Genomic DNA, 115343 nt, shown 5'->3' with positions numbered 1-115343 from the left:
GGCGCGGGGCCGGCGCGGCCTTGGGCTCGCGCGGGGGGCGGGCGTGCACGGCCCGGCCGAGCCGCCGGCCCAGCAGCAGATAGCCCAGCAGCGCGCCCGTCGTGTTGAGGATGACGTCATCGATGTCGAACGCACGTCCGGTGACGAGCGCGCCCTGCACCAGCTCGACCAGCAGCATCACCACCGCGGTCAGCGCGGGGACCCGCAGCAGACCGCGCGCCCCGGGCGCCAGCACCGGCAGCAGGAGGCCGAACGGCACCCCCAGCAGGATGTTCCCGCCGACCTGCTTCAGCGCGTCGCGCGGGTCGGGGTGGTGCCAGTAGAGCTGCAGCGAGCTGCCCGGAGTGAGGTTGCTGTGGGTGAGCGCCTCCGACGCCGGGGACGGCTGGAGGGTGAGCCCGGCCAGAACCACGCCGAACGCCACCATGGCCATGAAGGCCAGTGCCATCGCCAGCAGCCGCAGGGGCAGCGGGAGCGGCCGGCGTTCGCGCGCGGACGCCGGAGCACGGCGCCCGGAGGTGGTGGAACCGGAACGTGCCGTGGTGCCGGCCATGCGACCCTCCCGTTGTCAACTGCCCTCTGTCCCCAAGCTGTTACCCCTGAAGCGGTCCTCGATTCCCATCCGGACGACGTGTGCGGGAAGCGGTCCGCGCGATCCCGCGGGTTTCCCCTCGTCCGCCCTGGGCACTCCGGGCTGGGAGTGACAGGGACCCGCTCCCGTTCGAGGGGTGCTGGGGAGGCACCCGGGAGCGGGAGCGTGTGGGAGGGCGCGCACGTGCGTGGGCGGCGGTCGATTCCGCGTACGGCGCGCCCTCCCCGAACCGGGGGAGGACGCGGACCCGCGGGCGGACGACGTCAGGACCCGTAGGTCACCTTCACCTCCTCGAAACCGAGGGACTTCAGGAGCCCTTCGAGCATGTCGGTGGTGTTGGCCTCGGCGCGGTCCGTGAGCCTGCTGTCCTTCGCGGCGTCCCCGATGTGCTTGACGGCCAGCCGCTGCACGGCCTGTTCGCCGTTGGGGTTGTCGGAGAACATGTCGCCCAGCCGGTCGAGCAGCCCGCGCTGCTTGGAGACGGCGTAGGAGTGCTCGGTGTCGAGGGCGGGCTTGCCCAGCCGTGCGTGCGGCAGGTTGATGGTGGCCGACGTACGGTCCTTGTCGATCTTCACGTCGTCGTCGCCGACCTTGCCGAGGTCCACATAGGCGTCGACGGTGCCCGCGCCGACGTAGAGCGTGCGGGTGCCGCGGATCGCGTCGGGCAGGTACTTGGCGTCCTTCTCCAGGTCCACGACCACCTGGAAGTTGCCCGAGGCGGCGTCGTACCGGCTCATGTCCTGGATGGACTTCAGGAGTGTGGGCCCCGAGCGGTCGTGCTCCTCGGTGCCGAACACGTCCTTCAGTCCCCCGAAGACCAGCATCCGCAGCGCGGCCAGCAGCACCACGATCAGAACGACCACGGCGGCGAGCAGCTTGGCCCAGCCGGGCAGGCGGGTGCGCTTGATGGACGTCGTCATTCGACGGCCCTCCTTCCTCTTTCAACGAATGCCCTCAAAGACCCCGGGGGAACGCCGAGTTGGTGTTTGTCCGCAATCGTCCACGGCTCGTGGGTGCGGCCGGCCGGGCGTCCGTATCGGATCGGCGTTCACGGGCCGGCCAGTAGCATGAGCCGCGCAACCCGTAATGATCATGTTCATACGAGGAGCCGACCGTGCGTGACATCGCCGTCTTCACCGGCAGCGCCCATCCCGAGCTCGCGGACGAGGTGTGCGCGCACCTGGGGGTGCCGCTGAGCCCGTCGAGGGTCAGCCGCTTCGCCAACGACTGTCTGGAGGTGCAGCTCCAGGCCAACTGCCGGGAGAAGGACGTGTTCCTGGTGCAGCCGCTGGTCGCGCCCGTCCAGGAGCATCTCGTCGAGCTGCTGCTGATGTGCGACGCGGCGCGCGGTGCCTCGGCCGGCCGGATCACCGTGGTCATGCCGCACTACTCCTACGCCCGCTCCGACAAGAAGGACGCACCGCGGATCTCCATCGGCGGCCGGCTGGTCGCCGATCTGATGGTGTCCGCGGGGGCGGGCCGTGTCCTCGCCATGACCCTGCACTCACCGCAGGTGCACGGGTTCTTCTCGGTGCCGGTCGATCATCTGCACGCGCTGCGCGAGCTGGCGGCCCACTTCCGGCAGTACGACCTGTCGCGTACGACGGTCGTCTCGCCGGACCTGGGCAACGCCAAGGAGGCGGCGGCCTTCGCGCGGATGATCGGGGCGCAGGTGGCGGCGGGTGCCAAGCAGCGGTTCGCGGACGACCGGGTGAGCATCAACTCGGTGATCGGCGAGGTGGCCGGGCGGGATGTGATCGTCCTCGACGACGAGATCGCCAAGGGCAGCACCGTCGTCGAGCTGCTGGAGCGGTTGCGCGAGCTGGGGCCGCGCTCGATCCGGGTGGCGTGCACGCACGGGCTGTTCGCGGCGGGTGCCCTCAAGCGGCTGAGCGCTCAGCCCGACATCCTGGAGATCGTCTGCACCAACACCGTGCCGGTGCCCGTGGAGGAGCGCACCGACAAGCTCAGGATCCTGTCCATCGCCCCCGCGCTCGCGGAGGCCGTGCGTCGCATCCACAACGGCGAGTCCGTCAGCGCCCTGTTCGACGCGCCGGGGGAGTGAGCGGGAGGGTCACCCTGGGGAGAGGGTGGGCGGCGGCAAGGTCATAACGTGCCGGTCGTGGCCTCGGGCTGTGCCAGGGCCGCCTCCAGCGTGGGGGCGGGCGGCAGCAGCCGGGCCAGGCCGGTGACCTTGAGGACGCGCAGGGTGAGCGGGTGGGTGCAGACCAGCCGCAGTTCGCCGTCGCGGTCGAGCACCCGCTGCCGGGCCCGGTAGAGCAGCCGCAGGCCCGAGCAGTCGAAGAACTCGACGTGCCGCAGGTCGATCACGATCCGGGCGCCGGGGCCGCTCGTCGCCGCGTCGAGGTGCGGGATGATCTCCACGGCCGCCGCGATGTCGATCTCGCCGTGGAGTTCGAGCACGGTACGGCCGCGGTCCGTGCGGACGCGCAGGTGCCCGGTCGCGGGCGGTGTGGGGTCGCTCGACACGACGGCATCGCCTCCAACCGGACTGAATGAGGACGGACATGAGGGCAGGCCGGGAGCAACGCCCGTCCCTGCTCTGCAAGTTACCCCCGTCAGGGTGAATTTCAGCATGTTCGATTGACATATGTCTTTGATTTCTCAGGCATTCTGTCCCGAGATTCGCGCGGAGCGCGCGCGAGGTGCGCCCATGGTGCGCCCGGAGTGCGCTACGACAGGGCGTGCCAGGCCCGGGACAGGGCCTGTCTGAACTGGTCGGCCTGGTGTGGGGTGAGGTCGCTGAGCATGCGTTCCTCCAGCTCACGCACGGGTTCGGCAAGGCGGGCGAGCAGCTCGCGCGCCTCGTCGGTCAGCAGGATCAGCAGCTCGCGCCGGTTGCGCGGATTGCGTTCCCGGCGCACGAGGCCCCGGTTCTCCAGGCTGCGCACGAGATCCGCGGTGGACTGGGCCGTCACGAACGAGTCGCGGGCTAGCTGGGCGGCCGACAGTCCGTCGTGCCGCTCCAGCACGGTCAGGGACGTGTACTGCAGCGCCGTGATGCCGGCCGGCCGCACCAGCTCGTCCAGGTGCGAGCGGACAATCAGCTCCACCTGCTTGACCATGTAGAGGAGGGAGGGGGGTGCCTTGGTGCCGACCATGCGATCAGCGTAGGGCATTGACAGGAAACCTGTGTGTAATGAAACTGCGAACCAACAGGATTCCTGTTGGTTGAAAACTTGGTGATCGGTGCTGGGCAGGCGCTGACCCAGGGCTGTATCACGCTGGATCAAGGCTGAGGAGTGGGCAATGACGACCACCTTCGAGAGCGGGCCCGGACGGCTGTTCATCGGTGGACAGTGGCTCGACGCGACCGACGGGGCACGTACCGACGTGATCGACCCGTCCACGGGCCAGGTGGTCACGACGGTCGCGGAGGCGGGCGCCGCCGACGTCGACGCCGCCGTGCGCGCCGCGCGCGAGGCGTTCGACAGCGGCACGTGGTCCGGTCTGAGCGGCCGTGAGCGCGGCCGGATCCTGCACCGCGTGGCCGAGCTGATCCGGGAGAACGCCGACGACATCGCCGCCCTCGAGAGCCGGGACGTAGGCAAGCCCATCACCCTGGCGCACGCCGTGGACGTGACGAACGCGGCCAACGACTACGAGTACTACGCCTCGCTCGCCTGGTCCCTGGACGGCTCCGCCCGCGACGTCCCCAACAACCGCCTCGCCTACACCCGGCGCGGACCGATCGGTGTGGTCGGCGCGATCACCCCGTTCAACTTCCCGCTGATCCTGGCCGGCTCCAAGATCGCCCCGGCGCTGGCGGCCGGCAACACGATCGTGCACAAGCCCGCCGAGGAGACCCCGCTCAGCGCTCTCTACATGGCGGACCTGCTGCAGCGGGCCGGCGTCCCGGACGGCGTCTTCAACGTCGTCACCGGCACCGGTCCGGTCGCCGGCGAGGCGCTGCTGCGCAACCCCGGCGTCGACAAGATCGCCTTCACCGGTTCCACCGCGACCGGCCGGCACGCGGCGAGCGTCGCCGGCGAGGGCCTGAAGCAGGTCACCATGGAGCTGGGCGGCAACGCCGCCCACCTCGTCTTCGAGGACGCCGACCTCGAGAAGGCCATCGGCGCCATCATCAAGGGCTTCGTCTTCAACACCGGCCAGTTCTGCATGGGCGGCCCCCGTCTGCTGGTCGCCCGGGCGGTCCACGACACCGTGCTCGGGATCCTCGCCGAGGCGGTGCCCGGTGTGCCGATCGGCGACCCCCGGCGGCCCGAGACGGTCATCGGCCCGATGGCGGGCGAGCGGCACCTGAAGAAGGTCGAGGAGTACGTCGAGCTGGCCCGCAAGGAGGGCGGCCGGATCGTCTGCGGCGGCGAGCGCCTGGACCTGGACGGCGGCTACTACTACAAGCCCACCGTCATCGCCGACCTCGGCAACGACTCCCGGGTCGTCCAGGAGGAGGTCTTCGGGCCGGTCCTCACCGTGCAGCCCTTCGACTCAGAGGACGAGGCCGTCGAGCTAGCCAACTCCACACCGTACGGCCTGGCCTCCGGCATCCAGACCACCAACCTCACCCGCGCCCACCGCGTCGCCGACCGGCTCCAGGCGGGCATCGTCTGGGTCAACGACTGGCCGATGCTCGACCCCGCCGTGCCCTTCGGGGGCGTGAAGGCCTCCGGCTTCGGCCGCGAGTACGGTCCCGAGGCCCTGGAGTCCTACACCAAGGTCAAGTCCGTCGTCGTCTCGCTCGACTGAGCGCACCCCTGGAAGCCAAGGAGTCCACCAGCATGTCCATCACCACACGCGCCGCCGTGGTCGAGTCCGGGGGCGCACCCTTCACTCTCTCCGAGGTCGTCCTCGACGAGCCGGCGCGCGGCGAGGTCCTCGTCCGGATGGTCGCCGCCGGGCTGTGCCACACCGACCTGGGGGTCGCGAGCGGCGGGCTGCCCTTCCCGCTGCCCGGCGTCCTCGGCCACGAGGGTGCCGGTGTCGTCGAGGCCGTAGGTCCGGGCGTCACCTCCGTCGTGCCCGGCGACCACGTCGTCCTGTCCTTCACCTCCTGCGGTACCTGCGGGAACTGCCGGGACGGGCACCCGGCGTACTGCGCCACCTGGCTCCCGCTGAACCTGCTCGGCGGACGCCGGGCCGACGGCACCGGCACCATCAGCCGCGACGGCCAGGACCTCGGCGGGCACTTCTTCGGCCAGTCCTCCTTCGCCGAGCGCGCCCTGGTCGACGAGCGCGGTCTCGTCAAGGTCGACCCGGACGTACCGCTGGACTCCATCGCCCCGCTCGGCTGCGGCGTCCAGACCGGTGTCGGCGCCGTCTGGAACGTGCTGGAGCCCCGCGCGGGCAGCACCCTCGTCGTCCTGGGCGCAGGTGCCGTCGGCCTCTCCGCCGTGATGGCGGCGGCCCTCACCCCCGCGACCACCGTGATCGCCGTCGACAAGGTCGGTGAGCGGCTGGACCTGGCCAAGGAGCTGGGCGCCACCCACACGGTGAACGCCGGTGAGGTCGCCGACATCACCGAGGCGGTCATGGAGATCACCGGCGGCCGGGGCGCCGACGGTGTCGTCGAGACCACCGGCAGCGTCTTCGTGCTCCGCAAGGGCGTCGACGCCCTCGCCGCGCGCGGGACCCTCGTCATCGTGGGCGCCCCGCCGTTCGGCACCGAGGTCTCCCTCGACGTCAACGGCATGCTGGGCGGCAAGCGGGTCGTCGGACTCACCCTCGGCGACAACGAGATCCAGACCGCCATCCCGGTCCTGGTGCAGCTGGTGAAGGAGGGCAAGCTCCCGCTCGACCGGCTGATCAGCCGCTACAGGTTCGAGGACATCGGGCAGGCCGTCGCCGACATGAGCGGCGGTCGCAGCATCAAGCCCGTGCTGACGTTCTGACGCGTACCGGCGTCCCGAGGAGCCCTCTCCCGCCGGGGCACGTCCTCCCCGCGTGACCCCGGCCCTGGGGGTGACCCGCACACCGGGTCACCCCACAGGGCCGTCGCACGCCCGTGCCCTCAGCGGCTGCGGTGCAGGGCGACCAGCAGCTGCCACGCCTGGTCGGCGATCTCCCGGGGGGTGCCGTCGAGGAGGCCGTGCAGCCAGTCCGCGAGCACCCCGGCGAAGGTGGCCGCCACCGCGGAGGCCACCAGCGGGGCGTCCGCGGCCCCCGCCAGTTCGCGTTCACGGAGGCTGTAGGCGCGCAGGTCCCGGTGCAGGACCAGGCCGAGCGGCCCGCCGCCGCCCGGCGCCAGCAGAGCGCGGTACAGGGCCGCGTGCGGGGCGAGTCCGGCGAAGAACTCCGGCAGTGCCGCCGGCGCCCGCACCGGGTCGGGGCGGCCCCGCCAGGCGTGCAACGCCTCCACCGCCTCCCGTACGACATCGGCGCAGGCGTCGACCGCCAGCGCCTCCAGGTCCGGGTAGTGCACGTAGAACGTGGCCCGCCCCACCCCCGCCCGGCGGACCAGCGCGGCCACGCTGACCTCGTGCAGGGGGTGCGTGGCGCACTCGTCGAGGAGGGCCCCGCGCAGTCTGGCCCGGGTGCGGGCGGCCCGGGGGTCCTCGGTGCTCCGGGGTTCCTCCGGGGTCATCCCGCGACGAGGACGGCGGCCAGGGCGAGTGCGCCGGGGAGCGCCTGGGCGACGAGGATGCGGCGGTTGGCGGTGGCGGCGCCGTACACGCCGGCGACGATCACACAGGCCAGGAAGAAGATCTGGACCCGGTACCCGGTCGGGTCACCGGCGATCAGGCCCCACACCAGACCGGCGGCGAGGAAGCCGTTGTAGAGCCCCTGGTTGGCGGCCATCGCGGCGGTGCGCTCGGCCATCTCCGCGTCCATCCCGTGGAAGGACATCCCCTGCTTCTTCTGCCACAGGAACATCTCCATCACCAGGATGTACGCGTGCAGCAGGGCCACCAGCGCGACCAGCACGTTCGCCAGGATCTCCATGGTCAACAGTCTCCGTAACTCACTGGAACTTCCGAACCTCTTGGACGGATGTCCACTATAGCTGGACGCCTGTCCAGGAAGTCCACCAGGTGGGCCTGTGACCACCGCCACGACGATGACCGACGCACCCTGCGGGGGGCTTGTGTGCGGGAGCGACGGCGAGGCGAGCGTCCGGTGAGCCGCACCCAGGCGCTCACGCTGCGGCTGAATCTGTAGCCGGCGGGTACCCGGGGAGCGTATGGGCGGCGGTGGACCGTCCCCCGCGCCCGGGATCCCGTACGGAGGAGACATGGCACTGGTACAGGCGGGCCTCGTGGTGCTGGACTGCGCCGAGCCGGAGAAGCTCGCGGTGTTCTACAAGGAGCTGCTCGACGCCGAGGAGACGGACGCCACCGCCAACCGCGTGGAGATCGAGGCGGCCTGCGGCGCCCGGCTGGCGTTCCGCCGGGACGTCAACGCCACCCCGCCCAGCTGGCCCCGCCCCGAGAACTCCCTCCAGGCCCATCTGGACTTCTACGTCGACGACCTCGACGAGGCCGAACGGCGGATCGTCTCGCTCGGCGGGCGTCCGGTGGACACCAAGGAGCCGGCCGGGCCGTTCGAGGAGCGCGGTTACTCCGACCCGGCCGGCCACTCCTTCACCCTGCGCCGCGAACACTCCACGGCCCCGAAACAGGGCTGACGCCATCGGCCCCGTGACTCAGTCCCGGCCGCCCTTCTCGGTGGCCGGCCACACGCCGGTGGACCGCTCGATGGCCTTCGCGCCCGTGCGGTCCACCGCGCTGCGCACGACCGCGAAGATCGCGCCCTGCACGGCCGCCGCGAGCAGCACCTCGCCCCAGCCGCGGTCCCGGTCCAGCGCGTCGGGCGCGTCGTCCTCGTGCCGGATCAGCTTCCAGGTCTTGCGGAACGCCAGCGAGGCCAGCGCACCGCCCGCCCAGCCGAGGGCGAAGCCGAGCGGCTGGTAGGCCAGCGGGAGCTTCTTCTTCTTGGACATCTGGTCCTCCTTCGTGCGTGCGGTGAGGCCGCCGGTCAGGGACGGCCCTGCGGTGCCACGGCCTCGGCGGCGGGCACCGGCCCGGGGGCCGTCCCGTCGCCGAACGGGCTGCCGCCGAGGTCCTCGCGGCCGTGGGGCGTGAGCCAGCCCGCCAGGTCGGGGCCGAGCGGCACCACGGCGGTCGGGTTGATGCCCGTGTGCACCTGGTAGTAGTGCCGCTTGATGTGGTCGAAGTCGACGGTGTCGCCGAACCCCGGGGTCTGGAAGAGATCACGGGCGTACGCCCACAGCACTCGGTCCTCGGTCAGCTTCCGGCGGTTGCACTTGAAGTGACCGTGGTAGACGGGGTCGAAACGCACCAGTGTGGTGAAGAGCCGGATGTCCGCCTCCGTGATCGTCCCTCCGACGAGGTAGCGCCGCCGGGACAGCCGGTCCGACAGCGCCTCCAGCCGCCGGAACACCCCGGCGCACGCCTCCTCGTACTCCTTCTGCCCGGTGGCGAAGCCCGCCCGGTACACCCCGTTGTTGACGTCCTCGTACACCTCGGCCATGACGGTGTCGATCTCGTCGCGCAGCGCCCGCGGGTACAGGTCGGGCGCGCCCTCGCGGTGCAGGGCCGTCCACTCGGTGGCGAGGTCGAGGGTGAGCTGCTGGTAGTCGTTGGTGACCAGCTCCCCGCTCGGCACGTCCACGAGCGCGGGAACGCTGACCCCGCCCGGGTAGTCGCTCTCCCGCGCGTCGTACGCCTCCTTCAGGAACCGGATGCCGAGGACCGGGTCGCGGCCGTCCGGGTCCAGCGTGAACCGCCAGCTGCGGTCGTCCTGGATCGGGTCGGCCACGGCCATCGACAGCGCGTCCTCCAGGCCCAGCAGCCGCCGGGAGATCACCGCCCGGCTCGCCCAGGGGCAGGCCCGGCTGACCACCAGCCGGTAACGGCCCGCCTCCACCGGCCGGCCGTCCCGGCCGTCGGCGGTGACCCGGTCCGTGAAGTGGCTCCTGGACCGCTTGAACGGTTCCCTCCCGTACGCCTCGTTCCCCTCTCCGACACTCATGCCGTCCGACCTCCCGGTGCGTGGCGGATACGTATGCCCTGAGGAGAGTTCCCCGAATTCCGCGACACCCACGGTGTGAGTGCCACGGGCCGGGGCAAGCGGCGAACGTGACGCGGACAGCAGCAGGCACGGAGACGACGGACGACCGGGACGGGGCGGCGCTCCAGGGACCGGGGACCCACGACGGGAGCAAGGCGCGGGAGGACCGCAGGACGCGGATCACCGTCCTCGTCGCCCTCGGGGCCAACCTGGTGATCGCGGTGGCCAAGACCGTCGGCGGGCTGCTCGCCGGATCACCGGCGCTGCTGTCGGAGGCCGCCCACTCGGTCGCCGACAGCCTGAACGAGGTCTTCCTCCTCGCCGCACTGCGCCGCAGCCGCCGTCCCGCCGACAGCCGGCATCCCTTCGGCTACGGCAAGGAGCGCTTCTTCTGGTCGCTGCTGGCCGCCGTCGGCATCTTCGTGATGGGCGGCTGCTTCTCCTTCTACCAGGCGTTCCACGCCCTGACGTCCGAGAGCGCGGAGTCCTACGACGGCTATGTCGCCGGCATCGCGGTCCTCGGCGTGGCCCTGCTCTCCGAGGGCGCCTCGCTGCTGCGCGCCCTGCACCAGGTGCGCGGCCAGGGCGGTGTCGCCGGGCTCCGGGACCCGGCGCTGCGCACGGTGGTCGCCGAGGACGGCACGGCGGTGCTCGGTGTGACCCTCGCGATCGCCGGAATGATCCTGCACATGGTGACCGGCGAGGTCGTCTGGGAGGCGTCCGCCTCGTTCGCGATCGGGGCGCTGCTGGTGTACGTCGCCTACTGGCTCGGCCGGGACGCCCGCGAACAGCTCATCGGGGTCGCCGCCGACGACGAGGCCAGCCGGAGGATCCGCGCCCTGCTGGCGGCGCAGCCCGAGATCGACAGTGTCGAGGGTCTGCTCACCATGCAGCTCGGCCTGGACTCGACGCTGGTGGCCGCCCGTGTCGACCTTGTGCCGGGCCTGGACAGCGAGGAGGTGGAACTGGTCGCCGTCCGCATCAAGGGCTCCATCGCCCACCTCGTCCCCGAGGCCGACCAGATCTTCCTCGACGTGACGGAGAAGACGGGGCCGGGGGAGCGCGCAGGAGAGGGCCCCGCCGCGACGGGGGAACGCGGCGGGGCCTGAGACCCGGGTGCCCGGTGGCCGGGCAGTCATGCGAAGGGCTCGAAAGAATTTTCGTCGCGCTGCCGGCGCTCCGAGCGCTCCCGGCGCTCTCGGCATTTCTCACCTCGGGCCGGGAGCCCGGCGGGCCGTCACCCCGCCGCCGGCTCCAGCACGAAGACGGGGATCTCCCGGTCGGTCTTCTCCTGGTACTCCGCGTACGGCGGATACGCGGCGACCGCGCGCTCCCACCACTCGGCCTTCTCGTCCCCGGTGACCTCCCGCGCGGTCAGCTCCTGCCGCGCGGGTCCGTCCTGCAGTTCCACCAGCGGGTCGGACTTGAGGTTGTGGTACCAGACCGGGTGCTTGGGCGCGCCGCCCTGCGAGGCCACGACCGCGTACCGTCCCCCGTGCTCCACCCGCATCAGCGGCGTCTTGCGGAGCTTGCCGCTCCGCGCGCCGCGGGTGGTGAGCACGATGACCGGCAGGCCCGTGTCCCGCAAGGTCGTCCCCCGGGTCCCGCCCGAGCTCTCGTACAGCTCGACCTGCTCACGCACCCACTGCGCCGGGCTGGGCTCGTACTCGCCCTCAAGTGGCATGGCATCCGTCCCTTGTCGTCGTGATCGGGGTCGTCTCCCCGTGTTCAACACGGGCCCCTGCCGGTTTCATCCGCGGCCGCGGCCGCGGCAGGGCCCGGGACCCGCCGTCCTCCGGATCGTTCAGCCACCGGAGGACGGCACCAGCATGAGCACGGCCAGTACCACGATCACGGCACTCGACAGCAGGCCCGTCACCAGACGCCCCCGGTGTCCGGTCAGGGCCCGGCCGAGCAGCGCTCCGCCGCCCGCGAGCAGCAGTTGCCAGCTCGCGGAGGCGAGGAACGCGGCGAGGACGAACACCCCCTGTTCCAGGGGGCTGACGGCGTCGGTGGCGCGGCTGCCGAGGACGAGCGCGGCGAAGTAGACGACGGTGGTGGGGTTGAGGAGGGTGATGCCCAGGAGGGCGGCGTAGGCGCGGGCCGGGCTCACCGGGTCCCGCTGGGTGCGGGTGGCGAGCCGTCCGGCGCGGTACTGACGCAGGGCCGTGACCGCGCCGCGCACCGCCAGCGCCAGGAGCACCAGTGCGGAGACCCAGCGCAGGGGCGCCAGCACCGGCTGCAGGGCGGCGGCGAGGGCCGTACCGCCGAGGGCGGCGAGCAGCGCGTACAGTCCGTCGGCCGTGGCCACGCCGAGCGCGGCGCAGGCTCCGGTCCGCAGGGACGTACGGGCGGTGAGGGAGACGAGATAGGTCGCGACCGCCCCGACCGGGATGGCGATGCCATAGCCGGCGAGGAGCCCCGCGACGAGCGCGGCCGTCATGACCGGGGCGGTGTCGGTCCCCACGGTCGGCCGGACTGCTGCCGGCCCCGCACCGGCGAGGCGGTGGTCGGGGTCAGGGGCAGGGAGGCATCGGTGATGAACATGCGCAGATCGTGGGGCCGCGGGCGGTCTCCCCGCAATCGAATTACGGGCGGCCCTTGACCGGGGTTCCGCGCCTGCCTACTTTGTTTGTATCCAAACGACATGGGAGGGCGGACGCGTGGACACACGAGTGCGCCCTCCGCGCGGGCCTCACGCCTTCGGACGCCGGCCGCTGCGCCGGGGCGCGGGCTCGGCACCGTTCAACAGCGTGCGGCGGCGCTCCTCACCGTGCTCCTCGACCTGCAGCACCACACTGCGGAGCCCCTCCGCGAGGCTCCTGCACTCGGTGTCGCTGAGCTGCCCGGTGACGAAGGCCTCCTCCTCGTTGAAGGCCGGGAACACCCGGCGCATCAGCTCCTCGCCCTTGTCGGTGAGGGCCAGCAGCACGAGCCGCCCGTCCGTCGGATGCGCCGCCCGCCGCACCAGTCCACGAGACTCCAGCGTGCGGGCGACCCCCGTCAGCGTGCCCTTGGAGATGCCCGCCTCCTCGGCCACGTGCCGGGTCTCGGACTCGCCCCACACCCACACCACCCACAGCACCACGAACGCCGTCCACGTCAGGTCGGACGGGCGCAGCACCGAGTTCTCCAGGTGCTGCCGCACCGCCGACGCGGCCCGGTAGATGTTCGCCACCGCCGCCATCTGGTCGCGGCGGATGGGGAAGTCCCCCAGTTTCGCCGCGGCGAGCTTCTCGGCTTCGGTGATGGATCGCTGGCCGGGCACGGGGGCTCCTCGAATCGTCGGTGCGGAGGTCGGTGGGTCGGTCATTCGGCATCAAATTGTACGGAGGAGAGGGAAACCGTCATGAGCACCACCCCCCGCATGCTGCTGGTCCTCAGCGAGAACTGGACCCTGACCGGCGGCCGGGCCGACCTGCCCGCCGCCGTACGGTGGGCCCGCGAGGCCGAGGACGCCGGGTTCGACTCCGTCATGGTCAGCGAACACATCGTGCTCGGCCCCGACGCCGGCGCCGACGGCATCATGGGCAACCCCCGCGACTACGCCCTCCCCGGCAACCAGGACCCCTACACCCCCTGGCCCAACTCCCTGCTGCTGCTCGCCTCCATCGCCTCCGTCACCGAGCGCCTGCGCCTGGCCGCCGCGGCCGTCCTCGCTCCGCTGCGCCACCCCCTGCTGATGGCCCGCGAGCTGGGCACCCTCGACCTGCTCAGCGAGGGACGGCTGCTGGTGCAGCCCACGGTCAGCTGGAGCAGGGACGAGTACGACGCGCTCGGCGTGCCCTTCGGCAGGCGCGGCCGGCTGCTCGACGAACACCTGGAGGTCTGGGCGAAAGCCTGGGGCCCCTCCCCGATCTCCCACGACAGCGAGCACTACCCCTTCCGGGACGTCTACTTCGAGCCCAAGGCGTACCGCCCCGAGGGCCCGCGGCTGTGGTTCGGCGGGCAGCGCCTGCACGGCCCCGTCCTGCGCCGGCTCGTCCGCCACGGCCACGGCTTCCACCCCCTCGGACGGCCCACCCCCGACGACCTGAAGGCGCTCGACGAGGCGATGTCCGCCGCCGGACGGAACGCCGCCGACCTGGAGATGATCGGCGGCACCCAGGCCGTCTTCCCCGACGACCACGCCCCGGCGGACCTCGGAGCGGCCCTCGCCTCGATACCGGAGCAGCTGGAACAGGGCTTCACGACCTTCTGCGTCAAGCCGAACCAGTTCATCGACGACCCCGACGGCGTGGGCGCCTTCTGCAAGGAGGTCATGCGCCGGGTGGAGGCGTTGACGGGCTGAGGACACGGCGAGGGCCGGTGCCGCGACACGCGGCACCGGCCCCACGGCCGTGCTCAGCGCTCGAAGACTACCCCGCCGTCGAACACCGTCATGTCCACCCGCACCTGAGTGATCTCGTGCGGATCGAGGTCCAGCAGCGGCCGGTCCAGGACGCACAGGTCGGCCACCTTGCCCACCTCCACGGACCCCTTCCACGCCTCGGCGAAGTCCTGCCGCGCCGGGTTGATGGTGTACGCCCGCAGCGCCTCGGCGAGTTCCACGCACTGCTCGGGCCCGCTGACCCGGCCGCTGGCCTTGGACTCGCGCAGCAGCATCGCGGCGACGCCCTGCCGCCAGTCGGGCTCGGTGATCGGCGCGTCCGAACTGGCGCACACCGCGAGCCCCGCGTCGAAGGCCGAGCGCGCGGGCCACTGGTACGCCGACCGCTCCGGACCCACGACCTCGGCCATCAGGTCGGAGATCGTCCACTTGATGGCCGGGTTCATGTTGACGCCGTAGCCGTGCGCGGCCAGCCGGGCGAGGCTGTCGGCGCCGATGAAGTCGCCGTGGATGACGTAGTGCCGGGCGTCCTCGCGCGGCACGGCCTCCTGCGCCGCCACGAACGCGTCCACCACCAGATCGATGGCCCGGTCGCCGGTGACGTGGACGCCCAGCTGGTAGCCGGCCTCATGGGCGACCCGGATCATGTCGAACAGCTCGTCGACCTGCACATCGGGCGTGCGCCCGTGCACACACAGGGAGCCGTGGCCGCCGTCGAGGTAGGGCTCGTTCATCCAGGCCGTACGGTTCGGAGGCACCCCGTCGGCGAAGATCTTCACGCCGATGGCGTTCAGCAGCCGGGGGTCAGCGGACTCGGGGCGGTGGAGCTCGGCGAGGCCCTTGCGGACGTCGTCGGCGGAGCCGCCGATCGGCGCGGGCAGCAGCAGCACACTGACCCGGACGTGCAGCGCGCCGGCCGCGGCCAGTTCGGCGTACGCGGTCCAGTTGTCGGTGCTCAGCCCGCCGAACAGGGTCTCGGAGCCGCCGGGCCCGAGGCCCGGCTCGGTGTAACTGGTGATGCCGCGCGCGTGGAGTTCGGCGACGAGGCGCTGGACGGCCCGGCGGCGCCGGGCGACGGTGGGGGAGGGCAGGGCGGCCTGCAACAGGACGCCGGCGGCCTCGCGCAGGATGCCGGTCGGCGAGCCGTCGGCGTCACGGTCGACGACCCCGCCGTCGGGTGCCTCGGTGCCGGCGTCGATCCCGCAACGGCGCAGGGCCTCGCTGTTCGCCCACACCATGTGCTGCGAGAAGTCGGTCAGACAGACGGGGTGGTCGGGCGCCACCGCGTCCAGGTCGGCGCGGTGCGGGAGCCGGCCCGGCTCGGCGAGGCACTCGGCGAGATAGCCGGGGTCCCAGCCCAGGCCGACGATCCACTCACCGGGAGCGGCGCCCTGCACCGCCGCGCCCACCACCGCGGCGACGTCGGCGATCGAGCCGACCGCCGGATGGCCGACGTCGAGGGCGAACGGAGGCTTGGACAGCGCGTACGCGGCGCCGTGCAGATGCGAGTCGTTGATGCCCGGCAGCACGGTCCGCCCGGCCAGCTCGACGATCCTCGTCGCCGGTCCGGCCAGCGCGCGCATCTCGGCGTCCGTGCCGACCGCGACGATCTCCCGGCCGCGCACGGCCACACCCTCGGCGACCGTGAATCCGGCGTCGACGGTGATGACCTGACCGCCGGTCAGGACGAGGGTGGGGGAAGTGTCGCTCACGAGGACCTCTCCGAGGTGTCTGGATACGGATACGAGGGGGACGGGGAGGGGGAGTGCGGGCCGGGAGGGCGGGGGACGACGGTCACCGGGTCGCCCGTGGGCCGAAGTAGGCGAGCGCGGCGCCCGCCACCAGGGCCACGCCCTGGGCCATCTGCTGCCAGAACGTCGGCACGCTCAGCAGTGTCAGCCCGTTCTGGAGGCATCCCAGGAACAGCACGCCGAGCAGTACCCCGAGAACCGAACCGGAGCCGCCGCTCAGCGCCACCCCGCCCAGCAGCACCGCCGTGAGCACGGTCAGTTCGAAGCCCGTGCCCGAGGTGCCCGCGACCACGCTGTCCAGCACGGACGCCTTGATCGCCCCGGCCAGCGCGGCGGCCGTACCCGTGACGACGAACAGCGCGAACGGCGTACGGCGGACGTCGATGCCGGAGAGGTACGCGGCCTCCCGGTTGACCCCGATGGCGAACACGTGCCGTCCGGTCGGCGTGTACGCCAGGAACAGGGCCCCCGCCACCAGGACGGCGGCGGCGACGACCACGGGCGCCGCGATCCCGGCGATCCGTGCCCCGCCCAGCCAGGCGAACCCGTCGCCGAAGCCGCTCAGCGGCAGCGGGAAGAGCTGCTGGGCGAGGCCCCGCACGGCCGCCAGCATGCCCAGCGTCACGATGAACGGCGACAGCCCCAGATAGCAGCAGAGCACCCCGTTCACCGCGCCGACCGCCGCGCCGACGGCCAGCGCCCCGAGGACGGCGACCACGGGCGACTGGGCCCGCTCGCCCGCGAGCCAGCCCGCCGTGAGGGCACCGAGCGCCAGCGTCGAGCCGACGGACAGGTCCAGATAGCCGCTGATGACGAGCAGGGCCAGGGGGACGGCGACGATCGCGAGCGCGGCCGCGTCGGTGGCGATCCCCCGCAGGTTGCCGGGGTCGAGGAAGCTGCCGGTGGACAGCTGGAACACGACCACCAGCAGGGCGAGGACGACGATCAGGGGATGGCGCCGCAGGGTCGCGAGGCCGTGCGCGGCCAGCGCGCGCGGGCCGGGGACGACGCGCTCGGCGGCGGTCACGGTGGTCATGCTGCTCCTTCGTGGGACGGGGCGGGGGACGCGCTGGGATCGCCGTCCGGGCTGTGGTCCGGACCCTGGGCCGCCGGTCCCGCGTCGTGGACGGCGGCCAGCAGGGACTCCTCGGTGAGGCCGGCGCCGGAGAGTTCGGCGACGATCCGGCCCCGGTCGACCACCAGACAGCGGTGGGCGAGCACGGCCGCCTCCTCCGGGTCGCTGGAGGCGAACAGCACGGCCGTGCCGCGCTCGGCGGCGAGCGAGGACACGACGTCGTAGATCTCCTGACGGGCACCGACGTCGACGCCCTGGGTGGGCTCGTCGAGGAGCAGGACGTCGACGGCCCGCGCCTCGTTGATCCAGCGGCCGAGCAGCAGCTTCTGCTGGTTGCCGCCGGAGAACGCCGAGGCCGGGAGCCCCGGCCGTACGGGCCGCAGCCCGACCGACTCGGCGAGCGAGCCGAACACCCGCCGCTCGGCCCCGAGCGCCCGCACACCGCGCCGGGCCAGCGTCCGCACGCTCGGCAGCAGCACGTTGTCCTGGGCACTCAGGCCCGCGAACAGCCCCTGCGCCCGCCGGTCGGCCGGCACGAGCGCGACGCCGGCGGCCAGCGCGTCGGCGGGACGGGAAGCGGAGACGGCCCGCTCACCGACCCGGACCGACCCGCCGGACGCCCGGCGCCTGCCGAACAGGGTCTCCAGCACCCGCGTACGCCCCGACCCGATGAGCCCGTACAACCCCACGATCTCGCCCTCGGCGACGGTCAGGTCGACGGGTCCGAAGCCGGGACCGCGCAGACCGCGGACGGTGAGGCGAGCGGGCCGGGCGGGGTTCCGCCGCCCCGGAACGACGACGTCGGCACCCCCGCCCGCGGCCGTGGTCGCGCCGGCCGCGGGACCGGCCGCCCGCCCTCCCGTGATCGCCCTCACCAGGTCGTGGCGGCGGTGATTCCCCGTCGCCGTGTGGTGGGCGACCCGGCCGTCGCGGAGCACGGTCACCGCGTCCGCCAGCCGTTCGACCTCCGCCAGCAGGTGCGTGACGTAGACGATGGCGAGGCCCTGGGTGCGCAGGTCCTCCACCCGGGTGGCGAGGGCGTCGCTCTCGGTGCCGGAGAGGGCGGCCGTCGGCTCGTCCAGGACCAGCACCGAGGCGCTGCGGCTGAGGGCCTTGGCGATCTCGACCAACTGCTTCTGCCCCATGGGCAGTTCACCCACCCGGTCGCGTGGCGAGCAGCTCGCGGCGACCCGGTCGAGGAGCTCGACGGCCACCTTCTCCTGGGCCCGGCGGTCGATCCGGCCGTACCGGGTCCACTCCTGGCCGAGGAAGATGTTCTCGGCGACCGTCAGCGAGTCCACGACGCTCAGCGTCTGGAAGATGATCGCCACCCCGGCCGCGATCGACTCGCGCGGACTGAGCCGGGCGTGGGGGACACCGCCCACCTCGATCGTCCCGGAGTCCGGCGGGAACGCCCCGCCGAGACACTTGATCAGCGTGGACTTGCCGGCGCCGTTGTGCCCGAGCAGGGCGTGCACCTGCCCGGCGGGCACGGTCAGGTCCACCGCGTCCAGCGCGCGCACCCCGCCGAAGGACTTGCTGAGCGAGCTGATCCGTAGATTCGGCGGGTTCGCCGTACCCGCCGTCCCCGGGCTGCCGTTCGTGTCGGCCATCGCGCGGCCCTAGCCGTTCTGGGCGAGCAGCGCGTCGATCTCCGCCGTGTCGCCGCGCTGGACCAGCTTGACCGGCACGTCGACACTCGGGTCCGCCTTACCGGCGGCGACCGCGAGCGGCACCTCCACGATGGCGTTGGAGATGTCCAGCGGGGCGAGCGCGGCGGAGGCCCGGTAGAACGTGCCCTGCTTGATGGCGAGGAGGGAGGGCGCCGAACCGTCCTGGCCGCCGACGAACGTCTTCCGGTCGCCCTTCTTGCGCCCGGCCTGCTGCAGCGCCTTGAACCCGCCGTACGCCGCCGCGTCCGTGACACCGAGGACGATGTTCAGATCGGGGTGCTTGGCGAGCAGCGCGGTGGACTTCGACAGGCCCGTGTCGGGGTCGATGGCCTGTTCCTGCGCCACCACGTCGACCCCGGGCGCGAGCTTGGTGAACGCGTCGATCATGCCCTTGGTGCGCTCCCGGCCCAGGTCGATCGTGTTGTCGACCAGAAACGCGACCTTCCCCTTCCCGTTCAGCGCCTCGGCGGCCCACTTGGCGGCCGACTCACCGAGCAGCGTGCCGCTCTCCCGGAAGCTGAACCGGATGTCGGCGCTCTGACTCTCCAGCGTCCCGCCGTACGTCACCCAGATCAGGCCGGCGTCCAGGGCCGCCTTGGCGATCGCCTCGGTGGCCTCGAAGACCATCGGGAACGACACGATGGCCTGCGTCTTCCGGGCGACCCAGGCGTTGAGGTTGCTGGCCTGGGTGTCGGGGTTGCTCGCGTCGCTCGTCGTCAGCAGCTTGATGTCGTGCTTCTTCGCGGCGGCCGTCGACAGCTTCACGAGGGTGCTGTAGAGCGGGATCTGGGTGAAGGGGTAGTCGAGCCCGATCTGGGTGAGCTTGCGGGTGGAGGGGGACGTGTCCGCCGCCTTCGCCGAGCCGGAGCCGCTCTCCGGGGCGCTGCAGCCCGTGGCGGCCAGCCCGGTCGCGGTGAGCGCTCCGGCGGACCAGGCGAGGAACTGCCTGCGCGAGGCCGGGGTGACGGAAAGGGGGCGTCTGCTCATGGCGGGGATCTCCAAGGGGGCGGGGCCCGCCGGCGGCGGGCGACGTGCTGTGCCGAACAGGAAAGACCCCGGCGCCCGGCCCCACCATCCGTACAAATACCGAGAGCGCGCGGCGGACGAGGTACGGGTGGCGGAGGGGGTGCAGGTGGTGGAGGGGGTGCGGATGGCGACGGGGTGCGCGCGGCCGTGCGGGCCGGGGCCGGTGTGTGCCTTGTCCACTTATCGGGACCGCTCTATCGTTAGGGCCCAAACGACCTGACCGGTCTCGGGGCGGCCCCGGGAGGCGCGCATGCTCACCCACCACCAGCTCGCCGCGGCCGCCCGCATCGGCATGCTCACCCGTGAACGCGACACCGCCTCCGCCTGCGCCGAGGCCCTCCACGAACTCGGCCGCGCCCTGCCCCTCGACGCCGCCACCCTCCTGGAGATCGACCCGATCACCGGCACCCACGTCCAGGTCGCGGGTCTCGGCTACGACGCCGACGTGTCCGCCGCCCTCGCCGCCGAGTTCGTCTCCACCCCCTGGTACGCCAACGTCCTGCGCAGCGCGATCCCGCCCTCCATCAGCGAGGACGTCGAGGACCCGGGCGAGCGCTACCGCGACGGCTGGTTCTACGCCGAACGCATGCGCCCGGCGGGCGTCCGGGACGCGGTGACGGGCGCCCTGCACCACCACGGCCGCCTCGTCGGCCTGATCACCCTCTCCACCGCGACCCCCGACGCCTACGACACCGACACCCGCCGGCTGCTCGCGTCCCTGCTGCCCGCCCTCGGCGTCCTCGCCGACCCCACCGCGCACGCGGGCGACCTCCCCGACCTCCCGTCCGGCGGCCGGGCGAGCCTGGCCGTCGCCGACGACGTCCTCGAACTCCCGGGGCGGGACCCCGCCCTGGTCCTCCGCGACACCGAGTTCCGCCGTCTCGTGCGCGCCTTCGCCGACTCGGGCGGCACCCGGCTGCGCCTGCTCTGGCCCGTCGGCCCCGACTGGCACCGGGTCACCGTCCGCCGCCACACGCTCGGTTCGGCCGTCGTCCGCCGGGCCGTCCTCGTGCACGAGACGCCCGCCCCGCTGCCGTACGGGCTCAGCCCTCGCGAGCTGGAGGTGCTCACCCGGGCGGCCACCGGTATGACCAACCAGGCCATCGCCCAGGCGCTGTTCCTGTCCCCGCGCACCGTGCACACCCACGTCGAGCATCTGCTGCGCAAGACCGGCGCCGCCTCCCGCGCCGAGGCCACGGCCCTGGCCGTACGCGACGGACTGCTCCGGCCGACCGCCGCGGACGTCGAACGTTTCGTCGAGGGACCGCCCGGAGGGTGATCCGGGGTGAGTAGGGTCGACGGGTGACTGCCACCGCGAACCCGGCCGCCGCCCGCTCCGGGCAGAACGGGAGACCCTTCCTCTACGTCGTCGTCTGTGCCGCCGGCATCGCCGCGGAGGTCGGCAGGCTGATCACCGCCGCGCAGGAGCGGGACTGGGAGGTCGGGGTCATCGCGACACCCGTCGCCCTGGGCGGGTTCTTCGACACGGCGGCGGTCGAGGCACAGACCGGCCGCCCGATCCGGTCCGCCTGGCGCCGGCCGGGCGACCCCCGCCCCTTCCCGCCGCCGGACGCCGTCGTGGTCGCGCCCGCCACCTTCAACACCGTCAACAAGTGGGCCGCGGGCCTCGCCGACACCCTCGCGGTCGGCACCCTGTGCGAGGTGTCCGGCCTCGGTGTCCCCGTCGCCGTCCTGCCCTGCGTGGCCGACGCGCTCGCCGCCCACCCGGCCTACCGCGCGAGCCTGGAGCGGCTGCGCGGCATGGGAGTCCGGTTCGGTGATCCGTACGCCGGTGAGGGCGACGAGGACGGCGGGCGCGGGGAGTTCCACTGGGAACGGGCGCTGGACCTGCTGGAGGCGGACGGCGGGGGGACCTCCCTCAGACCGTGAGTTCCGCCGCCGTGCCCGGCGGCAGCCAGCGGAAGGCGTCCCGCACCTGGTCCGGGGCACCGGCCAGCGTCCGCTCGGCCGCCGCCCGGCCCTCCCGGAAGTGCCCCCAGCCCTCGTAGTGCACCGGCACGACGGTGCGGGGACGCAAGCGCCGGCAGACCTCCACGGCCTCGGCGGCGGTCATCGTGTAGCGGAGCGGGCCGGTCACCGGGAAGCCGACGCCGCCGAGATGGAGCAGCGCGGTACCCACGGCCATCCGGCGGCCGACCTCACGGACGCCGTCGAAGAGCACGGTGTCGCCGGAGATCCACAGCGTCCCGTGCCGCTGGCCCGGCCAGCCGAGCGCGAAGCCGGTGACCTCGCCGACGATCGGGCGGGACAGCGGCGGGCCGTGCCGGGCGGGGGTGGCGGTCACCTCGACGGTCGTGCCGTCGGGGGCGGACAGCCGCCAGGTGTCCCAGGGGGCCAGCCCGCGCGCGTTGCCGCCCAGTCGCCGGGCCCCGGACGGGGTGGTGAGCACGGTCCGCGCGCCCGGCAGCAGGGCGCGGCCCGCGTCGTCGAGGTTGTCGCCGTGGTGGTCGTGGGTGAGCAGTACCGCGTCGATCGGGGGCAGGTCGGCGGCCGGCAGCGCGGGCCCGGCGGTCTTGTGGGACGAGGTGCCCCAGCCGAAGGCGTAGCGGCGGCCCGGCGGGTCGAACGTCGGGTCGGTGAGCAGCCGCAGCCCGCCGATCTCGATCAGGGCGGTCGGACCGCCGATGTGCGTGACGCGGACGCCGGTCATACGGGTTCCCTTCCGGAAAGCGGCCCGGGACGGCCGAGGAGCCGCCCGGGGGAGAGCGAGGGCCGTCTTGCGCGCGGGACCGCCCGGTGCAGAGCGTCCTTTCCGCCCCGGCGCCCCTTCAACCGAACGGTTGAACAGGCCGTCGGCTTCCGGACGACGCGGGGCCGGGGCCGCCGGTCACAGACTTGCGGTGCCGCCGCAGCGGCACCGCCGTACGAGCCCAGCCCCGAAAGGACCTCCCCCCATGGTCGGCAGTTTCAGCAGGCGACGCGTCCTCACCACCTCGGCGGGCGCCGCGCTCGGCGGCCTCGCAGCGGCCGGCACCGCCCGGGCCGCCACCGCGTCGGCGGCCGGCTCCGGTACCCCGGCGGCGGGCACCGAGGAGACCCGTTCCCTCGACGAGCTGTACCGCGACGCGGTCGCCGAGGGCGGCAGGCTCGTGATCTACGCGGGCGGCGACACCGCCGGCCAGCAGGACTTCACCGCGCAGGCGTTCCGCACCCGTTTCCCGGACATCGACCTGAAGATGATCGTGGACTACAGCAAGTACCACGACGTCCGCGTCGACAACCAGCTCGCGACCGGCACCCTGGTCCCCGACCTCGTCCAGCTCCAGACACTGCAGGACTTCACCCGCTGGAAGAGCCAGGGCAGGCTGCTGCCCTACAAGCCGGCCGGATTCTCCAAGCTGTACAAGGACTTCCGCGACCCGCAGGGCGCGTGGACGGCCATCCAGGTCATCGCCTTCAGCTACCTGTACGGCGTCGACGCCGTCGCCGGGAACGCGCCCAGGTCCCCGAAGGAACTGACCGACCCGCGCTGGAAGAACGCCATCGCCTCCTCCTACCCGCACGACGACGACGCGGTGCTCTACCTGTTCTCCCTCTACCAGCAGGCGTACGGGTGGGACTGGATCGCGAAGTTCGCCGCCCAGCAGCCGCAGTTCAACCGTGGTTCGCACACCCCCGGTGTCGCGGTCAACTCCCGGCAGAAGGCCGTCGGCGTCGGCGGCTCCGGCTCGCTGACCGCGCCCCCGACCGCCCCGACCCGCTTCGGGGTGGCCGACGGACACCCCTTCATGGCCTGGGGCCAGCGCGCCGCGATCCTCCGGAAGGCCGCCCACCCCACCGCCGCCAAGCTCTACCTCAACTGGGCGCTGTCCACCGAGCGCCAGCAGGGCTCCTTCAACGGCTGGTCCGTCCGCACCGACGTCACCCCCGCCGGCGGTCTGAAGCCCGTCTGGACCTACCGCGACGCCCACCTCGACGGCTTTCCCCGGTTCATGGAGGACCGCGCCGCGGTCGAGCGCTGGAAGCAGACCTTCGCCCTCTACTTCGGCGAGGTCGAGGGCGACCCCACGCCGGGCTTCCTGGGGCTGCACCCCGGACGGTGAACTCCCCGCCGGGCACGGCGCATTCCTTTACCCCGGTCACACGTGTCACGCCCTACACTCGGCGGGCCCCGTGCCCGTCCGGACCGTCGCAGAGGGAATCGCCGCCGTGCCCGCCATCGCCGTCCCCGCCTTCGTACGCCGCAATCCGCTGTCCCCGGGCCGGCTGCCGGACGCGCTGTTCCTCACCGTCGTCGTCGGTGGTGTGGTCGGCCTCGTCGACCGGAACGCCGCGGCCTGCTGGGAACTGGTCCCGCTCATCATGGCGCTGGCGGCCGGCTACGTGGCCGGGCTCGCCCTCTGGGACCGGCTGGGGCGACGGGGCCGCCCGCTGTGGCTCGGCTCGCTGCTGGCGCTGTGGTGCTGGATCTCCTGGGCGACGCCCCCGGAGGTCGCCACCGCCTACACCTGGCTGGCACTGCCGCTGGCGATCCTCGCCCTGCGGGTGTTCACGGGCCGTACGGGGATCGTCGCCGTCGCCGGCATCACCGTGCTGCTGGTCCTGCTGATCGCCCACGCCTCCGGAAACCCCCACCCCGAACTGGTGGTCCCGCCGGCCGTCGCACTCTGGGTCACGGTCGCGCTCTACCGCGCCCAGCAGCGGCTGCTCGGCGAACTGCGGTGCACCCGGGCCGAGTTGGCGCGGGGGCAGCGCGAGGCCGGTCGGCTCGCCGAGCGCGCGCGGATCGCCCGGGACCTGCACGACACTCTCGCCCAGGAACTCGCGGGCAGCCGCATGCTCCTCCAGGCCGCCGACCGCGACTGGGACCGCCGCCCCGACCTCGCCAGGACCCAGGTCCGTACGGTCGTCGACGCCCTCGGCGCCAACCTCGCCGAGACCCGCACCATCATCGGCGACCTCACCCCGCCCGCCCTGGAGCACGACGACCTCTCCACGGCGCTGCGCACCCTGTGCGCCCGCACCACGGCCACACCTTCACGGGTGCTGTTCCGCACCGCGGGCGAGCCGGGCGACCTGCCGCGCGACCGGGCCGCCGCCCTGCTCCGCGTCGCCCAGGGCCTGCTGGCCAACGCCTGCGAACACGCCCGCGCCCGGCACGTCTGGGTCACCCTCGACCACCGCGACGACACGGCCGTCACCGTCGAGGTCCGGGACGACGGCGTGGGCTTCGAGCCACGGGAGGCCGGCAGGGGACGGCGCGACCGGGGTCTCGGCCTGCCCGCGGGCCGCGCACGCCTCGGTGCCCTCGGCGGCTCGCTCACCGTCCGCAGCGCACCCGGCCGCGGCACCCTGGCCCGCGCCAGCCTTCCCGTGGGCGCCCTCGCCCTCGCGGGCCCGGCGGGCGAGCGGTGACCGCCCCCGACGACACCCCGCTGCGCGTCCTGATCGTCGACGACCACCGGGTCGTACGGGCCGGGCTGCGCGCCCTCCTGACCGGTGAGCCCGGCTTCGACGTCGTCGGCGAGACCGGGGACGGCGAGGAGGCCGTACGGCTCGCCGCGCGGCTCGGCCCCGACGTGGTGCTGATGGACCTGCGCCTGACCGACGACACGGCCCCCGGCCACCGGCTCGGCGGCCTGGACGCGACCCGGCGGATCACCGCCGAGGCCCCCGGCAGCCGGGTCGTCGTCCTCACCGGCGCCGGCACCCGGAACGATGTCGTCCGCGCGATGGAGGCCGGCGCCCGCGGCTACATCCTCAAGGCCGGCCCGCCCGAGGAACTCTTCCGGGCGGTGCGCGCCGCGGCGGCCGGCGGCATGGGACTCGCCCCCGAGGCCGCGGGCCACCTCGCCGGTCACCTGGCCGATCCGGGTGCCGCCCTGAGCGAGCGGGAGATCGAGGTCGTACGGCTGCTGGCGCTGGGCCGCAGCAACCGGGCCATCGCCGCCGCCCTCCACCTCACCGAGGCCACGATCAAGACCCATCTGGTCCGCGTCTACCGCAAGCTCGGCACCGAGAACCGGGCGAGCACCGTGTCGGAGGCGGTCCGGCGAGGGCTGCTCGAACTGGGCTGAGCCGGTGCGGGGACCCGGTTCAGTGGGCGCCCGCCGGCTCGAACTCCGTCCCGCACGGGCCCGCTCCCTCACTCTCCGGCATGGGCACCGGAGCCCCGCTCATCGTCAGCACGTCGTAGTACCGGCCGATGCGCTCGGTGGAGCGGCCCACGTAATGGCCGATGAAGGAGCGCCGGAAGCGGTCGGTGGTGCGGTTGGGCTGGGAGCCGTGGACGAGGCTGCCGTTGAAGAAGAGGACATCGCCCGGGGCCATGTCGACGGGCACGGCCGCCAGACCGGGCGGCGGCGGGACGTACTCCCGGACGAAGGAGACCTCCGCGTCCGCCTCCTCCGGACAGAACAGGTCCATGCGGTGCGTGCCCGGGACGACCTCCAGGCCGCCGTTGGCGCGGTCGATCACATCGCAGGCGATCCAGGCCGCCACACAGGTCCCCGGTTCGACCCGCAGATAGAAGTTGTCCTGGTGCAGCGCCTGCCCCCGGGCCCCCGGCGGCTTGAAGTAGAACATGCTCTGCGCGGCCAGGACCTCTTCCCCCAGCAGCCCTTCGAGGATCTCCCGCAGCCGTGCGTCCAGCAGCACCCGCAGCGACAGCTCGTCGATGCGGTGCGGGTGCATCACCCGGGGGTGCGAGTCCAGCGGGTCGGCCGGCCGGCCCGCCGCGGGCGTCCGGGGCCGGAAGTGCCCCGGGACCGGCCCGCCCGCCCGCAGGGCCTCGAACCGGTCGCACACCTCCTCGATCTCTGCCGGCGAGAACAGCCCCCGCGCCACCAGGAAGCCGTTCTCCTCGAACTCCGTCCTGCCCGTGACTGCCATCCGCGTGTCCCTTCCCTGCGTCCCGATCGTGCTCCACGCTAGGTCCGAGCACCCCGGGGGAGGATGTCTGTGCATGCTGACGACCTGCCCATGACTGCTGTGCCCGCCGATCCCTCACCGCCCCCGGGCCAGATGATCGTCGGCCGGTTCGACCAGATGCCGCCGTACGCGGTGAACCGGCCGCGCGGCGCGGACAGCTGGCTGTTCACCTGGACCACGGGCGGTGCGGGACTGCTGCGGCAGGGCGCGGCACGGGCCCGGGCGAACCCCGGCGACCTGGTGGTCCTCGGCCCCGGAGTGCCCCAGCACTACGCGGTCGCGCCCGGCGCCGGACACTGGGCGTTCTGGTGGGCGCACTGCCAGCCGCGGGCGTCCTGGACGGCCTGGCTGCGCCCGTACGAGACCGGGGACCGGCTGTACGCCCTCCCGGCGGCCCTCGACGGCATCCGCGTACGGGCCGACGCGGCCTTCCGGCGGATGCTCGCCGACGCCCGCTGGACCGGCGAGGGCGTGCCGCCCGCAGCCGGGGGCATCTCGCCGGGCGGCGCCTCCACCGAGGTCGCCGTCGCCCACGGCACGGCGGCCCGCGAACTCGCCCTGTGCTCCCTGGAGGAGGTGGTGCTGCTGACCGCCGCCCGGTCCGAACCGCGCCCCTCGGGCGTGGACCCGAGGATCCGCCGGGCGGAGGACCTGATCGCCGCCGACCCGGGAGCCCCGCACACCGTCCGGTCCCTCGCCGAGTCCGTGGCCCTCTCCCCGTCCCGGTTCGCGCACCTCTTCACCGAGCAGCTCGGGCACTCCCCGATGCGGGTCCTGCACCACGCCCGCCTCCGGCACGCCGCCCGGCTGCTGGAGGCCACGGAACTGCCCGTGGAACGAGTGGCCGGGGCCTCCGGGTTCGGCAGTCCGTCCCACTTCAGCAGGGCGTTCCGGGAGCGTTACGGGGTGCCGCCGGGGCAGTACCGGCACGGTCTGCGGGACGACGACGGCTGAGGGGCCGCCCCGCCCGGGTGCGCGCTCAGCCCCCGAAGACCAGCAGCGACAGCCACAGCGCCACCACCGAGGAGAGCAGCGCCGCCGGGACGGTCAGCAGGCCGAGGCGGGTGAACTCGCCGAGGTCCACGTCGTCCTCGTGCTGGTGGACGATGCGGCGCCAGAGCAGGGTGGCCAGGGAACCGGCGTAGGTGAGGTTCGGGCCGATGTTGACACCCAGCAGCACCGCGAGGACGGCGCCCGTGCCGAGCGGGGCGGCGAGGGGGACCAGGACCAGGACCGCCGGCAGGTTGTTGATGACGTTGGACAGCACGGCGGCGAGGGCGGCGACACCGAGCAGGGCGAGCAGACCGGTGCCGGACGGCATCACGCGGCCCAGTGCGTCGGCGAGGCCGTTGTCGACCACGGCGCGCACCACGATGCCGAGCGCCAGCACGAACGCCAGGAAGGGCAGCGAGACGGACCGCAGCAGCGCGACCGGGCCGGTGGTACGACGCACGAGCGCGCGGACCGCCAGCACCACGGCCCCGGCCAGCGCCGCCCAGACGGGCTCGATCCCGAGCACGGACGTCAGGACGAAACCGGCGAGCGTGCACAGGACCGTGACCAGCGCGAACATCGGCAGCTCGGGGGCCTCGACCGGCTTCTCCGGGGCGGGCGCCACGGCATCCAGGTCACTCGCGAAGAACCGCCGGAAGATCACGTACTCGGCGGCCACGGCCACCGCCCACGGCGCCGCCATCAGCAGCGCGAACCGGGTGAAGGTGAGCCCGCTCGCCGTGAACGCCAGCAGGTTGGTCAGGTTGGAGACGGGCAGCAGCAGCGAGGCCGTGTTCGACAGGTGCGCGGTGGCGTACACGTGCGGCTTGGGGCGGGCGCCGAGCCGGGCGACCGTCGCGAACACCACCGGGGTCAGCAGGACGACCGTGGCGTCCAGGCTGAGCACCGCCGTGATGCCGGAGGCCAGCACGAACGTCGAGCCCAGCAGCCGCCGGGGACTGCCCGCCGAGGCCCGCGCCATCCACGCCCCGCACGCCTGGAAGAGCCCCTCGTCGTCGCAGAGCTTGGCCAGCACGAGCACGGCGGCCAGGAAGCCGAGCACCGGGCCCAGCAGTTCGGCCTCGGCGCGGGCGTGGTCCAGGGAGACGGCGCCCGCGGCGACGGCGATGCCCGCGGCCGGGACGGCGACCACGGCCTCCGGCAGTCCGAACGGGCGGGCGACCGCGCAGCCGAGGACGACGACGAGCAGGACGACGGACAGAACCTCGGCGAGGGCGGTGTTCACGGCAGGGCTTTCGGGCGGTAAGCGGCGCTCAGACCTGAGAACCCTACATCCGCGGGGCCCGGTGAAAGGGGCCGCCGACCTGCGGTGAGGTCCTTCTCACGTGGTGCGGTGCGCCCGCCTCACTCCTCGGAGAGGGTCAGCTCCGCCCAGATCGTCTTGCCGTCCTCGGTGTGCCGGCTGCCCCAGCGCTGGGTCAGCTGGGCCACCAGCAGCAGGCCGCGTCCGCCCTCGTCGAACGTCTTGGCGCGGCGCAGGTGCGGGGCGGTGCCGCTGCCGTCCGACACCTCGCAGATCAGGGTGGTGTCGTCGTGGATCAGACGCAGCTGGATCGGCGGGACGCCGTGCCGGATGGCGTTGGTGACCAGCTCGCTCACCACCAGCTCCGCCGTGAACGCCGACTCGCTGATGCCCCACAGCGCCATCTGCGTCAGCACGTACTGGCGGGTGCGGGCGACGAACGCGGGGTCGGCGGGTATCGGCCAGGTGGCGACCTGGGCGGCCTGCAGTCCGCGCGTCCGGGCCAGCAGCAGGGCCACGTCGTCGGGGGCGCCGTTCGCGGGCAGCAGGGAGTGCACCACGCCCTGGCAGATGTCGTCCAGCGAACCCGTACGGCCGGAGAGCGCCTCGGCCAGCAGTTCCTGACCCGCGTCGATGTCCCGGTCGCGGGTCTCGATCAGACCGTCGGTGTAGAGGGCGATGACGGTGCCCTCGGGCAGTTCGAGTTCGGCGGACTCGAAAGGCAGTCCGCCGAGGCCCAGGGGCTGTCCCGACGGCACTTCCACCTCCATCGGCCGGCCGTCCGGGTCCAGCACGACGGGCGGCGGGTGCCCGGCGCGGGCGAAGGTGCAGCGGCGGGTCACCGGGTCGTACACGGCGTACAGACAGGTGGCGCCCACCTCACCGGTCACCCCCTCGCTGCCGGCCTCCGCGGAGAGCCGTACGACGAGGTCGTCGAGGTGGGTGAGCAGTTCGTCGGGGGCGAGATCGACGTCGGCGAGGGTGCGCACGGCGGTGCGCAGCCGGCCCATGGTGGCGGACGCCTGCACGCCGTGCCCGACGACGTCGCCGACGACCATGGCGACCCGCATCCCGGACAGGGGGATCACGTCGAACCAGTCGCCGCCGACCCCGGCCTGCGCCGCCGGGAGATACCGGGACGCCGCCTCCAGGGCGGGCATCCGGGGCAGGGTCTGCGGGAGGAGGCTGCGCTGGAGGGCGAGGGCGGTCTCGCGTTCCCGGGAGTAGCGGCGGGCGTTGTCGATGCAGACGGCGGCCCGGGCGGTCACCTCCTCGGCGAGCAGTTCGTCGTCGGCGGTGTACGGGTCCAGCCGCGTGAAGCGGGTCAGGACGGCGACGCCCAGGGTCGTGCCGCGGGCCCGGATGGGCACCGACATGGTGGTGTGGACCCCCAGTTCCTTGACCCGCGCGCTGCGCAGCGGGTCCCAGGCGAGCCAGTCCGACAGGGTGTTCGTCGGGTCCGCCGCCACGATCGTGTGGCCGACGGAGAGCGAGGCCGCCTGGGGGGAGGTGGCGGGGTAGACATCCGTGCGTCCCACCTCGACCACCGCCTCGGGGCAGCCGGGGGTGATCGACTGGTGGGCGGCACGGCGGAGCGTGAAGGGGGCGGAGAGCGGGCCCTCGTGCGGTTCGTCGCCGTGGTCGAGGGACTGCATGAGGTCGACGCTGACGAAGTCGGCGAGTACGGGAACGCACACGTCGGCCAGCTCCTGGGCGGTGCGCGTCACGTCGAGGGTGGTGCCGATGCGGATGCTCGCCTCGTTCACCAGCTGCAGCCGCTGCCGCGCCAGGTACTGCTCGGTGATGTCGTGCCCGGTGACACAGACCCCGATCGGCGCGCCGGACTCGTCCAGGAGCGGTGCGATGGCGGCCGACCAGGCGTGGGCGCGCTGCTCGTCGGCGGCCCGCAGGAACGTCTGCACGTCCTTGCGCCGGCCGAGCGCGAGCACCTCGCGCAGGTGCTCCTCCAGCTTCTCGCCCTGCCGGCCGCCGATGATCTCGGACATGTGCAGGCCCCGGAGGTTGTCCTCGGGCATGCCCACGGCGTCGGCCATGACGTCGTTGATGCCGCGCAGCCGGAGCCGGTCGTCGAAGACGGCCATGGCGCACGGCGACTGGAACATGACGGCCGCCGCGAGCGGGTCGTCCCGCCCCAGCGGGCCGGGATCGTCCAGCGGGCAGAGAACCAGCCAGTTGCCGTCACCGTCGCCGTTCGTCGCGCGCTGCTGGTGGGCGAGCAGCCACGCGGTCACCGTACGGCCGTCACGGTGACGCAGGGTGAGCGTTCCGCTCCAGTTGCGGCTGCCCGGCGGGGGTGGGAGGAAGGCGTCGCCCGCAGCCAGCAGCTCCTCGGCGGGGCGCCCCACGACGTCCGCCGCGGGCCAGCCGAGGAGGCGTCGCGCGCCCTCGTTCCACTCGACGATCGTGCCTTCGCCGTCCATGGCCGCCCGCGCCGTGGCGGCACCGTCCAGGGCATACGCAGGGGCGTCACCGTGCGTTACCTTGCGGCTCCTCATCGTCGCGAGTTCCATTCCGCCGGACCGAACGGGCTTACGGGTGAAATCCAGCCTATGTGCTCCGCGGGGAAAGCGGATGGGAAACCGCATCCTTGTGCGGTCTCCCGTACCGGTGTTCGCCGAGGGGGCCGGGGTTCTCAGGAGCCGTGAGGCGCGGACGGTGGTGGCGGTGACGGACCACGAGCCGCCGGCCCCGCCGCCGTCCGGATGCGTACGGCGACCGGCGCCCCGCGCGTGCCCCGCAGGTCGGCGCCCCGCGCGTTGGTCCCGCCGGGGCGGGGGCCGGCGGTCGCGCCGGGGCGCGGGGGCCCCCAGAGGGCGGACCTCGCGACCGCCGCCCGTGAGGCGGTGGTTCCGACTGTGCCCCGGCGGCTGCCCGGACCGGACTTCTCGGCTGCCGCGGCAACCGGCGCTCCTTGTCGTGGGCGGGCGCGGGTCGGGCGCTCTGTGTGGCGGCGCGAACCGCTTCGTCGGCCACGAGGCAGGGCTCGGCCCGGCCCTGGGCGGTCGTTCCGGCTGGGCCCGCTCGGCGGTCTCGGCTGCCGGCCGCCCCTTGTCGTGGCCGGCCGCGTGGTCCGGCGCCCCGGCGGCGGCGCGACCGGCTCGCCCAGGGGGGCAGTCCCCTGTCGGCCGGGGCAGTGGGCGCCCACTGCCCGTGACCGGCAGGGGCATGCCCTGGCGGCCGTCGACCGGGGCGAGGTCTCGTTCGCCGTGGATGCGGGCGGGCCCGTGTCGGGGCGCGTCGCCGGGGCCGGACGGGGAGGGGCGGGGAAATCGGTCCCGTCCGGACCGTTGACGAGCTGTCATGTCTCTAACAGCATGGCCAAGGTCCGCAATTGGGAGCGCTCCCACTTTCAAGTCGTCCCGCTGCGCCACCGTTCGTCCGTCACCGCTGTGCGCCCCCACCTCCCACCGAGGAGCCCAGACGTGAAACGCCGCAGAACCAGCCTTCTCGCCCTCACGGCCCTCCTCGCGGCCGCGCTCACCGCGCTGCCCGGCGGCTCGGCCCAGGCCGATGAGGTCGAACAGGTCAAGAACGGCACCTTCGACACCACCACCGCCCCTTGGTGGACGACCGGCAACGTCACCGCCGGTCTCACCGACGGACGGCTGTGCGCCGACATCCCCGGCGGCACCGCCAACCGCTGGGACGCGGCCGTCGGCCAGAACGACATCACCCTCGTCAAGGGCGAGTCGTACCGGTTCCGCTTCTCCGCGTCCGGCTCACCCCAGGGCAACGTCCTGCGGGCGATCGTCGGCCTGTCGGTGGACCCGTACGACACCTACTTCGAGGTGAGCCCCCAGCTGAACGTCTCGGGCGACTCGTACACCTACACCTTCACCTCGCCCGTCGACACCGCACAGGCCCAGGTCGGCTTCCAGGTCGGCGGCAACGCGAACCCGTTCACCTTCTGCATGGACGACGTGTCGCTGCTCGGCGGCGTGCCGCCGGAGGTGTACGAGCCCGACACCGGGCCCCGGGTCCGCGTCAACCAGGTCGCCTATCTGCCCGCCGGGCCGAAGAACGCCACCCTGGTCACCGACGCGACGGCGAAGCTGCCCTGGAAGCTGAAGAACGCGTCGGGCGCCGTCGTCGCCCACGGGCGGACCGCACCCCGCGGCCTCGACGCCTCCTCCGGGCAGAAGGTCCACTCCATCGACTTCGGCGCGTACCGCAAGCGCGGCACCGCCTTCACGCTGGTCGTCGACGGCGAGACCAGCCGCCCCTTCGACATCGACCCGCGCGCCTACGAGCGCCTCCGCCTCGACTCGCTGAAGTACTACTACACCCAGCGCAGCGGTACCCCGATCAGCGACGCACTGCGCCCCGGCTACGGCCGCGCGGCGGGCCACGTCGACGTCGCGCCCAACCAGGGTGACGGCAACGTGCCCTGCCAGCCCGGTGTCTGCGACTACCGCCTCGATGTCACCGGCGGCTGGTACGACGCCGGCGACCACGGCAAGTACGTCGTCAACGGCGGTATCTCCACCTGGGAGGTGCTGAGCACCTACGAGCGCGCGCTCCACGCCCGAACCGGCAAGGCCGGCCGACTCGGCGACGGCTCGCTGGACATCCCCGAGAGCGGCAACAAGGTGCCCGACCTGCTGGACGAGGTCCGCTGGGAGCTGGACTTCCTGCTCAGGATGCAGGTGCCGAAGGGCCGGCCGCTCGCCGGCATGGCCCACCACAAGATCCACGACGAGCAGTGGACCGGTCTGCCCCTGATGCCCGCCGCCGACCCGCAGAAGCGCGAACTGCACCCGCCGAGCACCGCGGCGACCCTGAATCTGGCGGCCACCGCCGCCCAGGCGGCCCGCCTCTACCGCCCCTACGACCGCGCCTTCGCCGCCAAGGCCCTCGCCGCGGCCCGCACCGCCTGGGCGGCCGCGGTCGAGCACCCCGCGATGTACGCCTCCGAGAGCGACGGCGTCGGCGGCGGCACCTACGCCGACGGCAACGTCACCGACGAGTTCTACTGGGCCGCGTCCCAGTTGTACCTGACCACCGGTGAGAAGGCGTTCCGGGAGTACGTCCTCGCCTCGCCGGTGCACACCGCCGACATCTTCGGCCCCGTCGGCTTCGACTGGGCCCGCACGGCCGCCGCCGGACGCCTCGACCTCGCGACGGTGCCGAACAAGCTCCCCGGCCGTGACAAGGTCCGCAAGTCCGTCGTCGAGGGCGCCGACCGCTACCTGGCCGCCCTGAAGGCCCAGCCCTACGGCATGCCGTACGCGCCCGACGGCAGTGTCTACGACTGGGGTTCCAACCACCAGATCCTCAACAACGCGGTCGTCGTCGCGACGGCGTACGACATCACCGGAGCCTCGAAGTACCGCGAGGGCGCGCTGCAGAGCATGGACTACCTCTTCGGCCGCAACGCCCTCAACATCTCCTATGTCACCGGCTACGGCGAGGTCGCGGCCCACAACCAGCACAGCCGCTGGTACGCCCACCAGCTCGACCCGAACCAGCCCAGCCCGCCGGCCGGCACCCTCGCGGGCGGCGCGAACTCGGGCATCCAGGACCCCTACGCACAGAGCAAACTCCAGGGCTGTGTCGGTCAGTTCTGCTACATCGACGACATCCAGTCCTGGTCGACCAACGAACACACGATCAACTGGAACGCGGCGCTGGCCCGTATGGCGTCGTTCGTCGCCGACCAGACCTGACGCGTCCGGTCGGCCGGGTGACCGGCCGACCGGCCGACCGGTCACCACCGTGCGGCCGGCGCCCTTCCGGGGCGTCGGCCGCACGGCGTCGGTACCGCAGGTCATGCCCTGTGACCTGCCACTATTTACGGTCGAGTACCCTCGCGGTACCGTGGGCGCATGCCAGCTCTGAATGTGGAGTTCAGCGACCGCGAGCTCGAGGACCTGCGGCAGATAGCCAAGGAGCGCGGTACGTCGATGAAGGCGCTCGTGCGGGCGGCGGCAGCGGCCGACATCGTGCGGCACCGGGCGCTCAAGGAGGGGGCGGAGACCTTCCGCCAGTTCTTCACCGACCACGCCGACGAGTTCGCGGCCGCCTTCCCGGACGACGAACCCGCCGCGCCGATGCGAGGGCGGGCCGTCTGACCGATGGCCTCCGTCATCCACATCGACGTGCCCTGGCTGCTCCAGCGGCACGAAGAGGTCATGCCCGAGCAGCCCAGCATCAGCGACTTCTCCGCGCTCGTCGCCGCCGTGGCACGGCACCGCGTCGATCCGCCCCGGCTGGGTGTCGACTCCGACCCCGCCTGGCGAGCCGCGGCGCTGCTGCACACGCTCGCCCTGCTCAAGCCGCTGCCGGCCGCCAACGCCCGCTTCGCCTGCGCGACGGCCGTGGCGTACATGTTCGTCAGCGGCGCCGGCATCGACCCGCCGTACGGGACCCTGGTGGACCTCGCGCGCGATCTGCTCTCCGGGGCGACGGACGTCTACGGGGCGGCGGACCGGCTGCGGTCCTGGCAGATCTGAGCGCGCCGGGCCGGCCGTCGCGTGGACGCCGCCTCCGGGGCCGCCGGCCGAGGGCGGGAGGAGCAGGGCCGGCGGCCGTTTCGCGCGGGAGAGCCGCCGTTCCGCGCGGGGCCTTCCGAGGTGGCCGCCTCGATTCAACAGCGCACCCCGGCCCCGCGGGAGCGTGCGCGTGGCGTCGGGGCGTGCGCACGGTTCACACGGGGCGCTCGGGTCCTTGAATTTTCAGGAACCGGAAGGCTTCGTTCTGCGAAGCGGAAGCATTCGTACCGGTCATCTGACCTGCTTTTAGTGATGCAGATGTTGCTCAAGCTCCTTGTTAGCCATGAGTAACTTGTGCAAGGGTGAACTTCCTGCGCATGGGCAATGGCCCGGCTGGAAAGGCTATTTGGCCTTTCCGGTCGCCGACGGGCCCAAAAGGCCCGCGGCGGACGGCTGTTGCGCGGCCCGGTCCCCGGCCGCTTTCCCTGCGCCCGCCAAAAAGGTACGCACCAATCCAGGGCCCTTTTCGGCGGCCACAACTCCGTGTGCCATCTTGTGCCTTGGAAGGAAACCCGCTCTGTGCACACCCCCCACCCTCCCCGCCCCGCATATGCGCCCGCTCCCGGCCCGGTACCCGGAGAGTCCGACGAGACTCTCGCCTCCCGGCTGAGGGGCTGGCCGGACGGCGGCACCGGCGACCCCGTCGCCCTGCTGATGGCACGGCACTGGCAGCCCACGTACGACTACGCGGCGATCTGTCTCGCCACCCAGTCCGGGGTCGCCTCGATGGTGACGGCCACCGCCTTCCACCGGGTGCTCGACGGGCTGATGCGGGGCGAGTCGGGCGTCGCGCTGCGGCCGCGACTGCTGGTGGCCGCGCGCGACACCGTCAAGGAGTGGTCCGCGGAAGAGGGCGTCTCCCAGGTGCTGTCCGACCTGCGCAAGCCCGCGGGCGGGCGCGGTATGCGGGCGGCGAAGTCCATGACCCCCGAAAACCGCAAGCTCGTCGAGCGTTCTTTCCAGGCCCTCCCGGCGGTCGCGCAGTGCCTGCTCTGGCACACCGAAGTAGAAGCCGAAACGATAACCATACCCACTGGTCTGCTGGGGCTCGACGCCGACAACGCGGTGGCCACGCTGGAACAGGCGCGCGACAAATTCCGCGAGGGCTGTGTCCGCGCCCACCGGGAACTCGCGCCGTCCAAGGACTGCCGCTTCTACAACCGGCTGCTGGACGTGCCCATTCGCCGGGGCGGCGCCCTGCTGCCGGATGTCCAGCAGCATCTGCTGGAGTGCCGTTACTGCCGATACGCCGCCGAGCAACTCAGCCATTTCGAGGGCGGACTGGGCGGTGTGATCGCCGAGGCCGTACTCGGTTGGGGAGCCCGGCGCTATCTCGACTCCCGCCCCGGCCGTATGCCGGAGAAGGGTGCTTCGCGGCGTCCCGGGAGCGGCGGCCGGCACCGCCTGCTCTCCCAGATCCCCGCGCAGCGCCGCAAGCTCACCTCCGGCGCGCGCAGCCCGCGGGCCCTGCTCACGGTCGGCGTCTCCTCGGGCGCGCTGCTCGCGGCCGTCCTGGGCGCCGCGTTCCTCTCGGACGACGGCGGCGCGGCCGATCCCGCCGCCTCCACCAGCGCCACCGGGGGCGTCGCCACGGCGCCCGACACCGGCAACGAGACCACCACCGACACCGGTTCGCCGACCCCGCCCGCATCGGACGGACGGCCCACGGGGCCCGTGCAGACGCGGCTGCGCAACCAGGCCGCCGACCTGTGCCTCGACGTCAAGGGTGGCAAGGCGCAGAAGGGCGCCGCCACCGAACTCGCGGCGTGCGACACCGGCTGGACCCAGAAGTGGTCCTACGAGGAGGACGGCCTGCTGCGCAGTGTCGCCAACCCCGAGCTGTGCCTGGACTCCCAGGTCGACGCCGGCGTCGTGGTCCTCGGCAAGTGCGCGGACGAGGACTCCGCGCGCGGTGACGACGTGCGCTACGACTTCACCGTGCAGGGCGAGTTGCTGCCCCGCTGGGGCGAGGGGCTGGCAGTCGCCCCGATCGGCAGCGAGCCCAAGGCCGACATCGTCATCAAGGTGCGGGACCACTCCGGCCGGCAGCACTGGCTCACCGACGGGGTGACCGCCAGCCCCGACTCCCTGTCCGTCTCCGGCTCCGAGGCCCCCACGCCCGAGACCGAGCCGGTCACCCGCCGGCCGGAGGCCCGCACCTCCCCGTCTCCGGGACCGGGCGACTCAGGCTCGCCGGAGGCCGGCGCGCCACCCGGGGCCGAGGCCGAACAGAACGGCTCGATCAGGTCGGTGGCCGACGGCACCACGACGGAGAACGACCCCGGCACGGAGCCCGGCCCCGGCACCGGCCCGGTGCGTCCCCTGACGACCGTCGACATCCCGCACCTCCTCAGCGGGCTCGGGTTGTGAGCCGGGGCGGTCCTCGGGCGCGGGGGCGCGAGGACCGCGCGCGGAGTCTGCCGGGTCGGGCGTCCGCGCCGGGGCGGCAGTCCGCGCGAGGTCGGGTGCCCCCGCCGGGTCAGATGCCCTCGCCGACGAGACTCTCCGGGCCGACCGAGGCCGGCGTGCGGTGCCCGGACAGAGCGAGGGTGAGGTCGAACTCGGCGAGCAGGCACCGGATGACGTGTTCCACCCCGGGCTGTCCGTCGAGGGCGAGACCGTAGACATAGGGGCGCCCGAGGAGCACGGCCCGCGCCCCGAGGGCCAGCGCCTTGAAGACGTCGTCACCGCTGCGGACGCCGCTGTCGAAGAGGACGGTCAGACGGTCGCCGACCGCCCGGGCCACACCCGGCAGCGCGTCCGCCGCCCCGATCCCGCCCGCCACCTGCCGGCCCCCGTGATTGGACACGACGACCCCGTCCATCCCGGCATCCGCGGCGAGCCGGGCGTCGTCGGGGTGCAGTACGCCCTTCAGCACGATCGGCCCGTCCCAGTGCTCGCGCAGGAACGCCAGGTCGGGCCACGTCTTGCCGGGGTCCCCGAACATGCCCGCGAAGTGCAGCACCGCCGCGTTCGGGTCCTCGTGGACCGGTTGGGCGAGACCCGCCAGGAACGCCGGGTCGGAGAAGTAGTTGGCGGTGCCGACCCCGTGCAGGAACGGCAGATACGCCCGCTCCAGATCACGCGGCCGCCAGCCGAGCAGCGGCGTGTCCAGGGTGACCACGAGCACGGAGTACCCCGAGGCCCTCGCCCGGTCCAGGAAGCTCCGGGTGACCTCGCGGTCCTTCGCCCAGTACAGCTGGAACCAGCGCTCCGCGTCGCCCATCACCTCCGCCACCCGCTCCAGGGGCGTGCTGGACGCCGAGGACAGGATGTAGGGCACGCCCTGCGCGGCGGCGGCCCGCGCGGCCGCCGTCTCCGCCTCCGGGTGCACGATCGACAGCACGCCGACCGGGGCCAGGGCCAGCGGCGCGGGCAGCGCGCGGCCCAGCACCTCGACGGACAGATCGCGTTCGCTCACGTCCCGCAGCAGCCGGGGCACGATCCGCCGCCGCTCCAGCGCCGCCCGGTTGGCGCGGGCCGTGCTGCCGTCGCCCGCGCTGCCCGCCACGTAGCCGACCGATCCCGCGCCGAGCCGGTGCTCGGCCAGCTCCTCCAGCCGGTGCGCGTCGGCGGGCAGCCGTGGCACGGCACCGCCCATCCCGCCCAGATAGATCTCGTACTGGAAGTCCGCCCAGTGCTTCGCCATCCGTCCGCCCTGCCCCTCGCCGTCGAGAACGCCCCGCGTCGCCGACGATCCTGACGAGTCGTGGGGGAGCCGTCCAGCATCGCGCATGCTCCGGGGCGGTTCGTGTGCGCGGTCTGCCGGAGCTGTTCGTTTCTGCGAGCGCGGAGCGGGACGACCGTCGCGCTCCGCGCTCGGCGTAGTCATGTTGTCGTAGTGGATGGCCGGGGTTGTGGACTACGTTGTGGGGATGACCACCGGGACGGCATTGCGCCACACACGGATTGGTGACCCGGTGCTCTTCTGAGCGCCGTACGGGCCGGTGCGGGCCCGCTGCTCCATCGAGGATCTTGCGCTGCCGCGCGGGCTCCGCCTCCGTCGTGTTGATCACAACCTGACACATCAACCACGACAGGAGAATTGTGCCCACCAAGACGTTGCAGATTCCCACCGCGGACGGGCGAGCCGAGGCGTTCGCCGCCTTCCCGGAGCGCGGCGATCAGCACCCGGGGGTACTGATGTACGCGGACGGCTTCGGCATCCGGCCCGTGCTGCGGGAGATGGCCCGCGAACTGGCGGGGCACGGGTACTACGTACTCGTCCCCCACCTCTTCTACCGGCACGGCCCGGTACCGGTGGTCGAGCTTCCCGCGCACATCGGAGAAGAGGCCCGGCCCGCGATCTTCGCCCGGCTGATGCCCTTGATCGAGGCACACACCGCCGAACGTGCGCTGAGCGACGCCGACGCCTATCTCCGGTTCCTCGCCGTCCAGCCCGAGGTCGGCGACGGTCCGGTCGCGGTGACCGGCTACTGCATAGGCGGCCTCCTGGCGATGCGCACCGCCGCGGCCCACCCCGGCCGGATCGCAGCTGTCGCCGCGTTCCACGGCCCCGTGGGCGTCGATGGGCCCGACCTCTTCTCCAGGCTCACCGCCCAGGTCCACCTCGGCCACGCCGAAGGCGACATGACACCTGAGGCTCTCGGCGAGCTCAACCAGGCCCTGGACGCCGCAGGTGTCGGCTACACCTCCGAGATCTACCCCGGCACCGTCCACGGCTTCACCATGTCCGACACCGACGCTTTCGACGCCTCCGGACTGAAGCGTCACTGGGACCGACTGCTCCCTCTCCTGGACCGCACCTTGGGCAACAGCTGAGGCTCCGGGCTCGGAACCGAACCTGAATCGGGTGCAGTTCCTTTCGGAGGCTGCCTGAGCCGGAGTGACGAGGGTTGACGTGTGTCCGAAGCCTCCGGCTGCAGGCTGCCGCCCTGAACGCGTCGACGCCCGTGAGCTCGGCCGACAGTGCCCACAGGCGCGCAGCCTGTTCGGGGTCGGTCGCGTGTGCGTGCACGCCCCCTTCCGTTCCTTCGGCTGCCTGCTCGGCGATGTCGCAGTCCTCGCAGTACACGCCGCCCGACCCGCGTCTCGGGGCAGGCCATGACCCCGGCGTTGTTGATCACTGTGTCGATCGTGCGGCCCGTGGCCAGGAAACGGTCGGCGAAGCCCCGGACGCTGTCGAGGGCGGACAGGTCGAGGTCGTCGGTCTCCGCACCGTCGATGCCCCTGACCGCCTTCTGCGCGGCCGCCCGTCGCCGCGCGGGGACGATGACATGGGCTCCGGCAGCAGCCAGTGCGCGGGTCGTCTCCGGACCGAGGCCCGAGTAGCCGCCGGTGACGATCGCGGTGCTGCCGGACAGGTCGATCCCGCTCAGGACCTCGTCAGCGGTGCTGCGGGCGCCGAAGCCCGATCCGATCTTGTGCTGGATTGTCGTCATGACGCGGACGCCAGGTGCTGAACTGCGCTCCAGGGCAAGGCGAGCGAGCGGACCCTGAGAGGGCCGTTCGGGCGGTTGTCGCGAGGGGAAGCGGAATGTTTCAGGCCTATTGCGCAGCCGTGCAGATCCGGCCATTCATGATCATGGGGCGATCGGGAGCCGCTCAGAATCGGGGTTCTCATGGTCGGGTTCCGTAACTTCGAGCCACTGATTCAATACTCAAAGTTACTGAAACGCATGGGGTCGATGTGTGTTCCCGCCCTGGACCCGGCAGACTCGCGCTCGCCGATCCGGCACCCGCCGGGCCGACTCCGTCCACACGACAGATGTGGCGGGGCCGCCCGGGAAATCCTGCAGAGCGGAAGGATGCACACCATGCGGAAGACCGCGCGTTGGGCAGCGACTCTCACCCTGACGGTCACCGCCGTCTGCGGTCCCCTCACGGGCACCGCGCTCGCCGCCCCCGAGCCCGCCGCGGCCGGCCTCTACGCCCCCTCGGCCCTGGTGCTGACCACGGGTCACGGCGAGGCCGCCGCGACCGTCACCCCCGAGCGCGCGGTCACCCTGACCTGCGCGCCCAAGGCCGCCGGCACGCACCCCGCGCCCGTCGACGCCTGCGCCGAACTCCGCCGCAGCGGCGGGGACTTCGAGGCCCTCGCGGGCAACACCGGAGCGATGTGCAACAAGCGGTACGACCCGGTGGTCGTCACCGTGGACGGCGTCTGGCAGGGCAAGCGCGTCGCGTACGAGCGCGTCTTCGCCAACTCCTGCCTGAAGGACGCCGCGGCGAGCGTCCTGTACGCCTTCTGAGCGTCCCGCGCGAACGAGGCCGCCTCGCGCGGCCGACAGACCGGGGTCGTGTGGTTCCGCGAGTGATGAGCGAGGGCCCGTGGCTGGGGAGCGCGAGCCCTGTCGCGGTGTGCCACGTGATCCCGCCCGGGGGCCGGCCGAAGCGGAGTGGGGCCGCGGCCGGCCCCCGGCATCATCCGCCGGGGAGCTGACGGCCGGTCACCCGGGAGTGATGCTCCAGCGTCCGACCTCCTGGTGCCCGGAGTCGTACAGGGGCTGGCCGTCACCCGGTCCTATCTCGCAGTGCCGCAGGTTGCCGCCCCAGTAGCGCAGGATGCGCTCCAGTTCCTGGACGGTGGTGCCCTCGTCCCAGTCCGTACCGTCCAGGTCGATTTCGAGAAGAAACTTCACTTCGCCTGTCCCCACTTCCGTCTCGCTCGGTCTCCGGGCCGTTCGGATTCCGTGCCGGCATGCCCCGGCGCGGAGCGAGCGCCCGCCTCCGTCCTTCAATCGTTTCATTGAACTGCTACTTGAGACCTGGTCCTCGCGGCGGCGCCCCGGGGGGAGCGGACGGAAGGTCCGCGAGCGGTGGGAAGCGGCCCAGTAGCCGGGCTGCGCGCAGCAGGCGGTGCATCCGGGGCTGGTCGCAGACGAGCCGGAGCCGCCCGCCGCCCGCCCTGGCGGCGGCCTCGGCCCGGCACAGCACGCGCAGTCCCGAGCAGTCGAGGAAGGCGACCTCGCGCAGGTCGACGAGCACGTCCGGTGCGCCGGGCCCGCCGACCGCGGCCGTCAGGTGCTCCGCCAGCAGCTCCGCCGACGCCACGTCGATCTCGCCCGCGACCACGACGACGGTGTACGGGCCGGTCCGACGGGTGTGCGCGTACCGGTTCGCGGGAGGAGGGGCGGAGTGCGCCGCCCGACCGGGGAGGGGACCGGGCCGGGGCCCGGTCCCGGCGGCCGTGTCCCCGGGCCGAGGAGCGGCACGGTCATGGGCATCCGGAGTCATGGCGGCTCCACCTCGTCACGGGTAGGGCGCGTTCGGTTCCGTTTGCTACCCCGAGGTGGGGCCGGCCATCCCTGCCGTGCCGCACGCAAGAACTACGGCACTCGAAAAGGTGAATTACCTTGCTATGCATTGACACGGTCGAGGGCTGCTGATCCAGGGGAGGATCGCCCGCGGGCCCGCGGGCCCGTCGGTGGCCGGCGTGTCAGTCGTGGTGGGACTCCTCCTGCGCCTGCTCGGCGGGTGTGATCGCGTCGCCCGCCTCGCCCCGGCGGCGGCGCCGTTCCCCGGGGTCGGTGACCCGGGTCGCGGCCTCCTCCGCCTCGTGCAGGACCTCGTCCAGGGCGGTGTCGGGCGTCTTGTCGGCGTTCCGCTTGGCGTGGCGGGTCATGGGGTGTGCCTTTCGGTGGGAGGGGTCATCGGGCCGGTACGGCGATGCGCAGGGGGACCGCGCCCGCTCTGCCCGGCGCGGCCGGTCCGGTGTCCTCGACGTCCCGCGTCACCTCCGACCACCACGCCGGGCCGTCCTCGATGTGCCGCAGGAGCACGCCCTCGCGGATCGCCCAGGGGCAGATCGTCACGGACTTCAGACCGATGAGCTTCATCGCGGTGTGCCCGACCAGCGCGCCGGCCAGGCTCTGCCTCGCCCGGGGTGCGGAGATGCCCGGGAGCGCGGACCGCTCGGCCGCCGGGAGACGGGAGAGGCGCGCGATGGCCACCTCCAGGTCCGCGCACCGCAACTCGCGCTCCACGAAAGGTCCGTGGCGGCCCGGCGCGGAGCCGCACAGCCGGGAGAGCTGCTGGAAGGTCCGCGAGGTGGCCACGGCGGTGCGCGGCCCCTCCCAGCGGATGCGCGCGGAGACGTCGCGCAGTTGATGCCGGACCTTGCGGCGCAGCGCCTTGACGCTCTCCGGTGACGGAGGGTCCTGTGCGAGGAAGAACTCGTGGGTCAGCCGGTTGGCGCCCAGGGGCAGCGAGGCCACGAAGTCCGGCAGCCGGCCCCGGCCGAAGGCCACCTCCAGCGAGCCGCCGCCGATGTCCATCAGCGCCAGCGGGCCCGACCGCCAGCCCATCCACCGCCGCGCCCCGAGGAAGGTCAACTCGGCCTCCACCTCGCCGGGCAGGGTGCAGATCGGTATCCCGGTCGCCGCGCGCACGGCCCGCAGCACGTCCTGGCAGTTCGGCGCGGAGCGCACCACGGCGGTCGCGAACGCGAGCGGCGTCGACGCTCCCCATTTCTCCGCCGTGCGTGCCGCGGCCTCGACCGCGTCGCACAACTGCCGTACGGCCTCGTCGGGTACGGCACCCCCGGGCGTCACGTGCTCCGACAGGCGCAGGCGCCACTTCGCGGTGTGCACCGGCAGCGGCACACCCCCCTCGGCGTCCGCCACCACCAGCCGTACGGTGTTCGATCCGACATCCACCACGCTCATCCGCATGACCCACGAAGTACCCGTACGGGGCCTGCGCACGCGTGCCCGGCTCGGCGGGCGGGGGCACGCGGTCGCACACCGGCCGACCGGGCGCCGTCGCACACGCCCGGCGGAGGGCCGGCCGCGCGGGGTGCCGCGCAGGCGCCGCCCCGGCATGCCCGAGGGTGCACACTCGCACTCCTGATCGGAATGATCAGCCTTCTTGCATATGATGTGCAGGTGCATGACTATGACATCAGGGTGGCGGGACCCGGTGAACTCGACAGTGCCCGCGCGGTGATGCTCGACACCCTCTACCGCGACTTCGGTACGGGCTATGTGCCGCGCTGGCACGCGGACATCATCGATCCGCTCGGCGCGTACGTCGCCCCCGAACGGCATGTGCTGCTGGTGGCGGTCGACGAGCGGGACGGCGCCGTCGTCGCCACCGGCGCGCTGGACTCCCGGGGGCCCGCCCATCCGCCCAACCCCCACTGGCTCGCCGAGCGTTACCCCTCCGGCGAGACCGCCCAGCTGCGCCGGGTGTACGTACGGGCCGAGCACCGGCGGCGCGGGCTGGCGCGGCGGCTGGTCGCCGCGCTGCTCGACTTCGCCGCGGCCGACGGCGGTTACCGCTCGGTCTATCTGCACACCGACCCCCAGGTGCCCGGCGCCGAGGCGTTCTGGCGCTCGCAGGGTGTGGCCGTGTGCGACGAGCGCGAGCTGACGGGGGAGCGGGTCGTGCACTTCGAGATCCCCGTGCCCGTGCCCGCCGGCCCCCTCATCGCGGGATGAAAATCATTCTCATGTAGGCTGCGTCGCGCACCACCGCCACCCCCCTGTCCTCACAGAGAACCAAGGACCATGCGCTCTCCCCGTAGCCGTCGCGTCGTCGCCGGCCTGCTCCTCGCCCCCGTGCTGACCGGCTGCTTCGCCTCGGGCGGTGACACCTCGGAGGACTCCTCCGACGGCGGTTCCCGACTGCGGGTGGCCCTGGCCTTCCCGCCCGCCGAGAACTTCTCCCCCTACGGCGCCGACGCCACCCTCCTCAGCCGGCTCGGCGTCACCGAGGGACTCACCAGGCTGGACGCCAACGGCGCCCCCGCCCCCGCGCTCGCCGAGTCCTGGACCAGGGAGAACGACCGGAGCTGGCTCTTCACCCTGCGGGAGGCCACCTTCCAGGACGGCACCGAGGTCACGTCGGCCGCCGTCGCCACCGCCCTCGTCCACGCCACCGAGGCGGAGCCGGTCACCGCCGCGCTCTCCGGCACCACCCTCACCGCGAAGGCGAACGGCGACCGCCAGGTGCGCGTCACCACCGAAAGCCCGGACCCCGCCCTGCCGTTGCGCCTCTCCAGCCCCGGCCTCGTGATCCTGTCCGCCAAGGCCTACGACGCCAAGCGCGTGAACCCCGTCGGCACGGCCACCGGCCCCTTCGAACTGACCGAGGTCACCGGCACCACCGCCGCCACCCTGGACCGCTACGACGCCTACTGGGGCGGCCGCGCCCAGGCGAGCGGCATCGACGCCCGCTTCATAGCCGACGGCTCGGCCCGCACCAACGCCCTGCGCACCGACCAGGTCGACATCGCCGAAGCCGTCCCCGTGGCCCAGGCGTCCACCCTGGACAAGGGAACCCGGCGCGAGACGGCCACCACCCGCACCACCAGCCTCCTCCTCAACACCGAGTCCGGCGCCTTCAAGGACCCGAAGCTCCGGGCCGCCGCCCGCGAGGCCGTCGACGGCTCCGTCCTCGCCGAGGACGTCTACGAGGGCTACGCCGACGCCGGAGCAGGCATCTTCGGACCCGCCGTGACCTGGGCCGCCGACAAGCGTGTCGAGCCCGCCGGACGCGCGAGGGCCACCGACGCCGACGGCACCGCGATCACCATCGCCACCTACGACAACCGGCCCGAACTGCCCGAGGTCGCCCAGGTGCTGCAACAGCAGCTCCAGAAGGCCGGGTTCAAGGTGAAGCTGGAGGTCCGAGAGTACTCCCGGCTGGAGAGCGACGCCCTCGCCGGCAAGTTCGACGCCCTCGTCGGCGCCCGCAACTCCCTCCTGGACACCGGCGACCCCGTCTCCATCCTCACCAGCGACTTCACCTGCGACGGCAGCTACAACCTCGCCCTGCTCTGCGACAAGAAGGTCGACCGGGCCGTCGCCGCCGCCGCGAAGGAGTCCGACACCGCGAAGCGGCAGCAGGCGGCGATGAACGCCGAGGCCGCGATCCTCGCCACGGACGCCACCGTCCCGCTCGTCCACCAGAAGATCATCACCGGCGTCGGCACCTCGGTGCGGGGCGTGATCCTCGACCCGTACGAGCGCACCCTGGTCGGAACGGGGACCCGGCGCTGAGACGGGCACTCTGGCGGGTTCTGCTCGCCGCCACGCTGCTGTGCGGCATCGGTCTGCTGCCGTGGCTGTCGCGCACGGACCCCGCGCTCACCGTCCTCAAGGCGCGCTCGGCCGAACGCGACCCCACGCCGGAGGTGCTGGCCGCCGTACGCGAGGAGATCGGCCTCGACGCGGGCCCGTTGCGCCTGCTGGGGCAGTGGTGCGGCGGGCTGGTCCGCGGTGACGCGGGCCGCTCGTGGATCTCCGGCGCGGAGGTCACCCCCGCCGTCGTCCAGGCCCTCGGCGCCTCGCTGCTGCTGATGGCAGCCGCGCTCCTCGTCGCGGCGGCCACGGCCGCGACGGTCTGCGCCCGCACCCTGTGGCTGGGCGCGCACCGCCGCCTGGACGACCGCCGCGCCGGCGGCAGCCTGGCCGCGATGCTCGCCGCGCTCCCCGAGTTCCTCACCGGCTCCGTGCTCGCCGTCGTCGTCGGCGTCCACCTGGGCTGGCTGCCCGCGCTCGGCTGGTACGGGCCGCAGTGGACGGTGCTGCCCGCCCTCGCCCTCGGTCTGCCCGCCGGCGCGCTGCTGGGCCGGATGCTCGACGACCTGCTGCCCGGCGCCTTCGCCGAGCCCTGGGCGCTGGCCGCCGCCGCGCGCGGCATACCGGGGCGGTCCATCGCCCGCCAGGCCGTACGCCGTTGCGTGCCCGGACTCCTGCCCAACATCGGCCTGTTCGTGGTCGGGCTCACCGGCGGTGCCGTCACCGTCGAGCAGATCTTCGACATACCCGGTCTCGGCCGCACCACCCTCCAGGCCGCCATCGCCCAGGACCTGCCCGTCCTCCAGGCCGGCACGCTCGCCCTGGTCCTGCTGGCCGCCGTCGCCGGCGCCCTCGCCCGCCTCGCCGCCCGGCTGCTGATCGGCCCGGCCCTGCGCGACGGCGCCCTGCACTCCCTGCACGGCCCGAAGCCGCCCGCACCCCGCCGCGCTCCGCTGTTCCACGGCACGCTGCTCCTCACGGTCGTCGCGCTCGGCCTGACCCGTGACCCGCTCGCCCTCGACACGGGTGCCCGGCTCCGGCCTCCGTCCTGGGCCCACCCGTTGGGCACCGACGCGCTCGGTCGCGACCTGCTCGCCCGGATCGGCCACGGGGCGTTCACCACCCTCGCCCTGGCCGTCACCATCAGCGCCGCCGCGCTCCTCGCGGGCCTGCTCCTCGGACTGCTGCCCCGCTTCTCCGGGCCCCTCGTCGACACGGTCAACGCGATCCCGGCGGTCCTGGCGGGACTGCTCGTCGCCGGAGTCGCCGGCAGCGGAGCGACGACACCGGCGCTGGCCGTCGCCGCCGTGGCCTGGGTACCGCTCGCCGCGCACACCACGGCCCTGCTCGAACAGGAGCGGGCCACCACGCACATCACGGCCACAAAGGGACTCGGCGCGGGCAACGGCCATCTGCTCCGCCGCGAACTGCTGCCCGCCGTCCTGCCGCCCGTCGCCCGCCACGCCCTCCTCCGGCTGCCCGGAGTGGCCCTCGCCCTGACCTCCCTCGGCTTCCTCGGCCTGGGCGCGCAGCCGCCCGACCCGGAATGGGGCCTCCTCCTCGCCGAGAACCAGCCCTACGCCGAACGCGCCCCCTGGGCCGTCCTCGCCCCCGCCACCGCCCTCGCCCTCCTCGGCGCGCTCGCGGTCACGGCCGCGGGCGGGGTGCGGTGGCCGCGCTTGCGCCTCGTGGGGTCCCCGCGCCGAACGCCGCCCGTCGTCGCCCCCACCGTCGGAGAGACAGGATGACCGAGCCCCCGAAGAAGCAGCCGGTGAGCGGCATACCGGAGCGGCGGACGCCCCACCGGCCCCCCGGGAGGAGCATCACCGCGTCGTCCCGGCGCGGCACCTGGGCGCGACTCGACCCGCTCCTTCGGCTGCTGATCCTCACCCAGCTCGCCTTCAACGTCGGCTTCTACGCCGTGCTGCCGTTCCTCGCCGAGCATCTGGGGACGGCGATCGGCATGGCCGGCTGGATGGTCGGCTTCGTGCTCGGGCTGCGGACCTTCAGCCAGCAGGGTCTGTTCGTGGTGGGCGGCGCGCTCGCCGACCGCTACGGCGTCCGGCCGGTGGTCCTGGCCGGATGCGCGCTGCGGATCGCCGGGTTCGCCTGGCTCGGCTACGCCGACGCCGACTGGTCCGTCATCGGGTCGGTCCTGCTGATCGGGTTCGCGGCGGCCCTGTTCTCGCCCGCCGTGGAGTCCGAGGTCGCCCGGCAGGCCGTGGTGTGGGAGCGGTCGGGCGGCGGCCCCCGCACCGGCGTCCTCGCGCTGTTCACGGTGGCCGGACAGGCCGGGGCGTTCGTCGGACCGCTGCTCGGCGCGCTGCTGCTGGCCGTCGACTTCCGGGTGGTGTGCCTCGCGGGCGCCGGGATCTTCGTGCTCGTCCTCGCCGGGCACGCGCGACTGCTGCCGCAGCACATACCGGGCCGTGAACGCGTCGAGGTGCGCGGCGGCCTCGGCGGGCTGCTGCGCAACCGGCGGTTCCTGGCGCTGTGCTGCGCGTACGGGGCGTATCTGCTGGCCTACAACCAGCTCTACCTGCTGCTCCCCGACGAGGTCGAACGGGCCACGGGATCGCAGGCCGCGCTGGCCTGGCTGTTCGGGCTGTCCTCGCTGCTGGTGGTGACCGCGCAGCTGCCGGTCACGCGGTGGGTGGGGGAGCGGCTGGACCTGCGGCGGTCCATGACGACGGGGCTGCTGCTGATCGCGGCCGGGTTCGTGGTGGTGGCGGTGGCGCTGCCCGCCGGGTGGACGGGGTACGCGGGGCTGCTGCCCGCCGCCGGGTTCGTGGTGCTGCTGACGGTCGGGCAGATGCTGGTGGCGCCGGCGGCGCGGGCGTGGGTGCCGGATCTCGCGGCGGCGGGGCGGCTGGGGCTCTACACCGGGGCGATGTCGTCGGTCTCGGGGCTGATCGTGCTGGGGGGCAGTGCGGGGGCCGGGGCGTTGATGGACGCGGGGGTGTCCCGGGTGGTGCCGTGGGTCGTCCTCGCGGTGGTTCCGGTGGCGGCGCTTCTGCTGCTGCCGCGCCGCGCGGTGGACCGGTCATAGCGGTGGGTGGGTACGTGCGGGTCCGGTGGGGCTTCTCGCGCAGTTCCCCGCGCCCCTGAAAAGCCGGGGCTGCGCCCCGAGCTTTTCAGGCCCGCAGGGCCGACGCTTTTCAGGCCCGCAGGGCCGTTGGCTTTCAGGCCCGCAGGGCCCGGGCTTCTAGGGGCGCGGGGAACTGCGCGACCAGCCCCCACGCACCCGCACCCGACCACGCACCCACCCCTAGGCCATCTGACGCCGCACCAGCTCGCGCAGCCGCCCCGCAGGGTTCGCCAGCAGCTGGGCCGGAGAGCCGACCTCCGCCACCTTGCCGTCCTCCATCACCACCACCCGGTCCGCGTCCATCACCGTGGACAACCGGTGCGCGATGACCACCCGCGTCGCGTTCAGCGCACGCGTGCTCTCGATCACCGTCCGCTGCGTCTCGTTGTCGAGCGCGCTCGTGGCCTCGTCGAAGAAGAGGATGCGGGGGCGGCGGATCAACGCCTGCGCGATCATCAGGCGTTGACGCTGCCCCCCGGAGATCGCCCCGTTGCCCTGGACGATGGTGTGCAGCCCCATCGGCATGCGCTGGATGTCCTCCGCCAGGCCCGCCATCGCCGCCGCCGCCATCGCCTCCTCGGGCGTGTACGGCTCGGTCCCGCAGATGACGTCCAGGATCGAGCCGGTGAACGGCTGCGCGTGCTGCAGGACGACACCGCACTGCCGGCGCACGGCGGACCGGTCGAGGGCGCCGAGGTCCTGACCGTCGTAGAGCACGCTGCCGGAGACCGGCTTGTCGAAGCCGATGAGCAGCCTCAGCAGGGTCGACTTGCCGCAGCCGCTCGGGCCGACGATCGCCACGAACTCACCGGCCCCGACGGCGAACGACACGTCGTCCAGCACCAGCGGGCCGTCGTCCGCGTAGCGGAAGGAGAGCCGGCGGGCCTCCAGCGCACCGGTGAGGACACCCGGACGCGTACTCCCCGTCCGCACCTCCGGCGTGGCCTCCAGGACCGGCTTGATCTCCTCGAACAGCGGCAGCACCGCGACCGCCGAGACGAACGCGCCCGTCAGCTGGGTGACCGACGTCAGCAGCATCGTCACCGAGGTGTTGAAGGTCAGGAACTCCGCCGCCGACAGGGACCCCCGCGCCGGCCCCGCCAGCAGCATGAACATCAACAGGGTGCACAGCGGGAGATACACCGCCCCCAGCACGGTGTTGAGGTTCTTGATGCCGCCGACCTTCTGCTGCAGCTCCCGGCTGCGCGCGAACTCGCCCGCCCAGGCGGCGTACGCGTAGTTCTCGGCGGCGGCCACCCGCAGCTTCGGCAGACCGCGCAGGGTCTGGAAGGCCCGGTTGTCGAGCTTGTTGCCGAGGACCACCAGACGCCGCTGCCAGCGGACCTGCCACAGGCCGAGGCCGAGGAAGACGGAGGCCACCAGCACCAGCATGGCGATCGCCGCCAGGGCCATGGGCACGCTGTACCAGAGCAGCAGGGCGAGGTTCACGGCACCGACGGTCACCGACTGCGCGACGACCGGGCCGACCCCGGCCAGGGTGCGGCGGATCGCGCTGATGCCCATGGCGGCCCCGGCCAGTTCACCCGTGGAACGCGAGGCGAAGAACGCGGTGGGGAGCCGCAGCAGCCGGTCCCAGACCGCAGGCTGGAGGTTCGCCTCGATACGGCCCTCCAGCCGGAGGATCGTCATGTTCTGCAGCAGCAGGAACGCGGCCGACACCACGCTCGCCAGCATGATCGCCAGACAGACCTGCACGATCAGGTCCTCCTGCGCCTTCGGCACGTACTCGCCGAGGATCTTCCCCGTCGCGACGGGCACCAGCGAGCCGAGCAGGACCGTCACCAGGCCGCTGAGCAGCAGCCCCGTCATGTCGCCGCGCGTGCCGTGCAGACCGAACCGCATCAGCCGCAGCGGGCCCGGCACCCGCTCGGGCAACGGACGGTAGAACATCACCGCCCGCGGCTCGAACTCCGCCGCGTTCGCCTTCTCGATCGGCGTCTCCCGGCCGGACGAGGGCTGTACGGCCACATAACCGCCGCGCCGCCACAGCAGCGCGACCGGCGCCCCGGACAGCGCCCGGTGCCCGACCAGCGGGCCCACGTCCTCCCGCCACCAGCTCCCGGCGAGGCGTACGGCCCGGATCCGGACCCGCGAGGCGAGCGCGACGCGTTCCACCGGATCGAGCCGGTCGCTCTCGGTGCCGCTCCGTGCCGGCTCGGACAGGGTGATCCCGGCCGCCCGGGCGACGCGTTCACAGGCCGCGTACGTGGCGTCCGCGTCGGCGGCGGTCGTCCGCCGGTTCGCGGAGGACGTGCCGATCGACGCGAGGAGCGTACGGTCGGCCTGGGCGCGCACCGCCTCACCGGCCTTGATCCCGGCGGCCGTCCGGTCCTCGTGGGTGCGCTCCAGCTGTTCGATCCAGCGGTCCAGCGTGGCCAGCAGCCGGAACTGCTGGTCGACCATGCTCTGCCAGACCCCGGGGTCCATCAGCAGGTCGGCCGCCGCCTCGGCACCGTAGAGCGAGCCGTACTGGACGCTGCCGGGCGGCACCCGCATCCAGAACACGTCGTCGTCGGTGGGCACGGCGGCCTGCTCGCCGGCCATCGGCGCCTGGAAGAGGACGGACAGACCGCGGCCGACGCCCAGCGCCAGGGCGTGTTCGAGAGGACTGGCCTGTGGCTCGACGAGCTGGGGGTTGCCCCATGCGTCGTACGACCAGGTCTCGGTGCCCGCCTGCTGGTACAGCTCGCGCAGGCCGACGCGCCGCACCACGCAGTCGCGCAGCGGGCGGGCGACCAGGGTGTGCTGGGGCCCGGCGACCGGGCCGAGCAGCAGCGCGCCCGCCTCCAGACGGCCCAGATGGTGCCACTGGCCCTGGCCGTCGGCGTCGACCGCGAACAGGTCCAGGGCGCCGGAGGCCACCAGCCACAGGGTCTGCGGCCCTTCGAGGTCGAGGCGGGTGCGGCCGGCGCAGTCGAGGGGGGTGCCCAGGGCGCCGAAGGCGCCGATGACGAGGTCGCCCTCGCCGGACGGGGACGTCATCTCAGTGCTCCCTGACCAGCTGGGCGTACGCGCCGCCGCGTGCCACCAGCTCCTCGTGCCGTCCGCGCTCCACGATCGTCCCGTGCCGCAGGACGACGATCTCGTCGCTGTCGCGGACGGTGGAGAGCCGGTGGGCGATCACCACGCACGCGCAGCCGCGCTTGCGGAGGTTGTCCATCACGATCAGTTCGGTCTCCGCGTCGAGCGCGCTGGTCACCTCGTCGAGGACCAGGATGCTGGGCCTGCGAACCAACGCCCGCGCGATCTCCAGACGTTGCCGCTGACCGCCCGAGAAGTTACGGCCGTCCTGCTCGACCCTGCTGGCGATGCCGCCCGGCCGACGGGCCACCACCTCGTACAGGGCCGCGTCCCGCAGCGCCTCCACCACGGCCTCGTCCGGGATCGACGGGTCCCACAGGGCCACGTTGTCGCGGACCGTGCCCTCGAACAGGAAGACCTCCTGGTCGACGAAGGACACCGAGGCGGCCAGGGCTCCCCGCGGAATGTCCTCCAGACGCCGGCCGTCGATCCGGATCACCCCCTCCCAGGGGGTGTACAGCCCGGAGATCAGCCGGGACACCGTCGACTTGCCGCTGCCCGAGCCGCCGACCAGCGCCACCTGCCGGCCGGGGCCGACGGTGAGGTCGAAGCCGGTGAGCAGGGGGGTGTCGAGGGGGCTGTAGCCGAAGGTGATGTTCTCCAGCTCCACATGGCCCTGCAGCCTGCGGGTGGACTCGGCGGCGTCCGGGCGGGCGTACAGCGGGTCGGCCCGGAAGTTCTCGACGTCCTTGAGGCGGGCCACGTCCGCCGCGAAGTCCTGGATACGGCCCGCGACGCCGTTGAGCCGGGTGATCGGCGCGGTGAACCGGGTGACCAGCGCCTGGAAGGCCACCAGCAGGCCGACGGAGACATGCCCCTCGACGGCCCGCATGCCGCCGATCCAGAGGATGAGCGCGCTGTTGAGGGTGGCGAGGGTCGGGGCGACGACCCCCAGCCAGGCGCTCGGCACCCCGAGCCGCTGCTGCTCCTCCAGTGTGGTGGCGTGCTGCCCTGCCCACTTGCGGAAGTAGCCCTCCTCGCCGCCGGTCGCCTTCATCGTCTCGATCAGCTGCAGCCCGGTGTACGCCGTGGTGACGAGCCGGGCGTTGTCGGCGCGCAGCTTCGCCGTACGGGTCGCGCGCAGCCGGATCACCACCCGCATCGCCACCACGTTCAGCAGCGCCACCGCGACACCGACGAAGGTCAGCTGCGGGTCGTAGGTGTAGAGGAGCACGGCGTAGAGGAGGACGACGACGGCGTCGACACCGGCGGCCGCCAGGTCGCGGGCCAGGGTCTCGGCGACCGCGTCGTTGGACCTCAGACGCTGGACGAGGTCGGCGGGGCTGCGCTGGGAGAAGAAGGTGACGGGCAGCCGCAGCAGGTGCCGCAGGAAGCGGGCGCTGGACAGGGTCGAGGAGATCAGACGGCCGCGCAGCAGGTTGGCCTGCTGCAGCCAGGTCAGCAGGACCGTCAGCAGCACGCAGGCGCCCATCGACCCGAACAGCACCCCCAGCAGGGAGGTCTGACCGCCGATCAGGAACATGTCGATATAGGTGCGGCTCAGCGCGGGCACCGCCGCGCCGACCGCCACCAGCAGCAGACTGGCGAGGACGGCGGCGGGCAGGGTGCCGGCGGTGCCGCGCATCCGGGCGGGCATGGCGCCGAGGACCCCCGGCCTGCGGCCGCCCCTCGCGAAGTCGTCGCCGGGCTCCATGACGAGCACGACCCCGGTGAAGGCGGCGTCGAAGTCCTCCATGGGCACGAACCGGCGTCCCTTGCCGGGGTCGTTGATGTGGACGCCGCGCCGGCCGAGACGGCGCCCCATGCCGTCGTAGACGACGTAGTGGTTGAACTCCCAGAAGAGGACGGCCGGGGCCTTCAGCTCGGCGAGGGCGGCCACGTCCATCTGCATGCCCTTGGCGGTCAGACCGTAACTGCGGGCGGCCTTCAGCAGGTTGCTGGCGCGGGAGCCGTCGCGGGAGACACCGCAGGCGATGCGCAGTTCCTCCAGCGGGACATGCCGGCCGTGGTGTCCGAGGACCATGGCGAGGGCGGCGGCGCCGCACTCCACGGCCTCCATCTGCAGCACGGTCGGCGTCCGCACCGTCCGCTGCCGGCCCTTGGGCACCGGGCGCTTCTGCGGGGCGGCCTTGCGTCTCCCGCGCGCCGGCGGCCGGGCGGTGTCCTGGGACGCGGTCACGGGAGCAGCCAATCGACGGGACGCTCGTCGGCCAGCCGGATCGAACCGGTGGCCATGGTCATGGAGGTCAGCCCGAACGGCGGCCCGTCCTGCGAGGACCACGCGTAGCCGGAATCGGTCGACGCCCTGCGGTCCAGCCGTACGGTGACGGCCACCGGCCGGCCCTTCCTGGTGAACTGTTCGCCCAGCTGGGTGTCCCCGAGGAACGCGGCGATCGACTGCGGCGTCTGCGCGGTGCGGTCCACCTTCTTCACGTGGCCGCGCAGCACGCCGTACCGCTGGGTGGGCGCCGACTGCACGGTCAGGTCCACGGCGGCGTCGTCGGGGATCGAGGCGGCGTTCTCGGCGGGGACGTACACCGTCGCGTAGAGCGGATCGTCGGCGTCGGCGACCTTCTCGATCGCCGCGACGTCGGTGCCCGTGCTGATGATCCGGCCGATCGTGGCGGCGAGCGCGGAGACCCGGCCCGCGGCGACGGACCGGACGACCTTCTCGCCGTCGGCGGTGGCGACCTTCAGGACGGGGGCCCGGGCGGGCAGCCGCTCGCCCTGCCGTGCGAGCACGGCGGTGACCTGGCCGGCGACGGGGCTCTGCAGGATGTAGCTGCCCTGGCCGTGGGTGAGGACGGCGGGGGCGCTGACGGTGGAGGCGACGGAACCCGTCACGGCCCACACGGACGCGGCGGCCATGGCGGCCACCGTCACGGACAGCACCAGCCAGCCCTGCGGGCGGGCGAACCGCACCGGCAGGTCGAGTTCCTCCGGTGACCGGAGCTTGGCGAGGGCCTGTTGGCGGAACTGCACGGGACTTCCCTCACCTGCGCGACTCGGGAGGAGGACGTTCGGGCACCGGAGAGTCCCGGAACCGGTCAGGTGGTTCCGGGACTCAGTGGCACCGGGGCTCGATCAGAGACCGGCGACCAGGCCCGTCACCGGGGCGGTGTTCAGGCCGGTGACACCCTCGACCGTGCCGACGGCCGTGTTGACCAGGCCGGAGACCGGGGCGACGCCGTCCACCAGGCCGGTGACGGTACCGACGGCGTTGACGGACAGGCCACCGGAGACGGCGTCGAGGGCGGCGTCCGAGATCTCGGCGGTCTCGACCTGGGGGGTGGAGTTCATGGGGGAACTTCCCTTCGTATAGCTCTTCATAGGGGGGAGCGGCCCCCTTCTGGGGACAGAACGACGGCCGCGCACGTGGGTGCCCGCTCTCGTCTCCGAGAGTCCGGCGGCCCCCGCGGTGCGATGGATCAAAGCAGACCGCCGTGGCGCACTTCCAATCAACAAGGGCTCCCACCAGCGCTCTTGGTGACCATGGCGTTCCATCCGTGCAGGCTCGGGCACGGGTTGGGGGCAGCTTCTTCACACGGATCGCGGCATCGTCATACGCGGTTCGTTGCCGTCAGTAAAACGAATGGGACAGTCCGCCTGAAAGGCACGGGACACGAGTCACCCGTGTGCAGAACTCCCGTCGGCCGTGACCCCGCTGGGCATTCGGTGTGGAGATTCCCGGAAGCCGGTTTCCCGGCCGCCGAGGGGGACGGACCGCTACCGGACGGTCGCCGAGCGTGCCGGGTGCGGCGCGGGCCCCCGGTGCGCACGGGCGCTCCACGGGAGGTGCGGGCGGGAAGTCCTGACATGCCGGGCGAACGGGGGGCGTAGCGCGCTTTGCGAAATGGAAGAGCGGAATCTTTTTGCGGAGCGTTGAACACCCCACCGGAACCATCCGTACCAACTGGCAACCAGGCGCCCCCAGTTCACCCGCCGGACGGCGGCACGGACCCCGTCCCCAGGAGGTCAAGAGTTGAGTCACAAACGAGCCACCAAGCGCAAGGCGTTCATAGCTGCAGGCGGCGTGGCGGCGCTCGGCGCGGCAGCCCTCATCCTGCCGAACGCCATGGCGTCGCAGACGGACGCGAAGGGCGCCGCCCCCAGGACGCTCGCCGCGAGTGACGCCTCGGACCTCGCCTCCAAGCTCCGCGAGGCACTCGGTGACGCGTTCGCAGGCGCGTACTACGACTCGGCCGAGAAGCAGCTCGTCATCAACGTCATCGACGGCCTGCAGATCGACGGCGACGACAACAACGTGATCATCCAGGCGCAGTCGGCCGGTGCGAAGGTCCGTGAGGTCGACAACAGCTGGTCCGAGCTCCAGAAGGGCGCCGCGACGCTCAAGGCGAAGGCCGCCGTTCCGGGCACCGCGTGGGCCATCGACCCCCGCACGAACAAGATCCAGGTCACCGCCGACTCCACGGTCACGGGCGAGAACTGGGACACCATCGAGTCGGCCACCAAGTCGCTCGGCACGGGCATGGCGACCATCAAGAAGTCGGCCGGCACGTTCAAGCCGTTCCTGGAGGGCGGCGACGCCATCTTCGGCGGCGGCGCGCGCTGCTCGGCCGGCTTCAACGTCGTCAACGCCGAAGGCGCCCCGGCCTTCCTGACCGCCGGTCACTGCGGTGTCGCCGAGGCCGAATGGTCCGAGGAGGAGGGCGGCGCCCCGATCGCCACGGTCGACGCCGCGACCGCCACCTTCCCCGGCGCCGGTGACTTCGCCCTGGTCAACTACAACGACCCGGCGACCCAGGCGGCCAGCACGGTCGACCTCGGCAACGGCCAGACGGTCGACATCAAGGCGGCCGGCGAGGCCGAGGTCGGCCTCCAGGTCTTCCGCATGGGCAGCACCACCGGCCTCGCCGACGGCCAGGTCACCGGTCTCGAAGCCACGGTGAACTACCCCGAGGGCACGGTCACCGGGCTCATCCAGACCGACGTCTGCGCCGAGCCCGGCGACAGCGGCGGCTCGCTGTTCACCCAGGACGGCCAGGCCATCGGCCTGACCTCCGGCGGCAGCGGCGACTGCACCGTCGGCGGCGAGACGTTCTTCCAGCCGGTCACCACCGCCCTCGCGGCGGTCGGCGCGACCCTCGGCGACGCCGGCGCGGGCGCCGGTGAGCAGGCCGACGGCGGTGCCGCCGCCGGTGCCGGTGAGCAGGCGGACGGCGGTGCCGCCGCCGGTGCCGGCCAGGAAGAGGGCGCCGCCGCCGCGGGCGCCGGCGAGGAAGAGGGCGCCGCCGCGGCCGGTGCGGGCGAGGAGCAGGGCGCCGCGGCCGGTGCCGGTGACGACGCCGGAGCGGGCCAGCAGCACGACCAGGGCGCCGGTGACCAGGGCGGCGAGCAGCAGCAGGGTGCCGAGCAGCAGGGTGCCGAGCAGCAGGGCGTCCAGCGCTGACCGAGGCGGAACCCACCCCGTACGTGGACGACGCCCCGCCGGTCAGCGGCCACTGACCCCGGGCCGTCGTCCCACGACCCACCCGCCGGCCTCACCCCCGTGGTGCGGCCGGCGGGTGGAACGGTCCGGCCCTCCGGCGGGAGGGCCGGACCGTTGTCGTCCGTGCGGCGCGCGGGGACGGGACCGGCCGGGTCACCCGGCGGTGCCGGTGGCCCGCAGCAGCAGCAACGCCACGTCGTCCGCCCGCTCCTGCGCCGCCTCCGTCTCCTGCACGAGACGGTCGGCGAGCCACTCCAGGGGCCGCTCCCCGGCCGTCGACAGCCGCTCCCCGAGACTCGCCAGCGCGTCCTCGATGTCCACCCCCGGCGACTCGATCAGCCCGTCGGTGTACAGGACCAGCACGGACCCCTCCGCCAGCGCCACCTCGGTCGTCGGATACGCCGCCGCCGCGTCGATACCGAGCAGCGGACCACCCGCGAGGTCCAGCACCCGGACCTTCCCGTCCGGCCGGCGCAGCAACGGTGGCGGATGCCCCGCCCGCGCCATGACCGCCGTCCCGTGCGCCGGGTCGAGCCGCAGATACAGACAGCTCGCGAACAGCTCCGAACCCAGGTCGATCAGCAGCCGGTTGGTACTGCTCATCACCTCCTGCGGCCCCTGCCCGACGGTGGTGTACGCGCGGACCGCCGTACGGATCTGCCCCATCAGGCCCGCCGCCGTCACGTTGTGTCCCTGGACGTCCCCGATCACGGCGGAGGCCCGCCCGTGCGAGAGGACCAGGTCGAAGAAGTCGCCGCCGATGTCCATGCCCCGGGTGGCGGGCAGATAGCGGGAGGCGGCCTCGATCCCCGGGATCGACGGCAGCGAGTGCGGCAGCAGCGCCTGCTGCAGCCCGTGCGCGAGCTGGTGCTTGGCGTCGTACAGCAGCGCCCGCTCCAAAGCCTGGGCGATGAGACCGCTGAGGCTGGTCAGCACCGCGCGCTCGTCGGCGGGGAACGGGTGCGGCTCCGCGTACCCGAGCACCCAGGTGCCCACCGGCCGCCCCGAGGCGATCAGCGGGACGTACGCCCAGGCGTTCAGCCCGTCCGGGGTGTCCCGCCGCACCGGATACAGGTGCTCCAGCTGCTGCCGGGACTCGAAGAAGGCGGGCACACCGGTGGTCAGGGCGTGCGCCCCGGGCATCGGCGCGGTGAGCGGCGTGCCGTCGAAACGCTCCACGAGATGCGGGTCGGCATAGCCACGGTGCCCGAGCACGTGCAGACGCCCGCCACGCGAGCCGTACATCACCAGGGCCTGGCCGCCGATGGCCGGGACGATCTCGTCGGCGACCAGGTCCACCACGTCCTGCACGCTCACCGCCTCGGTGAGGGCGCTCGCCAGTGCCAGCACATGGTGGATGGTCACCAGGCGGCCCGGCCCCTCCACCCGGGCGGCGTGCTCGGCCTCGGCGACCGCGCGGGCCCGTGAGATCCGTACGCTCAGCCCGTTCGTGCCCGGGTACAGCCGGAACGACAGCCAGTCGCTCGGCGGCCGGAGCGCCACGAACGACGTCACGTGCTGGCTCATCAGCGCCGCCCGGTACCGGTCCTCGTACGCGGGATCGTTGAGCCACGGCACCGACACCCACAGCTGGGTGCCCAGCAGACCGCTCACCGGGATGCCGAGCAGCTCGGCCGTGGCCGCGTTGGCGAAGGTGATCCGTCCGTGCAGGTCGAGCGCGCACATCCCGTACGGCAGCCGCGCCACCATCCGCGCCGCCTCCACCGTGCCGAGCGTGCCCGCGACCATGGTCGCCGACGGCGCCGACAGGTCCGGCTCCGGCAGCACCGGCCGGCCCTCCTCCTCGGCGCGCCGCAGCCGCTTCGCCAGCCGGTCGCAGGCGGAGGTCAGCTGGTCCCGCTCGCGTTCGCTCAGCTCCGGCGGGTGGGAGCCGGGCCAGGTCAGGAAGACGGCCCCGTAGGTGGTGTCGCGGGTCGCCACCGGCAGCGCGGCCAGGGCGAACGGATAGGGCAGGACCACGGCGATCCGGGGATAGCGGCGGGCCATCTGCTCCTCGCCGCTGACCCACACCAGCCGCTGACCGCGCACCGCCTCGGAGACGGGTACCGGCGCGCTCAGCCCCACCCGCTCCCACGGCGCGGCGAACGACCTCGGCAGGCCCGCCATGACCGCCATCTCCAGGACCGGCTCGTCCGGCGCCAGCAGATACATCGCCCCCGAGTGGGCCCCCACGTCGTCCATCATCGAGGCCAGTGCCAGGGAGAGCAGCGGATGGCCGACGCGTTCCGTCTCCACGGTCGTCCGCCCCGCGGCCCCATGGACGTCGGACATGCCCACCACCTCCTCGCGGCCGCGCGACGGTTCCAGGGTCCAGGCTCCTCCTAGGGGGCCGCCCACGCACGGCGAGCGCCGCCCCGGACGAACCGCCGTACCCCTTCCCGCCCGGCCCATGCCCCCTCGCCCGATGCGCGCACTCGCGCACGGGCGCCGTGAGTGCGCCCCCGCGCTCCCCGATGGCTGGTTCTTCGCGCCCTGGTGTGTGGTCACGGACGCCGACAATGGGCACGCGCTTGGGGCGGGAGGACATCGGTGGGCCGGGAGGCGGAGGGCGAACGTGATCGGGGTACTGCTCGTGCACGACGAATGTCTGGTCAGGTCGGTCCTCGCGGAGTGGCTGCGCCGGGAACCCGACCTGGCGGTCCACGACGCGTCGTGGCGCGCGGCGCCGGGCCGTGCGCGGTCCCTGCGGCCCGACGTCTGCGCCGCCGACCTGGACTGTGCCGACGCGGTCGGCATCCCGCCCCTGGGCGACCTGCGCGGCGCGGGCGGCTCCGCTCCCGCCCCCGGGCTGCTGGTCCTGGCCCACGCGGGCAGACCCGGACTGCTGAAGCGGGCGGCCGAGGCCGGGGCCCTCGGGTACGTGGACAAGGAGGGCTCGCCCCAGCGGCTGGTGTCCGCGATACGGGAGGTCGCCCGGGGGAGACGCTTCGTCGACGACTCGCTCGGCTTCGGCTTCCTCAAGGCCGCCGAGATGCCGCTGACGCGCCGCGAGCTGAGCGTGTTATCCCTGGCCGCGGAGGGGGCCTCCGTCGCCGAGATCGCCGGCAGCCTGCACCTGTCCCACGGGACGGTGCGCAACTACATGGCCGCCATCACCCGCAAGACGGGGGCGCGCAACAGGATCGACGCCATCCGGATCTCGCAGGGAGAGGGCTGGCTCTGAGGACCGTCCGCCCCGGGGACCCGGCGGGGCCGGTACGGCGGACCAGGCGCCGACCAGGTCCCGGTACAGCGGCGAACGGGCCAGCAGGTCGGCGTGCTCCCCGTACGCGACGGACCGCCCGTCCATGACGAGCACCCGGTCGGCGCGGCGGGCCGAACTGACGCGATGGGCGACGACCACCAGGGTCGTGCCCGGCCGGCGGGCGAAGGCCCGTTCCGCGCGCTCCTCCGCCTCCGCGTCCAGGTGACAGGTCGCCTCGTCGAGGATCACGACCGGCGCGTGCGACAGATACGCCCGGCCCAGCGCCACGAGCTGCCGCTCCCCGGCGGACAGCGCACGCGGGTCGACCTCGGCGGCCGGACCGCCCAGCCGGACCATCACCTCGGTGAGTCCCACCGCCTCCGCCGCCTCCCACAGCTCCCCCTCGGGCACGGGTTTCGGCCGCAGTTCGCCGAGGTTCTCGGCGAGGGATCCCCCGAAGACGTACGCCTCCTGCGGAATGAGCACCCGGTGTGCGCGCGCCGTGGCGCCGGCTGCCCGTTCCCCGCACAAGCGGACGGTGCCGTGCCGCGGGCGCAGCAGACCCGCGGCGAGTCCGGCGAGGGTGGACTTCCCGGCGCCGCTGGGACCGACGACGGCCAGATGCGTGCCGTGGGGGAGACGGAGACTGACGTCGTCGAGGACGGGGGCGGCGTCGGGGCCGTAGGCGAAGGTGACGCCGGAGAGGTAGAGGGCGGCGGCCTCGCGCGGTGTCGGGGGCGTCGACGAGACGGGCCGGGGCGGTGTGTGCACCGGCGGCTCGGCAGGCTCGGGTCGGCAGGGCGCGTACGGAGGGCGGGCGGTGGGGCTCGGCGGGAGCAGTCTGCGCAGGACCACCACGAGCCGGGAGCCGCTGGTGCCCAGGCCGTGCACCAGGTTCTGCAGCGCGGGCAGGAGGGACTGGGTGACGTAGGCGAGGGCGCCGATCAGGGCGCCCGCGGTGACTCCCCGGCCCAGCAGCCAGGGGGTGCAGGCCAGCAGCAGGACGACGGGCAGATGGCCGCCGATCGCGAGCGCGGCGACCCGGACGACGCCCCAGCGGGCCAGCGAACGGGCGGCCCGGTGCTCGGCGTCGACGCGGCGGCCGGTGTCGGCGGCGACGGGGTCCTCCGCGCCGGCCGCCGTGATGTCCCGCAGCCCGGTGCAGACGTCGCCGAGCCGGGCGGCGAGGGCCTCGTCGGCGACGAGGAAGGTCTCCTGACGGCGGGCCAGCGGCCCGAGCGTCGCCAGGAAGAGGGCCACGCCGGCGACCAGCGGGGGCGCCACCACGAGCAGCAGCGGCGGCGCCAGCGAGAAGAGTCCGGCGAGTGCCCCGGCGGCCGTGAACAGGAACGAGCGCGAGACCATCACCAGCCCGGCGAAGGTGTCCCGGGCGATCTCCACCTGCTGGGTCAGCCCGGACAGGGCCCCGCCGTCCGCCTCCCGCACCCCTCGCGCCACCACCTCGCGCACCAGCCGGTCCCGCAGGGGTTCCACCAGCCCCGCCACACACCCGTACACCCGCCCGGTCCCGTACGCCCCGACGGCCACCGCCCCCGCCCCGGCCCCGAGCCACGCCAGCCCGGCCCCCGGCCGCCCGGCGAGAAACCCGTCGTCCAGGGCCCGCGCCAGGGCGTACCCCGTCAGGAACGTCTGCGCCGCCTCCAGCACGGACCACAGCACCAGCCGTACGACGACCCGCCCCCGGCTCCGCAGGAAACGCAGGCCGCGCCGGGGGAGGCCGGGCGGGGAGGGGCGCTCGGGCCGTCCCGGCCCGGAGGGCTCGCCCCTCGCGGGGTCCGCCCCCGCCCCTGGCTCTTGTGCGGTCTCCGGCCGGCCGGCTCGGGGCCGGGTGTCCTGGCGGTCCATCACCCACCGCCGTGCGGAGGCGTGCCGGACCCGGTGTCCCGGAGCCCGTCCCTGCCGGGCGGGGCGGCCCGGTCCTCGTCGGCCGCCGGGGCGTCGGCCCCGGTTCCTTCCCCGAACAGGCCCCGGTAGGCCGCCGTCCGCCACAGCACGGCGTGCGGCCCGACCGCCCGGATCCTCCCTCCGTCCAGCCATGCCACCGCGTCCGCGCGGGCGGCCGTGGTGACGCGATGGGCGATGACCAGACGGCTGCCGCCCGCGCGGCAGAGGAGCGCCTCGGTGATGTGGTGCTCGGTGACGGTGTCGAGGCTGGACAGGGCGTCGTCGAGGACGAGGAGACGGCTGTCGCGGGCGAACGCCCGCGCGAGGCCAAGGCGTTGGGCCTCCCCGCCCGACAGGGGGGCGTCGGCGCAGGCGGTGGCGTAACCGTCGGGGAGGCGCCGGACGAAGGCGTCGGCGTGCGCGGCACGGGCGGCCTCCCGGACGCGGGCCGGGGAGGGGCGCGGGACACCGAAGGCGATGGTGTCCGCCACGGAGTCGCCCAGCAGGGCCGGGCGTTCGAAGGCGTGGGCGACCGCCGCGCGCAGTTCCCGGCGGTCCAGTGCGCGCAGGGGCACCCCGTCGAGCCGTACCTCGCCCTCGTCCGGGTCGGTGAGCCGCCCGGCGACGGCCGCGAGCAGCGACTTGCCCGCTCCCGAGCGGCCCACGACGGCCAGTGTGCTCCCGCCCGGCACGAGGAGATCGACCCCGTCCAGGACGGTCCGCCCACCGCGCCGGACGGTCACGGAGCGCAGCTCCAGGCGTCCCACCGGCTGTCCCCGGTCCGGGGGCGGCAGCGTCCGTCCGCCGTACGGGGTCGGGGGCTCGGCCAGTACCTCGGCGAGCCGCTCCGCCCCCGCCCGGGCGCGGACCAGGCCCGAGACATGGCCGACGAGGACGCCGATGCCGGCGGCCAGCACCGCGTAGCGGGACGCGGCGAGCAGCTCGCCCACGGACAGCCGGTGCCGGGTCAGCAGGACGCCCGCCGTGGCCACCACGGAGAGCTGCAGCAGGGGGGCCACGGCGGCCGTCCGCGCGGCGGCCCGGCCCTGGACCCGCCACATCCGGTGCCCCTCGCGGGAGAGTGCGGGCAGGGGGCCGAGGACGCGGGCGACGGTCCGGTCGGCGATGCCCGCGGCGGCGATCGTGCGGTGTCCGGCGACGGCCTCGGCCAGCGCGCCCGCGATACGCCCCTGGGCCCGCTGGTAGCGCGCGACGCAGTCGGAGGAGCCCCGGGCGAGGGCGCGCAGCACCAGGGCGAGCAGGGGGGCTCCGGCCAGGAACACCACCATGAGCAACCGGTCGATCAGGGCCAGTGCCGCCACCGCGCCCAGCGGCCCGGCGAGCGCGGCGAGCAGCGCGGCCGTGGTGGCGGGGGCGGTTCCGGTCTGGGCCGCGTTCCCGACGAGCCGGGCCACCAGGTCGCCGGGCCCGAAACGGCCGACCGCCCGGGGCCCCACGGCCAGGACGTGCCCGACGAGACGGTGGCGCAGCCAGGCCGTGGACCGGGCGCTCGTGGTCCCGGCGAGGACGGTCTCGACCGCGTCCAGGGCGGCGACGGCGAGCACCAGCCCCGTCGACCACAGCACCCAGCGCGCGCCGCCCGGGTCGCCGGCCAGCAGCAGGTCCAGGGCCCGCCCCAGGGCGAGCGGCAGCGCCAGGTTCGCCCCCGCCGAGGCCACGGACACCAGCGCCAGGGTCGTGCAGCGGGGGCCGGAGTGCCGGACGGTGGAGCGCAGCAGGGGGACGGACGCGGCTGCCGGGCCGGGGGCGCCGGCTTCACAGAGGGTCGTCATACCCGTCCTGACGTGGATGAATGAGCCCCGGACGGTTCCTTCCCGGGCAGGGGAGAGGAACCGTCCGGGGCTGTTCGGCGCGGCTCAGCCGCTGTGCCGGTCCGTCGGGCGTCCGGGACGACCCGGGCGCCCGGGCCGGGTCAGAGGCAGAGCGTGATGCTGGCCGCGCTCACACAGGACAGCACGCTCAGGGAGCTGGGCCCGCCGGTACCGGTCGTCTCGTCGGCTTCCATCGTCTGCAGGTCGAGAAGTGCCATGTCGATTCCTTTCGGTCGTGGCCCGCTCGGCGGGCCTGGGGGACGGGGGTGTCACGTCACGACTCCGCCGGGTGGCGGAACCGCGTCAATGGGGCCGCCGTCGTGGCGGCGGCAGGAACGGAAGGCGGGGCGTGGCGTCGTCAGCCGTGGCGTGCGCCGCGCCGAGAGCCAGCAGGCATCCCGCCGTCCCGGTACCGAGGTCCATGGAGAGCCGCATCAGGTGGTTGCCGGGAAAGGCCAGTTGCCCCTCGTAGGGCATCGAGTGCCAGCCGAGCGCGGCGATCTGTTCCGCGAGCGCCTCGCGCGGGGCGCCCGTCCGGGCCAGGTGCAGGATCATCCCGGCACGGCCCTCGAACAGCCCGGGCTGTGCGTAGAAGCGGTAGGCCGCGGCGGTGAGGATCCCCGCGCGGATCCGCGCGAGCCCGTCCTGCGCGCCGGCGGTCTCCTCCGGTCCGCGAGCGTCCGCCGCGGCGCCGGTGGCGGCCAGGCAGTCGTCGAGCACCATGCCGACGCCCACGCTCCCGTCGCCGAGGTACGGCATCGTCCGCCAGCCCTCGTCGACGGCGAGCCCGCCGTTCTTCTGGTCGACCAGACACTCCAGGTCCTGCCGCAGTGCCTCACGGGCCGACGCGAGCAGCGCGGGGTCGCCCGTCGTCTCGTAGCGGCGCAGCAGGAACAGGGCGGGCCCGCTCGCGCCGCGCAGCAGACCGGCGCGGCGGCGGGGCGGGGCCGGGCGGGGCTCGCCGAGGCGCTGGGCGAGGAGGCGCGCGGCCTCGGCCGCGTGGTCGCGCAGCCCCTGCTCACCGGTGGTCCGCGCCAGCTCGTCCAGCACCAGCCCGAGCCCGGCCAGACCCCCGCGCAGGTCGGAGGAGAGCCGGTGCCACTTCTCGGCGAGGATCTGCTCGGTCAGGTCCAGGGCCCGCTGCCGGTGGCCCAGCCGGTCCAGGGTGAGCGCCACGCCGGCGAGACCGTCGTACAGGCCGAGCGGGGTCCCGACGGGTACCGGGGCGGTGTGGTCGAGCAGCCAGCGCTCGCCCTCCTCGTAGCGCTCCGCGCCGACCTCCGCGAGCGCGTACAGGACGCCCGCCGCGCCGTGCGCGAGGCCGAGGCCGCCGCCGTCGGAGAACTGGGCGACGTCCCCGGGGAAGAGCCGGTCGTCGCGTTCCGGGGTGGCCGAGGCCAGGATCGCCTTGACCATCGAGTCCCGGCTGTACGGCCAGTCCCCGGGCTCGGCGAGGGACCAGCCGCCCCCGTCGGCCCGTGCCCCCCGATCCCCGCGTCCGGAGGTCCCCGTTCCCCGGGTGATCTCCGCGACCGCCTCGTCGAGGAACGCGCGCGGCACCCGCGGGAACCGCTCCGCGATCACCGAGGCCAGATGGGCGGCCTTCTCCCGCTCCACCACCAGCAGGGAGGTGACCGGCAGGAACAGCGCGAGGCGCAGACACGCCAGGGCGTAGCGGTCGACGTCCGGGCCGGTGCGGTCCGGGGGCGCGAGGAAGCCGGGGTGGGCGACGGTCTGCCGGCCGTTCTCCTCGGCGGAGGCCGCCGCCTCGAAGTCGAGGAGGGTCACCGACCGGTCGTCCGGCGCGACCATGATGTTGAAGACGTGCAGGTCGTTGAAGACGATCCCGCGCGAGTGCACCGCCGCGACCGCCTCCTCCACGGCCCGGTGCACCCGCAGCGCCCAGTCCGTGTACGCGGCGACCGCGCCCGGCCCGGGGTCCGCGGACAGCAGGGGGTGCCGTTCGGCGACGCAGGAGTTCAGCGGGCGGCCCTCGACGAAGTCCATGACGAGGAAGCGGTGGTCGCCGAGCGTGAACCAGTCGCGCACCCCGGGCACGACCCCCAGCCCGGCCAGCCGCTCCAGCGCCTCCTTCTCCCGCTCCAGACGGGTCACCGCGTCGGCCCCGTCGGCGGCCAGCCCGGCGTGCGGACGTCCCTCCTTGAGGACCACCCGGCCGCCGTCACGGGTGTCCGTGCCGACGTACACGCCGCCGCCGTTGGAGAAGTGCAGCGCCTTGTCGATCCGGTACGGCAGATCGCCGACCGTCGTCGTGTTGCGCGCCGCCAGCTGCGGCTCCAGGAACGCGGGCAGGGTCACCCACTCGGGCACATGGAAGGTCGGCTTCCGCTGGTCCGGCACCAGCGTGCCGACGCCGTCACGGACGGCCGGGACGAGCGTGCCGCGCTCGTCGACGACGAAGGAACGGGCGAACGCGCCGTAGCGGACGTACAGCGGTCCGTCGTTCCAGCGCAGATCGGTGAGGATGTACGGCCCCTCGTGGCCGTCGAGGAGTGCGCCCAGCTCGCGCAGGACGAGGTGCAGCTGCTCCTCGTCCGCCGGGTAGACCGTGACGAACTTGCCGCTGGTGTCGCGGGCCGCGTACTTGGCGTTGCGCAGATGCAGCAGATGGGGTCCCGGCACGAACTTGAACGGGATCTGGCGGGGCACGCAGTAGTCCCACACGATCGCCGCGATCCGGTCCGCGTTCCCCCGGGTGGCGGAGGCGTGCACCTTCCATCCCTGGGTGGGTCCGGGACGGGGCCGCCCGCCGTCGTCGACCGGGGTCAGCGTCAGCCAGTCCCCGATCCGCACCGCCCGCCAGCCCTCGGGGACCGGGCGCCCGGCGGTCGCGTAACCGGGGGCCGCCGCGCCGGTGCGGTCGCCGGCCGGGATCCGGTCCGGTGTCTCGTAGAAGTGTCTGTCGGCGAGCGCGTACGCCTCGTACCGCTTGTCCATGCAGGTTCCCCCGGGTCGTGTTCCGTCGCTCCCTGGGCCAAGTGAGGACGAGCCTTCCAGCCCGCCGAGGCGCCCGACAGTCACGGCTGTCACCAGAAACCCCTCACGCCTGTCACGCCCTCACCGTGCGGAACGCACACGTAAAGATGTGTTCGACGCCTTTCGAACGGGACGCCGCGCGGACGGGCTCCCGGACCCCCGGGACGGTCGCAGGGGCTGCGCGACCGTGCCGGAAGCGCTGTAATTGCGGACGTGGTCAGTGCAGGCGCTGCGGAACGCGGAACGAGGACGCTGCGTGCCGAACTCGCGCTCAAGTCGCTCGGCGGCCATCTCGATCCGCACGAGCGGCTGCACGCCATCCTCGAACAGGTGCTCGTGTTCACCAGTGCGACCGTGGCCGCCGTGTACCTCCCGGACGGCGAGGGCGACGCCCTGCTGCTCGCGGGCGTCGCCGGCGTCCCGAGGACCCTGTACGGGCTCCGCGACAGCTATCCGGCCTCGGGGACCACCCCGGTCGCCGACGTGTGCCGCTCGGGCCGGTCGCGCTGGCTCGTCTCCGCCGACCTCCAGCAGGACCCCGACGTCCGCCGCGCCCACGCCGGGGACTTCTCGCTGGGCGTGCTGCCCCTGCGCGAACGCGGCTGCCTCGTCGCCGTCGGTGACGGCACGCACGCCTTCGGCGCCGAGGACCGCCACTGCCTCGACCTGTTCGCCGAGGCCGTCACCAGCTCCGCCCCGGCGCCGCCCGCCGGGCCCGGCGCCTCGTTCGACCTGGCGATGGACACCGGGCGGGTCGAGGTCGACGAGGGGCTGCTGGAGCTGTTCGGCATGGGCCCGGACGACTTCGACGGCCGGGTGGAGACCCTGATCGCGCTGACCGTGCCCGAGGACCTGCCCGCGCTGATGTCCGTCGTGGAGGCGGACCACATGTCCATCGGCGACCGGGAGCTGGAGTTCCGCATTCTGCAGCCCTCCGGCGAACAGAAGTGGCTCAGGCTGCGCGGCCGGATCCTGCCCGGCCGCGAGGACAGCCCCGCCCGTCTCGTCGGCACCGTCGCCGACGCCTCCACCCTGCGCACCGGCCGCGGCGACGTGGCCCGCATCCAGCGCCTCGCCGCCGCCCTGGCCACCGCCGGCACGGTACGGGACGTCAGCCAGGCCGTGGTGACCGCCCTGCGCAAGCCGCTGCGCGCCGACCGGATCGCCCTCGCCGAGCTGGAGGGGGACCGGCTGGTCGTCACCGTCCTCGATCCGCCGCAGCCGGAGATCTGGCCCGAGGTGTGGCGCTCCGAATGGCGCTCCGAGTGGCCCGACGCGCCCGTGCGCACCATGCCCACCCTCGCCACCGCGCTCCGCGAGGGACGCGCCGGGATCTGGCCCGCCGGCGCCGATCTGGAACCCGCCCTGGCCGGCGTAGGCCCCGGCGGCCTGGCCGTCCTCCCGCTGCCCGCCGGCGGCCGGATGGCCGGTGCCTGTCTGATCGGCTGGGACACCCCCCACGACTTCGGCCCCGAGGAGCGCGCCCTGCTCACCGCCGCCTCGGGCCTCGCCGGGCAGGCCCTGATGCGGGCCCACGCCTTCGACGCCGAACACGAACTCGTCGGCATGCTCCAGCGCACGCTCCTGCCGCGCCGGCTGCCCCAGCTGCCGGGCGCGGTCGCCGTCGCCCGGTACCTGCCCACCACGGCCGGTCTGGAGGTCGGCGGCGACTGGTACGACGTCATCCCGCTGCCGGACAACCACGTCGCCCTCGTCATCGGCGACGTCCAGGGCCACAACGCGGGCGCCGCCACCCTCATGGGCCAGATGCGCACCGCCCTGCGCGCCTACGCCGTCGAGGGACACCCCCCGGACGTCGTGGTCTCGCACGCCAACCGGCTTCTGATGGACATGGAGACCGACCTCTTCGCCACCTGCTGCTACGTCGACATCGACATGGAGGAGGGGTCCGCCTGGTACGTGCGCGCCGGACACATCCCGCCGGTGGTGCGTCACCCGGACGGCTCCACCGAGATCAGCGAGGCGGAGGGCGGTCCGCCCCTCGGTGTCGTCATGCGCGCGGACTTCCCGATGAGCCCGCTGCGGCTGGCCCCCGGCACACTGCTGGCCCTCACCACGGACGGGCTCGTCGAGTCCGCCGACATCGACGTCGAGGACGGCCTCGACCATCTCGCCGCCGAACTGGCCGCCGCCGACCCCGCCCACCTCGGGGTGGTCGCCGACACCCTGCTGGGCGGCGCCAACCGCGACGACGACGTGGCCCTGCTCCTCGTGCGCTACGACGGCATGGCCCTGCGGCCCCAGCGCGAGAACTGGAGCGTGTGGCGGGTCCCCCAGGCGGTCGGCCAGGCCCGCCGCTACACCCGGCGCGTCCTGCGCCGCTGGGGCGTGGAGTCCACGGCCGACACCGTGCTCCTCGTCGTCTCCGAACTCGTCACCAACGCCCTCGTCCACACCGACGGCCGAGTACGTCTCGACCTCACCCTGCTGGCCGACCGCCTGCGCGTCGCGGTCGCCGACTCCTCACCCCGTACGCCGGCGAAGCCCACCGTCATCGGCTGGGAGGCCACCGGCGGCCGCGGCATCCTCCTGGTCGAGGCCGTGTCCACGGCCTGGGGCACCGTCCCGGTCAGCGGGGGCAAGCAGGTGTGGGCGGAGATCCCGCTCGACTGAACGCCGGTGCGAGCCCCCACGGGATGCGACCCTGACCCCGTGCGCCTGCTGCTGACGACCGACACCCACCTGCCCCAGCGCGCGAAGGCGCTGCCTGAGCGGCTCCTCGCCGAGATCGCCGAGGCCGACGTGGTCGTCCACGCCGGCGACTGGGTCGACGAGGACACCCTCGACCTGCTGGAGGCCCGTTCCCGCCGGCTGATCGCCGTGTACGGCAACAACGACGGCCCCGCCCTGCGCGCCCGCCTCCCCGAGGTCGCCCACGCCGAAGTCGCCGGGGTGCGCCTCGCCGTCGTCCACGAGACGGGCCCCGCGCAGGGCCGCGAGGCGCGCTGCGCCGCCCGCTTCCCCGACACCGACGTCCTGGTCTTCGGCCACAGCCACATCCCCTGGGACACGACCGCGGCCGGCGGCCTGCGCCTCCTCAACCCCGGCTCCCCGACCGACCGCCGCCGTCAGCCGCACTGCACGTACATGACGGCGACGGTCACGGAGGGCGCGCTGACGGACGTGGAACTGCACCGGCTGCCACCCCGGACCTGAACCGGGCGCCCGCCGCTCACCCACCCGGGGCCGGCGGATGGATCACCCCGGTCGTCACCGACAGCGGCACCCCGCTGCCGCCCCACCTCAGTGCGACGATCTCCGCCGCCACGGAGACGGCGACCTCCTCCGGCGTACGGGCGCCGAGGTCCAGGCCGACGGGGGAGCGCAGCCGGGACAGGTCGGCCGCGTCGAGCCCGGCCTCCCGCAGCCGCCGCGCCCGGTCGTCGTGCGTACGGCGGCTGCCCATCGCCCCGATGTACGCGGCCGGCCGGCGCAGCGCCTCGCGCAGCAGCGGCACGTCGAACTTCGGGTCATGGGTCAGGACGCAGATCACCGTGCGGTCGTCGGTGGGCGTGCCGCGCAGATACCGGTGCGGCCAGTCGACGACCACCTCGACGGCGGCGGGGAAGCGCTTCGGGGTGGCGAACACCGGGCGCGCGTCGCACACCGTGACCCGGTAGCCCAGGAAGTCGCCGATCCGGGCCACCGCGGCCGCGTAGTCGATCGCCCCGAACACCAGCATGCGGGGCGGCGGCGCGAAGGAGTGCAGGAAGACGGCGACCTCGTCCTCGCGCCGTTCACCGTGCGGACCGTAGTGCCGCAGTCCCGTGGCACCCTGGGCCAGCTCACCCCGCGCGTCGGCGGTCACGGCCGCGTCCAGCCCCGCCGAGCCGAGCGCGCCGAGGGTGCCCGGCGCGGGGGGCGCGCCCGGCGCCGGGTCCGGCCACACGGCGAGGGCGGCCCCGCGCGGGGCCGGGCCGTCGACCACGGTCGCCACGGTCACCGGGCGCCCGGCGGCCACGGACTCCGCCACCCGCCCGAAGGCGGGGTCCTCGGCCGCCGTCACCCGCCGCACCAGCAGCGTGATCTCCCCGCCGCACATGAGCCCCACGGCGAACGCGTCCTCGTCGCTGTAGCCGAAGGTCTCCAGCCGCGCCCGGCCGGACGCCACGACCTCCCGGGCCAGCTCGAACACCGCCCCCTCCACGCATCCCCCGGAGACACTGCCGACGACCTCGTCACCGGGCCCGACCGCCATGGCGGCTCCCGGCCCGCGCGGCGCGCTACGGCTGACCGCGACCACCGTGGCCAGCCCGAACGGGGAGCCCGCCGCGTACCACTCGCCGAGCGCCGGAAGAACCTCACGCACGGGCCCACTCCTCTCGCCGCAGCCCCGTGCCTCCAGCGTCCGCCGACTCGGTCCCCGCCGCCCGCCGAGGGACGGGAAAACCGTTTGCGGGTGCGCAGACCGCCTTGGTTCACTGCGGAGGAGACCGGCGGCAGCCGGCGGAAGCCCCGAGCGACCGAGGAGAACCCCGATGCGCGCAGCGTCCCTGTCCCGCCAGGAAGGAACGTCCCCCCTCTCCAAGGACCCGACGCTTGTCACGCATCCTGAACCTCGGCATCCTCGCGCACGTCGACGCCGGTAAGACCAGCCTGACCGAACGCCTCCTGCACACCGTCGGCGTCATCGACGAGATCGGCAGCGTGGACGACGGCAGCACCCGCACGGACACCCTCGCGCTGGAACGGCGACGAGGCATCACCATCAAGTCCGCCGTCGTCTCGTTCGAGATCGACGACCTCACCGTCAACCTCATCGACACCCCCGGCCACCCCGACTTCATCGCCGAGGTGGAGCGCGTGCTCGACGTGCTCGACGGCGCCGTCCTGGTCGTCTCGGCCGTCGAGGGCGTCCAGGCACAGACCCGTGTGCTGATGCGCACCCTGCGGCGCCTGCGCATCCCCACGCTGGTCTTCGTCAACAAGGTCGACCGCCGCGGCGCGCGCCACCGGGACCTGCTGGAGAGCATCGCGGCCCGGCTCGACCCGGCGATCGTCTCCCTGGGCGAGGTCGCCGAACTCGGCACACCCGCGGCCCGCTTCACCCCGTACGCCCCCCTGCCGCCCCGGCTCCTCGAACTCCTCGCCGAGCACGACGAGGACCTGCTCGCCGCCTACGTGGACGACGGGGCGGCCGTCCCCGACAGCCGACTGCGCGAGGCCCTCGCCGCCCAGACGGGCGCGGCCCTGGTCCACCCGGTGTTCCACGGCTCGGCGATCACCGGCGCGGGAATCGCCGAACTCGTCGACGGCATCAGCGGACTGCTGCCGGCGACGGACACGACCGACACGACGGACCCCACGGACGTCACGGGCTCGGCCGGCGCGGACACCCCGCCCTCCGCCACCGTCTTCAAGGTCGAGCGCGGTCCGGCGGGCGAGAAGATCGCCTATGTGCGGATGTTCACCGGAACCGTACGCGTCCGCGATCGTCTGCCCTTCCGGGACGGCACCCGCGAAGGCAAGGTCACCGGGATCGGCGTCTTCGAGGGCGGGGGCGCCGTGCGCGCGACGGCCGTGAGGGCGGGCCGGATCGCACGGCTGTGGGGCCTCGCCGACATCCGGATCGGCGACACCGTCGGCACCCCGCGGGCCCGCGCGGCCGGCGGGCACCACTTCGCCCCGCCCACCCTGGAAACGGTCGTCCTGCCCGCCCGCGCCGAGGACGCCGGCGCCCTGCACGTCGCCCTCACCCAACTCGCCGAGCAGGACCCGCTGATCGGTCTGCGCCACGACGAACTCCGCCAGGAGCTCTCGGTGTCACTCTACGGGGAGGTGCAGAAGGAGGTCGTCCAGGCGACGCTCGCCGACGAGTACGGACTCGACGTCACCTTCCGCGAGACGACGCCCCTCTGCGTCGAGCGTCTCGCCGGATGCGGCGCGGCCGTCGAGTACAACAAGAAGGACGGCAACCCGTTCCTCGCGACGGTCGGGCTGCGGGTGGAGCCGGCGCCGGCCGGCGCCGGGGTCGGGTTCCGGCTGGAGGTGGAGCTGGGATCCATGCCGTACGCCTTCTTCAAGGCCGTCGAGGACACGGTCCGGGAGACCCTGGAGCAGGGACTGCACGGCTGGCGGGTCCCGGACTGCACGGTCACGCTGACGCACTGCGGCTACTCGCCCCGCCAGAGCCACGCCCATCAGGGCTTCGACAAGAGCATGTCGAGCACCGGCGCGGACTTCCGGGGCCTGACCCCGCTGGTCCTGACGGACGCCCTGCGGCAGGCCGGCACCCGCGTCCACGAGCCGGTGCACCGCTTCCGCGTGGAGGCCCCGGCCGACACCCTGGGCGCGCTGCTGCCGGTGCTCGCCGCGCTGCGGGCCGTGCCGCGGGACACCCGCGCGAGCGGGGCGGCCGTACGGCTGGAGGGGCTGGTGCCCGCCGCCCGGGTGCACGAGCTGGAGCAGCGGCTGCCCGGACCGACCAACGGGGAGGGCGAGCTGGAGACCGCGTTCGACCACTTCGCGCCCGTCGCCGGCCCGGACGTCCCCGCACGGCCGCGCACCGACCACAACCCCCTCGACCGCAAGGAGTACCTGCTGAACCTGACCCGGCGGCTGGGGATCTGAGCGGCGGCGCGGGACGTACGCGCGGGGGCCTCTATCGGGTCCCCGCGCGCCCGCGCAAGGGCCCACCGGGCCGCGCGGGGCAAAGAATCGGCCGTGAAAGGTGAACTCCCCTGAAAAAAGGGGTACTTACTCGTGCGTCAGTTGCTATTGACGGCCCGCCTGACCATTGGGACGGTAGTGCACATGTCGAATGTGGCGGACATGTCAAGATTGCGTATTCGTCTGCTCGGTGTCCTGGTACTCGTCACCGGCTTCCTGACCATGGCGGGCCCCACCCAGCCCGCCTCCGCTCTCACTGATGATCTCTGGTTCGACTCGCAGGCCGCGGCCACCCTCACCGTCGAGGGCGGCCGCTTCAAGGACGGACTCGGCCGCGAGGTCGTCCTGCGCGGCTACAACGTCTCGGGTGAGACGAAACTCAAGGAGAACAACGGTCTGCCCTTCGCGTCGGTCGCCGACGCGAGGAAGTCGGCGACCGCGCTCAGAGCGCTCGGCGGCGGCAACTCCGTCCGCTTCCTGCTCTCCTGGGCGTACGCGGAACCGGTGCGCGGGCAGGTGAGCACCACCTACCTCGCGGCGGCCACCGCACAGATGGGTGCCTTCCTGGACGCGGGGATCAGGGTCTACCCCGACTGGCACCAGGACCTGTACTCCCGCTGGCTGTTCGACTCCGACAGCTGGTACACCGGCGACGGCGCGCCCAAGTGGGCCGTCGACCTCGGCAACTACCCCGACGAGTACTGCGGGATCTGCCCGTTCTGGGGCCAGAACATCACCTCCAACGCGGCGGTGACGAAGTCGACGTACGACTTCTGGCACAACACCTACGGTGTCCAGGACTCCTTCCTCGACACCGCGCAGAAGACGATGGCGTACGTGAAGTCGAACCTCACCTCCGCCCAGTTCCAGGGCGTCGTCGGCTTCGACCCGTGGAACGAGCCGCACCCCGGCGTGCTCGACTCGGGCCAGACCAGCAGGACGTGGGAGAAGGACGTCCTGTGGCCGTTCTACGTCAAGTTCCGCTCCCGGATGGACGCGGCGGGCTGGCAGGCCAAACCGGCCTTCGTGGAGCCGAACCTCTTCTGGAACGCCAACATCGACTTCCAGAAGCAGGAGGGCGGCCTCCTCGACGCGGGCACCATCGGACCGCGCTACGTCTTCAACACCCACTTCTACGACCAGAAGGCGATCTCCGGCATCTTCATGTGGGGCAAGGCGGAGAACGGCCAGTACGTCAACGACTTCGGGACCGTGCGCGACCGGGCCGCCGCCGGCGGGACCACGGCCGTCGTCAGCGAGTTCGGACACCCGCTGAGCGGCTCGGTCTCCGACAAGGCGCCCACGGTCTACAAGGCCATGTACCAGGCGCTCGACTCCCGGGTGAAGGGCGTCGACTGGTGGTCGAAGCCGGCCTCCTCGGGTCCGGTCCTCTCCGGCTCCCAGTGGCAGTGGGACATCTACTGGGGCCGCCACCACGAGCTGATGAACGACAACCCCGACAAGGTGCAGGCCGAGGCGGACGGCTGGAACGGTGAGGACCTCTCGGCCGTACGCCTCGACGACTCCGGTACGGCCGTGCTCCGCCAGGACGCCCGGATGCTGGACCGGATCTACCCGAGCGCCACGGCGGGCAGCACGGTGGCCTTCACCTACGAGGACCGTTCGCGCGACGGTTCCACGACCCTGACGTGGAACCCGGTGCCCGGTTCACTGCCGAACGTCTCCTCGCTCGTCGGCTCCGGCCAGTACTCCCTGCTGGTCTGGCGCTCGGACGGCAGCGCGGAGCCGACCGAACTCCACCTCCCGGCGTCCTTCCCCACCGCGTCCACCACGGTGGTGTCCGACCTCGGGGTGACGGCGGCGCCGCCGGCGTACACCACGTCCACACCGATCGCCGCCGCCAAGGAGCCGGGCGGCACCGGCAGCCGCCGTCTGCTGCTGACCGCCGCCGACACGGGCAAGCTGCACTACGCCCTGGTCACCAACGGCGCGACAGCCCCGTCCGCCGCGCAACTGGGCGCGGCACGGACGGAGCTGTCGAACTGGCTGACCGCCAGGTTCAGTTAGCCGAGGGTCCGGTCCAGTCGGCGGGCACCTGTGCCACGCGCACCCGCTGGGGGTGGTCGCCGACTGCGACGGACACGGTCTTCTTCCCGGTGGCGAAGTCGATCGCCGTGACCTGGTCGGCGCCGCTCTCGGAGACCACACAGGACTTGCTGTCACCGCTGACGGTCGACCAGTACGGCTTGGAGACGGGGACGAGCGGGCCCTCCTGGAAGGTCGCGCGGTCCACCACGGTGGCGTAGTCGTCCATCGTGCCGGCGATGCACAGCTTCGTGCCGTCCGGCTTCATCGTGAGGCCGTGGTGGCGCGAGTCGTTGACGAAGGTCGTGCGGTCGTCGCTGACGCCCGGGGACTTCGGCAGGGTCTTGGTGCGGGTGATCTTGTCGGTGGCGATGTCGTACTCGAAGAAGCCGTTGAAGAACGACACCTGGAAGTACAGCTTCGTCTCGTCGGGCGAGAAGGCGGCGGGACGGACCGCGTCGGAGTAGTCGCGCAGCCCGATGGCGTCGAGGCGTGCGCGCATGTCGATCACCTTGACCTGCTGGAAGGTGTTCGCGTCGGCAACCGTGATCTTGCGGTCGCCCTTCGTCCAGTCCAGCCAGGGCGCGTCGCTCTGGGTGTTGACGTCACCGATCGCCATGTTCCAGATGTACTTGCCGTCCTTGGTGAAGATGTTCTCGTGCGGCTTGTCGCCGGTCTTGAACGATCCCAGCTGCTTGCCGGTGACGATGTCCAGCACGTGCACGGTGTTGCCGGTCGACGCCGACACCGCCACGCGCTTGCCGTCGGGGGAGACCGCCATGTGGTCGGAGCGGTAACCCGACACCGGGAAGCGCCAGTTGATGGCGCCGGTCCTGACGTTGATGGAGACCACGTCGGCGAAGCTGGGGCGGGAGACGACCATCGAGGAGCCGTCCGGCGTGGAGTACATGTCGTCCACGTACTGGTCGTGGCCCTCGCCGACGCTGTTGCGGATCGTCATGTAGGCGATCCAGCGGATCGGATCGGCGTTGATCTCCGCCATCCGGGCGTCCTTGTCGGGGATGACGTTGATCCGGCCGATCTTGGCGAAGTCGCCGGAGGCCTTGATGACGTCCGCGGTGCCCTCCCAGTTGTTGCCCACGAACATCACCTCCCGCAGGTCGGCGGCGGCGCTCGCCGGAGAGGCGGTCGCCACGGCCGAGGCGGTCAGCGCGAGCGCGGCGACGGCGGCACCGACATTCCGGGTCCTGCGGCGGCGGGGGGTGGGGACGACGGACATTTCGGTTCCTCCAACTTGCTCAAGGCATGACAAGGCGGCTCGGGGACCGCGAGGGTCTCAGGGGGCGACGGGGAGTCTGAATACGTCGGCGTTCACATGGACTTACTGGAAAGTAAGGAACGGTCCCGCTTCACCACAAGACCGGGGACACGACAAAATCGACCGACGGCCGAACCCGGCCGTCGCGAGTGGCGTCATGTCGGGAGGATTCAACGTGGCGGGCAGGCTCAGACAGCCCACCGGACGGTACGGGGGGAGGTCCGCGGCGGAGCGGACGGCCGAGCGCCGGGACCGGTTCCTCGAAGCGGGTCTTCAGCTGTTCGGCGACAGTCCCGGTTTCCGGGCGACCACGATCGCGGGACTGAGCGAGGCCGCCGGCCTGTCGACCCGCCAGTTCTACGAGGAGTTCAGCACCCTGGAGGAGGTCCTGGCCGCGCTGCACCTGAGGGTCAACGACTGGGCGGAGGAGGCCGCGCTCACCGGACTCGCGGCGGCCGAGGGGCAGTCGATCGCCGAGCGTGCCACGGCGGCGTTCCGCGCCTACGCCGCGAACGTCACCGGCGACCCGCGCCGGCTGCGGATCACCTTCACCGAGATCATCGGCGTCAGCCCCCGCCTGGAGCGCCAACGCCTCGAACGCCGCTCCCGCTGGGTCGACTTCATCTGCGCCGAGGCCACCGCGGCCGCCGAACGCGGCGAGGCCGTCCCCCGCGACTACCGCATCGCCGCCGCGGCCTTCATCGGCAGCGTCAACGGCCTCCTCCACGACTGGCAGGCCGGCTGGGTCGACGCCCCCCTGGACGAGGTCGTCGACGAACTGGTCGGCCTGCTGCTGGGGATCCTGCGCCCGGCGGGATGGAGCCCGGGGGAGGGGGCGTAGGAGGGGGCCCGAACGGGGCGCCGGTGGCCGAGGGGCGGTGGGGGAGACGGGCCGGGGAGGAGAAGGATCGCGGTCCGTTCCCGACCGACCGGGCCGGCGGTCGCCCGGCCGTCGGGTGACGGACCTCCAGGGGAGGGCGGCGGTCCGGGCGAGGCTGCACCGGCCGGCCGTGCCATGACAAGGGCCGGCCGCTTCGGTGACGGGAAGGCCGAGGCGGACGGCGGTGACGGAGCGGGGCCGCCGGTGACCGGGGACGGGCTGGGGTCATGGGGCGGGCCGGTGTCCGCGTCCGTGTTCCCGGCCGGGTGCGGAGGCCGCCGGGCCCGGTGCCGACCGGTCAGGCGAGCCGGTCCAGGGCCGTCAGGACCGGGCGGACCCCGTCCTCACCGCGCAGCTCCTCCGCCAGGACGCGCGCGCGACGGGCGTACGACGGGTCGGTGGTCGCGCGTCGCAGGGCGGCGGCCAGCGCGGTGGGGGTGAAGCCGCGCAGCGGGACGGCTCCCGGGGAGACCCCGAGGGCGACCAGCCGGGCCGCCCAGAAGCCCTCGTCGAACTGGACGGGCACCGGCACCGCCGGGACCCCGGCGCGCAGGCCCGCCGCCGTGGTGCCCGCGCCGGCGTGGTGGACGACGGCCGCCATCCTCGGGAAGAGCAGGGAGTGCGGCACCTCGCCCACGGTGAACATGTCCTCGCCCTCGCCCCGCAGTCCGCCCCAGCCCCGCTGGACGACCCCGCGCAGCCCGGCCGCCCGCAGGGCCCGGACGATCTCGCCGCTCATCCGCCCCGCGTCGGGCACGGTCGCGCTGCCCAGGCCCACGAAGACCGGGGGCGGCCCGGCGTCGAGGAAGTCGAGCAGCGCCGCGGGCAGCAGGTCCTCGCCGTCGTACGGCCACCAGTAGCCGATGACGTCGAGCCCGGCCCGCCAGTCGCCGGGGCGGGGCACCACCCGGGGGCTGAAGCCGTGCAGCACCGGCCGGTCCCCGCCGCGCAGGGCCCCCGCCCGGCCGGCGGGGGCGAGACCGTACTCCGTGCCCAGCCGCCGCACCTCCTCCTTGAAGATCCACTCGACGGCCGCGTTCACCGCGTGCCCGGCCATCCGGTTGCCGACCGGGCCCCAGGACCGGACCCCGGTCATCGGCGGCGCGAACTCCCGGGTCGGCGCCAGGGGTTGCAGGTTCACGCCCAGGCTCGGGACCGACAGCCCCCGGCCGATGGCCTGGCCGAGCGGCGCGACCGCACCGGCCAGCAGCAGGACGTCGGCCGCCCGGGCGGCTGCCACCAGGTCACCCGCCATCCGCCCCACCAGACTCCGCGCCATCTCCGCCGCCCGGTACAGCTTCCCGGCCCCGGTGGAACTCCGGTGCAGTCCCCGGCCGCGCTCCGACTCCAGCTCCGCCCGGGGATCGACGGGAAGGGCGTGGAAGGCGACCCCCGAGCCCGCCACCAGCGGCTCGAACCGGGCGTGCGTCACCAGCGTGACCTCGTGCCCGGCCCGCGCCAGTCCGTGTCCCAGCCCGGTGTAGGGGGCCACGTCACCCCGGGAGCCCGCCGTCATGATCGCTACACGCACGCCCGCCAGTATCGCGTCGCCGCGGGACCCCGGCAGGGGAACGCACCGCGATGTCCCGAAAGAGCCGCTGCCCGCAAGGGCCCGCGCGGGACGGTTACTCGTCCCAGGCCTGCACCATGGTGTGGTCGATGATCTTGCCGTCGCGCAGGGAGATCATCGAACTGGCCCAGACCCGCACCCCGTCGGGGTACTCGCAGGACTCGGTGAGGGCGACCTGATCGCCCTGGACGAGCACCTGCTCGACCTTGTGGGTCATCTCCCGGCCGCAGACGTCGTCGTACATCGCGGCGATCTCGTCCCGGCCGTGCAGCACCTTGGGGTGGCTGGGCTGGGTGTTGCGGTCCACGACGCGCATCTCGGCGTCGTCCGCGTAGAGCGACGTCAGCGTCGTCGCGTTCGCTTCCTCCGTGCCCCGGCGCAGCGCTTCGACATCGAAGGCGGGGCTCGTCGAGGTGCCCATGGCTGACCTCCTTCGAAGGCCGCGGGGCCCGGCAGGAGGCAGCGGGCCGCTCAAGGCCTCTCCTGCCAGGCTCCTCCGCCGGGCGGCGCCCGGCAAGTGCGGTGGCGGACATGCGCCTCACGGGTGAGCGGCCGTGAGCGGCCGTGACCGACCGGGGCCGGCACGCGTTGCTGAGGGCATGATCTCAACTCGACGTGTCGTCGCCGCCGTGGGTCTCGCCATCGGTGTCACGGGCCTGGCCGCACCGATGGCGAACGCGGACGCGACCGCGGAAGCGACCCGCATCAACCCGATGTCCACGCTGGACTCGCTCGCCGTCAGCGACCTCCCCGAGGAGCAGAGGCAGAGCCTTCCGCGTCCCTCGCAGCAGCTCAGGAGCCTCGACCAGGTCCACGAGCTGAACCGGCTCAGCGAGCTGCACCAGGTCACCGACCTGGCCGCGCCCGCCTACGGTCTGCTGGGCGCCGTCCAGTAACGCAGGCGGCCGGACACGGCCGGGAGCCCCGCCGCGCACGGAGCGGTGGGGCTCTTGACATTCCCCGGGAGCCGGGCAGAGCATCACGGAACAGTAACGTAATTGAATTTCGCACTACGATCGTTCGTGAGCGATCATGCTCGATCACGTACCGTCGTCGCTACGTACCCGAGGAAGCAGCATCATGGCTCTGACCCGTGACCTTCTGATCGGCGGCAAGGACGTGCCCGCCGCGTCCGGCCGCACCGCCGAGGACCTCGACCCGTTCACGGGGGAGGTGTACGCGACGGTCGCGGCGGCCGGGCCGGAGGATGTGACTCGGGCGGTGGACGCGGCCGACGCCGCGTTCGAACAGTGGGCCGCGCTGGCCCCGTTCGCCCGGCGGGCGATCCTCCACAAGGCCGCCGACCTGCTGGAGGGCCGCGGCGAGCAGATCGCCGACATCATGGCCCGCGAGGTGGGCGGCACCCGGCCGTGGGCGTACTTCAACGTGGCGCTGGCGGCCAACATGCTGCGCGAGGCGGCGGCCGCGGTCACCGCTCCGCGCGGTGAGGTCCTCGCCACGCAGAAGGAGGGCGCGCTGAGCCTGGCGGTACGCGAGCCGCTGGGCGTGGTGGCGGCGTTCGCGCCGTGGAACGCGCCGGTCATCCTGGGGGTGCGGGCCGTGGCGGCGCCGCTGGCCGCCGGCAACACCGTGGTCGTCAAGCCCAGCGAGGACGCCCCGATCGCCTGCGGGCTGCTGGTCGCGGACGTGCTGCGGGAGGCCGGGCTGCCCGACGGCGTGCTGAACGTGGTGACCAACGCGCCCGAGGACGCCGCCGAGATCGCGGAGGCGCTGATCTCCGACGCACGGGTGCGCGCGGTGAACTTCACCGGTTCCACCGGGGTGGGGCGGATCATCGGCGAGCACGCGGCCCGGCACCTCAAGCCCGCCGTGCTGGAGCTGGGCGGGAAGAACTCCGTGATCGTGCTCGAGGACGCCGATGTGGACTACGCCGTCGACGCCGTCACCTTCAGCGTGTTCATGAACGCCGGGCAGATCTGCATGTGCGGGGACCGCATCCTGGTGCACGAGTCGCTGGCGGAGGAGTTCACGCGGAAGTTCACCGCCAAGGTCGCCACCCTGCAGGCCGGCGACCCCGGCCACCCGCACACCGTGGTCGGCCCGCTGGTCAGCGCGGCTGCCGCCGGGCGGATCGCCGCGCTGGTCGAGGACGCGGTCGCCAAGGGCGCCACGGTCCTGGCCGGAGGCGGCCGGCCGGAGGGCGCGGTGCACCCGGCGACCGTGCTCAGCGATGTCTCCCAGGACGCCGACCTGTACCACCAGGAGTCCTTCGGCCCGCTGTGCGTCCTGCAGACGTTCACCGACGACGAGGAGGCGGTGGCCGCCGCCAACGACACCGACAACGGTCTGAGCTGCGGCATCATCACCGAGAGCGCCACCCACGGCCTGGCCGTCGCGCGCCGGATCCGTACCGGCATCGTGCACGTCAACGACCAGTCCGTGGCCGACGAGCCCATGGTCCCCTTCGGCGGGGTGAAGGCGTCCGGCTACGGCCGCTTCGGCGGCCGCTGGGGCATCGAGGCCTTCTCCAACACCCGCTGGGTCACCATCGCCACCCAGCACTCCCACTTCCCCTTCTGATCCGGCAGGGAAGGGCTCGCGGCGGGCCGGGCTAACCGGCCGTCGCGAGGAACTGCGTGGCCGCCAGCTCCGCGTACAGCGGGTCGGCGGCCACGAGTTCGCGGTGGGTACCGACCGCGCGGACCCGGCCCGCGTCCATCACGACGATGCGGTCGGCCGCCGTCACCGTCGACAGCCGGTGGGCGACGACCAGCACCGTCGTCGTCCGGGCCACGTCGGCGACCGTGTCGCGCAGCGCCGCCTCGTTCACGGCGTCCAGCTGGCTCGTCGCCTCGTCGAGCAGCAGCAGCCGGGGGCTGCGCAGCAGGGCGCGGGCGATGGCCACCCGCTGGCGTTCGCCGCCGGACAGCTTGGTGCCCCGGTGACCGACCAGCGTCTCCAGCCCCTGCGGCAGCTTGGCCACCAGACCGTCCAGCCGGGTGGTCTTCAGCACCCGTGTCAGGTCACCTTCGCCGGCGTCCGGGTTGCCCAGGAGCAGGTTGTCCCGCAGCGTGCCCGACAGCACGGGCGCGTCCTGTTCGACGTACCCGATCGCGGACCGCAGCCGGGTCAGCTCCCACTCGGCGACATCGCGGCCGTCGACCGTGATGAGGCCCGCCTCGGGGTCGTAGAACCGCTCGATGAGCGAGAAGACCGTCGTCTTGCCGGCACCCGAGGGGCCGACGAACGCCGTCATGCCCCGCGCCGGCACCTCGAAGGTCACCCCGTGGTGGACGTACGGAAGGTCGTCGGCGTAGCGGAAGCGGACCTCGTCGAAGGCGAGCGCGGCGGGTGCGGCGTCGGGGGACGGCAGCGGTGCCGGTGCGGCGGCGGGCTCCGCGGGCAGCCGCAGCGCCTCCTGGATGCGGGCGAGCGCGGCGGCACCGGTCTGGTACTGGGTGACCGCTCCCACGACCTGCTGTATCGGCGACATCAGGTAGAAGACGTACAGCAGGAACGCCACCAGCGTGCCCACGTCGATCGCGCCGGTCGCGACCCGGGCGCCGCCCACCGCCAGTACCGTGATGAAGGCGATCTGCATGGCGAGCCCCGCCGTGTTCCCGGCGGCGGCCGACCACTTGGCGGCCCGGACGCTCTGGCGCCACGACTCCTCGGCGGCCGCGTGGATCGTCTCCTCCTCGCGGTGCTCGGCGCCGGACGCCTTCACCGTGCGCAGCGCGCCGAGGATCCGCTCCAGGGAGGCGCCCATCGCGCCGACCGCGTCCTGCGCGGCCCTGCTCGCCCGGTTGATACGTGGCACGATCACCCCGAAGACAAGGCCCGCGCCCACGATCACGCCCAGCGTCACGGCCAGCAGCACCGGGTCCACCAGACCCATCAGCACCACCGTCGCGACCAGGGTGAGCCCGCCGGTGCCGAGGCCCACCAGGGTGTCGGTGGTGACCTCGCGCAGCAGGGTGGTGTCGGAGGTGATCCGGGCCATCAGGTCGCCCGGCTCGCTGCGGTCCACCGCCGTGATCCGCAGCCGCAGCAGATACGAGGACAGGGCGCGCCGCGCGCCGAGCACCACCGACTCCGCGGTGCGCCGCAGCACGTACGAACCCACCGCGCCCACCGCCGCGTTGGTGACCACCAGGACGGACATCAGCACCAGGGCCCAGGTGATGGTCCGGTCGTGCGAGAGATCGTCGATCAGCTCACGGGCCACCAGCGGCAGCGCGAGCCCGGTGGCGCCGGTCACGAGGGACAGCAGCGCGCCCAGCAACAGTGCCCAGCGGTGGGGCCGTACATAACCGAGCAGCAGCCGCCAGGTGGGCGGCTGCCGTTCGGCCGTGGTCTCAGGGGTGCTCACAGGGCTCCTCGGCAGGTCGGTCGGGGAGTGGGGACCGGGGCGCGGAGCTTCACCCTACGTCGGTGCCGGGCGACACCCGGAACGACTTTCGACCGCGAACGAACCCCTCCGCAGGCCGTACCGGCTGGTCACTCCGTAGGGTGACCATGGGCGGGCGACCGCCCGATCTCGGATCGACGGAAGGGTTCACCATGGCGCAGCAAGTACGCGGCGTGATCGCACCGGGCAGGAACGAGCCGGTGCGGATCGAGACGATCGTCGTGCCCGACCCGGGGCCGGGGGAGGCCGTGGTGAAGGTGCAGGCGTGCGGCGTGTGCCACACCGACCTCCACTACAAGCAGGGCGGCATCAGTGACGACTTCCCGTTCCTCCTGGGTCATGAGGCGGCGGGTGTGGTGGAGTCGGTCGGGGAAGGGGTCACGGATGTGGCGCCCGGTGATTTCGTGATTCTCAACTGGCGTGCGGTGTGCGGGAGTTGTCGGGCCTGTCGGCGGGGTCGTCCGTGGTACTGCTTCAACACGCACAACGCGACGCAGAAGATGACGCTGCTGGACGGCACGGAGTTGTCTCCGGCGCTGGGTATCGGTGCGTTCGCGGAGAAGACGCTGGTGGCGGCGGGCCAGTGCACGAAGGTGGACCCGGCGGCCGCGCCTGCGGTGGCGGGTCTGCTGGGCTGCGGGGTGATGGCGGGTATCGGTGCGGCGATCAACACCGGCAATGTGGGCCGGGGTGACACGGTCGCCGTGATCGGCTGCGGCGGCGTCGGGGACGCTGCCATCGCCGGGTCCCTGCTGGCGGGTGCCGCGAAGATCATCGCCGTCGACATCGACGACCGGAAGCTCACCACCGCCAGGAGCATCGGCGCCACGCACACGGTCAACTCCAAGGACACCGACCCCGTCGAGGCGATCCGTGAGCTGACCGGCGGTTTCGGCGCCGACGTGGTCATCGAGGCGGTGGGCCGTCCGGAGACGTACAAGCAGGCGTTCTACGCCCGTGACCTGGCCGGGACGGTCGTCCTGGTCGGTGTCCCCACCCCGGAGATGAAGCTCGAACTCCCCCTGCTCGACGTCTTCGGCCGCGGCGGCGCGCTGAAGTCCTCCTGGTACGGCGACTGCCTGCCCGACCGCGACTTCCCCATGCTGATCGACCTGTATCTGCAGGGGCGCCTGGACCTGGAAGCCTTCGTCACCGAGACCATCGGGCTCGACGACGTGGAGAAGGCCTTCGAGCGGATGCACGGCGGCGACGTCCTGCGCTCGGTGGTGACGCTCTGATGGCCGCCCGCATCGAACACCTCGTCACCTCGGGCACGTTCAGCCTCGACGGCGGCACCTGGGACGTCGACAACAACGTCTGGCTCGTCGGCGACGACCACGAGGTCGTCGTCATCGACGCCGCCCACGACGCCGACGCGATCGCCGAGGCCGTGGGCGACCGCAGGCTGGCGGCCATCGTCTGCACGCACGCCCACAACGACCACATCGACGCCGCCCCCGCGCTCGCCGAGCGCACCGGCGCGCCGATCTGGCTCCATCCGGACGATCTGCCGCTGTGGAAGCAGACCCACCCGGACCGGCTGCCCGACCACTGGCTGGCCGACGGGCAGGTCATCGAGGCCGCCGGCGCCGACCTGACCGTCCTGCACACCCCCGGCCACGCGCCGGGCGCCGTCTGCCTGTACGACCCGGGCCTCGGCACGGTCTTCACCGGCGACACCCTCTTCGCCGGCGGCCCCGGCGCCACCGGCCGCTCCTGGTCGCACTTCCCGACGATCATCGACTCCATCCGCGACCGTCTCCTCGCCCTCCCGCCCGAGACGGTCGTGCACACGGGTCACGGCGACAGCACGACGATCGGGGCCGAGGCCCCGCATCTGCAGGAGTGGATCGACAGGGGTCACTGATCCGAGGAGTCCCGCACCCGCGCCCCGAAAGGGGCGCGGGGCTGTATCGAACATGCGGCTCCGCCGCGTGGGCGCGACAAGCCGCAACGAACCCGCCGCCATCCGAACACCCCATCGACCGAGCTACCGGGCGCCCCGCAGAAAACCCGACAGAAGATGTCCGGCTTCCACGACACCCTCGTGTCGAGGACGCCGGAACACCTCCGACGTCCGCCAAGGTGTCATCCGTACGCGATGGAGGTCGCAGATGTCGAAGCCGCTGGACGGCAAGGTCGCACTGGTCGCGGGAGCCACCCGCGGAGCGGGCCGGGGGATCGCCGTGGAACTGGGCGCGGCCGGGGCGACGGTCTACGTCACAGGGCGCTCCACACGGGAGCGGCGCTCCGAGTACGACCGTCCGGAGACCCTGGAGGACACCGCCGACCTGGTCGATGAGGCGGGCGGCCACGGCATCGCCGTCCCCACCGACCATCTCGAACCGGCACAGGTACGGGCTCTGGTGGACCGGATCGCCGAGGAGCAGGGCAGGCTCGACGTCCTCGTCAACGACGTCTGGGGCGGCGAGAAGCTCTTCGAATGGGAGAGTCCGGTCTGGGAGCACGATCTCGACAACGGGCTGCGGCTGCTGCGCCTCGCCGTCGAGACCCATGCCATCACCAGCCACTTCGCCCTGCCGCTGCTGCTGCGCAACCCCGGCGGCCTGGTCGTGGAGATGACCGACGGCACGGCCGAGTACAACAGCGTCAACTACCGGGCCACCTTCTTCTACGACCTCGCCAAGTCCTCCGTCCTGCGCATGGCGTTCGCCCTCGGCCACGAACTCGGCCCGCGCGGTGCCACCGCCGTCGCGCTCACCCCGGGCTGGCTGCGCTCGGAGATGATGCTCGACGGGTTCGGCGTCACCGAGGAGGACTGGCGCGAGGCCCTCGACCGCGTGCCCCACTTCGCCATCTCCGAGACGCCCCGCTACGTCGGCCGGGCCGTGGCCGCCCTCGCCGCCGACCCCGAGGTCGCCCGCTTCAACGGCGACTCCCTCTCCAGCGGCTCCCTCGCCCGGACCTACGGCTTCACCGACCTCGACGGCAGCCGCCCGGACGCCTGGCGCTACCTCGTCGAGGTCCAGGACGCGGGCAAGCCGGCGGACACCACGGGCTACCGCTGAGCCCTGCTCAGGTGCGCGGCGCCGGCGGTGGGGCGGACGGAGGCGTGCTGCCCGTGGCCCCCGTCGCCGGCGCGGGCGGCAGTTGCCAACGCCCGGCGTGGCCGGGCGGCAGCGCCAGATCCTCGCGTACGGCGGTGTAGTAGGCGTCCCGCCCGGCGCGCTGCCGCTCCAGCAGCGTCTGCCAGGCCGCCGGGTCACGGGTCTCGCCGCGCAGGAACTCCTCCATCCGCATCACCGTGACCACCCAGGCCCGGGCCTTCTCGACCACCTCCGGGCTGCCGAGGAGCAGCAGCGCCTCCCCGGAGGGGTCCCGGGCGGCCGTCGCCTCCGCCATGAGGGGCGCGGCCTCCTCCGGCGACAGCGGGTGGGGATGCGGGTCGTTGCCGAGATGGGAGGCGACCCGGTAGGCCAGCGTGACGGACTGCTTGACGGTCCGTGCCCAGTCGGCGTAGACGGCGAGCCGCCGCTCCTCCCAGCGGCTCTCCCGCTCGCGCCGGAACCGCACCTGCTCGCCCCGCATCACCACCAGATAGGAACCGAACGCACCGATCACCACACCGAGCAGGGCGGGGAGTTGCTGGACGAAACTCGACATGGGCAGACGGTAACCGGGACGGCGACCGTGGCGCGGGCTCACCCCATCGCCGTGACGATCCCGTCCCAGAAGCGTGTGCGTGCCTGCAGTGCCGTCGTGGCCGTCTCCACCGCCTCCTCCCACCGGCGGTCCTCCTCGCCGCACAGCTCCGCCACCATGGCCATCGCCATCGGTGTGTGCTCCTCCCCGTCCACCTCGATGTGCCGTGCGAGGTAGTCGCGGAACAACGGGAACCGCTCCGTGCCCTCCCTCTCGATCACCTGGTCGAACATGTCGGGGATCAGGTCCTCCCGGGAGAAGGCGAAGGCGGCGGCCCTGCAGTGCAGCGGCCGTTCCTCGACGATCTCGAAGGTCGTGCGGACGAACTCGGCTGCGGGGCCCGGCACCCGGGCGACCCGCAGGGCGGCGGACACGGCGTGGCCCTCGCCGACGAGCCCGAGGAAGGTGTCGAGGCGGGAGATGTCCGCGCCCGCCTCGGCCATGGCCGCGCGGTACAGCTCGAAGTGACTGGTGAACCCGCCGTTCAGCGCGTCACTCTCCTCGGCCAGCACGATGTCGTTGACGAGCCGCCGCCCGACCGGTGACCCGCGCGGGACCCAGGGGACCTCCACACAGGTCAGGTCCCGCCGGAGGGAGGTGAGCAGGGACATGAAGTCCCACACCGCGAAGACGTGGTGCTCCATGAAAACCGCCAGATCGGCACGGTTTTCGATGCGCTGATAGATCGGGTGCGTGGTGACTTCTTTTCGTACCGGTTCGACCGCGGCGCGCGCCCGGTCGATTCCGTCGTGGTTCACATCCCAGTCGTACCTGGACATGGCTCTCCTTCACTTTCCTGCAATTCCCCCCGAGCCTGTCGGTGATGGTGCTCCTTTTCCGGCAGACCGGGCAAGCGCTTCCCGGAATTGCCGAAAGTTACCCCGGCGTACTCGCCGACAGAAGACCTCAAGGCATCTGAAACACCGTCAAAAATGCACGTTCCGGACAGCCGCAAAAAATATGTTGAAGATGTGAACGGGCCCCCGGTCCTCTCCGTATTCGACGGCGTGAGCAGGAATCCCGTTACCGTCACCGTCGCGTACCAGGTGGTGCCGGGGCGCGAGGCCGACTTCCACTCCTGGGGGTGGGCCGCGCTGCGTACGAGTGCGCAGCAGCCGGGTTTTCTGGGGGGTGGCGTACTCGTCGACGGAGAGGCTGAGTGGCATGTGGTCTACCGCTTCGACAGTGATGAAACGGTCCGGACCTGGGAGAACTCCGTGGTCTGGGCGCAGTGGTCGGCTCGCGTCGACGCCCTGGCGCAGGAGACCGGTCGCCGGAGCATCGCGGGGTCGAGGGCCTGGTTCGACTCCCAGACCTCCGGGGCCCCGGCTCCGGCCGGCCCCCCGGGGCCGCCCCCGAAATGGAAACTCTGGCTGGTGAACATGAGTGCGGTCTTCCCGCCCGTGCTCTTATTCAACCTGCTCATACTTCCCTATCTCAACGACCTGAATCCGCTTTTTCGTACACTTCTGCTGTGTCTGGCCGTTACAGCCATCGTGACCTGGATTCTCATGCCGAGACTCCAGCGATTCCTGAAGAAATGGCTGTACCCGCCGTTGCAGGCGCTGCGCGGCCGGCACAAACGACGGACCGCCTAGGTCCGCGAACGAACAGAGGGGGGTGGGCGGGTGAAGACCCTGCTCATCGACAATTATGACTCGTACACGTACAACCTGTTCCAGCTGATCGCCCAGGTCAACGGCGAGGAACCGGTGGTCGTGCTCAACGACGCTCCGGCGGAAAGCATTCCGGAGCTGCGGGAATTCGACAACGTGGTGGTGTCGCCGGGCCCCGGCCACCCCTCGCAGCCGCGCGACTTCGGCATCGCCGCCCGGGTGATCGCCGAGGCCGAGATCCCCGTGCTCGGCGTCTGCCTGGGCCATCAGGGCATCGCGGCGGGCGAGCGGGCCGCCGTGGAGCCGGCCCCGTGGCCGCGCCACGGGCACCTCTCCACGGTCCGGCACGACGGCCGCGACCTGTTCCGGGGGCTGCCCCAGAACTTCACGGTCGTGCGCTACCACTCGCTGACCGTGCGAGAGCCGTTGCCCCCGACGCTGGAGGCCACCGCCTGGGCCGAGGACGGCGTCCTGATGGGACTGCGGCACCGGGAACGGCCGCTGTGGGGCGTGCAGTTCCACCCCGAGTCGATCCTGACCGACCACGGCCGGCGCCTGCTGGTCAACTTCCGTGACCTCACGGAGGAACGGGCCGGCAGCCCGCGCACCCACAACACCGCGGTCATCCCCCTCAGCGGTGCGATCCCCCGCCCCCGCAGGGCCCCGGGGCCCGCCTACCGGCTGCACACCCGCCGGATCGCCGGCGCGGTCGACGCCGAGGCCGCCTTCACCCGCATGTACGCCGACGCGCCCCACGCGTTCTGGCTGGACAGCTCCCGCGTCGAGCGGGGGGCGTCCCGGTTCTCCTTCTTCGGCGACGGCAGCGGTCCGCTGGCCGAGACCGTCCGTTACGACGTCGACAGCGGCGTGTGCGAGATCGAGCGGGACGGGCGGCCCACCCGCCGGGTCAGGGCGAGCGTCTTCGACTACCTGAAGCGGCAGCTGGCGAGCCGCAAGGTCGACGCGACGGGCCTGCCCTTCGACTTCACCGGCGGATACGTCGGCTACTTCGGCTACGAGCTCAAGGCCGACACCGGCTCCCCCAACCGGCACACGGCCGAGACCCCGGACGCCGCCTGGCTGTTCGCGGACCGGCTGATCGCGGTGGACCACGAGGAGGGCCACACCTACGCCGTCTGCCTGGCCGAGGACACCCCCGCCGCCTCCCGCGAGGCCGGGGACTGGCTCGACACCGCGCTGGCCCAGCTGACCTTCGTCGGCTCGGACACCACCGTCCCCCTGCGGTCGGCCACGGCACCCTACCCGCGCGCCGCCGAACCCTGGCTCGTCCGCGACCGCGCCACCTACCTCGCCGACATCGACGCCTGCAAGGCCGAGCTGCACGCGGGCACCAGCTACGAGATCTGTCTGACCAACGCGGCCCGCTTACCGGCCCCGTACGACCCCTACGACTTCTACCGGGTGCTGCGCCGCATCAACCCGGCGCCGTACGCGGCCTTCCTCAGGTTCGGCGACCTCGACATCGCGGGCTCGTCGCCCGAGCGGTTCCTGAGGATCACCCGCGACGGCCTCGCCGAGGCCAAGCCCATCAAGGGCACCGCCCCCCGCGGCGCCACTCCGGCGGAGGACGAGCGGCTGCGCGACGAACTGGCGGCGGACCCCAAGACCCGCGCCGAGAACCTGATGATCGTCGACCTGCTCCGCAACGACCTCGGCCGGGTCTCCCGCACCGGCTCCGTACAGGTCACCCGCCTGATGGCCACCGAGACCTACGCCACGGTGCACCAGCTGGTCTCCACCGTCGAAGGCAGACTGCGCGAGGGCACCGGCGCCGTCGACTGCGTCCGGGCCTGCTTCCCCGGCGGGTCGATGACCGGGGCGCCCAAGCTCCGCACGCTGGAGATCATCGACTCGCTGGAGACCGAGGCGCGCGGTGTGTACTCCGGAGCCCTCGGCTACCTCGGGTGCGCCGGCGGCGCGGACCTCAGCATCGTCATCCGCACCGCCGTGTTCCAGGGCGGCCGTATGCATCTGGGCGCGGGCGGCGCGATCGTCCTCGACTCCGATCCGGCCGCCGAGTACGACGAGATGCTGCTGAAGACCGCGGCACTGATGCGGGCCCACCGGGAGCACGCCGCCGCCCCGGCCGTCACCCGGGAGCACGCCGCAGCCCCGGCCGCCACCGAGGAGCCGACGCGATGACGATCACGACCACGGCGCAGCCCACCCGGCTCCCCGCCGACGCGGGCGCCCCCGGCAACCTCGCGGCGCACCTCGCGGCCCTCGCCGAGCGCCGCGGCTGGACCGGCCGCCCCGCCTTCCACCAGGGCCACCGGGCCTACTCCCACGGCGAGGTGCACGACCTCGCGGCCCGTACCGCCACGGTCCTCGCCGACCACGGCGTCCGTCCCGGCGACCGCGTCCTCCTCGCCCTCCCGGACTCCGTCACCTGGGTCACCACGTTCCTCGCCCTGGCCCGCCTGGGCGCGGTCGCGGTCCTGGTGAACCCCGAACTCACCCCGCCGGAACTGCAGTTCATGGCCGAGGACACCGAGGCGGTGCTCTGGGTCACCGGACCGGCACTGGACTCCTACATCCCGGCGCCCCGGACGCCGCGCGCGGCCGCGGCCCCGCCGCAGGCCCACGAGCGGCACCGCCCGGCCCGCGGCGGCGCCACCGCCTCGCCCCCGCGCCTGGGTTCGGACCAGCTGACCGCCCTGAGCGCCACGGCCCTCCCCACCCCGTACGCCCACCCCGTGGACGCCCACACCCCGCTCTACATCCAGTACACCTCCGGGACCACCGGCCGCCCCAAGGGTGTCGTGCACGTCCACGGCGACCCCCGGACCTACCACGACCTCATCGGCCGCCGCCTCCTGCGTGTCACCCCGGACGACGTCACCCTGTCCGTCTCCCGGCTGTACTTCGCCTACGGGTTCGGCAACGCCCTCGTCTTCCCCCTGTTCTCCGGATCCTCCGCGGTCCTCGCCGACCGCCGTCCCACCCCCGCGGCGGTCGACGAACTCGTCGCCCGGCACCGTGTGACCCTCCTGTACTCGGTGCCCTCGGCCTACGCGGCCCTCGTCGCCGACCGGGCGGACGGCCACGAGGAGTGCTTCGCCTCGGTGCGCGCGGCGGTGTCGGCCGGTGAGGGCATGCCCGCCGGACTCGGCAAGCAGGTCACCGAACTGCTCGGGGCCCCCGTCCTGGAACAGATCGGCTCCACCGAGGCCGGACACGCCTTCTGCGCGAACAGCTTCGACCACAACCACCCCGGCACCGTCGGCCGCCCCGTCCCCGGCTTCGAGGTCGAACTCCGCGACCGCGCCGGCGCCCAGGTCGCGGACGGCGAGGCCGGCGAACTCTGGGTGCGCGGCCCGACGGTGACCCCCGGCTACCTCAACCGGCCCGAGGAGAACGAGCGCACCCTCGTCGGCGGCTGGCTCAACACCCGGGACCGGGCCGTCCGCGAACCCGACGGCACCTACCGGCACCTGGGCCGGGCCGACGACATGGAGATGGTCGGCGGCATCACCGTCTCCCCGCTGGAGGTCGAGGCCCTGCTGCGCACCCATCCCGGGGTCCGGGACGTCGCCGTGGCCGCGGTCACCGACGAGCGCGGCGCCAGCCGGCTGCGGGCCTTCGTCGTCCCCGTCCCGCCGATCGGGGTGGGTCTGGAGGCCGAACTGATCCGCATGGCCCGCGACCGGCTCGCCGCCTTCAAGGTCCCCCGCAGTGTCAGCTTCGTGCCCACCCTGCCCCGCACCGCGACCGGCAAGCTCCGCCGGCACCTCGTCCGCCAAGGGGCGTGGTGAGCATGTCCGGCACCCTCGTCCCCGCAGAAAGGTCCGGTCCCATGCGCGACCAGCTCCAGGCCGACCGGCAGCCCGCGCTCGCCCTCACCGGCCGCGGCTTCTACCTGGGCTCGATGTTCAGAGAGGCCGCCGACCGGCACGGCTCCGTCTTCGTCACCCTGGACCGGCCCCTCGACGTCCGCCCCGACCTCGGGACCGACCTCTCCTACACGGTCCTCGCCGACGTGGTCGACGAACTCTCCGGCCTCCTGTGGGAAGCGGGTGTGCGCCCCTCCGAGGAGGTGGTCGTCCACAAGACGGACAACGTCGACATCGTGCTGCTGACCTGCGCGGTCTCCCGTATCGGTGCCGTCCCGGTCCTGCTGTCGCCCGGCCTCGCGGGCCCCGTGGCCGGGCAGCTCCTCGAACGCCTGCACCGCCCCTGGCTGATCACGGACCGGGCCAAGCTCGACGGCGCCCTCGCGGACGTCCCCCTCACCGGCCTGGTGCGGCGCACCCTCAGCGTCGACGACGCGCCCGGCGCCGAACCCCTGCGGACGTACGCGGGAGCCCCGGCCCCGGCGGCCGTCCGGCTCCACCCCCGCGACCCGTCCCTCATCACCCACAGCTCCGGCACCACCGGCCTGCCCAAGCTGGCCGTGCACTGCCCGAACACCATGTGGAACCGGCTCGTCCCGCAGAAGGCGATGGGCTGGCCCACGCGCGGCGAGACCGCCGCCCTGCACATGTCGTTCGTGCACTCGCGCTTCTACCACCTGCTCGGGGTCCTGCTGCACTTCGGCAGCCCGCTGGTCCTGATCATCGACCCGGAACCGTCCAACGTGGGGCCCCTGCTGGCCCGTCACCGCCCCGGCATCGTCGAGACCCACCCCAACACCTTCGTCCTGTGGGAGGAGCTGGCCGACGCGCCCGGAGCACCGCTGTCCCGCGTCCGTTCCTACGGCTCCACCTTCGACGCCATCCACCCGCGCACCGTGCAGCGGCTGCTGGACGCCTCCCGGCGGCGCTCGCCGTGGCTGATCCAGCTCTACGGGCAGAGCGAGACGGGTCCGGTGGCCTTCCAGTGGTTCACCCGCCGCAGCGCCGCCCGCGCCGACGGCCGCCGGGTCGGCATCGGCATCCCCGGCTTCACCCGCGTCCGCGTCGCCGACGACGCCGGACGCCGGGTGGCCCCCGGCACCGCGGGCCGGATCGAGGCCCGCACCCGGGGCCGCATCCTCACCTACCTCGGCGCCCGCGAGCGCTACCTCCGCCAGCTCGACGGCGGCTGGTGGCAGATGGGCGACATGGGCTACCAGAGCCGCTGGGGCGCCCTCTACCTCATCGACCGCGAGATCGACCAGATCGACGCCGTGCACAGCAACCTGGAGGTCGAGGACACCCTGATGTCCCGCCTGGAGGAGTTGCGCGAGGTCGTCATCGTTCCCGGCGTCGACCGGGAACCCGTCCCCGTGGTGTGCGTGCGCGGCGAACGCCCCCTGGACCTGCGGCGCTGGCACGAGGCCACGGCCGACCTGCCGACCATGGCCGAGCCCCGCCAGTGGCGGTTCGAGGAACTGCCGATGACGTCCACCTGGAAGGTCAAGCGGGTCGAGATCACCCGCATGCTCACCGAGAGCACCCGCGCATGACGCCCCCCGCCCCCGTCCTCGTCGTGGGCGCCGGCCCCGTGGGCCTGAGCGCCGCACTCGCGCTGCGCGCCCACGACCTCCCCGTCACGCTCCTCGAAGGCGACCCCGAGGGCCGCGAACGCCCCGGCAGCCGCGCCCTGTTCGTGCACCGCGAGACCCTGGAACTGCTGGAGGGCATCCACCCCGGACTCGCGGTCAAGATCGCCTCGTACGGCCGGACCTGGCACACCAGACGCACCCTGTACCGGGGCCGCGAGGTCTACGCCCGCACCTTCCCGCCGCCCGCCGGCACCCCGCCCTTCACCAGCCTCCGCCAGGTCGACACCGAGCGCTTCCTGCTCGCCGCCTGCCGGGACGCGGGCGTGGAGTTCGTCTGGGACGCGCGGATCGCCGCCGTGACCACCGACCCGGACGGGGTGCGGCTCACCGCCGAGGACGGCCGCACCTGGACCGGCGTCCACGCGGTGGCCGCCGACGGTGCCCGCTCGGCCGTACGGCGCGAACTGGGCATCCCCATGGAGGGCACCCACGGAGAGGGCTTCCACGTCGTCGCCGACATCGCCGACCTCCCCGGCGCCGAACTGCCCCTGGAGCGGGTCTTCCACTACGAGCACCCGGCGCTCGGCAGGCGCAGCGTGATGCGCGTGCCCTTCACCGGGGGCTTCCAGGTCGACCTGCAGTGCCGCGACGACGACGCGACGCAGGAGTTCGGCACCGAGGAGGCCGTACGGCGCTGGCTGCCGGAGGTCGTCGGCGACGGGTACGCCGAGCGCGTCCTGTGGGTGTCCACCTACCGCTTCCTGCGCAAGGTCGCCGCCGCCTTCACCGACCCGCACCGCCGGGTGCTGCTGGCCGGCGAGGCCGCCCATCTCTTCCCGCCGTTCGGCGCGCGCGGCATGAACAGCGGCATCGCGGACGCGGTCGCCGCGGCCCGCGCGATCGCCGACGGCACCCCCGCGGCGGTCGACTCCTTCGCCGAGGTCCGGCGCTCGGCGGGCCTGTTCAACAGCGCCGCCGCCGGCACGGCCCTGGACCACCTGCGGCCTCGGCGCCGTATCGTCCGCGTCAAACAGCGCGCGGCGGCGGCCCTCGCTCCCCTGGTGCCCCGCTGCGGCGCCTGGCTGGAGCACGCCCCCTACGGCCCCCGCCACGGCTCCCCGGCCGTCGCGGGCCGCAAGTACTGACCGAAGACCGACAGGAGCACCGAGTGACACCACCCGCCATCGCGGAAGGTCTGCTGACCTGGTCACCCGAACACGGCCTCGTCCCCGGCCAGTCGCACGGCGGCCGCCTCCTCGTCGCGGACTCGTGGCTGCTGCGCGACGGACGGGTGCGCGGCTTCGACCGGCACCGCGAACGGTTCCTGCGGTCCTGTGGCGAGTGCGGCGCCCCGGCCCCGGCGCGGGTCGCCGACTTCTGGCGGGACATGACCCGCGCCCTGCCGCGCACGGGGGAGTGGTTCCCCCGGGTCGAACTCGCCTCCGGGTCCCTGGAGCTGCGGCTTCTGCTGCGCCCCGCGCCGACCGTCACCGCCGAGGTGCGGGTGTGGGCGGCCGGTCAGCCCGACCCGCGGACCGTGCCCCGGCGCAAGGGACCGGACCTGGACGCCCTGGCCCGGGTACGCGGACGGGCGGCGAACGCCGGCGCCGACGAGGCCGTCCTCATCGCCCCCTCCGGCCTGGTGCTGGAGGCGGCCAACTCCAGCCTGCTGTGGTGGGAGGACGACACCCTCTGTCTGCCGCCGCCCCGCCTGCCCCTGCTCGCCGGGGTCACCCTGGCCCTCGTCCTGGAACGGGCCGCCCGCACCGGGATCCAGGTCGCCCACCGCGAACGCTCCCTGGCCGAACTGGACGGCCGCGAGGTGTGGCTGGTGAACGCCCTCCACGGCATCCGTCCGGTCGCCGCCTGGACCGGACGCCCGATGACCCCCGGCCCGGCCGTCCACGCCCCCCGGTGGCGGGCATGGCTGGACGGTCTCATGGAGCCGCTGCCGCAGGACTGAACCGGCAGCGACATACCGGCAGCGACATACCGAAAGCAACATACCGACACCGACATGCGGGCGTGGAAAAGCGCCGGTCCGAAAGGAATTCGGCCCGGCGCTGCAAATGTTTCCGGAAATCGCGGCGAAAGGTGCGCGAATGCCTCGGAGTTATTTCTGGGCGGGCTGGTAGGCCCCGGGAACCATACGGGTGGCGATCGCGATCCGGTTGTACGCGTTGATCACCGTGGCCGCCCAGATCAGAGCCGCGATCTGCTCCTCGTCGAACACCTCCGCGGCGCCCGCGTAGACGTCGTCGGGCACCTGACCGTCGGTGACCAGCGTCACCGCCTCGGTCAACGCCAGCGCGGCGCGCTCCCGTTCGGTGAAGAAGGGGGTCTCGCGCCAGGCGCTGAGCGCGTAGATCCGCTGCTCGGTCTCGCCCTGGGCGCGGGCGTCCTTGGTGTGCATGTCCAGGCAGAACGCACAGCCGTTGATCTGCGAGGCGCGAATTCTGATCAGTTCGAGTATCTCGGGCTCGACCTTCGCGTCCTGGGCCGCGGTGACGGCGGCGCCGTGCAGGGAGCCCATCGCCTTGGACACATCGGGAGTTGTTTTCTTGAGGGCCACACGAGACGGGGAATGACTGTTGCTCATGGGGGGAACTCTATATCCGAATTCCAGGCTGTGTAACTGTTTCGTCTCGACGTGGGCCGACCCACAACCGTGGCCGTCGGCCGCATGTCTAGGCAGGCAGTAGCAGCGAAATCACGCGAAGGGGGAGGACCCGGCATGGGGGACATACGCAGAAGAGGCGCGGTCGCGCTCACGGTCACCGGTCTGCTGGCACCGCTGACGCTCGCGATGGGCATCACGCCCGCGCAGGCGGCGAGTTGTACGGCGACGAAGGGTCCGTACCAGAAGCAGGTGGAGAAGTTCCTCGGGCGGCCGGTCGACGGCAAGCAGTCCACCGCCGACTGCGAGGCCATCAGGGCCTTCCAGACCAAGCACGGCATCTCGCCGAACATCGGCTACGCGGGCGCCGTCACCTGGGGCGTGATGGACCTCATGAACAAGCAGAAGGCCGTGGGCAAGAACCCCAACGCGGCGGGCAAGTGCCCGACGAACAAGGGCCGTATCGCCTGTGTGAACCTGACGCTGCAGCTGAGCTGGATCCAGGACGGCGGCAAGCTGGTCTACGGGCCCGTCCCGGTCCGCACCGGCCGCGACGGCTACGAGACCCGCACCGGCCTGAAGAAGATCTACTGGCGGAACATCGACCACGTCTCGTCGATCTACCACGTGCCCATGCCCTACGCCCAGTTCTTCGACGGCGGCCAGGCCTTCCACTCCGTCGGCGTCAGCATGTGGAACCCGCCCGGCTCCCACGGCTGCGCCAACATGACGAAGACGGACGCCAAGAAGTACTGGTCGCTGCTGAAGAACGGCGACGACGTCTACGTGTACGGCCGCAAGCCGGGCACCTGACGGGGGTCGGGGGCCCGGCCGGCCGGTGGCGGGACGTCACGCCTCGGGGGCGTCCCCGAAGTCCGGGATCTCCAGCCTGACCCCGCCCTGCCGTGCGGACTCGTGCGCGACGATGCCCGGCAGGGTGTAGCGGGCCGCCACCCAGGCGTTGACCGACGGCAGGGTCCGGGTGTTGACGGCGGTCACGAAGTCGTCCACCAGGAAGTGGTGGCTGCCCTCGTGCCCGTTGTGCAGCTCGTCGAACTCCCGCGGCAGGCGGGACCGGTCGTGCACCGGCGCCGACCCGGAGGTGAAGGCGGCCCGCAGGTCCGGCGCGATGTGCTTCAGCGAGGGATCGTCGGGGGACAGGGTCTGCTTGGGCTCCAGCAGCTCGCTGATGTCCGTCACCCCCTTCTTGTCCTGCCAGAACGCCACCGTGGCGAGCTGCTCCATGCTGGCCTCGGTGCCGAAGAACCGGAAGCGCGACTCCCGTATCTGCGAGGGGTAGCCGACCCGCCGGAACTCGTTCGTGCGGAACGAACCGCCGCCCGCGACCTCGAACAGCGCGGTCGCGTTGGAGAAGTCGTTGCCGAACTGGCTGACCTCCTTGTCGAACACGCCGTCCCCGCGCTCGTCCACGACCCCGATCGCCGACACGCTCACCGCGTGCGTCCCCCAGGCGCCCAGCACGCCGCCCACCGAGTGGGTCGGGTAGAGCAGCGGGGGGTAGCTGGCGGTCCGCTTCCAGTCCTCGCCGCCGCTGTACTGGTAGGCCTCGTAGAAGCCGAGGTCCATGTCGTGGACGTAGTCGCCCTCGGCGTAGAAGATCCTGCCGAACGCGCCCTCGGCGATCTGGTTGCGGGCGTGCACGGTCGCCGGGTTGTACTGGCTCGTCTCGCCCATCATGTACGTCAGCCCGGTCTCCCGGACCGCGTCGATGATCGCCGCGATCTCCTCGGTGGTGATCGCCATGGGCACGGCCGAGTAGACGTGCTTTCCGGCCGCCAGCCCCTGGAGCACCAGAGGTCCGTGCGTCCAGCGCTGGGTGAAGATCGCGACCGCGTCGACCTCCGGCGACTCCAGCATGGCCTCGTACGAGGGGAAGGTGCCGGCCAGACCCTGGGCGGCCACGAGCTCGTCGGCCCGCTCGGGCAGCAGGTCCGTGACGTAGACGTCGCCGACGCCGGGGTGGGCCTGGAACAGCGTGGCGAACTGGCCGGAGAACTGGCCGGCGCCCACGATGCCGAGGGAGAACGTCATGTGAGGAATGTCCTTCTCTGCTGAAGAGTCACTGCCCACTTACTTTCGTCGCGAAAGAATTATGACGTCAAGGGGTTGCGTGATTATCTTTCGGTAGCGGTTGTGGTGGCCGAGGGGGGCTGGTTGTTTCCGTGACGGAAGAAACTGGATGTGGGAGTCTGGCCTCCATGACCGCACTCGCCGCCAGTTGGCTGCCGCTCAGTCCCGGGGAACGCTCGGTGGCGATCGAGGTGCTCGTGCACGGTCCGCTCTCGCGCACGGAACTCGCCCGGCGGCTCGGTCTCTCGGCCGGAAGTCTCACCCGTCTGACCAAACCGCTGACCGAATCGGGCCTGCTGGTGGAGGCCGCCGAGGGCGCCGCGTTCCCGGGGGCCCGTCAGGGGCGCCCCTCGCAGCCGCTGGACATCGTCGCCGAGTCCTGCTCCTTCCTCGGCTTCAAGATCACCGACGACATGGTGTACGGCGTCGTCACCACGCTCCGCAGCGAGATCGTCGCCCGGCACGACCGCCCGCTCACCACCCATGAACCCGCACGGGTCGCCGATCTGCTCGCCGAGATGACCGCGCTGCTCGCCCGCACCCATCCCTCGCTCGCCGGGATCGGTATCGGGGTCGGCGGGTTCGTCCGCGACCGTACGACGGTCGGGGAGTCGCCCTTTCTGTCGTGGCGCGACGTCCCGCTGGCCGCACTCGTCGAGGAGCGCACCGGGCTGCCGGTCGTCGTCGAGAACGACGTCGCCGCGCTAGTCGAGGCGGAGACCTGGTTCGGCGCGGGACGCGGCCTCGACCGGTTCGTGGTCCTCACCATCGGCGCGGGCATCGGCTACGGCCTGGTCCTCGGCGGCAGGCGGGTGGCGCACGCGGAGGAGGACCGGGGCTTCGGCCGCCACTGGATCGTGGACCCTGCCGGCCCGCTCACCCCCGACGGCCGGCGCGGCAGCGCCGACTCGCTGCTGAGCATTCCCGGCATCCGGTACCAGGTGCGGGCGGCGACGGGGCGCGAGGTGACGTACGAGGAGATCCTGGCCGGCGCGGCCGGCGGCGAGCCCATGTGCGCGCGGGTCGTCGGGGAGGCGGGGCGGGCGCTGGGGACGCTGGTGGCCCAGATCGCCAACTTCGTGATGCCGCAGAAGATCCTGCTCGCGGGGGAGGGGGTGGGGCTGATGGAGGTGGCGCGGGAGGCGGTGGACGAGGCCGTCCGCGCGCACCGGCATCCGCTGGCCGCGCCCGTCCCGCTGGAGACGAAGGTGTCCGACTTCCACGACTGGGCGCGGGGGGCCGCCGTGCTGGCCATTCAGGTCCTCGTGCTCGGGACCGTGGACCCGTAAACGCAGCGTGATCAGCTTCACGGTCCGTAATGTCTGAAGTGGGACCTTTACTCACATCGGCTTCACGTTCGAGGACATATGGTTTACACCATGTCCACTACCCCTGATGTCGTCCTGGAAAGAGCGGAAGTACCGGCGCGAACGGCCGCCGAGGTCAACGAGGAGATCCGGGCGCTCTGGTTCCGGAGCGGCGGGACGTTGAACAGGGAGCAGCGGAGCGAGTACGAGCGTCTGGTCCTGGAGTGGGCCGCCGCCTCGTAGTCCGCCGGCCGCGCCCCTCGCGGGGCGCGGAGCGCCGGGAGCGCACATCGCGCAGGGCGTGGACCTCTACCCCCAACTCCCCGAGTACTGCCGCCGGTACGCCTGGCGGTCCTGTTCGGTGCGGATGAAACGGGTGGCCGCCAGGGCGACCATGCTGCCGGCGACGACCAGCAGACCGGGCCCGACGTTGCGGGGGTCGGCGAGGCGGTCGAGGAGATCGGAGGCGGCGCTCACGGAGTCGACGGGCTCCACGGACCCCGGCTCGGCCCCGCCGGGAGCGGCGGCGCCCTGGGAGTCGTCGCCGGAGGAACCGTCGGCCGCCGCGGTCGGCTGGGCGGCGGACTGGGGCAGGCCGGTCAGCCGGACGCCGAGGTCGTCAAGGGCGTCGGACAGCGGCTGGAAGAACGTCGTACCGCCCTCCTTGCAGTCCCCGTTGCCGCCCGAGGTCACTCCCAGGGCCACCCCCTCCGAGAAGAGCGGGCCGCCGCTGTCGCCCGGCTCGGCGCAGACCGTGGTCTCGATGAGGCCGCTGACGGTTCCCTCGGGGTAGTTCACCGTGGCGTCGAGGCCGGTCACCTCGCCGTTGCGGAAACCGCTGGTGCTGCCGCTGCGGAAGACGCGCTGGCCGACCGCCGCCTCACCGACCGAGGTGATCCGCACGCCCCGGCCGTCGCCCACCGAGACCACGTTGGTCCGGTTGCTGGGTGCGTCCTGGAGGTACTGCACGAGCGAGTAGTCGCTGCCGGGGAACTCCGACTCGGTCGTCCGGCCGATCTCCTGCCGGCCCTCGTTGTCGGAGAACCAGACGGAGCCGGCCGGACCGCAGTGCCCGGCGGTGAGCATGAAGTCCCGCTCGCCGTCGGTCACGTTGAAGCCGATCGAGCAGCGTCCGCCCGTGCCGAAGATGGGCTGGGCGCCGTTGAGCCGCATCGTGTACGTGCCCTCGGTGCGCTCCATCCGCACGGACGCGCCGATCTTCTCGGCGAGATCGGTCAGGCTCGACCAGTCCTTCTTGGACACGGTGCTGTCGGCCCGCACCACGACCTCGTTGGACGCGGGATCGATGGCCCAGGAGGTGCCCGACACCCGGGGCGCGGACCGCAGCGCCTTCGCGGCGGACTCGAGATCCTCACCGCTGAACTCGACCATCTTGGGACGGGCGCCCGCCCGCTCGACCTCGGCGGCGGCCTCCTCGTCGGTGACCGCGACGACCGGCTTGCCGTCGTCGGCGATCCAGGTGCCGGCCGTACGCTCGGAGCCCAGTTCGCCGACCAGGCCGTTCCCGGTGCCGGAGGCGGCCAGCACCGCACTTCGGGTCGTGGGCGGGGAGGTGGTGGGTTCGGTCGCCATCGCCGCCTGCGCGACCATCAGGGTTCCGCAGATCAGTCCACCGGCGGCCGTCAGCCGCGCCACCCGCTTCACGACTCGCCGTCGTGCGTGCCTCATCGCCTGGCTCTCCCGAACCCCGTCCGACACGGTGTCAACACCGCCAGGGCGTCCGGTCCTTGAGCGCCCTTCCTTTCATACGTGCGGGGGTCGGCACATGTTCACCGGTCCGCGTCGACGTATCCCGGCGTCCGGTTCATGGTGACCGGATCCGGTGGTACTCGTCGTGGACGAGGAAGGGGCCCCGCTCCGGGATGTCCGCCGAGCACTCCTTGTCCGGTTCGTGCAACCCCGGCCGGGTCCGTTCCCGTCACGGCTTGGCTCCCACTCCGCAGTACATGGGCACGATCGCCGGTTCCCCGCAAGCGGGATCGCCGGGGGTGTCCGGCCGCCAGCGCGTGCACGGGACGACGCCGGGCTCCAGCAGGTCGAGCCCGTCGAAGAACCGGGCGATCCTCTCCGGCGTGCGTTGGGTCAGCGGCGGGATGCCGTGTTCGTTCCACCAGGCCGCCGCGATGTCCACATCGGGCCACTCCGGGCTGGTGATGGTGTGGGAGAGCACCAGATGACTGCCCCGGGGCAGGGCGTCCAGCAGACGGCGCACGATGCCGTCCGGGTCCTCGTCGTCACGGATGAAGGCCAGTACGTCGAGCAGCAGCAGGGCGACCGGTCGGGTCAGGTCCAGGGTGCGCGCCGCGTGGGCGAGGACGGAGTCGACGTTGCGCAGGTCCTCGTCCACGTGGTCCGTGCGGCCCTCGGGCGCGCTGGTCAGCAGGGCGCGGGCGTGCACGAGGACGAGCGGGTCGTTGTCCACGTAGACGATCCGGGAGTCCGGCGCGATGTGCTGGGCGACCTCGTGGGTGTTCTCCGCGGTCGGCAGCCCGGCGCCGATGTCCAGGAACTGCCGGATGCCCACCTCGGCGGCCAGATGGCGCACCGCCCGCCCCAGGAACTGCCGGTCCGCGCGGGCGTAGTCGCCGATGCTCGGATACAGCCGGCGTATCTCGTCCCCGGCCTTGCGGTCGACCTCGTAGTAGTCACCGCCGCCGAGCCAGTAGTTCCAGATCCGCGCCGCGGCCGGCCGTGTGGTGACGATGCGCCGGTTCAGCGGCGACGAGGGGAAGTCCGGGGCTGCCGGGTTGTCCGTCACGGAGTCGACTCCTGGATCTTCTGTGAAGGTGCTTCATCCAACCCGCAATGTAGACCCGTCGGTTGGCCTTTGCCGAGACTTCGGCGATCTTCTCGGCGCCCGGATTCGCCAGGTTCCGCCGCGTGCCGCCCGGCTCGGCCCGCGGGCTGTGGAACAAGGGTTGTCGCGACCCTTCTACCAACCGGTAACTCTTGGGTAGTCTCCCGGCCACCATTGGGCATGACCATGACGAGCGCGGCGGGGACGGTGACGGCCTCGCCGCGTCGACATGAGAAAAAAGGGGACGAACATGACAGGAAGCGGTGTGGGACGCCGCATCACGACGGTCGCCGCGGTGGCCGTACTGGGTCTGGGCGGTTCGGTGACCGCGGCGGTGCCCGCGGCCGCCGCGCAGAGCGGGACCACGGCCGCCACCGCGGCGGCCGCCGAGGTGGACTACGCCACCTGGCAGAAGGACGTGAAGGCCGTCGTCGACACGGCGACGCCGTACGTCCAGCAGCGCACCGCGAACTCCTCGGGGCAGAAGCTCGCCATCGTCTTCGACATCGACAACACGACGCTGGAGACGCACTACACGCCCTGGTACCAGCTGCCGACCCCGGCCCTGAAGCCCTCCCTCGCGCTGGCCACGTACGCCAAGTCCCGCGGGGTAGCCGTCTTCTTCGTCACCGCCCGGCCGGGCATCATCGAGAGCGTCACCAAGTGGAACCTGAAGAACGTCGGCTACCCCGTCGACGGCCTGTACGTCCGTGACCTGCCCGACCTGTTCGCCGAGGTCTCGGCCTACAAGACCGCCTCGCGCGCGGACATCGAGTCCGACGGCTACACGATCATCGCCAACGTCGGCAACAACACCACCGACCTGGTCGGCGGTCACGCCGAGCGCACGTACAAGCTGCCCGACTACGACGGGCTGCTCGACTGACACCGCTGTGCCCGTCCGCACCCGGGTGCCCGGCCGCCGGTCCCTTCCGGCGCCCGCGCACCCGGGGAGGGTCCTCCTCCCACGGGGATCCGTCAGAAGGGCCCTAGACTCCCGCCATGGCTGACGACACCTCGCTCGACGCGCTCGGCGCGGGCAAGTACCTGCTGCTCACCACCTACCGCAAGAACGGCACCACCGTCCCGACGCCGGTGTGGGTGGTACGGGACGGGGACGCGCTCGGTGTCTGGACGGTGGCGGACTCCTGGAAGGTCAAGCGCGTCCGCAACCGCGCCGACGTCCTGGTCGGCCCCTGCGACGTGCGGGGCAACCCCACCGGCGGCAACGTGCCCGCACGCGCCGAGATCCTGGACGCGGCCGGCTCCGCCGCCTACCGCGGTCTGATCGCCCGCAAGTACGGCGTCCTCGGCCGCCTCACCCTGCTCGGCAGCCGACTGCGCCGGGGCTCCGACGGCACGGTCGGCATCCGCGTCACCCTCACGCCGTAGACACCCCGAGGGCCCGCGGCACTCCGAGGGCCTCGCCTCACTCCGAGGGCCCCGCGCAGCCCTTCCCGGCTCACCGGCGGGCCGTCATCCCTGCTTGCCCGCATGCCCCGTCCGCCACGCCCACGCGGCGATCTCCACCCGGTTCCGGGCGGCGAGCTTCAGCTGGATGCTGCCGAGGTGCGTCTTGACCGTGGAGAGGGAGACGAACATCGAGGCGGCGATCTCGGCGTTGGTGTGCCCGAGCGCGACCAGGCGCACCACGTCGAGTTCCCGCTCGGTCAGCGCCTCCTGCGAGCGCGGGGCACCGGGGCCCGCCCCGCCCTCCTGCCGCCTCTTCTCCGCCCTCCCCGTCTTTTCCTTCCTTTCCGGCGCCTCCGCCTTCTCCGCCGTGACGTGCCGGAGCAGCCGGACCGTCACCGACGGCGACACCAACGCGTCCCCCGCCGCGGCCGCCCGGACGGCCTCGGCCAGCAGGGTCGGCCCCGAGTCCTTGAGCAGGAAGCCGCAGGCGCCGCCGCGCAGCGCCCCGTAGACGTACTCGTCGAGGTCGAACGTCGTCACCACCACCACCCGCAGCGGATCGGCGACACCCGGACCGGCCAGCAGCCGGGTCGCCTCCAGACCGTCCAGCCTCGGCATCCGGATGTCCAGCAGACACACGTCGGGCCGCAGCTCGCGGGCCAGCCGCACGGCCGTCTCGCCGTCGGCGGCCTCGGCGACCACCGTGATGTCCGGCTGCGCGTCGAGGAAGAAACGGAAGCCGGTGCGGACCATGTCCTGGTCGTCGGCGATCAGGACCCGGATCGGGCTGCGGTCGTTCATGGGCGCATCATGCCCGAGCGCGCGGGGAAGCCGGGACACGGGAGGGGGGCCGCGACGGGGGCGCCCGCCTCGGCCGAACGGTCAGGCTTCCCGCACGCCTCGGACGGCGGCTCGGCCGTACGGCCGATACGGGGACCGGCGGCGGTGCCTACTGTGAGCGGCGTGAACCTCGTGCTCGACAGCGACGAACCCGCGGAGGACGCCGGCCCCCGGGCGCGTCCCGCCCGGGCCGGCTGTGTCCGGGGCGGCGGCATCGTCGCCCTGTACCTGGCCTGCCTGTCCGACTTCCTCCTCCTGGCGACGGACGCCGACAGCGGCAGCCCGTGGCTGCACCTGTTCTCCCTGGCCGCCGGTCTCCTGGCACTGCTGTGGCCCGAGCGTCGCCGGCCGGCCTGGGTGACACCGCAGGTCCGCGCCGGTGTACCGGCCCTCGCCGCGCTGACCAATGTCGTGGTCCTCGTCCTGGCCCGGGACAGCGGCGGCTTCGGCGTGGGACAGGCGGCCCTGCTGGTGTGCGCCCTGGTCGTCGCCGTCCGCACCTGTACGCCCGGCTGGGCGCTGGCGTGCGGACTCCTCGACGGTCTCACCCTGGGCATGCTCACGCTGCCGTACTTCGTCCTCAGGCCCGACGACAGCGCCAATGTCGGCGCCGCCCTGCTCCTGTTCCTCCTGGGCGGCGTTGCCGCCGGCGTCGCCGCCTACCTGCGGACCCTGGACAACCGGCGCAACCGGATCGTCACCGAGACCCGCCGCGCGGAGCGCCTCGCCATGGCCGCCGACCTGCACGACTTCGTCGCCCACCACGTGACCGGCATCCTCGTGCAGAGCCAGGTCGCCCGGATGATGGCCGGCACCGAATCCCAGCGAAGCGAGACGGGGGTCCCCCCGGACGAAGTCTGGGGGAGGCTCGACCCCGTCCTCGCGGGCATCGAGCGGGCCGCGACCGAGGCGCTGGCCTCGATGCGCCGCACGGTCGGCGTCCTGCGCGACCACGGGGAGGAGACGACGACCGGCGACCGGCGGCCGGTCGGGGACCTGGCGGGCGTCGACGAACTGGTGCGCGGCTTCGACGGAGTCGGCGGGGTCGACGGGCACACCGCCCTGCTGCGCCACGACCCCTCCGTCCCCGCCGACCTGCCGCACGAGGTGCAGGCCGCCGCCTTCCGCGTGGTGCAGGAGGCCCTGACGAACGTGCGCCGGCACGCGGCCGACGCCACCGAGGTCACCGTCGACCTCCGCTACGCCCGGGGCGACCTGGAGGTCCTGGTCCGTGACGACGGACGCGGCGGCGCCCGGCTGCCGGAGGCCGCCCGGGGCGGCGGGTTCGGACTCGTCGGCCTCACCGAGCGGGTGACCGCGCTCGGCGGCCGTATCCAGGCCCGCCCGCGCGAGGACGGACCCGGCTGGGCGGTCCTCGCCGTGCTCCCGGCCGCCTCCCGGAGCCGCCCGCCGAGCTGAACCTCCCGGCCCGGCCGCCCGTATCTCCTCTCGGGGATGGCGGGAGACCGCGTGCACGGAAGGAGAACAGCGTGTCGAAACCGCCCGAGCCGGGCAGGACGACGAAGCGTCCCACGATCGAGCCGACCTATGTCATGCGCCGGCGCAGGACGGAGGCCCTGGCCGAGCTGCTGCGGGAGTTCGAGCAGTTCAAGGGGGAGGCCGCCCGGCAGGACGAGTACGAGACCGTCGCCGTACCGCCGAGTCCGGCACCGGAACCCGCGCCCGCCCCTCCGCCGCCCGCGCCCCCGGAGCAGCCCGCCCCCGAGCGGATCCTGCCCCGGCTGGAGTACGAGACCGAGGAACTGCCCCCGGTCATGGTCGGCGAGGACTTCGGCTCCGGCACGGTCCCGCCCCGCGCCGGGCGGCGGCAGGAGCGGCGGCGACGACGGTCGGCACCCGGCGGCGGACCGGGCCTGAAGCGCGCTGCGGTGGTCGTCGGCGTCGGCGCGGCGGCCCTCCTCGGCTTCGGCGCCGCGCTGCTGCTGCCCGGCGGCGACACGGAGAAGGAGGCACGCACCGTGACCCCCAGACCGACCCCCTCCGCCCCGGCGCCCGAGGTCTCGGCCCCCGAACGGAACGACGCCGTCGACCCGGACGGCGCCGGCACCCTCCGGGAGGGCGACAGCGGGCCCCAGGTGTCCGAACTCCAGCAGCGGCTGCTCCGCATCCCCGACGTGTACGCGGGCGGCTCCACCTCGGGCCGGTACGACGGCGTACTCAAGGACGCGGTGGCGCGCTTCCAGCTCTGGTACGGCATCCGGGGCGACGAAACGGGCGTCTACGGCAACGACACCCGCCAGGACCTGGAGTCCCGTACCGCCCTCTAGGGGGTGCGGCCCGGTGCGGCCCCGCGGCGGGGCCGCATCCCGGTACGTCACCGGCGAGGACCCGGGTTGTTGCCCCGCTCCGGACGGACCATCCTGGCCATATGGTGACGAAGGGGTCCGGTGCGTCGCGGGCTGCCAGGGCCGGCGAGGCGATGGCGGTCCTCGACGCGCGCGGCCTCGTCGCGGGGTGGAGCGAAGGGGCCCGGCGGCTCACCGGGTACGCCGTCGGTGACGTGACCGGGCGGCCGGCGGCGGACCTCGTCGACGGGGACGCGACGGCGGTGTGGCGGGCGCTGCTGACGGACGGCGACACGGTGGTGGACCTGGTCCACCGGGACGGGCGGCGCCGGAAGGTGGCGCTGCGGATCTGCCCGCTCGCGGGCGGGGCGGGCCGGGGGCGGCGGTTCGTCGTGCAGGCGACACCCGGTCCGGCCGAGCGCGGCCTCGGGGAGCTGGCCTTCACCCAGGCGTCGATGTCCATGTCCGTCTTCGACACGGGGCAGCGCTATCTGCGGATGAACGACTTCGCGTGCCGGGTGATGGGACAGCCCGAGGAGGAGTTCCGGCACCAGTACTTCCCCGACACCGTGGAGGACGCCGAGCACAGCCGGGGCTTCCTGCGCCACCTGGAGATCGTGGTGGAGACCGGGCAACCGGTCCGCTACGAGAGCTGGACCCGTTCGCCCTCCGGTCGGCGCATGCACGCCTGGACCTCCGAGATGTGGCCCGTGCGGGACGACTCCGGCCGGCTGATCGGCACCGCGCTCGCCGCGTTCGACAGCAGCGAGCAGTTCGCGGCCCGCCAGCGCCTCGCCCTGCTGAACGAGGCCGCCGGATCCATCGGCACCCGGCTCGACGTCGTCCGGACCGCCGGTGAACTGGCCGAGCTGGTCGTGCCCCGGCTCGCCGACTTCGCCAGCGTCGACCTCCTGGAGTCCGTGCTGCAGGGCGAGGAACCCGAGGCTATCCCGGAGGGCCGCGAGGTCAGACTGCGCCGTGCCGCCCACCACTCCCCGACACCGGGCGTCCCGGAGGCGGCGATCGGGCTCGGCTCCGCCGACGTCTACCCGCCCGCCTCGGCGCCCGCCCGTGCCCTGCTCACCGGCGAGCCCGTGCTCACCGGCACGGGCGACCACTCCCTCGACTCCTGGTTCGCCCGGCACGGTGCCCGTTCCGCCAGGCTCCGGGAGGCCGAGGAGCACGACCTGTCCCTGATGGCCGTCCCCCTGGTCGCCCGCGGCACCACGCTCGGCGTGGCCGTCTTCGTCCGCCTCCTGACCCCCGAGCACCCCGACGCCTTCGACCAGGACGACGTGTCCCTCGCGGAGGAACTCTGCAGCCGGGCGGCGGTCTGCGTGGACAACGCCCGCCGCTACACCAGGGAACGGACGACGGCGCTGGCCCTGCAGCGCAGCCTGCTGCCGAAGACGGTCGCCGGACAGGCGGCCGTCGAGTTCGCCTCCCGCTATCTGCCCGCGCTGTCCCAGGCCGGGGTGGGCGGCGACTGGTTCGACGTGATCCCGCTGTCCGGGACCCGGGTCGCGCTGGTCGTCGGGGACGTCGTCGGGCACGGCATCCACGCCTCCGTCACCATGGGCCGGCTGCGCACCGCCGTGTGGGCGCTCGCCGACGTCGACCTGCCGCCCGACGAGCTGCTCACCCACCTGGACGACCTCGTGGAGCACCTGGCGGCCGGCGACGACACGGGCGACGGGGAGATCGGCGCGACCTGCCTCTACGCGGTGTACGACCCGGTGGACCGCAGCTGCTCCATCGCCTCGGCCGGACATGTGCCGCCCGTGGTCGTGCGGCCCGACGGCGGGGTGGAGGTCGTCGAGGTGGTGGCGGGACCGATGCTCGGCGTCGGCGGGCTGCCGTTCGAGGCGACGGACCTGGCATTGCCCGAGGGGTCCGTCCTCGCCCTCTACACCGACGGTCTGGTCGAGGCCCGCGACCGGGACGTCGACACGGGCACCCGCGCCCTGTGCGCCGCGCTGGAAGGGCCGTTGGACAGCCTGGAGAGGACCTGCGACACCGTGCTGAAGGCGCTGCTGCCCGACACCCCGGCCGACGACGTGGCCCTGCTGCTGGCCCGCACCCGCGCGCTCGACGCGGAACAGGTCGCCGTGTGGAACCTGACCGACGACCCGGCGCTGGTCGCCAACGCGCGCAAACTGGCCACCGACCAGCTCACCCGCTGGGGTCTGGAGGAGGCTGCCTTCGTCACCGAACTCGTGGTCAGCGAACTGGTCACCAACGCCATCCGCTACGGCGGCGCCCCCATCCAGCTGCGCCTGATCCGCGACCGCACCCTCATCTGCGAGGTGTCCGACGCCAGCAGCACCTCGCCGCATCTGCGCCGGGCCCGCAGCTTCGACGAGGGCGGCCGCGGCCTGCTCCTGGTCGCCCAGCTCACCGACCGCTGGGGCAGCCGCCCGAGCGGCGCGGGCAAGACCATCTGGGCCGAGCAGGCCCTGCCGCCGAGCCTGTGAAGGGCTGTCGGGGGCGGCGCGCGCCGCCCTCGACAGCCCTTCCGGTGCGGTGGGTTACTTCTTGCGGAGGTGGACCGACACCCCGTGCGCGGTGAAGACCTGCTCGGCCGTCCAGCCCTCCACGGCCACGGTGACCTCGGCGAACCGGCCCTGCACGGACCGCGCCCCGAGGACCGCCACCGTGTCGCCGGACCGCGGCGGCCGCGCGGCGTCGAAGCGGACCACCAGCTTGCCGCCGTGCTCCAGGACCGCGCGCCGGTCCACGTCCAGGGCCGGGGCGGCGCCGCGGCCGAGCGTCACGTCGAGGACACCGGCCTGCGTGTAGTCGCCGCGCACGCGCACGGTGTGCCCGCCCGTGGCCAGCGTGCCACCCTTCACCCGGACGTCACCGCGGCCGAGGGCCTCGTCGGAGCCCGCCGCGAGCACACCGGCCTCCACGACGGTGCCGCCCTTGTAGCGGTTGGCGCCGGCCAGCGTCAGCGTGCCGCTGCCCCGCTTGACGAGACCGCCCACGCCGTCGATGTCGTTGCGCCAGGCGTCGGCCGCGCCGAAACCGCCGAGCGCGGCGTCCAGTGTGACGGTGACGTCCGTGTCGAAGGCGCCGTAGCCGTCCGCCGCCGCGAACAGGTTGAGCCGGCCCCACTGCTCCCAGCCGTCCAGCAGGACGTACCCGGAGGGCAGCGCGGTCGTGCGCAGCACCTCGCGCCGCTGCGCCGCGTCGAGGTACGGCAGACGCGTCTCCAGCAGGACCTCCGCGCCCTTCGGCACGGTCATGCCCTCGGACGCGCCGCGCCGCCGCAGGACGTACGTCAGCTTCGGCTCGACCAGGCGGGCGTTGGCCAGGCGGTCGGCGTACGGGTCGCCGGCGTCGGAGTGCGCGTAGGCGAACAGCGTGTCGGCGGTGGTGCCGGTCTTCGCCTGGAAGTACTCGGCGGCCTGCTTGCGCGCGGCGGCCTTGAGCGCGGTGTTCTCCGGCTTGTGCAGCACGGCGGCGGCCAGGGCGGTGGCCATGATGCGGCCGCCCATCACGTCGACCGTGGAGTGCATGCCGGACATGATCCGGGTGTGGGTCAGCTCGAAGGCGCGGGTGATGATCTCCTGGAAGCGCTCGGGGACCGCGTACGCGTACGCCAGGGCCGCCAGGTGGAAGGCGTTGGTGTGGCCGCTGGGGAAGCCCCCGTCCTCGGCCGGGACGTCGCTGCGCTGGCGCAGGAGCTGCTTCACGACGACGACGTCGGACTCGTAGACGGGGTAGCCCAGCGTGTCCTTCTCACCGGTGTCGACGACCTGGCTGTCCTCGTTCATCCGCCAGGGCCGCGGGTACTGGAAGCTGAACTTGGCCGGGTTGCTGGAGGTGAAGTCGCCGCGCACGGTGTCGACGAGCTTGGCCACCAGGCCGAGTTCCGAGTCGTACGAGCCCGCGCCCAGCGTGGAGCCGGCGGGCGCGCCGGCGGGGACGGCGTCGTTGATCTTGGTCGCGGGGATGCCCTCGGGGGCGGCGGTGATCGAGGTGACCGCCTTGGCACCCGTGCGGTACAGGTCGGCCAGCGGGCCGAGGCCGCCGATCATGGCGTAGCTCTGGTGCTGCCGGTCGTAGACGAACGCCTCACGGGCCTGCGCCTCCGTGCGGCGGCCGGTCAGCCGCGCGCAGTAGCGCATGTTGTCGCGCAGGATCTCCGGCATCAGCGGGGTGCCGGTGTTCCAGGCGCCGCCCGTCTTCCAGATCACGGCGAAGCCGCCGAGCGCGCGGATGACGGCGTTGGTCCCGGCGGTCTGGTTCGCCGTGGTGTTGGTGCTGTAGTCGTCGACGAAGGCCGCGAACGCGGTGGCGGCCTTGGCCTCGGGAGCCTGCCACAGGCTCGCGACGGTCGGAGCGGCTATCAGGCCGGCCGTGACGCCGAGTGAGTTCCGGAGGAAGACACGGCGGTCGAGAGTGTGGTGCCCGGCGGATGACGGCATGGAGCGCCGCTCCTTTCGCGAGGTGGTGATCGGGTGCGGGCTGAGCGTGGGGTGGACGCATGTCCGGTCGGTGTCCGGTCGACGACCGGACGGTGATCAGCGGGTGACCGGTCGGAGGAGAGTACGTGAGAGTGCCAACGCCCCTTCGACCGGAGGCACTTGGAGCACATGCGGTCGCGCGGACGGTACAGCGTCGAGGAGTGCTTCGGCGAATGCGGAGTACAGGGCGGGCCGGGAGAGGATCGTCCCGCCGGCCACCACCACGTCGTCGACGGGCACCCGGCGGGACGCGAGACGGGCCACGAGCGAGGCGAGCGCGCGGCCCCCTTCGGCGATGACCCGGCGGGCGAGGACGGAACCCTCCTCGGCGGCCTCGAACACCTGCGGGGCGTGCCGGCCCCAGTCGGCGGACATCGCCGTGGCGGCCTCCAGGGCCCCGCCGAGAGCCGGCACCTCGCTCACCCCGAAGGCGGCGGTCAGCCGGCCGGCGAGCGCGTCGGGTGTCTCGCCCCGGTCGTGCGCGGCCCATACGGCGCGACACGCCTCCCGGACCAGACCGGCGGCGCCGCCCTCGTCGCCGAGGACCGCGCCCCAGCCGCCGACCTGCACGGACGTACCGTCCGCGGTGCGGCCGACGGCCACCGAACCGGTGCCCGCGACCAGCCCCACCCCCTGGTCGAAACCGGCGGCGGGAGCCAGCAGCTCGGCGTCACCGACCACCAGACACGGCACCTGAAGCCGTTCCTGGAGGGCGAGACGTATCCCCTCGCACTGCCGGGGCGTCTCGCAGGCATGGGCGCCGACGGCCACGGCGGACACGGGGGTGTGCGCGGGCAGCACCTCCTCGACCAGCGTGGCCAGCCATGCGGTCGCGGCCGCCGGGTCGTGCGGCCGCCAGCCACGGCTGGCACGGAGGTGGTCGGCGACGGACACCGTCCCCGCGACCGCGCGGAGATGGGTCTTGGTGCCGCCCACGTCGATACCGACCGCGACGGGCCTTGAGTCCGGCACGTGAGGCCTCTTTCGTCGTTGCGTTGCGATGGGCGCAGCGACGGCTGGGCGAAACCGTGCCAGGACACACAGGGTCTGTGGGGGGTGCTAGGGAAGCCCCGGGACGGGCCTCGGCGGATGCGGCAGACGAGTACCGCTTGACTTCGTTAGGAAATTAACTAACGAATTAGAGTGCGTCAAGGGTCAGGACGCCGGATACCGCACGACCGTGCGGTCTGATGACCGCGGCACGACTGGGGAGACCATGCAACTGAGCGAGAGCGCCCGCGCCGTCTTCGCCGTACTGGCCGCGTCGAGCACCGCCACCCGCCCCCAGCTAGCCGCCGGGGCACGCCTGTCCAAGCCGACCGTCTCCACCGCCGTGGCCGAGCTGGAGGCCGCCGGTCTCGCCGCGCACTCCGGCACGCTCTCCGGTGGAACGGGCAGGTCGGCGGCCGTGTACGACCTGGGCCGGGCCGCCGGCGCGGTCCTCGCCGTCGACCTCGGGCCGAGCGTCACCCGGGTGCGGGTCTGCGCCCTGGACGGCACCCTCCTCGCGGAGGGCACCGGACCGCGGGCGGACACCGTCGACGTGGTCGGGGACGCCCTGAGCGGCCTGGCGCCCGGCGCGCCGCTGCGCGCCATCGTCGTCGCCGTCGGCGACGTCACCGTCCAGAGCCGCGAGGGCACGGCCGTACGGCCCGCCACCGCCAAGGCGGGCCCCATCTTCGACGCCCTGACGGTGGCCCTCCCGCCCGGGGTGCCCGTGCACGTCGAGAACAACGTGAACTGCGCCGCCCTCGCCGAACTGCACGAGGGCGCCGCCCGGGGCCGGGACACCTTCGGCTACCTGCGGATCGGCGTCGGCATCGGTCTCGGTGTCGTCATCGGCGGCCACGTGCTGCGCGGCGCGAACGGGGCAGCCGGTGAGGTGGCCCGGCTGCCGTACCCGTGGGACGCGGACCGGGAACCCCGCCACGAGGGCCTGGAGGCCCACATAGGAGCGGGTTCCCTGCTGCGCCGCGCGGCGGACGCCTGGCGGGGCGTGGACGGCGTGTGCCCCGACACCGTCGCCGGGCTGTTCGCGCTGGCCGACACCGGACACGCCACCGCGTGCGCCGTCGTCGGCCGGCACGCGGCCGACGTGGGCAGACTCGCCGCCGCGGCCACCGCGGTCCTGGACCCCGGCCTGATCGTGCTGGGCGGCGCCGTCGGCTCCGAGCCCCGGCTGCTGCCCGGCGTACGGGCCGAACTGGCGCGGCTGAGCTGGCCCACCGAGGTCGTGAGCAGCGCGCTCGGTGACAGTGGCACCGTGGTGGGGGCCAGTCGGCTGGCCGTGGCCCGGGGAATCCAAACCGTGACCGGAGGTGCGGCGGTGAAGCATTG

At 73.1% G+C, this 115343-nt stretch carries 94 protein-coding genes and 3 pseudogenes (2 of these 97 cut by a window edge); 49 read left to right on the top strand and 48 right to left on the bottom strand.

Translation table 11 applies throughout. The features are described from left to right. A protein-coding gene (locus SCAB_RS04330) for a VanZ family protein (protein ID WP_012998831.1) crosses the window boundary here: on the bottom strand, positions 1–553 show its 5' portion. Its footprint begins 119 nt before the window's first position; the window shows 553 of its 672 coding nt (coding positions 1–553); its start codon is at positions 551–553; its stop codon lies beyond the left edge, outside the window. Between the two features lie 302 nt (positions 554–855). After that, complete coding sequence (locus tag SCAB_RS04325) at positions 856–1512, bottom strand: DUF4230 domain-containing protein (RefSeq protein WP_012998830.1); 657 nt, start codon at positions 1510–1512, stop codon at positions 856–858. A gap of 194 nt (positions 1513–1706) precedes the next feature. Between SCAB_RS04325 and SCAB_RS04320 the strand changes: the two genes are divergently transcribed. Further along, complete coding sequence (locus SCAB_RS04320; RefSeq protein WP_012998829.1) at positions 1707–2657, top strand: ribose-phosphate diphosphokinase; 951 nt, start codon at positions 1707–1709, stop codon at positions 2655–2657. Between the two features lie 41 nt (positions 2658–2698). Here SCAB_RS04320 and SCAB_RS04315 read toward each other — a convergent pair whose 3' ends face one another. After that, entirely contained in the window at positions 2699–3082 is a 384-nt protein-coding gene (locus tag SCAB_RS04315) for an anti-sigma factor antagonist (RefSeq protein WP_012998828.1), read from the bottom strand. 203 nt (positions 3083–3285) lie between these two features. Then, the gene (locus SCAB_RS04310) at positions 3286–3714 is read right to left on the bottom strand and encodes a MarR family winged helix-turn-helix transcriptional regulator (protein WP_012998827.1); all 429 of its coding nucleotides are present in this window, start codon (positions 3712–3714) and stop codon (positions 3286–3288) included. Between the two features lie 148 nt (positions 3715–3862). Between SCAB_RS04310 and SCAB_RS04305 the strand changes: the two genes are divergently transcribed. Together SCAB_RS04305 and SCAB_RS04300 are read left to right on the top strand one after the other, a co-directional pair. Then, entirely contained in the window at positions 3863–5320 is a 1458-nt protein-coding gene (locus tag SCAB_RS04305) for an aldehyde dehydrogenase family protein (RefSeq protein WP_012998826.1), read from the top strand. Positions 5321–5352: 32 nt separating this feature from the next. Continuing rightward, complete coding sequence (locus SCAB_RS04300; protein WP_012998825.1) at positions 5353–6462, top strand: NAD(P)-dependent alcohol dehydrogenase; 1110 nt, start codon at positions 5353–5355, stop codon at positions 6460–6462. 119 nt (positions 6463–6581) lie between these two features. Here SCAB_RS04300 and SCAB_RS04295 read toward each other — a convergent pair whose 3' ends face one another. Next, positions 6582–7154: a TetR/AcrR family transcriptional regulator gene (locus SCAB_RS04295; protein ID WP_012998824.1), complete on the bottom strand. Its 573-nt coding sequence runs from the start codon at positions 7152–7154 to the stop codon at positions 6582–6584. Further along, positions 7151–7513, bottom strand: coding sequence for a DUF1304 domain-containing protein (locus SCAB_RS04290; RefSeq protein WP_012998823.1), 363 nt, complete (start codon positions 7511–7513; stop codon positions 7151–7153). The genes SCAB_RS04295 and SCAB_RS04290 overlap by 4 nt, the downstream gene beginning before the upstream one ends. 289 nt (positions 7514–7802) lie before the next feature. Between SCAB_RS04290 and SCAB_RS04285 the strand changes: the two genes are divergently transcribed. Next, the gene (locus SCAB_RS04285) at positions 7803–8195 is read left to right on the top strand and encodes a VOC family protein (protein WP_012998822.1); all 393 of its coding nucleotides are present in this window, start codon (positions 7803–7805) and stop codon (positions 8193–8195) included. Positions 8196–8213: 18 nt separating this feature from the next. On the opposite strand, the gene SCAB_RS04280 is transcribed toward SCAB_RS04285, so the two are convergent. Both SCAB_RS04280 and SCAB_RS04275 read right to left on the bottom strand, forming a co-directional pair. After that, positions 8214–8510: a DUF4235 domain-containing protein gene (locus SCAB_RS04280; RefSeq protein ID WP_012998821.1), complete on the bottom strand. Its 297-nt coding sequence runs from the start codon at positions 8508–8510 to the stop codon at positions 8214–8216. A gap of 35 nt (positions 8511–8545) precedes the next feature. Further along, positions 8546–9562 (bottom strand): glutathione S-transferase family protein, encoded by a 1017-nt coding sequence (locus SCAB_RS04275; RefSeq protein WP_041668886.1) that lies wholly within the window; start codon positions 9560–9562, stop codon positions 8546–8548. 107 nt (positions 9563–9669) lie between these two features. On the opposite strand from SCAB_RS04275, the gene SCAB_RS04270 reads away from it, so the two are divergent. After that, complete coding sequence (locus tag SCAB_RS04270) at positions 9670–10710, top strand: cation diffusion facilitator family transporter (protein ID WP_012998819.1); 1041 nt, start codon at positions 9670–9672, stop codon at positions 10708–10710. Positions 10711–10838: 128 nt separating this feature from the next. On the opposite strand, the gene SCAB_RS04265 is transcribed toward SCAB_RS04270, so the two are convergent. The 3 genes from SCAB_RS04265 to SCAB_RS04255 form a co-directional block, all read right to left on the bottom strand. Beyond that, positions 10839–11285 (bottom strand): nitroreductase family deazaflavin-dependent oxidoreductase, encoded by a 447-nt coding sequence (locus SCAB_RS04265; protein ID WP_012998818.1) that lies wholly within the window; start codon positions 11283–11285, stop codon positions 10839–10841. 120 nt (positions 11286–11405) lie between these two features. Further along, a complete protein-coding gene (locus SCAB_RS04260; RefSeq protein WP_037727034.1) occupies positions 11406–12044 on the bottom strand; it encodes a LysE family transporter in 639 nt (212 codons plus the stop codon). Positions 12045–12296: 252 nt separating this feature from the next. After that, a complete protein-coding gene (locus tag SCAB_RS04255) occupies positions 12297–12869 on the bottom strand; it encodes a MarR family winged helix-turn-helix transcriptional regulator (RefSeq protein ID WP_037726776.1) in 573 nt (190 codons plus the stop codon). 81 nt (positions 12870–12950) lie between these two features. On the opposite strand from SCAB_RS04255, the gene SCAB_RS04250 reads away from it, so the two are divergent. Next, positions 12951–13892 carry an LLM class flavin-dependent oxidoreductase gene (locus SCAB_RS04250; RefSeq protein ID WP_037726775.1) on the top strand — a complete coding sequence of 314 codons (942 nt, stop codon included), beginning with the start codon at positions 12951–12953 and terminating at the stop codon, positions 13890–13892. Between the two features lie 53 nt (positions 13893–13945). On the opposite strand, the gene SCAB_RS04245 is transcribed toward SCAB_RS04250, so the two are convergent. The 4 genes from SCAB_RS04245 to SCAB_RS04230 all read right to left on the bottom strand — a co-directional run bounded on the left by SCAB_RS04245 (position 13946) and on the right by SCAB_RS04230 (position 19417). Then, the gene (locus SCAB_RS04245) at positions 13946–15643 is read right to left on the bottom strand and encodes an amidohydrolase (protein WP_012998814.1); all 1698 of its coding nucleotides are present in this window, start codon (positions 15641–15643) and stop codon (positions 13946–13948) included. A gap of 82 nt (positions 15644–15725) precedes the next feature. Then, positions 15726–16718 (bottom strand): ABC transporter permease, encoded by a 993-nt coding sequence (locus tag SCAB_RS04240; protein WP_012998813.1) that lies wholly within the window; start codon positions 16716–16718, stop codon positions 15726–15728. Then, entirely contained in the window at positions 16715–18370 is a 1656-nt protein-coding gene (locus tag SCAB_RS04235) for a sugar ABC transporter ATP-binding protein (protein WP_012998812.1), read from the bottom strand. Before SCAB_RS04235 ends, SCAB_RS04240 begins: the two co-directional genes overlap by 4 nt. A 9-nt stretch (positions 18371–18379) precedes the next feature. Beyond that, positions 18380–19417 carry a sugar ABC transporter substrate-binding protein gene (locus tag SCAB_RS04230; protein WP_041668885.1) on the bottom strand — a complete coding sequence of 346 codons (1038 nt, stop codon included), beginning with the start codon at positions 19415–19417 and terminating at the stop codon, positions 18380–18382. Positions 19418–19706: 289 nt separating this feature from the next. Between SCAB_RS04230 and SCAB_RS04225 the strand changes: the two genes are divergently transcribed. Both SCAB_RS04225 and SCAB_RS04220 read left to right on the top strand, forming a co-directional pair. Further along, positions 19707–20735 carry a helix-turn-helix transcriptional regulator gene (locus SCAB_RS04225; protein WP_012998810.1) on the top strand — a complete coding sequence of 343 codons (1029 nt, stop codon included), beginning with the start codon at positions 19707–19709 and terminating at the stop codon, positions 20733–20735. A gap of 23 nt (positions 20736–20758) precedes the next feature. Continuing rightward, positions 20759–21346, top strand: a complete 588-nt coding sequence (locus tag SCAB_RS04220; RefSeq protein ID WP_012998809.1) for a flavoprotein — start codon at positions 20759–20761, stop codon at positions 21344–21346. On the opposite strand, the gene SCAB_RS04215 is transcribed toward SCAB_RS04220, so the two are convergent. Beyond that, positions 21336–22127: an MBL fold metallo-hydrolase gene (locus SCAB_RS04215; protein WP_012998808.1), complete on the bottom strand. Its 792-nt coding sequence runs from the start codon at positions 22125–22127 to the stop codon at positions 21336–21338. The two genes, SCAB_RS04220 and SCAB_RS04215, sit on opposite strands and share 11 nt — an antisense overlap. Before the next feature lie 244 nt (positions 22128–22371). Between SCAB_RS04215 and SCAB_RS04210 the strand changes: the two genes are divergently transcribed. The 3 genes from SCAB_RS04210 (at position 22372) to SCAB_RS04200 (ending at position 25494) form a co-directional block, all read left to right on the top strand. Continuing rightward, positions 22372–23520, top strand: coding sequence for an ABC transporter substrate-binding protein (locus SCAB_RS04210; protein ID WP_012998807.1), 1149 nt, complete (start codon positions 22372–22374; stop codon positions 23518–23520). Between the two features lie 106 nt (positions 23521–23626). Next, a complete protein-coding gene (locus SCAB_RS04205) occupies positions 23627–24832 on the top strand; it encodes a sensor histidine kinase (protein WP_231884894.1) in 1206 nt (401 codons plus the stop codon). Further along, positions 24829–25494, top strand: coding sequence for a response regulator transcription factor (locus SCAB_RS04200; RefSeq protein ID WP_012998805.1), 666 nt, complete (start codon positions 24829–24831; stop codon positions 25492–25494). The genes SCAB_RS04205 and SCAB_RS04200 overlap by 4 nt, the downstream gene beginning before the upstream one ends. Before the next feature lie 19 nt (positions 25495–25513). Here SCAB_RS04200 and SCAB_RS04195 read toward each other — a convergent pair whose 3' ends face one another. Then, positions 25514–26308 (bottom strand): phytanoyl-CoA dioxygenase family protein, encoded by a 795-nt coding sequence (locus tag SCAB_RS04195; protein ID WP_012998804.1) that lies wholly within the window; start codon positions 26306–26308, stop codon positions 25514–25516. A 90-nt stretch (positions 26309–26398) separates the two neighbouring features. Here SCAB_RS04195 and SCAB_RS04190 point away from each other — a divergent pair, with 90 nt between their 5' ends. After that, positions 26399–27301: a helix-turn-helix domain-containing protein gene (locus SCAB_RS04190; protein ID WP_231884893.1), complete on the top strand. Its 903-nt coding sequence runs from the start codon at positions 26399–26401 to the stop codon at positions 27299–27301. Between the two features lie 25 nt (positions 27302–27326). Here the strand turns inward: SCAB_RS04190 and SCAB_RS04185 are convergent, their stop codons facing one another. Continuing rightward, positions 27327–28586 carry an SLC13 family permease gene (locus SCAB_RS04185; protein ID WP_012998802.1) on the bottom strand — a complete coding sequence of 420 codons (1260 nt, stop codon included), beginning with the start codon at positions 28584–28586 and terminating at the stop codon, positions 27327–27329. Between the two features lie 119 nt (positions 28587–28705). Further along, positions 28706–31120: a SpoIIE family protein phosphatase gene (locus SCAB_RS04180; protein WP_012998801.1), complete on the bottom strand. Its 2415-nt coding sequence runs from the start codon at positions 31118–31120 to the stop codon at positions 28706–28708. Positions 31121–32047: 927 nt separating this feature from the next. Between SCAB_RS04180 and SCAB_RS04175 the strand changes: the two genes are divergently transcribed. The 4 genes from SCAB_RS04175 to SCAB_RS04160 all read left to right on the top strand — a co-directional run bounded on the left by SCAB_RS04175 (position 32048) and on the right by SCAB_RS04160 (position 37486). Next, on the top strand, positions 32048–34291 hold the full coding sequence (locus tag SCAB_RS04175; protein WP_012998800.1) for a glycoside hydrolase family 9 protein: 2244 nt from the start codon (positions 32048–32050) through the stop codon (positions 34289–34291). A gap of 159 nt (positions 34292–34450) precedes the next feature. Beyond that, positions 34451–34696 (top strand): hypothetical protein, encoded by a 246-nt coding sequence (locus SCAB_RS04170; RefSeq protein WP_037726766.1) that lies wholly within the window; start codon positions 34451–34453, stop codon positions 34694–34696. Between the two features lie 3 nt (positions 34697–34699). Next, positions 34700–35077: a hypothetical protein gene (locus tag SCAB_RS04165; protein ID WP_012998798.1), complete on the top strand. Its 378-nt coding sequence runs from the start codon at positions 34700–34702 to the stop codon at positions 35075–35077. Positions 35078–35635: 558 nt separating this feature from the next. Then, the gene (locus SCAB_RS04160) at positions 35636–37486 is read left to right on the top strand and encodes an RICIN domain-containing protein (protein ID WP_012998797.1); all 1851 of its coding nucleotides are present in this window, start codon (positions 35636–35638) and stop codon (positions 37484–37486) included. A gap of 109 nt (positions 37487–37595) precedes the next feature. Here the strand turns inward: SCAB_RS04160 and SCAB_RS04155 are convergent, their stop codons facing one another. After that, on the bottom strand, positions 37596–38765 hold the full coding sequence (locus SCAB_RS04155) for a lactate 2-monooxygenase (protein ID WP_041668881.1): 1170 nt from the start codon (positions 38763–38765) through the stop codon (positions 37596–37598). Positions 38766–39163: 398 nt separating this feature from the next. On the opposite strand from SCAB_RS04155, the gene SCAB_RS04150 reads away from it, so the two are divergent. Next, complete coding sequence (locus SCAB_RS04150; protein ID WP_012998795.1) at positions 39164–39898, top strand: dienelactone hydrolase family protein; 735 nt, start codon at positions 39164–39166, stop codon at positions 39896–39898. A gap of 257 nt (positions 39899–40155) precedes the next feature. Here the strand turns inward: SCAB_RS04150 and SCAB_RS44445 are convergent. Further along, positions 40156–40518: pseudogene (locus tag SCAB_RS44445) on the bottom strand (SDR family NAD(P)-dependent oxidoreductase); the annotation flags it as partial. A 375-nt stretch (positions 40519–40893) separates the two neighbouring features. On the opposite strand from SCAB_RS44445, the gene SCAB_RS04145 reads away from it, so the two are divergent. After that, a complete protein-coding gene (locus tag SCAB_RS04145) occupies positions 40894–41328 on the top strand; it encodes a protease inhibitor (protein WP_041668880.1) in 435 nt (144 codons plus the stop codon). 198 nt (positions 41329–41526) lie between these two features. On the opposite strand, the gene SCAB_RS04140 is transcribed toward SCAB_RS04145, so the two are convergent. The 4 genes from SCAB_RS04140 to SCAB_RS04125 form a co-directional block, all read right to left on the bottom strand. Beyond that, positions 41527–41718, bottom strand: a complete 192-nt coding sequence (locus SCAB_RS04140; protein ID WP_037726755.1) for a hypothetical protein — start codon at positions 41716–41718, stop codon at positions 41527–41529. 115 nt (positions 41719–41833) lie between these two features. Beyond that, positions 41834–42313: an STAS domain-containing protein gene (locus SCAB_RS04135; RefSeq protein ID WP_037726754.1), complete on the bottom strand. Its 480-nt coding sequence runs from the start codon at positions 42311–42313 to the stop codon at positions 41834–41836. A 202-nt stretch (positions 42314–42515) separates the two neighbouring features. After that, on the bottom strand, positions 42516–42701 hold the full coding sequence (locus tag SCAB_RS04130; RefSeq protein WP_012998791.1) for a hypothetical protein: 186 nt from the start codon (positions 42699–42701) through the stop codon (positions 42516–42518). 25 nt (positions 42702–42726) lie between these two features. Then, a complete protein-coding gene (locus SCAB_RS04125) occupies positions 42727–43749 on the bottom strand; it encodes a Ppx/GppA phosphatase family protein (RefSeq protein ID WP_012998790.1) in 1023 nt (340 codons plus the stop codon). A 213-nt stretch (positions 43750–43962) separates the two neighbouring features. Between SCAB_RS04125 and SCAB_RS04120 the strand changes: the two genes are divergently transcribed. The 4 genes and pseudogenes from SCAB_RS04120 to SCAB_RS04105 all read left to right on the top strand — a co-directional run bounded on the left by SCAB_RS04120 (position 43963) and on the right by SCAB_RS04105 (position 49209). Further along, on the top strand, positions 43963–44517 hold the full coding sequence (locus SCAB_RS04120) for a GNAT family N-acetyltransferase (RefSeq protein WP_012998789.1): 555 nt from the start codon (positions 43963–43965) through the stop codon (positions 44515–44517). A 69-nt stretch (positions 44518–44586) separates the two neighbouring features. Further along, positions 44587–46080, top strand: coding sequence for an ABC transporter substrate-binding protein (locus tag SCAB_RS04115; protein WP_012998788.1), 1494 nt, complete (start codon positions 44587–44589; stop codon positions 46078–46080). 299 nt (positions 46081–46379) lie between these two features. Then, positions 46380–47849 (top strand): ABC transporter permease subunit, encoded by a 1470-nt coding sequence (locus SCAB_RS04110; RefSeq protein WP_037727026.1) that lies wholly within the window; start codon positions 46380–46382, stop codon positions 47847–47849. Then, positions 47846–49209, top strand: a pseudogene (locus SCAB_RS04105) (MDR family MFS transporter). The gene SCAB_RS04110 and the pseudogene SCAB_RS04105 overlap by 4 nt, the downstream one beginning before the upstream one ends. 160 nt (positions 49210–49369) lie before the next feature. Here the strand turns inward: SCAB_RS04105 and SCAB_RS04100 are convergent. The 4 genes from SCAB_RS04100 to SCAB_RS04085 form a co-directional block, all read right to left on the bottom strand. Beyond that, on the bottom strand, positions 49370–52192 hold the full coding sequence (locus SCAB_RS04100; RefSeq protein WP_012998785.1) for an NHLP bacteriocin export ABC transporter permease/ATPase subunit: 2823 nt from the start codon (positions 52190–52192) through the stop codon (positions 49370–49372). A 1-nt stretch (position 52193) separates the two neighbouring features. Next, positions 52194–54431 (bottom strand): NHLP family bacteriocin export ABC transporter peptidase/permease/ATPase subunit, encoded by a 2238-nt coding sequence (locus SCAB_RS04095; protein ID WP_012998784.1) that lies wholly within the window; start codon positions 54429–54431, stop codon positions 52194–52196. Further along, positions 54428–55234 carry an HlyD family efflux transporter periplasmic adaptor subunit gene (locus SCAB_RS04090; RefSeq protein ID WP_012998783.1) on the bottom strand — a complete coding sequence of 269 codons (807 nt, stop codon included), beginning with the start codon at positions 55232–55234 and terminating at the stop codon, positions 54428–54430. Before SCAB_RS04090 ends, SCAB_RS04095 begins: the two co-directional genes overlap by 4 nt. Before the next feature lie 102 nt (positions 55235–55336). Continuing rightward, positions 55337–55552 carry a hypothetical protein gene (locus SCAB_RS04085; RefSeq protein WP_012998782.1) on the bottom strand — a complete coding sequence of 72 codons (216 nt, stop codon included), beginning with the start codon at positions 55550–55552 and terminating at the stop codon, positions 55337–55339. A gap of 682 nt (positions 55553–56234) precedes the next feature. On the opposite strand from SCAB_RS04085, the gene SCAB_RS04080 reads away from it, so the two are divergent. After that, entirely contained in the window at positions 56235–57662 is a 1428-nt protein-coding gene (locus tag SCAB_RS04080) for a S1 family peptidase (protein ID WP_173402838.1), read from the top strand. A gap of 192 nt (positions 57663–57854) precedes the next feature. Here the strand turns inward: SCAB_RS04080 and SCAB_RS04075 are convergent, their stop codons facing one another. Beyond that, on the bottom strand, positions 57855–59993 hold the full coding sequence (locus SCAB_RS04075; protein WP_037726750.1) for a SpoIIE family protein phosphatase: 2139 nt from the start codon (positions 59991–59993) through the stop codon (positions 57855–57857). On the opposite strand from SCAB_RS04075, the pseudogene SCAB_RS49210 reads away from it, so the two are divergent. Continuing rightward, positions 59992–60801: pseudogene (locus tag SCAB_RS49210) on the top strand (LuxR C-terminal-related transcriptional regulator); the annotation flags it as partial. The gene SCAB_RS04075 and the pseudogene SCAB_RS49210 overlap by 2 nt on opposite strands. On the opposite strand, the gene SCAB_RS49205 reads toward SCAB_RS49210, so the two are convergent. From SCAB_RS49205 to lanKC, 4 genes are all read right to left on the bottom strand, one after another. Further along, positions 60724–62772 carry an ATP-binding cassette domain-containing protein gene (locus SCAB_RS49205; RefSeq protein WP_078580053.1) on the bottom strand — a complete coding sequence of 683 codons (2049 nt, stop codon included), beginning with the start codon at positions 62770–62772 and terminating at the stop codon, positions 60724–60726. The pseudogene SCAB_RS49210 and the gene SCAB_RS49205 overlap by 78 nt on opposite strands. Continuing rightward, positions 62772–64604, bottom strand: a complete 1833-nt coding sequence (locus tag SCAB_RS04065; protein ID WP_012998778.1) for an ABC transporter ATP-binding protein — start codon at positions 64602–64604, stop codon at positions 62772–62774. Before SCAB_RS04065 ends, SCAB_RS49205 begins: the two co-directional genes overlap by 1 nt. A gap of 140 nt (positions 64605–64744) precedes the next feature. Beyond that, complete coding sequence (locus tag SCAB_RS04060) at positions 64745–64861, bottom strand: SapB/AmfS family lanthipeptide (RefSeq protein ID WP_005483995.1); 117 nt, start codon at positions 64859–64861, stop codon at positions 64745–64747. Between the two features lie 85 nt (positions 64862–64946). After that, positions 64947–67601, bottom strand: coding sequence for a class III lanthionine synthetase LanKC (gene lanKC / locus SCAB_RS04055; RefSeq protein WP_012998777.1), 2655 nt, complete (start codon positions 67599–67601; stop codon positions 64947–64949). 252 nt (positions 67602–67853) lie between these two features. Here lanKC and SCAB_RS04050 point away from each other — a divergent pair, with 252 nt between their 5' ends. Continuing rightward, positions 67854–70274, top strand: coding sequence for a SpoIIE family protein phosphatase (locus SCAB_RS04050; RefSeq protein WP_012998776.1), 2421 nt, complete (start codon positions 67854–67856; stop codon positions 70272–70274). A 39-nt stretch (positions 70275–70313) separates the two neighbouring features. Then, positions 70314–70817, top strand: a complete 504-nt coding sequence (locus SCAB_RS04045; protein WP_012998775.1) for a metallophosphoesterase family protein — start codon at positions 70314–70316, stop codon at positions 70815–70817. A 16-nt stretch (positions 70818–70833) separates the two neighbouring features. Here SCAB_RS04045 and SCAB_RS04040 read toward each other — a convergent pair whose 3' ends face one another. Beyond that, on the bottom strand, positions 70834–71970 hold the full coding sequence (locus SCAB_RS04040; RefSeq protein WP_012998774.1) for an XdhC family protein: 1137 nt from the start codon (positions 71968–71970) through the stop codon (positions 70834–70836). Between the two features lie 230 nt (positions 71971–72200). Here SCAB_RS04040 and SCAB_RS04035 point away from each other — a divergent pair, with 230 nt between their 5' ends. Next, a complete protein-coding gene (locus SCAB_RS04035) occupies positions 72201–74231 on the top strand; it encodes an elongation factor G (RefSeq protein ID WP_012998773.1) in 2031 nt (676 codons plus the stop codon). A gap of 201 nt (positions 74232–74432) precedes the next feature. Beyond that, positions 74433–76298: a cellulase family glycosylhydrolase gene (locus SCAB_RS04030; RefSeq protein ID WP_037727022.1), complete on the top strand. Its 1866-nt coding sequence runs from the start codon at positions 74433–74435 to the stop codon at positions 76296–76298. Here SCAB_RS04030 and SCAB_RS04025 read toward each other — a convergent pair. Beyond that, complete coding sequence (locus tag SCAB_RS04025) at positions 76291–77556, bottom strand: YncE family protein (RefSeq protein WP_012998771.1); 1266 nt, start codon at positions 77554–77556, stop codon at positions 76291–76293. The two genes, SCAB_RS04030 and SCAB_RS04025, sit on opposite strands and share 8 nt — an antisense overlap. Positions 77557–77770: 214 nt before the next feature. On the opposite strand from SCAB_RS04025, the gene SCAB_RS04020 reads away from it, so the two are divergent. Beyond that, a complete protein-coding gene (locus tag SCAB_RS04020; protein ID WP_012998770.1) occupies positions 77771–78436 on the top strand; it encodes a TetR/AcrR family transcriptional regulator in 666 nt (221 codons plus the stop codon). Positions 78437–78773: 337 nt separating this feature from the next. Here SCAB_RS04020 and SCAB_RS04015 read toward each other — a convergent pair whose 3' ends face one another. Beyond that, the gene (locus SCAB_RS04015; RefSeq protein ID WP_041668878.1) at positions 78774–79991 is read right to left on the bottom strand and encodes a glycosyltransferase; all 1218 of its coding nucleotides are present in this window, start codon (positions 79989–79991) and stop codon (positions 78774–78776) included. 109 nt (positions 79992–80100) lie between these two features. After that, complete coding sequence (locus SCAB_RS04010) at positions 80101–80466, bottom strand: nuclear transport factor 2 family protein (RefSeq protein ID WP_012998768.1); 366 nt, start codon at positions 80464–80466, stop codon at positions 80101–80103. A 178-nt stretch (positions 80467–80644) separates the two neighbouring features. On the opposite strand from SCAB_RS04010, the gene SCAB_RS04005 reads away from it, so the two are divergent. Beyond that, positions 80645–80941, top strand: a complete 297-nt coding sequence (locus tag SCAB_RS04005; protein ID WP_012998767.1) for a hypothetical protein — start codon at positions 80645–80647, stop codon at positions 80939–80941. Between the two features lie 184 nt (positions 80942–81125). Next, complete coding sequence (locus tag SCAB_RS04000) at positions 81126–82586, top strand: aldehyde dehydrogenase family protein (RefSeq protein WP_037726739.1); 1461 nt, start codon at positions 81126–81128, stop codon at positions 82584–82586. Between the two features lie 31 nt (positions 82587–82617). Here the strand turns inward: SCAB_RS04000 and SCAB_RS03995 are convergent, their stop codons facing one another. Continuing rightward, positions 82618–84378: an ABC transporter ATP-binding protein gene (locus tag SCAB_RS03995; RefSeq protein WP_012998765.1), complete on the bottom strand. Its 1761-nt coding sequence runs from the start codon at positions 84376–84378 to the stop codon at positions 82618–82620. Positions 84379–84569: 191 nt separating this feature from the next. Here SCAB_RS03995 and SCAB_RS03990 point away from each other — a divergent pair, with 191 nt between their 5' ends. The 3 genes from SCAB_RS03990 to SCAB_RS03980 all read left to right on the top strand — a co-directional run bounded on the left by SCAB_RS03990 (position 84570) and on the right by SCAB_RS03980 (position 87446). Next, positions 84570–85655 carry an S-(hydroxymethyl)mycothiol dehydrogenase gene (locus SCAB_RS03990; protein ID WP_037726735.1) on the top strand — a complete coding sequence of 362 codons (1086 nt, stop codon included), beginning with the start codon at positions 84570–84572 and terminating at the stop codon, positions 85653–85655. After that, complete coding sequence (locus tag SCAB_RS03985; RefSeq protein ID WP_012998763.1) at positions 85655–86284, top strand: MBL fold metallo-hydrolase; 630 nt, start codon at positions 85655–85657, stop codon at positions 86282–86284. The genes SCAB_RS03990 and SCAB_RS03985 overlap by 1 nt, the downstream gene beginning before the upstream one ends. A 247-nt stretch (positions 86285–86531) precedes the next feature. Continuing rightward, complete coding sequence (locus SCAB_RS03980) at positions 86532–87446, top strand: SDR family oxidoreductase (protein ID WP_012998762.1); 915 nt, start codon at positions 86532–86534, stop codon at positions 87444–87446. A gap of 7 nt (positions 87447–87453) precedes the next feature. Here SCAB_RS03980 and SCAB_RS03975 read toward each other — a convergent pair whose 3' ends face one another. Together SCAB_RS03975 and SCAB_RS03970 are read right to left on the bottom strand one after the other, a co-directional pair. Continuing rightward, positions 87454–88041 (bottom strand): hypothetical protein, encoded by a 588-nt coding sequence (locus SCAB_RS03975; RefSeq protein WP_012998761.1) that lies wholly within the window; start codon positions 88039–88041, stop codon positions 87454–87456. Positions 88042–88079: 38 nt separating this feature from the next. Continuing rightward, positions 88080–88859: a DUF3050 domain-containing protein gene (locus SCAB_RS03970; protein WP_012998760.1), complete on the bottom strand. Its 780-nt coding sequence runs from the start codon at positions 88857–88859 to the stop codon at positions 88080–88082. A gap of 153 nt (positions 88860–89012) precedes the next feature. On the opposite strand from SCAB_RS03970, the gene SCAB_RS03965 reads away from it, so the two are divergent. From SCAB_RS03965 to SCAB_RS03940, 6 genes are read left to right on the top strand one after another with little or no spacing between them, the layout of a single operon-like run. Beyond that, a complete protein-coding gene (locus SCAB_RS03965; RefSeq protein ID WP_231884892.1) occupies positions 89013–89678 on the top strand; it encodes an antibiotic biosynthesis monooxygenase in 666 nt (221 codons plus the stop codon). 30 nt (positions 89679–89708) lie between these two features. Next, a complete protein-coding gene (gene pabB, locus SCAB_RS03960) occupies positions 89709–91859 on the top strand; it encodes an aminodeoxychorismate synthase component I (RefSeq protein ID WP_012998758.1) in 2151 nt (716 codons plus the stop codon). After that, positions 91856–93472 carry a benzoate-CoA ligase family protein gene (locus tag SCAB_RS03955; protein ID WP_012998757.1) on the top strand — a complete coding sequence of 539 codons (1617 nt, stop codon included), beginning with the start codon at positions 91856–91858 and terminating at the stop codon, positions 93470–93472. The genes pabB and SCAB_RS03955 overlap by 4 nt, the downstream gene beginning before the upstream one ends. A 41-nt stretch (positions 93473–93513) precedes the next feature. Continuing rightward, on the top strand, positions 93514–95103 hold the full coding sequence (locus SCAB_RS03950) for a class I adenylate-forming enzyme family protein (protein WP_046774448.1): 1590 nt from the start codon (positions 93514–93516) through the stop codon (positions 95101–95103). After that, positions 95100–96287, top strand: a complete 1188-nt coding sequence (locus SCAB_RS03945; protein WP_012998755.1) for an FAD-dependent monooxygenase — start codon at positions 95100–95102, stop codon at positions 96285–96287. Before SCAB_RS03950 ends, SCAB_RS03945 begins: the two co-directional genes overlap by 4 nt. A gap of 23 nt (positions 96288–96310) precedes the next feature. Beyond that, positions 96311–97105 carry an aminotransferase class IV gene (locus SCAB_RS03940; protein WP_012998754.1) on the top strand — a complete coding sequence of 265 codons (795 nt, stop codon included), beginning with the start codon at positions 96311–96313 and terminating at the stop codon, positions 97103–97105. A 150-nt stretch (positions 97106–97255) separates the two neighbouring features. On the opposite strand, the gene SCAB_RS03935 is transcribed toward SCAB_RS03940, so the two are convergent. Beyond that, positions 97256–97741: a carboxymuconolactone decarboxylase family protein gene (locus SCAB_RS03935; RefSeq protein WP_037726729.1), complete on the bottom strand. Its 486-nt coding sequence runs from the start codon at positions 97739–97741 to the stop codon at positions 97256–97258. A 135-nt stretch (positions 97742–97876) separates the two neighbouring features. Between SCAB_RS03935 and SCAB_RS03930 the strand changes: the two genes are divergently transcribed. Next, positions 97877–98572, top strand: coding sequence for a L,D-transpeptidase family protein (locus tag SCAB_RS03930; protein WP_012998752.1), 696 nt, complete (start codon positions 97877–97879; stop codon positions 98570–98572). A gap of 36 nt (positions 98573–98608) precedes the next feature. On the opposite strand, the gene SCAB_RS03925 is transcribed toward SCAB_RS03930, so the two are convergent. Then, positions 98609–99811 carry a Gfo/Idh/MocA family protein gene (locus SCAB_RS03925; protein WP_012998751.1) on the bottom strand — a complete coding sequence of 401 codons (1203 nt, stop codon included), beginning with the start codon at positions 99809–99811 and terminating at the stop codon, positions 98609–98611. 167 nt (positions 99812–99978) lie between these two features. Here SCAB_RS03925 and SCAB_RS03920 point away from each other — a divergent pair, with 167 nt between their 5' ends. Together SCAB_RS03920 and SCAB_RS47640 are read left to right on the top strand one after the other, a co-directional pair. Further along, the gene (locus SCAB_RS03920; protein ID WP_041668876.1) at positions 99979–101139 is read left to right on the top strand and encodes an ROK family transcriptional regulator; all 1161 of its coding nucleotides are present in this window, start codon (positions 99979–99981) and stop codon (positions 101137–101139) included. 78 nt (positions 101140–101217) lie between these two features. Further along, positions 101218–101400 (top strand): hypothetical protein, encoded by a 183-nt coding sequence (locus SCAB_RS47640; RefSeq protein ID WP_020115084.1) that lies wholly within the window; start codon positions 101218–101220, stop codon positions 101398–101400. 66 nt (positions 101401–101466) lie between these two features. On the opposite strand, the gene SCAB_RS03910 is transcribed toward SCAB_RS47640, so the two are convergent. Further along, entirely contained in the window at positions 101467–102846 is a 1380-nt protein-coding gene (locus SCAB_RS03910) for a S1 family peptidase (protein WP_037726722.1), read from the bottom strand. A gap of 250 nt (positions 102847–103096) precedes the next feature. Beyond that, entirely contained in the window at positions 103097–103936 is an 840-nt protein-coding gene (locus tag SCAB_RS03905; RefSeq protein WP_012998748.1) for an SAM-dependent methyltransferase, read from the bottom strand. A gap of 289 nt (positions 103937–104225) precedes the next feature. On the opposite strand from SCAB_RS03905, the gene SCAB_RS03900 reads away from it, so the two are divergent. Both SCAB_RS03900 and SCAB_RS03895 read left to right on the top strand, forming a co-directional pair. Continuing rightward, positions 104226–104861 (top strand): HAD family acid phosphatase, encoded by a 636-nt coding sequence (locus tag SCAB_RS03900; protein WP_012998747.1) that lies wholly within the window; start codon positions 104226–104228, stop codon positions 104859–104861. Between the two features lie 116 nt (positions 104862–104977). After that, positions 104978–105367, top strand: a complete 390-nt coding sequence (locus tag SCAB_RS03895) for a PPOX class F420-dependent oxidoreductase (RefSeq protein WP_012998746.1) — start codon at positions 104978–104980, stop codon at positions 105365–105367. Between the two features lie 84 nt (positions 105368–105451). On the opposite strand, the gene SCAB_RS03890 is transcribed toward SCAB_RS03895, so the two are convergent. Then, on the bottom strand, positions 105452–106189 hold the full coding sequence (locus SCAB_RS03890; protein WP_012998745.1) for a response regulator transcription factor: 738 nt from the start codon (positions 106187–106189) through the stop codon (positions 105452–105454). A 162-nt stretch (positions 106190–106351) separates the two neighbouring features. Between SCAB_RS03890 and SCAB_RS03885 the strand changes: the two genes are divergently transcribed. The 3 genes from SCAB_RS03885 (at position 106352) to SCAB_RS03875 (ending at position 111008) form a co-directional block, all read left to right on the top strand. Then, positions 106352–107647, top strand: coding sequence for a sensor histidine kinase (locus tag SCAB_RS03885; RefSeq protein WP_012998744.1), 1296 nt, complete (start codon positions 106352–106354; stop codon positions 107645–107647). 71 nt (positions 107648–107718) lie between these two features. Further along, on the top strand, positions 107719–108516 hold the full coding sequence (locus SCAB_RS03880; RefSeq protein WP_012998743.1) for a peptidoglycan-binding domain-containing protein: 798 nt from the start codon (positions 107719–107721) through the stop codon (positions 108514–108516). Positions 108517–108617: 101 nt separating this feature from the next. Next, on the top strand, positions 108618–111008 hold the full coding sequence (locus SCAB_RS03875; RefSeq protein ID WP_012998742.1) for an ATP-binding SpoIIE family protein phosphatase: 2391 nt from the start codon (positions 108618–108620) through the stop codon (positions 111006–111008). 54 nt (positions 111009–111062) lie between these two features. On the opposite strand, the gene SCAB_RS03870 is transcribed toward SCAB_RS03875, so the two are convergent. Both SCAB_RS03870 and SCAB_RS03865 read right to left on the bottom strand, forming a co-directional pair. After that, a complete protein-coding gene (locus SCAB_RS03870) occupies positions 111063–112967 on the bottom strand; it encodes a phosphatase PAP2 family protein (RefSeq protein WP_012998741.1) in 1905 nt (634 codons plus the stop codon). Between the two features lie 96 nt (positions 112968–113063). Continuing rightward, positions 113064–113978 (bottom strand): BadF/BadG/BcrA/BcrD ATPase family protein, encoded by a 915-nt coding sequence (locus SCAB_RS03865; protein ID WP_012998740.1) that lies wholly within the window; start codon positions 113976–113978, stop codon positions 113064–113066. 244 nt (positions 113979–114222) lie between these two features. Between SCAB_RS03865 and SCAB_RS03860 the strand changes: the two genes are divergently transcribed. Then, on the top strand, positions 114223–115343 hold the 5' portion of the coding sequence (locus tag SCAB_RS03860; RefSeq protein ID WP_012998739.1) for an ROK family protein. It continues 1 nt past the right edge of the window; only the first 1121 of its 1122 coding nucleotides appear in the window; the start codon lies at positions 114223–114225; the stop codon is cut by the window's right edge — 2 of its three bases fall inside, at positions 115342–115343.

Origin of the sequence: Streptomyces scabiei 87.22 (assembly GCF_000091305.1) — a bacterium.
GTDB classification, from domain to species: domain Bacteria; phylum Actinomycetota; class Actinomycetes; order Streptomycetales; family Streptomycetaceae; genus Streptomyces; species Streptomyces scabiei.
This window is presented reverse-complemented; position numbering and strand designations above follow the sequence as displayed.

Bases quoted from the DNA above. Each gene is read 5' to 3' on its own strand.
- SCAB_RS03875 (WP_012998742.1), top strand. From the start codon at position 108,618: ATGGTGACGAAGGGGTCCGGTGCGTCGCGGGCTGCCAGGGCCGGCGAG.
- SCAB_RS03990 (WP_037726735.1), top strand. From the start codon at position 84,570: ATGGCGCAGCAAGTACGCGGCGTGATCGCACCGGGCAGGAACGAGCCG.
- SCAB_RS04025 (WP_012998771.1), bottom strand. From the start codon at position 77,556: ATGTCCGTCGTCCCCACCCCCCGCCGCCGCAGGACCCGGAATGTCGGT.
- SCAB_RS49205 (WP_078580053.1), bottom strand. From the start codon at position 62,772: ATGGACCGCCAGGACACCCGGCCCCGAGCCGGCCGGCCGGAGACCGCA.
- SCAB_RS04165 (WP_012998798.1), top strand. From the start codon at position 34,700: ATGGCCTCCGTCATCCACATCGACGTGCCCTGGCTGCTCCAGCGGCAC.
- SCAB_RS04265 (WP_012998818.1), bottom strand. From the start codon at position 11,285: ATGCCACTTGAGGGCGAGTACGAGCCCAGCCCGGCGCAGTGGGTGCGT.
- SCAB_RS47640 (WP_020115084.1), top strand. From the start codon at position 101,218: ATGGTTTACACCATGTCCACTACCCCTGATGTCGTCCTGGAAAGAGCG.
- SCAB_RS03910 (WP_037726722.1), bottom strand. From the start codon at position 102,846: ATGAGGCACGCACGACGGCGAGTCGTGAAGCGGGTGGCGCGGCTGACG.
- SCAB_RS04310 (WP_012998827.1), bottom strand. From the start codon at position 3,714: ATGGTCGGCACCAAGGCACCCCCCTCCCTCCTCTACATGGTCAAGCAG.
- SCAB_RS03935 (WP_037726729.1), bottom strand. From the start codon at position 97,741: ATGAGCAACAGTCATTCCCCGTCTCGTGTGGCCCTCAAGAAAACAACT.
- SCAB_RS03870 (WP_012998741.1), bottom strand. From the start codon at position 112,967: ATGCCGTCATCCGCCGGGCACCACACTCTCGACCGCCGTGTCTTCCTC.
- SCAB_RS04300 (WP_012998825.1), top strand. From the start codon at position 5,353: ATGTCCATCACCACACGCGCCGCCGTGGTCGAGTCCGGGGGCGCACCC.
- SCAB_RS04215 (WP_012998808.1), bottom strand. From the start codon at position 22,127: ATGACCGGCGTCCGCGTCACGCACATCGGCGGTCCGACCGCCCTGATC.
- SCAB_RS04005 (WP_012998767.1), top strand. From the start codon at position 80,645: ATGATCTCAACTCGACGTGTCGTCGCCGCCGTGGGTCTCGCCATCGGT.
- SCAB_RS04240 (WP_012998813.1), bottom strand. From the start codon at position 16,718: ATGACCACCGTGACCGCCGCCGAGCGCGTCGTCCCCGGCCCGCGCGCG.
- SCAB_RS04230 (WP_041668885.1), bottom strand. From the start codon at position 19,417: ATGAGCAGACGCCCCCTTTCCGTCACCCCGGCCTCGCGCAGGCAGTTC.
- SCAB_RS04085 (WP_012998782.1), bottom strand. From the start codon at position 55,552: ATGAACTCCACCCCCCAGGTCGAGACCGCCGAGATCTCGGACGCCGCC.
- SCAB_RS04190 (WP_231884893.1), top strand. From the start codon at position 26,399: ATGACTGCTGTGCCCGCCGATCCCTCACCGCCCCCGGGCCAGATGATC.
- SCAB_RS04115 (WP_012998788.1), top strand. From the start codon at position 44,587: ATGCGCTCTCCCCGTAGCCGTCGCGTCGTCGCCGGCCTGCTCCTCGCC.
- SCAB_RS04060 (WP_005483995.1), bottom strand. From the start codon at position 64,861: ATGGCACTTCTCGACCTGCAGACGATGGAAGCCGACGAGACGACCGGT.
- SCAB_RS04305 (WP_012998826.1), top strand. From the start codon at position 3,863: ATGACGACCACCTTCGAGAGCGGGCCCGGACGGCTGTTCATCGGTGGA.
- SCAB_RS03985 (WP_012998763.1), top strand. From the start codon at position 85,655: ATGGCCGCCCGCATCGAACACCTCGTCACCTCGGGCACGTTCAGCCTC.
- SCAB_RS04295 (WP_012998824.1), bottom strand. From the start codon at position 7,154: ATGACCCCGGAGGAACCCCGGAGCACCGAGGACCCCCGGGCCGCCCGC.
- SCAB_RS04275 (WP_041668886.1), bottom strand. From the start codon at position 9,562: ATGAGTGTCGGAGAGGGGAACGAGGCGTACGGGAGGGAACCGTTCAAG.
- SCAB_RS04130 (WP_012998791.1), bottom strand. From the start codon at position 42,701: ATGACCCGCCACGCCAAGCGGAACGCCGACAAGACGCCCGACACCGCC.
- SCAB_RS04000 (WP_037726739.1), top strand. From the start codon at position 81,126: ATGGCTCTGACCCGTGACCTTCTGATCGGCGGCAAGGACGTGCCCGCC.
- SCAB_RS04285 (WP_012998822.1), top strand. From the start codon at position 7,803: ATGGCACTGGTACAGGCGGGCCTCGTGGTGCTGGACTGCGCCGAGCCG.
- SCAB_RS03895 (WP_012998746.1), top strand. From the start codon at position 104,978: ATGGCTGACGACACCTCGCTCGACGCGCTCGGCGCGGGCAAGTACCTG.
- SCAB_RS04280 (WP_012998821.1), bottom strand. From the start codon at position 8,510: ATGTCCAAGAAGAAGAAGCTCCCGCTGGCCTACCAGCCGCTCGGCTTC.
- SCAB_RS03980 (WP_012998762.1), top strand. From the start codon at position 86,532: ATGTCGAAGCCGCTGGACGGCAAGGTCGCACTGGTCGCGGGAGCCACC.
- SCAB_RS04260 (WP_037727034.1), bottom strand. From the start codon at position 12,044: ATGACGGCCGCGCTCGTCGCGGGGCTCCTCGCCGGCTATGGCATCGCC.
- SCAB_RS04135 (WP_037726754.1), bottom strand. From the start codon at position 42,313: ATGACTCCGGATGCCCATGACCGTGCCGCTCCTCGGCCCGGGGACACG.
- SCAB_RS04075 (WP_037726750.1), bottom strand. From the start codon at position 59,993: ATGTCCGACGTCCATGGGGCCGCGGGGCGGACGACCGTGGAGACGGAA.
- SCAB_RS04290 (WP_012998823.1), bottom strand. From the start codon at position 7,513: ATGGAGATCCTGGCGAACGTGCTGGTCGCGCTGGTGGCCCTGCTGCAC.
- SCAB_RS04015 (WP_041668878.1), bottom strand. From the start codon at position 79,991: ATGACGGCGGGCTCCCGGGGTGACGTGGCCCCCTACACCGGGCTGGGA.
- SCAB_RS04065 (WP_012998778.1), bottom strand. From the start codon at position 64,604: ATGACGACCCTCTGTGAAGCCGGCGCCCCCGGCCCGGCAGCCGCGTCC.
- SCAB_RS04235 (WP_012998812.1), bottom strand. From the start codon at position 18,370: ATGGCCGACACGAACGGCAGCCCGGGGACGGCGGGTACGGCGAACCCG.
- SCAB_RS04225 (WP_012998810.1), top strand. From the start codon at position 19,707: ATGCTCACCCACCACCAGCTCGCCGCGGCCGCCCGCATCGGCATGCTC.
- SCAB_RS04325 (WP_012998830.1), bottom strand. From the start codon at position 1,512: ATGACGACGTCCATCAAGCGCACCCGCCTGCCCGGCTGGGCCAAGCTG.
- SCAB_RS04170 (WP_037726766.1), top strand. From the start codon at position 34,451: ATGCCAGCTCTGAATGTGGAGTTCAGCGACCGCGAGCTCGAGGACCTG.
- SCAB_RS03970 (WP_012998760.1), bottom strand. From the start codon at position 88,859: ATGTCCAGGTACGACTGGGATGTGAACCACGACGGAATCGACCGGGCG.
- SCAB_RS03930 (WP_012998752.1), top strand. From the start codon at position 97,877: ATGGGGGACATACGCAGAAGAGGCGCGGTCGCGCTCACGGTCACCGGT.
- SCAB_RS04155 (WP_041668881.1), bottom strand. From the start codon at position 38,765: ATGGCGAAGCACTGGGCGGACTTCCAGTACGAGATCTATCTGGGCGGG.
- SCAB_RS04030 (WP_037727022.1), top strand. From the start codon at position 74,433: ATGTCAAGATTGCGTATTCGTCTGCTCGGTGTCCTGGTACTCGTCACC.
- SCAB_RS03900 (WP_012998747.1), top strand. From the start codon at position 104,226: ATGACAGGAAGCGGTGTGGGACGCCGCATCACGACGGTCGCCGCGGTG.
- SCAB_RS03950 (WP_046774448.1), top strand. From the start codon at position 93,514: ATGCGCGACCAGCTCCAGGCCGACCGGCAGCCCGCGCTCGCCCTCACC.
- SCAB_RS03955 (WP_012998757.1), top strand. From the start codon at position 91,856: ATGACGATCACGACCACGGCGCAGCCCACCCGGCTCCCCGCCGACGCG.
- SCAB_RS03920 (WP_041668876.1), top strand. From the start codon at position 99,979: ATGACCGCACTCGCCGCCAGTTGGCTGCCGCTCAGTCCCGGGGAACGC.
- SCAB_RS04125 (WP_012998790.1), bottom strand. From the start codon at position 43,749: ATGCGGATGAGCGTGGTGGATGTCGGATCGAACACCGTACGGCTGGTG.
- SCAB_RS04145 (WP_041668880.1), top strand. From the start codon at position 40,894: ATGCGGAAGACCGCGCGTTGGGCAGCGACTCTCACCCTGACGGTCACC.
- SCAB_RS04210 (WP_012998807.1), top strand. From the start codon at position 22,372: ATGGTCGGCAGTTTCAGCAGGCGACGCGTCCTCACCACCTCGGCGGGC.
- SCAB_RS03965 (WP_231884892.1), top strand. From the start codon at position 89,013: ATGCACGTTCCGGACAGCCGCAAAAAATATGTTGAAGATGTGAACGGG.
- SCAB_RS04195 (WP_012998804.1), bottom strand. From the start codon at position 26,308: ATGGCAGTCACGGGCAGGACGGAGTTCGAGGAGAACGGCTTCCTGGTG.
- lanKC (WP_012998777.1), bottom strand. From the start codon at position 67,601: ATGGACAAGCGGTACGAGGCGTACGCGCTCGCCGACAGACACTTCTAC.
- SCAB_RS04100 (WP_012998785.1), bottom strand. From the start codon at position 52,192: ATGACGTCCCCGTCCGGCGAGGGCGACCTCGTCATCGGCGCCTTCGGC.
- SCAB_RS03975 (WP_012998761.1), bottom strand. From the start codon at position 88,041: ATGTCGAGTTTCGTCCAGCAACTCCCCGCCCTGCTCGGTGTGGTGATC.
- SCAB_RS04010 (WP_012998768.1), bottom strand. From the start codon at position 80,466: ATGGGCACCTCGACGAGCCCCGCCTTCGATGTCGAAGCGCTGCGCCGG.
- SCAB_RS04110 (WP_037727026.1), top strand. From the start codon at position 46,380: ATGGCAGCCGCGCTCCTCGTCGCGGCGGCCACGGCCGCGACGGTCTGC.
- SCAB_RS03945 (WP_012998755.1), top strand. From the start codon at position 95,100: ATGACGCCCCCCGCCCCCGTCCTCGTCGTGGGCGCCGGCCCCGTGGGC.
- SCAB_RS03925 (WP_012998751.1), bottom strand. From the start codon at position 99,811: ATGACGTTCTCCCTCGGCATCGTGGGCGCCGGCCAGTTCTCCGGCCAG.
- SCAB_RS04180 (WP_012998801.1), bottom strand. From the start codon at position 31,120: ATGAGGAGCCGCAAGGTAACGCACGGTGACGCCCCTGCGTATGCCCTG.
- SCAB_RS04250 (WP_037726775.1), top strand. From the start codon at position 12,951: ATGAGCACCACCCCCCGCATGCTGCTGGTCCTCAGCGAGAACTGGACC.
- SCAB_RS03890 (WP_012998745.1), bottom strand. From the start codon at position 106,189: ATGAACGACCGCAGCCCGATCCGGGTCCTGATCGCCGACGACCAGGAC.